The following is a 115,343-nucleotide window of genomic DNA, read 5'->3' on the forward strand; positions in this document are numbered from 1 at the left end:
CAAGATGATCACGAAGGTCGACGACCCGGATCTGGGCACGATGCGGATGCACAACGTCATGTGGCGGATGTCGGAGACGCCGGGCCGGATCCGCTTCACCGGCCGCTCCCCCGGCGCCGACACCGACGCCCTGCTCGTCGAGGAGCTCGGCTGCGATCCGGCCGAGATCGCCGACCTGAAAGCCCGTGGCGTCGTCGCCTGACGACGCCGACAGCCGAAACGCGAGGAACCCCGTGGGCACCACTGCCAGAACCGCCGACCGCCTGCTCGACGCCGTGCAGGCCGGCGTCACGATCTACGACCTGGGCCGGCGGCTGACCGTCGGCATGCCGCAGTCACCGAACCACCCGGCGTTCGGGCTCACCCTGCCGCGCCGGCACGGTGACATGGTGCGTGCCGACGGCGGCTCCGCCGCCAACGACCTGCTGGTCATGGGCACGCACGTCGGCACGCACGTCGACGCCCTCGCGCACGTGTCCCAGGACGGCCGGCTGCACGGCGGCGCCGACGCCGCCGCGGCGCAGGTCGGCGGCCGGTTCGACGAGCTGGGCGTGCACACCGTCGCGCCGATGGTCCGCCGCGGCGTGCTGCTGGACGTGCCCGCCGCCCTGGGCCTGGACAGCTGCGAGGCCGGCTACGAGATCACCCCGGCCGACCTGGACGCCACAGTGTCCCGGCAGGGCACGCCGGTGGGCGCGGGCGACGTGGTGCTCATCCGCAGCGGCTGGGGCCGGCTGTTCGATCACGAGGACCGCAACCAGTACATCGGCAAGGACTCCGGCGTACCGGGGATCGGCGCGGACGGCGCCACCTGGCTGGCGCAGCGGGGCGTGCACGCCGCCGGCGCGGACACCATCGCCTTCGAGTGCCTGCCGCCGGGCAAGGGCCACAGCACGCTGCCGGCGCACCGGATCCTGCTGGTGGAGCACGGCATCTACCTGATCGAGACGATGGCGCTGGAGGAGCTGGCCCGCGACGGGGTGCACGAGTTCACCTTCGTCCTGGCCCCGCTGCCGCTGTACGGCGCCACCGGCTCCCCGGTGCGTCCGCTGGCGGTGGTCAGCCATGGCTGAGCCGACCCTGGGCCAGCACCTGGCCGCCTTCGCCGCCGACACCTCCGCCGCGACGCTGCCCGACGAGGTGGTCGCCAGCGTCCGGGCCCGCGTGCTGGACGTGCTCGGGCTCTGCGTGGCGGCGCAGCCGCTGCCGACCAGCCAGGCCGCGCTGGCGTACGTCGCCGAGCAGGGCGGCCGTGGCCAGGCCACCGCCGTCGGCGTGGACGAGAAGGTCCCGGCCGCGCTGGCCGCGTTCGCCAACGGCGTGCTGGCGCACTCGCTCGACTACGACGACACGCACCTGCCGTCGGTGCTGCACCCCAGCGCCACAGTGGTGCCGGCCGCGCTCGCCGCCGCCGAGATGTCCGGCGCCTCCGGGCAGGAGACGGTGGCCGCCATCGCGGTGGGCCTGGAGGCGTGCGTACGCCTCGGCATGGCCGGCTACGACCCGGCGGCCGGCAACTCGGTCTTCTTCGAGCACGGCCAGCACGCCACCTCGATCTGCGGCACGCTGGGCGGGGCGGTGGCCGCGGCCCGGCTGCTGAAGCTGGACGCGGGCGGCACGCTCGACGCGCTCGGGGTGTCCGCCTCGATGGCGGCCGGGCTGATCGAGTCCAACCGCAACGGCGGCACCGTCAAGCGGATCCACTGCGGCTGGGCCGCGCACGCGGCGGTCAGCGCCGCACAGCTGGCCCGGCACGGCGTGACCGGACCGCCGACCGTGCTGGAGGGGCGCTTCGGCTTCTTCCAGGCGTTCCTGCGCGGCGAGTTCGACGGCGCCGAGATCGTCCGCGGGCTCGGCTCCGAGTGGGCGGTTCCCGGCATCTTCTTCAAGCCGTACCCGGCGAACCACTTCACCCACGCCGCCATCGACGCGGCGATCGCGCTGCGCGAACGCGGGCTGCCGCTGGACGAGATCGAGTCGATCACGCTCGGCGTGCCCACGCCGACGGTGCGCACCATCGGCCAGCCTATCGAACGCAAGCGCGCTCCGCAGACCGGCTACGAGGCGCAGTTCAGCGGCCCGTACGCGGTCGCCGCCGGCCTGGTCGGCGGCGGCGGTCTCGGCGTGGAGCTGGCCGACTTCACCGACGCCCTGGCGCACGACCCGCAGCGGCGGGCGCTGATGGCGCTGATCGACGTGGTGGCCGACGAGCGGTGCGACAAGATCTTCCCGCACCAGTTCCCGGCGGTCCTGCGCATCGTCACCCGGGACGGACGTGAGTGGGTGCAGGAGGTCCTGGCCAACCGGGGCGGCCCGCAGCGTCCGCTGAGCGACGCCGAGCTGGCGGTCAAGTTCCGCACCAACGCCGCTGCCCTGCCCGAGGCCACCGCCGCCCGCATCGCCGACGAGGTCCACCGGCTCGACCAGGCCCCCGACGTCCACGGCCTGATGGGCCTGATCAACCGCCGCTGAACCGAGCACGAGGAGCAACACCATGAGCACCTACGACCTGCTGTTGACAAACGTCCGCGTCGTCCGGCACGACCGGCCCGAACCCGAGCTGATGGACATCGGCGTCACCGACGGTCGGATCAGCCGGATCGCTCCGCGCATCGACGCCGCCGGGGCCGCCCAGGTCGTCGACGGCGGCGGCCGGCTCGCCTTCCCCGGCGTGGTCGACGCCCACCAGCACTGGGGCATCTACAACCCGCTGAGCGAGGACGCCGTCTCGGAGAGCCGCGCCTCGGTGCAGGGCGGCGTCACCACGGCGCTGAACTACATGCGCACCGGGCAGTACTACCTCAACCGCGGCGGCCGGTACGCGGACTTCTTCCCCGAGGTCCTGGCCGCGACCGAGGGCCGCTCCTACATCGACTACGGCTTCCACCTGGCGCCGATGTCGCGCGAGCACATCGACGAGGTGCCGTCGCTGGTGGAGGAGCACGGGGTCACCTCGTTCAAGATCTTCATGTTCTACGGCAGCCACGGCCTGCACGGCCGGTCCGCCGACCAGAACTCGTTCCTGATGATCCCGGAGGGCGAGCGGTACGACTACGCCCACTTCGAGTTCGTGATGCGGGGCGTCCAGGCGGCCCGGGAGCGTTTCCCCGAGCTGGCCGACGAGATCTCGCTGTCGCTGCACTGCGAGACCGCCGAGATCATGAGCGCGTACACCAAGCAGGTCGAGCAGGACGGCACGCTGCGCGGGCTGGAGGCGTACCACGCGTCGCGGCCGCCGCACTCCGAGGGACTGGCCGTGTCGATCGCGTCGTACCTGGCGCACGAGACCGGGCTGCCGAAGATCAACCTGCTGCACCTGACCTCGGAGAAGGCGGTCGACGCGGCGCTGCGGATGGCGCGGGCGTTCCCGCACATCGACTTCCGCCGCGAGGTGACCATCGGTCACCTGGTTGCCGACATCGACACCGCGCACGGCCTGGGCGGCAAGGTCAACCCGCCGCTGCGCCCGCGCGCCGACGTCGAGGCGCTCTGGGGGTACCTCCTGGACGGCAAGATCGACTGGGTGGTCAGCGACCACGCCTGCTGCAAGGACGAGGTCAAGTTCGGTGAGCCGCGCGACGACATCTTCGTCGCCAAGTCCGGTTTCGGCGGCGCCGAGTACCTGCTGCCCGGCCTGGTCACCGAGGGCAACCGGCGCGGCCTGTCGTACCAGCGGGTGGCGGAGCTGACCTCGTGGAACCCGGCGCAGCGCTTCGGCCTGCGCAACAAGGGCGCGCTGGCGCAGGGCTACGACGCCGACATCTGCCTGGTCGACCCGAACTCGACCTGGACGGTGCGCGCGGAGGACTCCGAGTCGACGCAGGAGTACACGCCGTTCGAGGGCTTCGAGCTGACCGCCCGGGTCACCGACACCTTCGTCCGCGGGCAGCACGTGCTCGTCGACGGCAAGGTCGCCGGCGAGCCGGCCGGCCGCTACCTCGCCCGCCCGCAGCGGTAGGGGGACGACTGATGGCGGCGGTGGCGCGCAGCTACCTGTACGTGCCGGGCGACCGGGCGGACCTGCTGGACAAGGCGGCCGGGCGGGGCGCGGACGCGCTCGTGCTCGACCTGGAGGACGCGGTCACGCCGGCCCGCAAGGCGCAGGCCCGGGAGACGGTCGCCGGGTTCCTGGGCGCCGCCGCCCCGTCCGGACCCGAGCTGTGGGTGCGGATCAACAGCGACCAGGTCGAGGCGGACGTCGAGGTGCTCTCGAACGCGGCGGCCGGGGTCTGGGTGCCGAAGGCCGAGCCGGAGCTGCTCGCGGAGGTCGACGCCGCGCTGACCCGGGTGCAGCGGCGGCTCGGCCCGGACGCCCCGGCGTTCCGGGTCGTGGCGCTGATCGAGACGGCCCGGGGCGTGCTCACCGCGCCGCAGGTGGCCGCCGCGCCGCGGGTGCTGCGGCTCGGCCTCGGCGAGGCGGACCTCGCCGGTGAGCTGGGGTTGCAGCCGGGGCCGGACCGGGCGGAGTTCGCGCCGATCCGCTCCCAGATCGTCGTCGCGTCGGCCGCGGCCGGGATCGCCCCGCCGGTGGGGCCGGTCGAGACGACGCTGCGCGACCCGGAACGGCTGGAGCGGACCACCCGGGCGCTGCTGCGGCAGGGCTTCCGGGCCCGCAGCGCCATCCACCCCGGGCAGATCGCGACGATCAACGAGGTGTTCACCCCCACCGAGGCCGAGGTGGCCTCGGCGCGGGCCGTGCTGGAGGCGCTGGAGCGGGCCGAACGCGGCGGCTCCGGGGTGGCCACCGACGCCGACGGGCGGCTGCTGGACCGGGCGGTGGTGCGCGCCGCCGCCGAGGTGGTGCGCCGCGCCGAGGCGTCCGCCGGCTGAACCACGTCCGGGCCGGGGACCGTCTGCGGGTGCGACGCCGCCGGTCCCCGGCCCGGCGCGCGTCCGGCGCAGGTGCGCCGCAGGTTCTGCCCCGGCGTCGAGAACGGACCGGGCGGGGCGCCCCACCGCACCCCGCCCGGTCCGTTCTGCGCGCCCGGCCCGTTCAGACCACGGCGGGCTGGACCTCGGTGGCCATGGCGAGCGAGCCGAGCAGCGCGGCGTCCTGCGCGAAGTCCGACAGCACGATCTCCGGCGGGTACGGCAGCGTCCGGGTGAGCCGTTCGGTCAGCAGCGCCCGCACCAGGTCGTTGCCCGCGACGCTGCCGACCAGCACGATCCGCTGCGGATCGAGCAGCAGGCAGCACGTCACCAGTTGGCGGGCCAGCTCGTCGACGCGCAGGCGGAGCTGGTCACGGACCGGGCCGGGCTGCTCCGCGGCCGCGCACAGGCCGGCCGCGCGGCCGTCCACGCCCAGCCGCTGCGCCAGCTCGTCCAGGGCCCGGCCGGAGAACGTCGCCTCCAGCATCGGTTCCAACCGGGGCGGCCAGCTGTTGTCGGTCAGCCCGTACGCGATCTCGCCGGAGGCGCCGTGGCGGCCCGGCAGCACCTCGCCGTTGACGGTGACCGCCGCCGCCACCCCGGTCCCGAGCCCGACGACGAGTCCCGGATCGGCGTCGCGCAGCGCCCCGAGCCGCAGCTCGGCGTAGGCGGCGGCCTTCAGGTCGTTGGTGACCCGCACGTGCGCCAGGCTCAGGTGGGCGCGGACCGCGTCGGCCAGGCGCAGCTGCTCCCAGCCGGGCACGTTCGGCGCCAGTTCGATGCCGTCGTCGTGGACCACGCCGGGCGAGGCGATGCCGGCCGCGACGATCGTGCCGCCGGTCTGCTCGGCGAGTTCGCGGGCCCGGTCCAGCGCCCGGGTGAGGGCCTGCTGCGCGCCCTGCTCGGCATTGGTGGGCAGGCGCTCGGAGACGAGCAGCCGGCCGTCGACGTCGCCCACGCCGATGGCCATCTTGGTGCCGCCGAAGTCGATGCCGAGCAGGCGCGGATTTGCCGGTCGTTCCATGGTGATGTCAGATCGCCCTTCGGGCCGTCGGTCCAGATCACGTGGTCGCCGCGACACGACGTCCGCGACCACGGCCAGCTGCGTCTGTCGCCCCGTCACGGGCCTACCCTCGCGGCGACCGCCTCGGCGAGAGCCGTGTCGGCACGGGTCAGCCGCTCGCGCAACCCCTGCGCCCGCTCCTGCACCGCGTCGAGCATTGTAGACAGTCGCCCGACCTGGTCCCGGACGGCCGCCTCGCCGGGGCCGTCGGCCTGGGCGCGGCGCAGCACGAGTTCGGGGCGGACCGCGGCGGCCAGCAGATCCCGCACCGCGGCGTCGTCGAGCGTCAGACCGAGCTCGGTGGCGGTGGACCGGACCAGCTCCCCGGTCCAGGTGGCGGGCGCGCCGCCGCGTACCAGGCGGCCGAGCAGCGAGTGGGCGCCCCGGAACGGCACGCCGTGGCGGGCCAGCGCGTCGGCCGCGGCGGTGGTGGTGGCGCCCGAGGCGACGATCTCCTCGCCCGACGGCGGGCGCAGCGGGTCCAGCTTCGCGATCAGGCCGCCGAGCAGCGAGAAGAACCGGTACGCCCGGTCGTCGCCGTCCCAGAGCCGGGCCTGCACGTCAGTGGTGGCGTTGTTGGAGTCCTCCCACCAGGCGGCGCCGACGTTGTTCAGCACGCTCGCCGCGTCGGCCGCCGCGGCGCCGGCCATCGAGACGAGGTGCTCCAGCACCACCGGGTTGCGCTTCTGCGGCATGATGCTGCTGCCCTGGGTGAACTCGCCGGGCGTGACCACCCAGCCCCAGCTCAGCCAGTCCATCAGCGTGCGGGCCAGCCGGGCGCCAGTGGCGAGCGACTGCGCGTTGAGCGTGGCGACCCGGACCAGGTGGTCCGCGCCGGCCACGGCCTCGTACGAGTTGACGATCAGCTGGTCGAAGCCGAGCAGGTCCGCGAGCCGGCGGGGCGAGATGTCCAGGTCGGTGCCGGCGAAGGCGCAGGAGCCCAGCGGCGACCGGTTCATCTCGTCCAGCAGGTCGGCGTACGCGGCCGCCTCGCCCGCCAGCGCCTCGGCGTAGCCGGCGAAGACGTGCCCGATGCTCGTCGGCTGGGCCGGGCGGCGGTGCGTGTAGCCGGTGACCACCACGTCGGCGTGCCGGTCCGCGCGGTCCAGCACGGTCCGGCCGGTGGCCAGCAGCGCGTCGAGCACCTGGAGCAGCTGCTCGCGCAGCACCATCCGGAAGACGCCCGCGTCGAGGTCGTTGCGGCTGCGCGCGAGCTGCACGCTGAGCTGCGACACCTCGACGCCGGCCGCGGCGGCGAGGCGCTTCTCCAGCGTGTAGTACACGTCCTCGACGCTGCCGTCGTACTCCAGTTCCCCGGGCCGGTCACCGGCGAGGGCGACCAGGCCGCGCAGCATCGTCGCGGCGGCCTCGTCGGAGATCAGTCCCTGCTCGGCGAGCATGACGACGTGGGCCTTGCTGGCCGTGACCATCGCCGGATAGAGGTTTGCGACGTGGTGCTCGAACACCACGCGGAGGTGGTGCTGTTGATAGACGGTCAGTGACGGGGTCATGGTGGCCTCCCGAGGTGGTGCGTTGTCGTGCGGCGTACCGCGCGTGGTCATCCGGTCGTCTGGCCCGGCCGGTCGGCGCCGGGCGGTCCGGGCAGCGGCGCGGCCAGCCACGCCTCGACCAGTTCGCGCAGCCGGGCGCCCGCGGTGACGCGGATCCGCTCGCCGGCCTCCTCGCCGGCCAGCGAGACATGCCCCGACCAGCCCTGCCACGGGTCGGGCCGCGACTCCACGAGCACGTACGGGTACGGGGTGGGCAGTTTCGGCTTCGGCGGCAGGTCCGGCGCGGCGTCCAGGCGCACCGCGTCCGGGTCGAAGCCCAGCACCGCTGAGCTCTCGTACGCGCCGCCGTGTCCCCGGGCCGGCAGCTCACCGAACATCTCGGCCGTCTCGTCCGGGCCGACGAGCTGGAACCAGTTCACCAGCATCATGCTGGCCCGCTGCCGGCCGGACACCCACTCCATCGCGGCGCGGACGGTGGACATGTTGGCGTCGTGCCCGTTGACCACGAGCACCCGGGGGAAGCCCGCCTCGACGATGCCGGCGAGCACGTCGGCGAGGTAGCCGACGGCGATCTCCGGCCGCAGCGCCACGGTGCCCGGCCACTGCCGGGTCTGGCCCGGGCAGGCGGCGTACGGCGTGGCCGGGAACAGCACCGCCCGGGCGGATCCGGTGGCCAGTTCCCCGGCGAAGCCCTCGGCCAGGATCAGGTCGGTACCGATCGGCAGGTGCGGACCGTGCCACTCGACCGCGCCGACCGGCAGCACCGCCAGGTCGGCAGCTCCGGTCACGGCGGCGAACGCGTGCCCCGGTACCCGGGTGACCGGGAGCAGCCCTCCCCCGGTCCGCCACCGCTCGATCAGTTCGTCCACTGCTCGGCCCTCCGGGTCGCGGTCCGGCTGGTCTCCAGCCGCCCGGAGAACCACATCACCACGAAGATGAGCAGCACCTGGAGCATGCCGTAGGCGGCCGCGGTGCCCAGCTCGAAGCTGTACATCCGGTTGTTGATGGCGACCGAGATCGGCACCGTCGACGAGGTGTAGATGAGCACCGAGGCGACGAACTCGCCGACGCCGTGCACGAACGCCAGCAGCGCGCCGGCGAGCACGCCCGGCAGCATCAGCCGCACGGTGATCGTGTAGAACGCGCGCAGCCAGGAGGCGCCGAGGTTGCGGGCGGCGTCCTCCAGCGACGGGTCGATCAGCGCCAGCGTGGCGGAGCTGGACCGGAACACGATCGGCAGGAACCGCACGAAGTAGGCCAGCGGCAGGATCCAGAACGTGCCGACCAGCACCTGCCCGAAGCTGAACGCGTTGCCGGTGCTGAACGCCGAGATCAGGTTGATCGCCACGACCGTGCCGGGCAGCGCCCAGGCGATCATCACGGCCACGTCGAGCAGGCCGCGCCCGACGAACTTCAGCCGCCGCACCGCGTACGCGACGAGCACGCCGATCACCACGCAGCCGACGACCGCGAGCAGGCTCATCTGCACCGAGTTGAGGATCGGCTCGAACGCCTTGGGGTCGGTGAAGATGGTGACGAAGTTCTCGAACGTGTACGTCGGCGGCAGCACCTCCGTGGTCCAGGACCGGTCCGCGGAGAAGGCGACGAGCGCGATCGCGGCGACCGGGGCGAGCAGGACCAGCGTGGCGAGCACCGAGGCGAGCGGCGCGAGCCAGCGGCCGATCGGGTTGGTGATCTCCCGCCGGACCGCCGAGATGCCCTTGGACTGCGACTGGTAGTTGCGCCGTCCCTCGTACCAGCGCATCGCCAGCAGGAAGATGATCGAGACGATGCCGAGCACCGAGGCGTACGCCGAGGCCATCGGCAGGTCGCCGTTGGTGCGGTTGATGTAGATCTGCATCGTCATGGTCTGGCTGACGTTGAACAGCAGCGGCGCGGTGTAGGACGCCAGCGACGTCATGAAGACCAGCAGCGACGCCGAGATCAGCGCGGGGGTGAGCATCGGCAGCAGGACCGTGCGCCACACGCGGAACCGGCCCGCGCCGAGGTTGTACGCCGCCTCCTCGACCGACGGGTCCATCCCGGCCAGCGCCGCGGACGCGGCCAGGAAGAAGAACGGGTACATGGTGAACGTGTGCACCACGAGCACCCCGGCGATGCCGTCGAAGGCAAGGACCGGCTTCTCGGTGCCGAGCAGCGCCTGCAGGCCGCGCGGCACGATGCCGATGTTGCTGTAGAGCAACTGGAAGGAGACCGCGCCGATCAGCGGCGGCAGGGCCGCCGGCACCAGGATGATCGCCTCGATGAGCCGCCGACCGCGGAAGTGGAACCGCTTGAGCAGGAACGCCATCGTCACGCCGACGATGCCGCAGAGCAGCACGCTCGCGGCCGAGATGAACAGCGAGGTGAACAGCGACTCGCGGGCCACCCCGGAGGAGGAGAGGAACTGGAGGTAGTTGTCCGTGCCGTTGGCGCTCACGCTCTCGCGGAAGGTGGCGAACATCGGCTGAACGACGAAGCCCCAGAGCACCAGGACCAGCGGCAGCACCAGCACGTACGGGAACCACCGGGCGTTGGTCCCGCCGGCCAGGCGCCGGCCGAGGGCCACCGCCCAGCCGGGGGCGGTTCGGGTCGCAGCGGTCACGGCTTGACCACCCAGAGGCGCTCCGGTACGAGCCGCAGACCCACGACGTCGCCGAGCTGGAGGCCGGCCGGCGCGTCGATCAGGGCCGCCATCACCTCGTTGCCGTCGACGTCGACGCTGATGTTGGTGGCCATGCCGGTGAACTCGACGTGGCTGATCCGGCCGCGCATGGCCGCCGTGTCGTCGTCACCGCCGAGCGCGACGTGCTCGGGACGCGCGGAGACGAGCGCGGTGTCGCCCGCGCCGAGCCCGTGCCCGGCGGGGGCGCCGACGTCGATGGTGGCGCCGCCGGGCAGGCGTACCGCGACGCTTGAGTCCGTCGCGCCGGTCACCGGCAGGCTCAGCACGTTGCTGCGCCCGATGAACCGGGCCACGAACGCGTTCGCCGGCTTGTAGTAGATCTCGTGCGGGGTGCCGACCTGCTGGACCCGGCCGGATTCCATGACCGCGATCCGGTCCGACATCGCCATCGCCTCGGCCTGGTCGTGCGTGACGTAGATCGAGGTGGTGCCGCTCTCGCGCTGGATGCGCCGGATCTCGGCACGGGTCTCCTCGCGCAGCTTCGCGTCGAGGTTGGACAGCGGCTCGTCGAGCAGCATGGTGCGCGGGCGGATGACCAGGGCCCGCGCCAGCGCGACCCGCTGCTGCTGGCCGCCGGAGAGCGCGTCGATGCGCCGGTCGCCGTACCCGGAGAGGTGCACCTGGGCGAGCGCCTCCTCGATCCGCCGGGCCTGGTCGGCGCGGGAGACCCGGCGGACCTTGAGCCCGTACGCGACGTTCTGCGCCACGGTCATGTGCGGGAACAGCGCGTAGTTCTGGAACACCATGCCGGTGTCCCGCTTGTTCGGCGTCCAGTGGGTGACGTCGTCGTCGCCGAAGTGGATGTGACCGGAGGTCGGGAAGTAGAAGCCGGCCACCATGCGCAGCGTCGTCGTCTTGCCACAACCGCTCGGCCCGAGCAGCGTGAAGAACTCGCCGGCTCCGATGGTGACGGTGACGTCATCGACCGCCGCGGAGTCGCTCGACTTGGCGAAGCGCTTACTGACCGCCGTCAGTCGGACATCGATCATTTCGTGGTCCTTCCAGGACGGAGCCGGGCCGTGCCGGAGCACGGCCCGGTCCTGAGCGTCTTAGCCCTTGCCCTTGATCTGGGCGTTCCAGTGGGTGATCCAGGCGGTCTCGTTCTTGCCGATCACGTCCCAGTTGACGTCCATCGGCTTGAGGTCGAGCTTGGTCAGCCACTCGGGCTTCTCGGCGATCTCGACCGCGGGGATCTGGAAGTAGTCCTTGGCCAGGCTGGCCCGCAGCGAGTCGTCGAAGAGGAACTCGAGGAACTTCTTCGCGCCCTCGGTGTTGCCGCCCTTGACGGCGGCCACGCCGTCGACGAGCACCGGCGCGCCCGAGGCCGGCATGACGTAGCCGAACGGCATCTTCTCGTTGGCCTGCAGCAGGATGTCCTGGAGGTTCCAGGCGCTGACCACGCCCTGCTCACGCGACATCTTCAGGTAGAGGTCGCTGGGGTTGGCGGCGTACTCGACGGTGTTGGCGTCGAGCTTGCGCAGCCAGTCGTAGCCGGGCTGCGGGTTCGACCCGTCGGGGGTGTAGCGCTGGATCATCGAGGCGTAGATCGAGCGCATGGTGCCGGAGGCGGCCACGTCCCGGATGATGATCTTGTCTTTCCACTTCGGGTCGACCAGGTCGTCCCAGTCCTTCGGCGCGGTCTCCGGGGTCAGCGCCTTGTTGTTGTACATGATGACCTCGGGCAGCAGGATCTCGCCGAACCAGCGGCCCTCGGCGTCCTTGTACCGCGCGTCGATCTTCGAGGCGAACGACGGCTGCCAGGACTCCAGCAGCCCCTCGGACGCGCCCGCGGCGAGACCCTGCTGGGTGCCGCCCCACCAGACCGACGCCTGCGGGTTGGCCTTCTCGGCGCGAACCCGCTCGAGCACCTCCTGGGCGCCCATGTTGAGCACCTCGACCTTGCCCTTGTACTCGGGGTTCTTGGCCGTGAACTGCTCCACGACGTAGTCGGTGACCGACTTGTCGCGGGCGCTGTAGATGACGACCTTCTCGGCCGGCGCGGCGCCGGAGGAGCCGGTGTCCTTGTCGTCGTCGCTGCTGCCGCACGCGGTCACGGCCAGCAGCGCGCTGAACGCGACGGCCAGGGCCAAACGACGTTTCATTGGTACCTCCATTTTGCGGGGGAACTATCGGAAGCGGAGAAAGACGGTGTGCCGGGGGCGCCGGCGGTGTGCGCCGGCTCCCCCGGGGAGGGGGTCGAAGGTCCGCGGGTCGCGCCCGGGGCGGGGCGCGCCGCATCGCGCCGCGACCGGTCGTCCGGGATACGGACGCGGTCGCCGCGACGGTGACTGTGGAGTGGGGTGTCGGGTCGGAGGGCGTCGGGGTCGTCGGGGGCCGGGGTCGGGTGGTGGTCAGGGAAGCGAGGAGCGGGGCACCGCGGCCGAGAGCGCGTAACTGATCGCTCCGTGCAGCACTGCCTGGTCGCCGAGGGTGGCCCGGCGTACCTCGGTGGGAGCCGGGGTCCGGGCGGAGACGAGGGTCTGAAGCTGGTCGAGGGCCGCGTCGTCGAGTTCCGCGGCGGCGCCGCTGAGCAGCACCAGTCCCGGATCGACAACGCAGGCGCAGGAGAGGATGAGCCCGGCCCAGGCGCCGAGGACCTCGTCCAGGTACTCGCGGGCGGGCGCCGACGTCGCGGCGAGCCGGCTCAGCTCCCGTACCGGTGACTCGGGCCGGCGGCCCGGGTTCAGCGCGACGACCCGCTCCGCGATGGCGTTGACCGACCATCGGGCCTCGAAGTCGCCGACGCCGCTGTAGCGGCGCTCGGTCGTGCCGCCCAGCGGCAGGAAGCCGACCTCGCCCGCGGCTCCGCTGGCGCCGCGGCGGACCTTGCCGTCGAGCACGAGGCCGGCGCCGATGCCGTCGGCGACGTGGATCAGCAGCAGGTTCGCCACGTCCGCGCCGGCGCCGGCGACGCACTCACCGGCGGCCATGAGGTTGACGTCGTTGTCGACGACCACGGGTACGCCGAGCCGCCGTTGCACGGATTCGCCGATCGGCCACGCCTCGACCAGTCCGACCGACGGCGCGAGGCGTACCGCGCCGTTGCTGGAGACGCCGGGCACCGCGATCGCGACGCCGCGCAGCGAGGGCAGGTTGTCGCCGACCAGGTCGAGGACGAACTCGCAGACGGTCTCCACCACGTTCGCGCCGAGCCGCGCGACGCGGTGCGCGATGACCGCGCCCTCGCTGTCGGCGATCTCGCAGCTGATCCGGGGCGGCTCCAGCGACACCGCCGCGACGAGTTCGGCGCGGGGGTTGAACTCGAGCATCTCCCGGGGGCGGCCGGTGGTGGGCGCGCCGGGTCCGCGTTCGATGAGGTAGCCCTCGGCGACGAGCTCCCGCACGAGCGCGGTCACCGTGGCCGCCGAGAGGCCGGTCATCTCGGCCAGGTCCACTCGGGACAGCCGCCGGGCCTGCCGGGCGGCCAGAATCACCGAGAGACGCTTGATCTCACGGGACCGCTCACGGCTGACCGGGCTGGTCGGGGCTTTGTCAGACACGCTTTCTTCCTAGTGAGAAAAAAGTGCGGCGTCAAGTAACGAGATGATCTCGAAGCTCCGACCAGGGAAATTTTGGGAAGCCGCAAGCCGGGCGCGCCGGGCCACCCCGACATGGCGCACAAAACTGGGCCGTCGCATCCACATTGGGTACCCAAAGCCGGGCAAAGAGTCCCCTCAGGCCGACGCCGAACGGGAAGCCGAGTCGCTGAGCTGCGCAGATTGTTTCTTCGAATAAGGAAGAAAGTCGTCCGGGCCTATTGACGACGCCTCCGCAAGATCCCTAGGTTACGGCCCGAAGGCCTTCCGGTGGATCGACCCGTTCCCACCGTCTGCACCGCTCACACCGTGACGGTGCGTGTACACCACCATCCCGTTGTCGAGCACCACGACCAGCGAGGACCTCACGGTCCTCAGTGGACAGCTGTCCGCGTCACGACCCGGCGCGAGCCACGTGTCAGCCGGCCCGCGCCGGGCCCGTGACCGTCCCCCAGCCGCAGCACTCTCGCTTCGAGACGAAGAGGTATGCCCATGAGATGGCGCACCACGGCAGCGATCGCCATGTGCGGTCTGCTGTCGTTGGGCCTGGCCACTCCGGCCCAGGCCAACCCCCAGAACGCAGCACCGAAGCCACAGGCCAAGAAGTCCGACAAGCCCGTCGACCTGGACATCATGTTCATCGGCGCGCACCCGGACGACGAGGCGGGCCAGCTCGGCATGCTCGGATACTGGAACGAGTATCACGGCATGAAGGCGGGCGTCATCACCACCACCCGCGGCGAGGGCGGTGGCAACGCCACCGGTCTCGAGGAGGGCCCGGAGCTCGGCATCCTGCGGGAGGCCGAGGAGCGCAAGGCCGTCGGCTGGGCCGGCGTCGAGCACATCTACAATCTGGACGCGCTCGACTTCTGGTACACCGCCAGCGCCCCGCTGACCGAGGAGGTCTGGGGCCACCAGGAGACGCTGTCCCGGATCGTGCGGGTCCTGCGCACCACCAAGCCCGAGGTCATCCTCACGATGAACCCCTCGGCGACGCAGGGCAACCACGGCAACCACCAGAAGGCGGCCATGCTGGCCGTGGAGGCCTTCTACGCGGCGGCCGACCCGAAGGCGTTCCCGGAGCAGATCAAGCAGGAAGGGCTCCAGCCCTGGCGGGTCTCCCGCATCTTCCAGACCGGCGGCAGCGGCACCACCGGCACCAACGGCCCCGCCTGCGAGACCACGTTCACGCCGGCCGAGGCCAGCAACGTCATCTTCGGCACCTGGCAGGGCTACGAGTCGGCGCGGCACGACGGCAACCGGTGGAACACGGTCCAGACCTGGGCCCGCCGGGAGTACGTGTCGCAGGGCTGGGGCAACAGCTCCTTCCCGACGACCAACCCGGACAACATCGGCTGCAACCGGCTGACGCTGATCGACACCCGCACCCCGTACCCGGACCCGAACGTGGGCGCCGGCACCGGCGCGCTGCAGGGCGCCACCCTGCGTGCCCCGGGCGGCCTGCCGCTCGGCACCGAGGTCCACGTGCGTCCGCGCACCTGGGAGGCCGTCAGCGGCCAGCCCATCACGGTGGACACCGTCCTCTACGCCGAGAAGGCCATCCCGGGCGCCAAGGTCACCCTGGACGTCCCGGCCGGCTGGACGGTGACCGGTAACGGCAACGTCGGCACGCTCAGCCCGCGCAAGGAGGTCGTGAAGACCTTCACGGTCACCCCGCCGGCGCAGGTCGAGGTGGGCACCCGCTTCAAGCTCGACGCCACGCTGACCAGCAAGAAGGACGGCAGCGGCACCAGCAGCGCCCGAGTGCAGGGCACCGCTCCGGTGCGCGGCACCCTCGAGCCGCTGGAGGAGATCGCCGACTTCCGCGCCTGGACGGTGCGGAACAAGACGCAGCAGCTCGACGCGCTCATCGAGTCGCTGCTGAACATCCCCAGCGGCGGCACCCGCAGTGTCAAGGTCAACCTGACCAACCACGGCACCCGGGTCCAGTCCGGCACGGCGAAGCTGAACGTTCCCGCGGGCTTCTCCGTGGCCGAGCAGCAGCTGCCGTACAGCGGGCTCCAGCCGGGCGCCACCACCTCGGTGACGTTCACCGTCACGAACACCGACACGTCGCTGCCGACTGCCAACCGGGCGCCGGACAACGGCGCCTACCGGGTGCAGATCGAGACCAGCTACGTCGGTGGCAGCGCCACCGAGCCGGGCGTGTTCAACCTGGTCCCGACCACCACGATCCCGAAGGCCGCCACCGCGCCGACGGTGGACGGTCACGGTCACGACCACGAGTACACCGGCGAGGTCATCGACATCTCCACCCGCTGGGAGGGCACCGCAGCCCCGGCGTCGGACATCTCCGGCACCGCCCAGCTGACCCACACCGACGACGCCCTGTACGCCATCTTCAACATCACCGATGACGTGCTCGGCACCGTCCTGCCGCCGGAGGACTGCAAGCGTCCGCGGCGTAACGACAACATCGAGTTCGGCATCGACCCGCGCGGCAACTCGGCGAACACCTCCACGGTGTTCAACATGGCGCTCTTCCCGGCCACGCGGGACCCGGCCAACGGCAACCCGCCGTGCTTCGCCCGGGAGCGGGACAACCACCAGGGCGGTCCGGAGACCGCGCCGGGTGTGGAGATCGCCTCCGTGGTGACCAGCAACCCGTACACCGGGTACCGGATCGAGGTCAAGATTCCGTTCAGCGTGCTGCCGGACACCATCGACCCGAGCCGGATGGGCCTGAACATCCTGGTCAACGACTCGGACACGCAGGACCTCAGCTCGCAGACCCGGGTCGGCTGGTCGACCTGGAGCGGCGTGCGGGCCGACCCGTGGCGCTGGGGCAACGCGCTCCTGCCGGACCTGCCGGCGAGGCCGTCGGCGCCGAAGGCTCCGATCATGCCCGACACCGCCGCGCTGAGCGTCGACTCGCCGCAGACCCTGCTGCAGTCGGTCTCGGACGGGGTGGCGCCGGGTGGGTACGCCAAGCTGGCGGACAACACCGTGAAGATCAAGAAGGTCACCCACAAGGCCGGCAAGGTCTCGGTGGACCTCCAGGTGAAGAAGGCCGGCACCGCCCGGGCCTTCGTCTGGGACGGCAACCAGGTCGTGGCGCAGGCCCAGGCCAGCCTGCGGAAGGACGGCACCCTCGTCCTGCCGCTGAGCGGGTCGCTCCCGGCCGGCACCTCGCTCCTCGTCTCGTACGAGAGCGGCGGCGCCACCACCGCTCTCGGGAAGACGCTCTCCTGACCGGACGGTGAACGCGTCGACCTGACGCGCTGACGCGATGGGCCGGGCCGTGAGGTCCGGCCCATCGTGCGTCTCCGGGCCGCTCAGCGTTCCGCCGCCGGGACCGGCCGGGGCCGATCGGGCGACGCCGCGGCCGGGGCCCGCCACCAGCGGCGCGAGGCCAGCGCGGCCAGCCCGGCGCCGACGGTGTTGAGCAGGACGTCGTCCACAGAGGAGACGCGGTCGAGCCGCAGGACGTACTGCGCGACCTCGACCAGGATCGAGCAGGCCGCCGCCAGCGCCAGGATCCGCGACACCGACGCCAGGGCCGCGAACCGCAGCGGGCCGAAGAATCCGAGCGCCGCGAACACCAGCAGGTTGCCCACGATCTGGACGGTGACCGTCAGCGGCCCGCCCGCGAGGACGGTGAGCAGGTCCCGCAGCGGCACCAGGCTCACCCGGCCGGGAACCACACCGGCGCCGTCACCCGGCAACATGATCATCCAGACCCACGGCACGGTCCCGTAGACGATGCCCACCTCGGCCAGCGACCGGCGCCAGGCCGGCCCGCCGCCGCGCCGGCGCGCCAGGAGCCACACCACCAGCGCGGCGAACGGCAGCGCGGCCACCGTGATGAGCACGACCCCGTTGATCGTGCCGAGCCAGCCGTGCCACCCCTTGATCACGCCGCCCCACCTTCCGTACGCCGAGGATCCGCTCCCGGCCGGCGCGGGCCGGCTCCCCCGGCTCGCTCAGGGTGCCATCCTGCCCCCGGCGGTCTCACCGTCGGCCACGGGTTGACGCTCCACCTCACTTTTGGTAAGACCTTAACATTATGGATCTCGCCACGCTCTCGGCACGACGCCTCGTACTCACGCTTCACCGCGCCACCACGCTCGTCGACCGCGTCGCTGACACGCACCTGCGGAACACGCACGACGTGACCCTTTCGATGTTCGCCGCGCTGGTGACGATCCACGCGATCGGCCCCGCGCGACAGAGCAAGATCGCCCAAGCCCTCGACGTGTCCAGAGCGGCCGTGACGCAACGCCTGGTCGAGCTCGTCGCGCGCGGGCTCGTCGAGGTCGCTCCGGATGCCACCGACCAGCGCGCGAATCGCGTCGCCGTCACGAGAAAGGGTCGGGAACTCCTCGACGCGGCATGGAAAGGGCTCGCCGAGATCGACGACGGCATCGAGGACGGCGTCGATCTCGAAGCGCTGCAGGGCGCGCTGAACACGCTCGTCGCCAACGCCACACGCCATCTCGCCGGCCAGGAGGTGACGGCATGAGCGTCGCCGCCGTCGTGGCCACCCTCGTGCTCACCGCACTCGCTGCGCTCCAGGTGCTCGTCGCGGCCGGCCGGCCGTACGGGCGGCTGGTATGGGGTGGGCAGCACGAGACACTGCCGCGGCGACTCCGCGTCGGCAGCGCAGTGTCGGTCGTCGTCTACGCCGTCACAGCCTGGGTGTTGCTCGCGCGCGCCGAAATCTTCGGGCCTTCCAGGCCGTTCGTCGGCATCGCGACCTGGGTGCTCTTCGGGTACTTCGCAATCGGGATCGCACTCAACGCAATCTCGCGAAGCCGCGCCGAACGCCTGGTGATGACGCCGGCATGCGTGGTTCTGGCAGCGTGCTCGCTCACCGTCGCTCTCAGCTGAGCCCGACCCCCTGGACCAGCGGCCAGAGTTGCGCGCCGCCGGGATGCGTCGGCTACGGTTCCGACACCGCGCACGGTAATGCGATTGCCACCGGCGGGGAGCCGATTACCGGTTCCGGCCCGTCGATTTCCGCGCACCAATTCGCGTACCGTAACGGCGCCTGGAGCAGCGCGAACGGGGCGCCGCACGCCCGCCATGCGCCGGCAAACAAAGGCTTTCCTAACGAAGGTAAGCCTCATCTTGGTCGGTCCGGAAGTTCGTGCGGGAACGGCTGTCAACCGCCACCGACACCGCATTCCGCTGCTATGGTGAGCATGATCCTCACTTCGGGCGGACAGGTTTGAAGCCCGGCCCGCACGGCTAATACCGAATGGCATTCGAGCACCACGAGGCCGGCCTTTACTTCCGCCGGCCCGCATGACTTGGAGGCACCATGAAGACCCTGTTGCAGTCTCCGCCGGTACGTGAATGCGCCGCCACCGCGTGCAGTTTCAACGACAACGGGTGTCACGCCCCCGCGATCACCGTGGCGGCGAGCGCCGACGCGGCGTCCTGCGCGACGTTCGTCGAGTCGTCGCTGAGCGGCGGGATCGCGGAGGTCACCGGCGCGGTGGGCGCGTGCGCCCGGGCCGAGTGCGTGTTCAACACCAACCTCGCCTGCACCGCCGAGTCGATCACGGTCGGCCCCGGCGCCACGGTCAGCGACTGCCTGACCTACCAGCCCGCCTGACGAAGCGGACACCCACGCCCGGACGGGTCACGACGGTCACCGTCGTGACCCGTCGGCGTTGTGCGGCACCCGACCCGCCGTTGCACAGGTAAGGCTTACCTACTAACGTCTGACCTGGCCGACTTCACCCTTCCCGGCCGAGGAGACAGACATGGCGTTGCACCCCGCCGGGCGTCCGGCCCTGCCGGCCGGCACCGCCCCGGTCGCCACGGGGCCGTCGGCGGTCACCTCCGCGCCCCGCGACGCCGTCGCCGCCCGGTGCGTGCTCACCGCCGCCTCCTCGCTGCGGCTGACACTCGGCGACACCACCGCCGACCTCCTCTCCGCCCACGCCGTCCTCCCCGACGGCACTATCGTCCTCGCCGTCGACGCGATGAGCCGCACCGGCGGCCTGCTGGTGGCCGCGCGGGGGCGCGACGGCGCCGTACGGCTCGACGTGACCCACCTCGCCCCGGTCGCCGTCCGCTCCCGGGTAAGCGCCCGGCTGCGGATCACCGGCACGGCGCGCCGATTCGACCCGGCCGCGCTCGACGCCTGCGACCCGGCCACCGTGATGTCGCTGCTCGACCTGCCGCCGGTGGCGCTGTGGACGATCGAGCCGGACGAGATCGTCCTCGACCGCGCCGCCCGTCCCGTCGCGCTGGACCTCGGCGCGTACCGCGCCGCCCGGCCGGACCCGATCGCCATCGACGAGGCGGCCCACCTTCAGCACCTGACGCGGTGCCACAGCGACCTCCTCGACCGGCTCGGCGCGCTCGTCGACCCCGCCGCCGCCGGATCGACCCGGATCGTCCCGGTCGCCCTCGACGCCGAGGGCATCGTGCTGCGCGTCGAGCGGCCGGACGGCCACGCCGACACGCGGCTGCCCTTCGCCCGCCCGGTCACCGCCGAGGACTGCCTGACCGAGGCGCTGCGGACGCTGCTCGGCTAGCACGTCGGCCGCTCACCTGCCGGTGAGCGTGTGCCGGCCCTTGAGGACCGCGGCCCGACCCGGTAGAAACGGCGGGACCGACGGGAGATCAGCCATGACCGAGGCCGACGGGCAGTTGTCCGCGACGCCACGCACGAGCCTGCGCCGGATGAAGGAGAAGGGGCACCGCGACCGCGCCGCCCTGTTCGACGTGCTCCGGGCCGCCTTCGTCTGCCACCTCGGCGTGCTCGTCGACGGCGCTCCGATGGTGGTGCCGACCGTCTACGGATTCGACGACCGGCACCTCTACCTGCACGGCTCGGTGGCCAGCCGGAGCCTCACCACCGACACCGACGTCTGCGTCACTGTCACCGTGGTCGACGGCCTGGTGCTGGCGCGCTCGGTGTTCGAGCACGGCGTCAACTACCGCAGCGCGATGATCTACGGCCGTCCGCGCTGGGTGACGGACACCGAGGAGAAGCTGCACGGACTGCGGCTGCTCACCGAGCACGTCGCACCTGGCCAGTGGGACCACGCCCGCCGCCCGAACCGGCGCGAGCTGGCGGCCACGGCCCTGCTGGCGCTGCCGCTGGCCGAGGCGTCGGTGAAGACCCGCAGCGGCCCGCCGGACGACGGTGAAAGCCCGGACGCCGCGCTCGGGCTCTGGGCCGGAGAGCTTCCGCTCGTGGCCCGCTGGGAGCAGCCGGTGACCGATCCGGCGCTCCCGCCGACCGCGCCGGTGCCGGCCCACGTGGCCGCCCGCGCGGGCACTCGCGCCGACCGGCGCTGACCGGAGCGCCCGCGCCTGCCACGCGGCCGCCCCGGTCCACCGGTGGCGTCCTACCGCAGTTGACGGGCCACCTCCGCGAGCGGCAGCCGGGGCTGGACCGCCGCGCGGGCGGCCACCACCGCCAGCGCCCGGGGCACGCCCGCGCAGTGGGCGATGATCTGCCGTACCGCCTCGCGTTCGGCGGTGAGGCGACGCTCGCCGAGACGGGCCGCCAGCAGCTCCCACGCCTCGCCGGCGGCCAGCTCGTCCACCACGATCGGACGCGCGGCCTCGCCGACGACCAGCCCGGTGAGGCGGTCCCGGCTGGTCACCACCACCATGCACCCGGGGGCGCCGGGTAGCAGCGGCCGCACCTGGTCGGCGTCGCGCGCGTCGTCGAGCACGATCAGCATCCGGCGCCCGGCGAGCACGCTGCGGTACAGCCCGGCGCGCGCGGCCGGACCGCAGGGAATGCCGCCGGGCACGTCGAGCGCCTCGATGAGGCCGCCGAGCGCCTCCGCGGGGGTCACCGCCGGCCGGCGCGGGTCGCTGCCGCCGAGCTGGACGTACAGCACACCGTCGACGAACCGGGCGGCGGACCGGTGGGCCCAGCGCAGCGCCAGCGCCGTCTTGCCGATGCCGGAGCGTCCGATCAGGACGCACACCACGACACTGGACATCCGCCGCGGTCCGCCGTCGAGCAGCCGGTCGAGTTGCCGCAGTTGTGCCGATCGGCCGGTGAAGCCGGGAATCTCCAGGGGCAACTGCATGGGGCGGATCCGGGCCGGCGCCGGATGGGCCGGCAGGCCGAGCACGTCGCGCAGCAGCCGGACGGTCGCCGGGCGCGGGCGGGTCACCCGCGACGACTCCAGGTTCCGGATGCTCCGGACGCTCAGTCCGGTGCGGGCGGCCAGTTCCTCCTGAGTCAGGTTGGCTCGTCGCCGAGCGGTAGCAATTTCGTCACCCAACGTATCCATGTAGCCGATCACAGCGTCGTCTCCGTACCGGTTCTGGTGGATTCGTGCAGGAGGACCACCACGCCGCGACCACTGAGCGGGCAGTCAGCGGCGCCATTGCCGGTGATCTGCCGGTGAAGCGCCTGTTGGCCAGACGAGGTTAGGTCCACAGTGGGACCGACGCTATCGACCGAAGTCGAATTGCCACTCCGGCAGGCGGCTGGCTCGGCGTCGCAGAAGCACCACTTCCGGTCACTCTCCGCAAACCCTGATCCGTCCGGCGCGCCCGACGGGCGTCGCGCCGTCCAGGAGGACGAACATGCGAAGGTACGTCAGCGACACCGCCGAACTCACCGACGAGTACGGCATCCAGATCGGCCGCTGGACCCAGTACCGCGACCTCGGCCCGTTGCCGTTCGACGCCATGTGGTGCGTGATCCCGCCCGGTGGCAGCAGCAGCGAGGACGTCCACCCCGAGGTCGAGTTCGCCGTGGTGACCCGCGGCACCGCCATCTACGAGGCGGGCGGCGAGAAGGTCGAGGTGCCGACCGGCGGGGTGATCCTGCTCGAACCCGAGCAGCGCCACGTCATCCACAACCCCTCCCCCGAGCAGCCGCTCACCATCCTGAGCATCTACTGGGTGCCGCGCCCCGAGACCGGGCAGCCGGACGCGGGTGACGGGACCGACCGTGGTTGACGGTCCGGCCAGGCGGGGCGCGGTGCTCCTGGTCACGCCGCCGCCGACCCCCAACGGTCCGCTGCACCTGGGGCACCTCAGCGGCCCGTACGTCGCCGGGGACGTCGCGGCCCGCGCGTTGCGCGCCGCCGGCCGCCGGGTGGTGACCCAGTGCGGGCTGGACGCCCACCAGAACTACGTGCTCGCCCGGGCGGAGGCGCACGGCGAGACGCCTGCCGACACCGTCGCCCGCTACGGGTCGCTGATCCACGACGCGTTGCGCGCCGCGCGCATCCGCTACGACGTGATGGCCGACCCGCTGGCCGACGAGGCGTACCGCCGGGCGGTGGCCGACCTGCTCACCGAGCTGGTCGCGGCGAAGGTGGTCGAGGTCGCCCCGGTGTCGCTGCGCGCCTGCGCGGCCTGCCGGCGGACCCTGCACCACGTCCGGGTCGCCGGGCGCTGCCCGGCCTGCGGGGCCGGCGCGAACGGCGGCACCTGCGAGGGGTGCGGCGGGTTCTGCACCGCCGGGAACCTGGTTGACGCGCTGTCGACCTGCTGCGACGCGCCACCGGAGCCGGTCACCCACACGGTGCCGGTGCTGCGGCTGGACGAGCACCGGGAACGGCTCGCCGAGTTCTGGTCAGGGGCGGTGCTGCCGCCCCGGCTGCGCCGGCTCGTCGCGTCGTACCTGGACGGCGGGCTGCCGGAGGTGCCGCTGGCGTACCCGACGGACTGGGGCGTCGAGTGGGACGACGGCCTGCGCATCGACGTCTGGGCCGAGATGGCGCTTGCGAACCTGCTGCTGCCCGCCCGTCACCTGCGGCCGGACGCGGACACGCTGGCCGGGTACCTCGACGCGTGGCGCGACGTGGACGAGCAGTGGATCTTCCTCGGGGTGGACAACGCCTTCTACTACGCGCTGCTCATCCCGGCCCTGCACCTGGCCGCCGGGCTGCCCGACCGGCCGACCGGCCTGGTCGTCAACGAGTTCTACCGGCTCACCGGCGCGAAGTTCTCCACCAGCCGTGGGCACGCGATCTGGGCGCACGAGTTCCTGTCCGGCGAGGACCCCGCAGTGGTGCGGGCGTTCCTGAGCTGGGACCGGCCGGACAGCTACGAGTCCGACTTCCGGCCGGAGGTGTACGAGGCGTTCAAGGCGCGGTACGCGGCGACCCTCGCCGGCGCCGTACCCGGCCTGGACGGTGTGCTCGCCGACGTCGAGCTGACCCGGGGCGAGCAGGCGCTGCGCCTGGCGCACTTCGACCCGGCCACTGTCGTCCGGGCGGCGCTGGCCGCGTACCCCGGTGATCCGGACCGGGCGGCCCGCCTGCTCGGCGTCGTCGGCGGCGCGGAACCGGCGGCCTCCGATGGGTGAACCCCGGGTGCTCGTCGTCGGCGCCGGCCTCGCCGGCGTCCTGCTCGCCCGGCGACTGCGGGACGCGGGCGCCGAGGCGGTGCTGATCGGCCCGCACGGCGGCGGCCCGCACGGCCGGCCCGCCGACGCCACCGCCGCCTCCGGCGGGCTGGTACGCGCCTTCGAGCCCGATCCGGCCGCCCGGTCCCTGGCCACCGCGAGCCTCGCCGAACTGCTGGACGACCCGGCCCTCGCCACTGCCGCCGGGTGGCGGACCACCGGCTCGCTCTACCTGCTCGACGCCGGGGCGGCGGCCGACGTGGCCGGGGCCGAGGTGCTGACCCGCGACGAGGTCGCCCGGCGGTTCGGCTTCGACCGGCTGCCGGACGGCACGGTGGCGGTCTGGGAGCCCGGGGCCGGCTACCTCGACCCGGACCGGTTGCGCCGCAGCGTCCTGCGGGGCCTGGCCCGGACCGAGACCACGCCGGTGGCCCGCCTCGGCGACGGCGCGGTCGAGCTGCGCGACGGCCGCCGGCTCACCGGCGACCTCGTCGTCGTGGCGGCCGGGGCCTGGACGCCAGGCCTGCTCCGCGCCGCCGGGCTGCCGACCACGTTGCGCACCAAGCACATCCAGTACGCCCACCTCCGCACCGGCCGGGCCGACCTGCCGTGTTTCGTCGACGAGACGAGCGGCCTGTACGGGCGGCCCGCCGGTCCGGGGCGCGTCCTTCTCGGACTGCCCAGCGACCGCTGGGACGTCGACCCGCCGGCGCCCGCGCCGGACACCGGGCTGGCGGCGCGGGTCCTCGCGGCCGCCGCACGGCGGCTGCCCGGCCTGGACCCGCGCCCGGACGGCCCGCCGGTCAGCGCCGCCGACTGCTACAGCGACCCGCCCGGCCTGGCCCTGCGCGCCGTGGCCGGCACCGTGCACACCTTCACCGGCGGCAGCGGCGGCGCCGCCAAGACCGTCCTGGCCGCCAGCCGGCTCGCCGCCACCGCCCTGCTGAACTCCCGATCCGCGATCCGTGTCCCGCACGGCTAGACACAGAGGCAGACTGATGACGCAGACCTATCACACAGTGGGAATCGGCGCGGGGCCGGCGAACCTGAGCCTCGCCGCGATGTACGACGCGCTCGCGCCGCACGACATCGCGCTGTTCGAGGCGCGGGACCAGCCGGGCTGGCACGACGGGATGCTGCACAGCGGCGTACGCATGCAGACCGGCTGGGTCAAGGACCTGGTCTCGCTCTACGACCCGACGCACCCGCTGTCGTTCCTCAACTACCTGGTCACCACCGGCCGGGTCTACGCCCTGCTGGGCGCCGGCTTCGACACCATCCCCCGGATCGAGTACCAGCAGTACCTGGTGTGGGCGGCGGAACAGTTGCCGCGCATCACCTACGGCACCCGCGTCGACCGGGTCGAGTTCGACGGCGCGATCGTCAGCCGCAGCGGCGGCACGGAGGTCGCCCGCTCCCAGCACCTGGTGCTCGGCAGCGGGACCGTCGCTTTCGTACCGGACTTCCTGGACGCCCTGGATCCCCGGCACCTGTTCGTCGCCGACGAGCTGAACCGGCGCCTGACCGGCGTGCCCGACGAGCCGGACCTGCCGTGGATCGTGATCGGCAGCGGCCAGACCAGCGCGGAGTGCGTCGCGGCCCTGCTCGCCCGCGGCTGCCGCGACATCAAGTGGATCGGGCGGCGGTCCTGGTTCGCGCCGCTGGAGGACTCCCCCTCGGCGAACGACCTGTACCGGCCCGCCTACCAGGAGGCGTTCCTCAACCTGTCCCGCGACGTGCGGGAACGGCTGGTCTCCGGGCAGATCCTGACCAGCGACGGCATCTCCCCCGGCACGCTGCGCGGCGTCTACCAGCACAACTACGAGGAGCGGCTGCGGACCGGACGGTTCCCGGTCACGATCATGCCGAGCCGTACCGTGACCGGCGCCCGGCAGCTCGACGGGGAGGTCGAGCTGGAGTGCCTCACCGCCGGCAGCGGCGAGGAACGGCACCGGGCGGTGAACGTGATCGTCGCGGCGGGACGGCGGCTGGCCCCGCTGCCCTTCGATCCGGAGCTGTCCGCGCTCATCGACGTGGACGAGCGCGGCGAACCGGTCATCGAGTCGGACTACTCGATCCGGTGGAAGCACGCCGACGACCACAAGATCTTCGTGCTGAACCGGGGGCGGTACGTGCAGGGGCTCGTCGACTCCAACCTGAGCATCCTGCCGATCCGCAGCGCGATGATCCTGAACTCGATCGCCGGCCGCACGGTCTGCCGGTTCCGTGACGACTACGTGAGCACCCGGTGGGCGTGAGCGCGATGACGACATTCGACTACGACGGCCGCGTCTTCGTCTCGGTGGACCACGACGCCGGTGACGGCGCCGAGCCGCTGCGGGGGCACTACCACCAGCGTGGCGACCTGGTCTGGGCGGAGATCACCGGCGGCCCGGTCCGGCACGGCCGGCTGGCCGGCACCTGCGACGCGCAGGGCGTCGTGCGCTTCGCCTACCTGGAGGTGCTCACCGACGGCACCATAGTCATCGGCGAGTGCGAGTCCCGGCCCGAACGGCTGCCGGACGGCCGGATCCGGCTGCGGGAACAGTGGCGCCGGCACGGACCACGCCAGGACAGCGGCGTCTCCGTCATCGAGGAGGCAGCGCCGGCGCTCGCCGGAGGACAGGAGAGCCGGCGTCGTGTCTGACATCCAGATCATCAGTTTCGTCGCCGCCAGCCTGCTCATCATCATCGTGCCGGGCGTCGACTTCGCGCTCGTCACCCGGCAGACCGTCAGGTACGGCCGGCGGGCCGGGTTCGTGGTGCTGGCCGGGCTGTTCGTCGCCGCGCTGGTGCACGCGTCGTTCGCGACCGCCGGCCTGTCCGCCCTGCTGGTCTCCTCGCCGACGCTCTACACGGTGCTGCGCGTCGCCGGCGCGCTGTACCTGCTCTACCTGGGCGGCACGATCCTCTGGGCGACCCGGCCGCGCCGGACGGTCCCGGCGGCGCAGCCGGTCACGGTCGGCGCGGGCGGCGCCGGGCCGGACACGGACACCGGCCCCGCGCCGGTGCCGGACACTCCGGCCGCCGACGAGCCGCACGTGGCCCGCCGCTCGTTCGTCATGGGCGTCACCAGCCAGCTGCTGAACGTCAAGGTGGTCGTCTTCTACGTCTCGTTCGTGCCGCAGTTCGTCAAGCCCGGCGACGGGGCGGCGGCCCGTACGGCGGTGCTCGCCGCCACGTTCATCGGCCTCGCGGTGCTCTGGTGGGCCTGCTACATCATGCTCATCGACAGGTTGCAGCCCTGGCTGACCCGGCCGTCCGTGCTGCTGGTGATCGAACGGCTGACCGGGCTCATCCTGATCGTCCTGGCGATCCGGATCGCGCTGAGCCGGTGAGCGACGACGGCGCCCGCCGAACGCGGCGGGCGCCGTCGGTCTCACTGGTTGCGGGGGCGGTGGGCGACGGTGAGGACGTGGGTGGTCGGCCAGTCCAGCGGCCGGCCGTCGAGGTCGGTGAGGGACGCGACTGGCGCGATCCGGTTGTCGATCACCCACTGGTTGCGCACCGGCGCCGAGGCCGGGCCGATCTCGAACCCCGCCTCGGTGAGCAGGTCCGTCCAGTCGGCGAAGCTCAGGCCGCAGAACTGCTCCTGCGTCTCCGACAGCCAGTTGTCCGTGTAGTCCTTGCGGGTCAGGTAGTCCATCGCGGCGCCCAGCGCCAGGCGTACCGCGCCGTCGGGGAGCGGCTCGTAGTCGAAGCCGAACGCGAAGTCGACGGCGAACTGGTCCAGCCGCGCCCGCGTCGACAGCCCGCCGACGTAACGCCGGACCTCCGCCGAGGTCAGCTCGGCGAGGTCGGTGCGGGGCGCGGCGGGGTTGTCGCCGTCGTCGGTGGACAGTCGCAGGAGCACCTGCCGCCGGGGGTCGTCCGGACCGCACACGTCGCTGTTGATCCAGACGCCACCGGGCACCGTGTGGTCGTGGATGCGGAGGGCGAACTGCAGCAGCGACTCCCGCCGCCGCCCGTACGACCAGATCTCGTGGGTCAGCGCGAACGTGAGCGTGGTGTCGACCGAGCGGTCCTTGAACACCGCTCCGCCGAGGACGTTGCGGTGGAAGAAGTAGACGTTGGCGTTGCGGAACACGCCCTGCGCCTTCTTGTGCAGGCACTCCTGGTAGAGGTGGCGGGCGACCTCCACGCCGATCAGGTCGCTCTCGCGCAGCGCGGCCTCCCGGTCGGCCAGTTCCAGGACCGCGCCCGCGCCGCAGCCGATGTCCACGATGCGTCCGGGCTGCACGTACCGGCGTACCGAGTCCCACTTGCGCTGCGCGGCCGTGGCGAACGCCTCGACGTAGGTCCGGTAGTCGCGGGTCACTGTGAGACCGCCCTCGTCGCCGACGAGCGGGTCGTTCACCACCGACCGGATCGACTCGACCAGGCGGTAGCGCTCGAACACGTCGATGGTGGCCGGGTGGGTGAGCGCGCGCCAGGTCTCGTCCCCGGCGGCCAGGCGCAGCAGCACGTCCCACGGCCGTTCGGGCGGCTCGGGCAGGTCCGGGTCCGCCTCGACCTGCGCGATCGAAAAGCCGAGCTGCTCGTACAGCTTCGCGACCTCCGGCGTGGAGCAGGCCAGCACGGTGTCGGCGGGGGTGAGTTCGAGCCCGGTGGCCACCGCGATGGACTTCAGCGTCACCTCGGCGAACGCGTCGGTGTACGCGGTGTCGAAGATCGGCACCACCACCGAGCGCAGCCCGCTCAGCACGCTGAATCGTTCGATCGCGGCCTCCCGCCGGTGGTACGGCACCGGGTTGCGCCTGGTGTTCTCGTGGTTGGCCGACGTCACCGCCCAGACCACTGTGGCGTCGTCCCCGGCCAGCCGCCGCAGGTAGCCGGCCTGGAACCGGGTCAGCAGGTGGTGCCGCCCCGGGAAGAGCACGAAGCGGGCCGGCGCGTCGGTCATGTTCCCCTCACCTGGGCCGATGGGCGGTGAGCGATCATACCGGGACGCTCCAGGAGCGCCACAGATGCCCGTACCGGCCGTCGGCGGCGAGCAGTTCCGAGTGCGTGCCCTGCTCCACGATCCGCCCGTGGTCGAGCAGGACGATCCGGTCGGCGGCGACCGCCTGGCTGAGCCGGTGCGCCACGATCAGCGTGGTCCGTCCCTCGGTGGCGGCCAGCGCCGCCCGGTCCAGGTCACGCGCTCCGGCGCTGCCGGCCTCGGCGGTGGCCTCGTCCAGCACGGCGACGGCGGGCGCGGCCAGTACCAGCCGGGCCAGGGCGACCTGCTGGGCCTGCGCGGCGGTGAGCCGGTGGCCGCCCTCGCCGACCGCTGTGGCCAGCCCGTCCGGCAGCGCGCGCAGCCAGGTGGTGGCGCCGACCCGGTCCAGCGCGTCGAGCAGTTCGGCGTCGGTGGCGTCCGGGGCAGCCAGGCGCAGGTCCTCGGCGAGCGGTCCGGCGAAGACGTGCACCTCCTGGCTGACCAGCGCGACGTCGCGCCGCACGGCGTGCTCGCCCCGCTCGGTCAGCGGCACGCCGCCCAGGCGTACCGACCCGTCGGTGGGCGCGATGATCCCGGCGGCGATGCCGGCGAGCGTGCTCTTGCCCGCGCCGCTGGCGCCCACGAGCGCGACCCGCTCGCCCGGGGCCAGGCGCAGGTCGACGTCGGCCAGGACCAGGGGGCCGTCGTCGTCGTAGCGGTGGCGGCGGACCGTGACGTCCAGCGCCGCCGGGCCGCGCCGCCCGGCCGCCGACGGCGCGGGCCCGGACGGGGCGGTGTCGGACGGGGCGGTGTCGGGCAGCGTGGCCACGCCGACCAGCCGGGCGAGGCTCGCGCCGGCCTGCAGCACCGAGTCGGACTCCATCAGCAGCAGGCCGATCGGGTTGAACAGCCGATGGAAGTAGAGCGCGGCGGTGGTCGCCGCACCCACTGTGACCAGGTCGGCGCGGACCAGGAAGAACCCGGCGACGAGCACCGCGGCCAGGCCGAGGAACTCCGACCTGTTGATCCGCAGCCCGAAGCGGGTGTGCAGGTTGAAGATCTCCAGCGACAGGTCGCGCGCCACGCCGGAGCGCTCGGCGATCGCCGCGACGTGCGCGTCCTCGGTCCGGTACGCGCGCACGGTGGCCGCGCCGCGCAGCGCGCCGGCCATCGCCTGCGTCCGCTCGCCGGTGGCGACGCGCTCGCGGGCGTAGTACGGCGCCGACCGGCGCAGGTACCAGCGCAGCGCCAGCGCGTAGGCGGGCGCGGCGACCAGCCCGGCGAGGCCCAGCCGCCAGTCGAGCGCGACCAGCCCGAACACGGTCAGCACCACGGACAGCAGCGCGCCGACGAACGCCGGGCCGCTGACCGCGATCACGTTCGTCACCACCGCCACGTCGTCGCCGACCCGGGCCAGCAGGTCGCCGGTGCCGGCCCGTTCCAGCGTCGCCGAGGGCAGGTGCAGCGCCCGGTCGAGGACCCGCTCGCGCAGCCGGGCCAGCACCGTCTCCCCCAGGCGGGACGCGAGCGCGGCCCCGGCGGCGGTGAGCAGTCCGGTGAGCACTGCCGCGCCGGCGATCACCGCCACCCGGCCGGCGATCCGGGAGACCGGGGCGTCGGCGATGACGTCGTCGACGAGGCGGCCGAGCACCCAGGGCGCGACCAGCCCGCCGGTGGCGGCGGCGACGAGCACGGCGGTCGCGGCGGCGCTGAGGCCGGGCCGCCGGCGGAACTCCGCGCCGAGCGTCGTCCAGGTCCGCCGGGCGGTCGCGGTGGGCAGCAACACCCGGGTGGGTTCGGCGGTACGCGGGTCAGCGGTCACCGCAGTGTCTCCTCGCGGTAGCGGGCGTCGGTGGCCAGCAGGTGCTCGTGCGTCCCCTCGGCGGTCACCCGGCCGTCGGCGATCACCACCACCCGGTCGGTGATCCGCAGCAGGGCGGGGCTGCTGGTGACCAGCAGCGTGCCCCGGGGCGCTTCGCGGCGCGCGCCGGCCAGTCCGTCGGCGAGTTGGGCCTCGGTGGCCGCGTCCACGGCGGTGGTGGGGTCGTGCAGCACCAGCACCGGCGGGTCGGCGTGCAGCGCCCGCGCCAGCCCGAGCCGCTGGCGCTGCCCGCCGGAGAGGTTGGCGCCCCGCTCGACGAGCCGGTGGCCGAGGCCGCCGGGGTGCGCGTCGACCACGTCGTCCGCCGCGGCCGCCCGGACCGCGGCGCGCAGGCGCCCCTCCTCGGTCCTGCTCCCGGCGGCGAGGTTGGCGGCCACGGTTCCCTCGAACAGCGTCACGTCGTGCGGCTCGACCAGGACGGCGCCGCGCAGCGCGTCGACGTCCAGGTCCTCGGCGGGTACGCCGTCGACGCGTACCGTGCCCCGGCGCCGGTCCGCGGGCACCCGCCCGGACAGCAGCGCCACCAGCGCGTCCGCGTCGGCCGGGTCGTACGCCAGCACGCCGACGATCTCTCCCGGGTCGACGCGCAGGCACACCCCGTCCAGCGCGGCGTGGCCGACGTGGTCGAGGACGAGCCGCGGCCCGTCCGTGCGGTCCGGCCGGGGCGCGCTGCCCGGCCGGGTCAGCGGCTCGGCGCCGAGCACGCGCCCGACCCGGGCGGCGGAGGCGCGGGCCATCGCGAACAGCTGCACGCAGTAGCCCAGCGTCTGCACCGGCTCGGCGACGAACTGCGCGAGCCCGACCACGGTGACCAGCTCGCCGATGGTGAGCCGGCCGCGCAGCGCGAGCCAGCCGGCGACCCCGGCGACGGCGGCGAGGAAGAGGCCGTTCGCGGCGGTGGTGAGCCCGAGGTGCAGGCCCTTGGTGTTGGCGGCGCGCAGCGTCACGGCGAGGGCGCGTCGGCTGGCCTCGGCGTACCGGCCGGCGGCGTGGTGCTGGGCGCCGATGCCGCGCAGCACGCGCAGGCCGGAGACGAGGTCCACGGCGAGCGCCGTGGTCTCCGCGAGGGCCTCCTGCTGGGAGGCGCTGCGCCGGGACAGCAGCGGCGCCATCCGTTGCAGCGCCAGGACCAGCACCGGTACGCCGATGAGCACGCCGAGTCCGAGCGGGACGTCGATGACCAGCAGCGCGACCGCGGCGACGGTCAGCGCGCTCACCGCGGCGACGCCGAAGCCGGCCACCCGGACCACGTACGCGGAGAGTTCGGCGTCTGAGGCGGCGACCGAGAGCAGTTCGCCGTCGCGCAGGCCGGAGCGGTGCCCGCGCGGGTCGAGCGCGCGCTCGGCCAACTCGACCCGCAGCAGGTGCGCCTCCCGCTCCACTGCCGCGAACGCCTGGCGTGCGCCGTTGCGGTAGGCGAACGCCAGCACGGTGAACAGGGCGGCGAGGCCGGCGACGGAGTACGCGAGCGCCCACGGGTCGCCGGTCACCACGGCCCGGTCGATGATGACGCCGATCGCCACCGGCACGAGCGCCTCGGTGACCTGGTGCAGCCCGAGCAGGGTCACGCCGATCAGCACCGGGCGGCGCTGGCGGCGCAGCGCCTGGCGGAGCACGTGCCGGGCGGTGACGGCGCTGCCGGGGGGAAGCGGGGACACGAGGGGATGCCTCCAGTGCTGTGAAGTGAGGACAGCCTAACCTCAGCTTCACGGGTGGCCGAACCGCCGGGGGTGGCCGGGCTCACCACGCGCTCCGCCAGCGGGGTGCGATCACCGCCGGTAATGTTGATCAGGCCGAGAGTATACGCAAATGTCCGCTGCCCCGAGGAGTGACAATGCTCGATCACGCATCCGGCCGCATCGACATCACACGCCTGCGGGAAGCGCTCGACGGCCGGTGGGCCGAGGTCCGCCGGGCGCACCGCGAACATCTCGACGAACGCTTCCTCCCGGTGTACGGCGAGACCGGTGACCAGGCCCGCGAGCGCATCACCCGGCTCCTGTCCGAACTCCCCGTCGAGCTGGGCATCGCCTCCGGTTTCCCCGCCGAGTACGGCGGCCGCGGCGACGTGGGCGCCTCGATCGTCGCCACCGAGATGCTGGCCCAGGTGGACCTGTCACTGATGGTGAAGGCCGGCGTGCAGTGGGGCCTGTTCGGCGGCGCGGTCGCCGCCCTCGGCACGAAGCGGCACCACGACGCCTACCTGCGGGACATCGTCGCGGGCCGGCTCTTCGGCTGCTTCGCGATGACCGAGACCGGCCACGGCTCGGACGTGCAGCAACTGCGCACCACCTGCGTCTACGACCCGCAGACGCAGACCTTCGACCTGCACACCCCGCACGAGGCCGCGCGCAAGGACTACATCGGCAACGCGGCCCGGGACGGGCGGATGGCTGTGGTGTTCGCCCAGCTCGTCACCGGCGGGCGCCGCCACGGGGTGCACGCCTGGCTGGTGCCGATCCGCGACGAGCACGGCAAGCCGATGCCCGGCGTGACCATCGGCGACGCCGGGCCCAAGGCCGGCCTGCTCGGCGTGGACAACGGGCGGCTCAGCTTCGACCACGTGCGGGTGCCGCGGGACATGCTGCTGGACCAGTACGCGCAGGTCGCCGAGGACGGCACGTACTCCAGCCCGATCGAGAACGACTCCCGGCGCTTCTTCACCATGCTGGGCACCCTGGTCCGGGGCCGGGTGAGCGTGGGCGGCGCCGCGTCGGCGGCCACCAAGTCGGCGCTGGCCATCGCGGTGCGCTACGGCGACATCCGCCGGCAGTTCGCCGACGCCGACGGCGACCGCGAGGTGCTGCTCAACGACTACCTGGCGCACCAGCGCAAGCTGCTGCCCGCGCTGGCCACCACGTACGCGCTGACCTTCGCCCAGGCGGAGCTGGTCGCGGCGCTCGACGAGATCCAGGGCGGCGACGGGCCGGTTGACGAGCACCGGCAGCGGGAGCTGGAGTCCCGGGCCGCCGGTCTGAAGGCGGCGCAGACCTGGCACGCCACCCGCACCATCCAGATCTGCCGGGAGGCGTGTGGCGGCGCCGGCTACCTGTCCGAGAACCGCCTGCCCAGCCTCAAGGCCGACACCGATGTCTTCACCACCTTCGAGGGCGACAACACGGTGCTGCTGCAACTGGTCGCCAAGGGGCTGCTGACCGGCTACCGGGACGAGTTCGGCTCGCTCGACGGCTGGGGACGCGCCTCCTTCGTGGCCGAGCAGGTACGCGAGATGGTGCTGGAACGCACCGCCGCGCGGGCGCTGATCGCACGTCTGGTCAGCGCCGTGCCCGGGCGCGACGACGAGGTCGCCGTCACCGACCGGGGCTGGCAGCTCAAGCTCTTCGAGGACCGCGAGGAGCACCTGCTCGACAGCGCGGTCCGCCGCCTGCGCGGTGGCGCGTCCACCAAGAAGGACCGCCCCTTCGACATCTTCAACGACGTCCAGGACCACGTCCTCGCCGTCGCCGCCGCGCACATCGACCGGGTGACGCTGGAGGCGTTCGTCGCCGGGATCGACGCCATCGCCGACCCGGCGGTCAAGGAACTGCTGTCCCGGGTCTGCGACCTGTACGCGCTCAGCGTGATCGAGGCGAACAAGGGCTGGCTGCTGGAGCACGGGCGGCTCACCCCGGCCCGCTCGAAGACCATCACCAGCGTGGTGAACGGGCTGCTCAAGGAGCTGCGCCCGGACATGCGCACGCTCGTGGACGGCTTCGCCATCCCGGACGCATGGCTGCACGCGGCGATCCTGCGCGAGGAGCCCGTCCGGCAGGAGACGATGGCCGCGCACGACGCCGCCGGCGACCCGCAGGCCGTCCCCGCCTAGCCGGCCGGCGCCACGGCCCCCGGGTCAGCCTCCGGGGGCCGGCGCGGGTTCCGGCCGGGCCGGCGGGCCGGGCGTCGCGGCGGCGTCGCCGTCGACGGCCCGCGAGGCGGTGTACGCAGCGGCGCCGAGCGCCAGGTACAGGCCGCCGAACAGCCAGAAGGCGGCGAACAGGAAGCCGCGCTCGGCCATCGAGAGCGCCATGACCAGCGCGCCGGCCAGCGCGGTCACGGCGTAGCCGGCCCGGATCCCGTAGGCGCACAGCGCGCCGGCCGCGAGCGGCCCGGCGATCCACAGCGCCGCGCCGACCCAGCCGACGCCGACCGAGCCACCCGCCGACGCGACCGCCACCAGCACGCCGGGCATCGCCACGAATCCCCCGGTCAGATAGCGCCACCACCGTCCACCGGCTCCGCGCCGCAGGGCCCACGGCACGATCGCCGCCGCCCAGGCCATCAGCGCGAGCGGGAAGTAGTACAGGCCTGTCTCGCCGGCCGCGCAGGCGAACATCGTCAGGACCGTCGCGCCGGCGAACCGTACCCCGGCACGTGCCCGGGCGGGCGCCACGAGCGGCGCGGCCGCGACGAGCGCCGGCAGCAGCGTGAGCAGCGCGATTCCCGGGCCGAGCCGGCGGAGGACGCCCTGCTCGCCGGAATCGGCCTGGATCGGCTCCACCGGCACTGCGGACGGCAGCAGGAAGCTCACGCACACGGCGATCAGCACGCCGACCGCCACCGCGACCAGGGACAGGGTCCGCCCGGCCCGGGCCGGGCGGTCCTGGGCCGGCAGCCCCAGTTCCTCCCGCGCCTGCCGGGCCACGTCCCGCGCGGCGCCGAGGCCGGCGAGGATCTCGTCGGCGCTCCGTCCGCTGTCGAGGGCGTCGGCGATGTGCGCGCGGACATCCGCGACGATCTCCTCCGCCGTGCCGGACGGGACGTCGGACAACTCCGCGTCGAGCGCCCGCAGATAGGTCCACGCCGCCTCCGGGAGGCCGTCGTCGCTCATGCTTCCTCCCCCATCAGCTCATCCACGTGCGGCTGGATCTCCTGCCACACCGCCGCGAACACCCGCAGGTGCGCCCGCCCCTGGTCGGTGATCGCGTAGTACCGCCGGGCGTGCCCCTGCTCGGGGGCCACCCACCGGGTCTGCACGGAGCCGGCCTGCCGCATGCGGGCGAGCAGCGGATACAGGCTGCCCTCGCTCGCGGTCAGACCGCGGACGGCGAGCCAGTCGGCCAGTTCCAGGCCGTACATGTCGCGCCGCGAGAGCAGGGCGAGCACGCAGTACTCCAGCACGCCCTTGCGGATGTTCGTGGTGATCCGCTCACGTGCCCCGTCCATGCATCGCAAGATACCTTGCTATACAAGCCATCTTGCGAGGGGGTCGGAACGCGTGCTGCCGGCCGCGCCCGTGGGCGCGGCCGGCAGCACGGACCGGTACGCGGGCGTCAGCGCCCGTTCAGCTTGCTCTGGACGAAGTCGAAGGCACGGTCACCGATCTGCGGCGCGTACTGGTCGGCGGCCGCCACCGAGGCGGGGAAGTTCTCGCCGGCCCAGACCCGGCTCTGCCCGCACTCGGCGGCCCACTCCGAGTAGCTGTTCCAGGTGAGCATCATGTCGGCGGCCGGGGTCACGCCCGGTTCCACGATCGAGGAGCCCTTGCGGACCGGGATCACGACGGTCAGCTTGTCCGTGCCGGTGAACCGGCGCGCGACCTGGGCGTAGGCGACGCAGACCGCCGCGTTGACCGACGGGTAATCCGGAGCCGCGATGGCGACCGAGCTGAGGTAGCTGCGCCACTGGGTGCCGGTGATGTCGTTGACGGTGCCCCGGCCCGGGCCGCCCCACGCGGTCAGCTTCTTGTTCGGGTACAGGTGGCGGATCGCGCTGAACGGCTGCACCGAGTCGTACTTGCGCATGTAGTACCAGGACGCGATCGCCACGTCGAACCCGGCGACGTCAGTCATCACGATGAACCGGACGGAGTCCTCGGTGTTGTACCGGCCCCGCAGGAGCGTGTGCGCGATGGCGCCGTACGGCGTGATGTTGTCGCTGAAGATCTCCGCGCTCATCTTCTTGCGGTCGTCCAGGCCCGCCGAGGCGCGCAGCACCTCGTCGGCCTGCTTCCGGTAGCCCTTCGGGTTCAACAGGTGGTGGTTCGGCGGCGGGGCGAGCCGGAACTGCTCGGGCCGCTCGAAGGTGATCGGCTTGACCCGGCCGAACTGGGGCGTCGCGAACTCCTGCGTCAGGACGACCTCACGCTTGGAGATGGTGTTCGGCTGCCAGCGCGACGGGAAGCGCAGCTCGTACGGGCTGTTGACCGGCCGGTAGCCGGTGTAGTCGGCGTACGGCTCACGGTTGTAGCGACGGCCGCCCGCGTCGCCGTCGCGGTTCGTGCCGTCGTTCCGGCGCGCCGCCATCGCGTTCTTCGCGGCGAGGATGCCGATGCCGCTGGCGGTGGTCCGGTCCTCCGCGGTGACGGCCGGGTCCAGGCCGGCGGTGGCCATCATCCGCTGCCAGGTCGCCTCGTGCTGGGGGTAGAGCTTGCTGAGCGAGGTGTAGGCCGAGTAGATGACGGCGATGTTCTTGTTGCGCGTCGTGTGCTCCTCGGCGGGACGGCGGCCGATGGTGGAGAAGATGCCGACCGCGGTGGGGTGGTACGCCGCCAGGGCGTCGAACCACGGCAGTTCGATGAGCATGGCGCGGTCCGCGGCCCAGGACCCGGGCCGGCCGCTGTACTCGACCCGCGGCTCGGTGTTGAGGGCCGGGTAGATGACGTCGGTCAGGGCGTTCCCGTTGTCGAGGTCGAAGGTCGGCGCCTGCGGGGCAGCCGCCACACCGTTTGTCAGCGACGCCACCAGGGCGATCGCCGCGGCGACGGCCGCGACACCCCCGAGATGCCGTTTCCGCGGCCGCCTCAGAATGTTCACCGGGAATTCTCCTCTCCATTGGACCGCCGCAAAAATGTGCTCACCGAAAAATGAGGGCAGCGGATCGAAGGAACATTAACGCGCGTTATTCAAGCCGGTCCACTACTCGATCGGGTAGTGGCCGCGACAGTGGAATGCGACGCGCTGTCGGCAACCACCGTAAATATGCCGGCCGCCATTTTCACGCCCGGTCCTCCAGTTCCTGGGCGAACGCCAGCCAGGCGCTGGCGCACGAACGGGCCAGCTCGGCCACCGATTTGCGCCAGTACGGCGGCACGGCGTCGACGAACTCGCGCCAGGCCGCCGGATCCACCACGTGCCCGTCGGCCCAGCGGACGAAGGCCCGGCCCAGCTCGGCGTACTTCACCGCGGGGTCCCGGATCAGGTTGCCCCGTACCGCCGGCCAGTCGACAGGCGGCGCGGAGGGCTGGCCGAGCCGGCGTCTGCGCGCCTCCGGCCCGTCGTCGGCGGCCGGCTCGGGCTCGGCCGCCGGTCGCTGCGGGGTCAGGACGGGGTCCCGGCCCGCCTGCAACCGGGCGCGCACGTCCCGCGCCGTGCCCACCGACACCCCGGCCTCCTGCGCGATGGCACGCAGGGGCGCGTCCGGCCGGAGCGCGATGACCGCGCTGGCCCGCCGCCGGCCCGCCGAGCCGTCCAGCGGGCGCACCCGCCCGTCCCGTCCCACCCGGCTGCCCTCCCGCGCCGCCGGTTGCAGCAGGCGGCGCCGGATGCCGCTCGCCGTGGTCGGTGACAGCCCGGCCGCCGCGGCGACGGCGCGGTCCGACCACTGCGGATACAACCGCAGGATGCGGGTGGCGGCGGCCTCCCGGTCGGCGCGGGACAACGGCAGCCCGTGTTTGATGTTGGCGTCGACCGAGAGCAGGAACGCCGCGGCGTCGTCGCCGTCGAAGAACGTCACCCGCACGGTCTCGTCGCCGCGCAGCTTGGCGGCCCGCAGCCGGTGCATGCCGTCGATCACCCGCATCGTGCCGCGTTGCACCAGGATCGGCGGGAGGTCGTGCATCGCGGCCAGCAGCCGGATGTGCTCGACGTTCTCGCCCGCCAGCCGCGGGGAGTCACCGGGCAGCAGCGCGGAAACCGGAACCGTCTCGCCAAGCACAGACCGATCCTCCGTAGCTGCATCGGGCAGGGGGAATCTCTCGTCGTTGCCCTTCACTTCCAGCGTGTTTGAGCTGCCCCACATTGGAAACACTCGCTTCAGCTGAGACAGGATTCAGTGCGGATAGGATGAGGTACGCGCGTCACCGATCGAAGGATTACGCCTTCTCACACATCATTGCGATGGGATTCCTGCTGAGCAACACCACCGGCGGTCCCGGCACGGGTAGTTGACACTACCCACGCAAGTAGTGGACGACGAACTACGGCGCGGCTAGCCTGGCCGAATTTGCTCCGGCAGGTCTCCTTCTGTCAATTTTCCCGCAGTTCGGAAACGGCCGGCGCAAAGACCGGCGACGTCAGGCGGCGACCTCCGGCCGCGCCGAAGGGCCGGAGCGCCGCGGCCCCGGGCCGACCGTCGCGGTGTCCTTGGCCCACGCTTCGATCAGCTCGGTGGCCTGACCCGGGTTGAGCCGCGGGTCGCACAGCGAGGTGTAGTGCCGCGCCAGGTCCTCCTCGCCGGCCACCGAACCGCCGACGCACTCGGTCACGTCGGTGGCGGCGACCTCGATGTGCAGCCCGGCGGCGTGCTGCCGCTGCTGGTCGAGGATGTCGCGGAACCACAGCGCCTCGGTGACCACGTCGGAGAGGTGGCGCGTCTTCAGGCCGACCGAGGCCTTGACGGTGTTGCCGTGCATGGGATCGCTCAGCCAGAGCACGGGGTGCCCCGCGTTCACCACCGCGCGGACGATCGGCGGCAGGGACTCCCGGATCCGGTCCCGGCCCATCCGCGGGATCAGGACGAGACGGCCCGGGTCGCGCCGCGGGTCGAGCGCCTCGCACACCCGCAGGACGTCGTCCGGGTCGGCGTCCGGCCCGATCTTGCAGCCGACCGGGTTCACCACCGTGGACAGCATGGCCACGTGCGCCTCGGCGGACCGGCGGGTCCGCTCCCCCACCCACGGCAGGTGGGTCGACGCCAGGTAGTGCTCGCCCGTGTCCGGGTCCCGGCGGATCAGGCGGGACTCGTAGTCGACGACCAGGGCCTCGTGGCTCGACCACGGCCCCTCGGCCCGCGCGGCACGCCGGTTGCCCTCCCGGTGGGCGCGCAGGACCCGCTGCACCCGGTCGCTCGCCTCGTACGCCCACCACATGCGGCGCGGGTCGGCCTTGCGCGTACCGGGCGCGGCCAGCTCGGAATTGATCATGTGGCCGCGGAAGGAGGGGATGCTCAGCGCGTCGTGCCACTCCGTCGCCTGCGACCGGGGCTTGGCGAACTGCCCGGCCATCCGGCCCACCCGCAGCACGTTGCGCCCGGTGAGCTCGCTGAGCCGGTCCCCCAGCCGGTCGATGACCTCGATCTTGTCCGAGGTGTGCCGGGGGGTGCACTCGTAGAGGCTCTCGGCGCAGTCGCCCAACTGCAGCAGGAGCCCGTCGGTCGACGCCAGCTCCGACAACAGCTGCCGGAACCCCCGTACCTCCCCGGGTGGGACCAACGGCGGGGCCGACGCCAACGCCTGACAGGTCTCCGCGTACGCCGGGTGGTCCTGCCAGTCCGGTTGCTGGACCGCCGGCATGCCCTCCCACGGCCCGAGTGGGCTGCGTTCCGCCGTTGAACCGGATTGCTGCATCTGTCCTCCAGTCGAGAGTCAGCCGGACCGGCCGGTCGCGTGTGCGCGTGACCCGGCCGCCGGTGACGGCACGTCGCGCCTATCCGCCACCCCGTACGCGCTGGACCACGGCGTCGGGGTCCGGCGGCGCGGTGTTTCCCCGCCAGGCGACGTGGTGGTCCGGCCGCAGCAGGACCAGGTCGCGTTCCCACAGCTCACGAGCCCGGAGGTCGGTCACCACGGTGTGGGTGACCGGGAGCCCCCGCGCGGCCGCCGCCGCCAGCAGCGGACCGGCGGAGCCGTCACCGGTGAAGTCCACGAGGGTGAACGAGGCCGGGTCGAACCGGTCGAAGATCTGCTGCCCGTCGCTCAGCAGGAGGCTGGGCGGGCGGGCGCCGGGCCAGGTCGTCGGGGTGTACGCCCGCGGGTCGTCCGGGGGCTCCCCCGGTCCCTCCGGCCAGAGCACCGGCGAGCCGGAGTAGCGGTAGCCGAGCTCGATCCCCCGGTACTCGTTCTCGCCCCGCTCGGCGTCGAGGAAGGCCGCGACGGACGGCAGCGGGGCGCCGCCGCGCAGGAGCTCGCCCGCCCGCAGGTGCACGCCCAGGTGCCGGTGCGAGGTGTGCATGTTGCGCCGTCCCACCGGGCGGCGTTCGGCGTCGTAGCTGTCGAGCAGCGCGGGGCCGCCGAAGCCCCGGACGACAGCGGCCAGCTTCCAGGCCACGTCGACGGCGTCGCCGATGCCGGTGTTCATGCCGTACGCGCCGGTGGGGAACATCCGGTGGGCCGAGTCACCGGCGAGCAGCACCCGGCCGGCGCGGTACCTGTCGGCGAGCATGAAGCCGGGACGCCAGCGCGAGGTGAGCAGCACCTTGTCGATCCGCAGCTCGGTGCGGATCGTGTCGAGCAGGAACGCCTCCGGGTCGGCCGGCGGCTCGTCGAACTCGTTCGGGTCGACGCCGTTGACGTGCGCGGTCCAGGTGTCGACCTCGTCCTGGGCGATGATCACGTACCGGAACGCGAAGTAGTGCCAGAACCGGCCGTGCCGGTGCAGGCTGTCCAGGTCCCGGCTGGTGAAGTGCACCATGAAGGCGCCCGGCAGGCCGGGCACGTCGAAGCCCTCCTCACCGATGCCCACGGCCCGGCGGACCTGGCTCGACGCGCCGTCGCACCCGACCACGTACTCCGACCGCACCCGGACCTCGCCGCCGGTGTCGTCGGCGAGGACGCTGGTGACCCCCGCGTCGTCCTGGGTCAGCGAGTCGAACCGCACGCCGAGGCGCAGGTCGACAAGGGGCTCCCGCCGGCAGCGGGCCCGCAGGACCGGTTCCAGGTCGATCTGGGAGATCCGCTGGCCGGGCTCGGCCGGCTGGGTGCCGTCGTTGTGCTCGGCGATGCGGCGCCACTCCTGCGTCACCGAGGGCAGGCCCCACCTGGTGATCGGCTCACCGGCCAGTCCGGTCGACCAGATGACGTCGGCCCGGTGCTCGGGCGCGACGCCGGCGGCACGGACGTCGTCGGCGAGGCCGAACTGGCGGAGGAACTCCATGCTGCGGGCGTTGACGTAGTCCAGCTTGGGATGGACCGACGTCTCGAAGCCCTGGTCGACGAGGACGCAGGCGACGCCGTGACGGGCGAGCGCCAGCGCGGTGACCATGCCGACCGGGCCCGCGCCCACGACCAGAACCGGTACCGGATCCACAGTTGCCTCCCGAGGGGTGTGGGGCGGCGGAGGGGGCCGCCCCACACCGTTGCGGATGTTCAGCTCACCGGGCTGGGCGCCCGGTCCTGGCGGCCGTCGCGGTCCTCGTCGTCCACGGCGGCCGGCCGCGGCGGTCCCGTGACGACAGCTCCGGTGAGGGACCGGACCTGCATTTCGGCGAACGCGGCGTCGTCGCGCTCCCGGCTGGTGATCGAGCCGAGGTAGCCGAGCAGGAAGCCGACCGGCACCGTGATCAGCGCGGGCTCGACGTCCACGAACTTGAAGTTGCTGTCCGGGAAGATGGCGTCCGGCTCGCCCGAGACACCGTTGGAGAACAGCACCAGGAACGCGGTGAGCGCGAGGCCGCCGTAGACCGTCCACTGCAGGCCGCGGGTGTTGAAGCGCCGCCAGAACAACGCGTAGACGACGATCGGCAGGACCACCGCGCCGGCAATGTCGATCGAGGTCGGGATGAAGATGTGGGTCCGTACCGGCAGCATCACGACCGCCAGCAGCACGGAGCCGACGCCGATGATCAGGGTGTTGCGCTTGATGTCCCGCAGCTCGGCGGCCGGATCCAGCCGCCGGCCGCGGATCACGTTCAGGTCCTTGGTCACCGTCGTCACGGCGCTGTGCAGCAGCGGCGCGAAGACGCCGACGATCGTCAGGACCGCGACGCCGGCCAGGGAGCCGACCATCACCGGACCGCCGAGCTCGTCGGCGAGCTTGGGGAAGCTGATGTCGCGGTGGGCCTTGATGACGCCGATGTTGTCCCGGCCGAGGATCGCGACGGCGCCCAGCCCGACGACGGACAGGCACAGGTAGAACCCGACGATGATCATCGACGCCCACCCGGTCGACCGGCGCGCGTCCCGCCCGCTGGTCACCGCGAAGTTGCGCATGAACAGGAACGGAATGGCCGCCACTCCGACGGCGATGGCGAACAGCTTCGACAGGTGCACGAGCGTGGTCGCGCCCTCGCCGAACAGCCGGCCCGGGCCCAGCAGATCGCTGCCGCTGGGCACCGGCGCCGCGTTCGCCTCGGCCCGCTCCAGCAGGCTGAAGAGGTTCAGGTCGAAGCGGGCCAGCACCCAGGCGGTCAGCACGCCCACCACGACCACCGACAGCACCAGCTTGAACACCAGGATGCGGGTGACCCCGAGCATCCCGCCGAGGTACACGTACCCGACCGTGATCAGGCCGACGACGAACACCGGGAGGACCAGGCCGACGAGGGCGTCGACGCCGAACCAGCGGTTGAAGATGAACGCGATGGCGGCCATCATGATCACCGTCAGCATGACGTACGTCAGCAGCGTGAGCACCGCCGACGCGATCCGCGCCGGCCGCTCCCGGGTACGGACCGCGAGCAGGTCACCGAGCGTGTAGCCGCCCACGTTGCGCACCGGCCCGGCGAAGAGGAACAGCGCGAGCATGGTGCCCATGGTGAAGGCGGTCATCAGCAAGATGGCGTCGTAGCCGCTGAGCGCGATGTGGCCGGTGATGATGTACATCGTCGAGTACATCAGCGGCGCGGAGGCCACCGCCAGCGCGTTCTGCACCGGCCCGATCCGCCGGTCGGCCAGCAGGAAGCCGTCCGCGGTGGTGGTGCTGGCGCGCGCCGACCGGACCAGGTAGAGCACCGCGAGCGCGAGGACGATGGTGACCGGCACGGCGATCGCGGGCGTCGCCCACGTGTTGTCGACCGGGGGCGGCGGGTCGGCGAGGACGACGCTCATCGGGCCGCTCCTTCCAGGTCGGCACGGATCTTCTCGCTGAGCGGATCGAGATGCGTGCGGGCGTAACGCAGGTAGAAGGCGGCGAGCGTCACCACGAAGGCGAACGACAGGAAGACGAAGAGCAGGCCCACGTTGACCGGGCCGGCCACCTTCTCCCGGAAGAAGTCCGGCGCGTAGGTGGCGAGCAGGCTGCCGAGGAACCACCAGCCGAAGAAGGCGACGCTGGCCCAGAGCGTGAACGTGCTCGATCGTCGCCGTAGTTCCCTGAACTCTGCGCTGTGATGGACGGCGAGGTAGCGACCGCCGTCCGTTGCCGGAGCTGCCGTGTCCATTGCTCTCTCCCCCTGGTGAGAACGTCGCAGACGATGCGGAGATGGGTGCGGCGTCAGTCTCGGCGACCGTTCACGCTCCGGCATGGCTTAATCACGGGATTTCCGGGGCGTGGCCGGCGCATTGGCGTGGCGGGTCCGGCCGAACCGCGTGAACGGGTGATGCCCGTGCCCGGCCGGCGTCCGATGGTGACTGCATGACGTCGGCACTGAGAACCAGCGCGTGGACGTACGACGACTTCACCAGCCCCGAGCTGGACCCCGCCCGCTGGGCGATCATGTCGATCGCCGGCGCGGACGGGCAGACCCACAGGTACCAGGACCGCAACGCCCGCATCCGCACCGGCGACGGGCGGCTGGAGCTGACAGTCGACCCGTTCACCCGCTTCCACGACACCGATCCCCGGCAGAACAACGCCAAGCAGATGTACCGGTCGGTGCGGCGCTTCGCCGTGCCGGCGGAGGGCTCGCTGACCGTCGAGGTGGAGATGGGCGTGCGGACGTACCGGCAGATCCCGCACGACCTGCTGGACGCGTTCGGCACGGTGAACCTGTTCGACCTGGAGACCGGCGTCGTGTTCAACGCCGCCGCCACGAACGACACCGTGTACGCGACTGTCGAGCGCCTGGTGCTGCCCGGCGTGACCCAGCCGCACGAGCACTACATCCACCGGGTGGTCCTGGACGTGCCGACCGAGCCGGGCCGGGGGCACGGATACGCCATCACCTACCGGGCGCCGACGTCGGAGGTGGAGTTCCACGTCGACGGCCGGCTCGCCTACTGGGCGCGGGTCCCGGTGCCGGTGACCGGATTCCACGCCGGCATGGCGCTCTTCTCCGCCCGCGACCTGGCCCGGTACCCCCGCGAGCAGCGGGAGCACGGGCAGGGCGCGACCGGGTGGTGGGGGCCGTGGCGGATCGCCTCCGGCGTCAGATGAGCACGTCACCGCCGTCGATGTTCAGGTTGACCCCGTTTATCGAGCGGTTCGTCAGCAGGAAGTCGATCGCCTCGGCGCAGTCCTGCATGGTGACCGGCCGCCGGCTGAGCGCGCGGGTCGCGGCGGCCTCCCGCGCGGCGGGCTTGTCGCTCCAGAACGGCGTGTCGGAGACGATGCTCGGGTGCAGGGCGTTGACCCGGACCGGCGAGAGTTCCACAGCCAGGGTCCGCACCAGCGCGCTGATCCCGCCGTTGGCGGTGGTGACGGAGGTGGAGCCGGGATACGGCCGGTGACTGGCCAGGCCGCCGAGCAGCACGACAGCGCTCTCGTCGGTCATCCGCGGGGCGAGGGCGTGCAGGACCGCCGTGTAGCCGACCAGCTTGACGGTCAGCAGCCGCGCCGCGTCGCCCGGCCGGTACGCGCGGACGGTGTTGTAGTCGCGGTCCAGCGCCGCGACCACGAGCCGGTCGACGTGCGGCACGTCGGCGAGCGCGTCCGCGATCGCCTCCGGCTCGGCCAGGTCGAGAGCGAGCCCACGGGTCCGCCCGCCGATCTCGTCCGCGACGGTCTTGGTCCGGGCCGCCGAACGGCCGGTGATCACCACGTCGTCTCCGCGTTCGGCGCAGAACCGGGCGAAGTGCCGCCCGATCCCCGAGGTTCCGCCGACGACCACGACCCGGGTCCGATCCGACATCGATGCTCTCCTCATCGTTGGGTGCTGCTCTGATCCGGACGCCCGGCGGCGTCCGCCAGCCCGTCCAGCACGTCCGCCGTCCACAACGGCACCGCGCAGCGGTCCGCGGCGTAGCGCAGCGCCATCAGGTGGTCCTCGCGCGACAGGTCGGCCAGCGCGTCCGCCACCAGGAACGCCTCGATGTCGCGGCTGAACGCGTCGCAGGCGGTGATCAGGCACCCCATGTGCGCGTACACGCCGCAGACCACGAGCTGGTCCCGTCCCGCACCGCGCAGTCGCTCCTCCAGGTCGCTGCGGAAGAACGCGCTGTACCGCCACTTGGTCAGCACCATGTCGCCCGGCTGCGGGGCGACGTCGTCGACGATGCCCCGGTCGTCCTCGGCGCTGCTCATGCCGGGGCCCCACAGGTCGTGCAGCAACCCGCGGTCCTCCCGGCTCATGCCGCCGGGCTGCGCGGTGTACAGCACCGGCACGCCGGCCGCCCGCGCCGTGGCGAGCAGCTTCGCGACGTTGGGGAGCAGTTCGGCCAGCGGGGACTCCCCGGCCGCGAACGGGCGCAGGAAGTAGCGTTGCAGGTCGTGCACCAGCACGGCGGCCCGGTCCGGGTGCGGACGCCAGGGCAGCGCGGTGCCGGGCAGGTCGCCGTCGCCGGGCATGCGGTACGGCGCGATCGGGGTCATGGCCATCGGTTCTCGCCTCCGGTTTCCGTGCGAGGGCGTCACACGTGCAGGGCCGCGCCGCCGTCGACGTACAGGTCGTGCATGGTCACGTGGCCCGCCTGGTCGGACACCAGATAGGCGACCGCCTCGGCCACGTCGCGCGGCTGGGCCAGCTTGCGCAGCGGGATGCCGACGCGGTACGCGCCCGGCGTGCCCTCGATCACCGCGCTCGGGTCGGCGCCCTCGCCGAGCATGGCCCGCAGCATGGGGGTGTCGGTGGAGCCGGGCGAGACCACGTTGCACCGGATGCCGTAGCCGGACAGCTCAAGCCCCAGGCAGCGGGTGAACTGCGCGGACGCGGCCTTGGAGGCGGCGTACGCGGCCATCTCGGTACGCGGCACCCCGGCGGCGTTCGACGCCACGGTGACGATCGCGCCACGACGGCGGCCCACCATCCGCCGCGCCACCGCCCGGGACACGTGGAACACGCCGTCGGCGTTCACCGAGAAGGTCCGGCGCCACTGCCGGTCCGACAGCTCGACGACCCGTCCGGTGTGCAGCACGCCGGCGGCGTTGACCAGGATGGCGACCGGCCCCATCTCGTCCTCGACCCGGCGCACCAGCGCGTCCACCGCCTCGCTGTCGCACACGTCGACGCAGTAGGCGCGCGCCGAGTCGCCCTCGGCGGCGAGCTTCGTCACGACGGTGGTCAGCGCCTCGGCGTTGCGGTCCACTGCCGCCACCTGCGCGCCCGCCCTCGCCAGGACACCGGCCACGGCGGCGCCGATGCCCTGCCCCGCGCCCGTGACCAGGGCGACCTTCGACTCGATTCCGGTCAGTTCCATCAGGCGCTCCCGCTGGTCGTGGTGGCTTTCTCGGCGTCGTACCCGAAGAGCCATTCGTGGCGGTCCAGGCCGGACGAGGATTGTGCGGCGACGTCCCGGCGGCGCTGGTCGGCGCCGTCGGCCAGGTGGAACATCTCGGCGTTGGCCCGGGACTGCCGCTGGATCCGGGTGGTCCGGGGCAGGCGGATCCGTTCGTAGCGGCGCAGCGCGGCGCCCAGGCCCGCCGGTTCCACGCCGGCCAGGCAGACCGCGAGCACCACCGCGTCCTCGACGGCCTGGTTCGCGCCCTGCGCCTGGAACGGCAGCATCGGGTGCGCGGCGTCGCCGATCAGGGTCACCCGTCCCGCGCTGAGCCGGTCGATGCTGTCCCGGTCGTGCAGCGCCCACCTGCCGACCCGGTCGGCCGCGGCGATCAGCCGGGTGACGTCCGGGTGCCAGCCCGCGTACGCGGCCGCGAGTTGCGTCACGTCGCCCCGGCCCGACCACGACTCCTGCCGCCAGTCGGTGGCGGGCACCGTCGCGCCGAAGCTCACCTGCCGGCCGGCGGACACCGGGTAGCAGACGCAGTGCTGGTCCGGCCCGAACCACAACTGCACCCGGGGTTCGGTGAGCAGGAACGGCACCCGCTCGGCCGGCACCAGTCCGCGGTAGATGGACTGTCCGGAGAAGCGCGGCCGGTCCGCCACGATCTGCTCCCGCGCGACCGAGTGGATGCCGTCGGCGCCCACGACGAGATCCGCCGCGACCGTGGTGCCGTTGGACAGGTGCAGGTACGCCTCGTCGGCGGTCTGCGTCACGGCGGTGAGGCGGGCGCCCAGGTGCACCCGGTCCGACGGCACCAGCGACAGCAGGCTGCTGTGCAGGTCCGCGCGGTGCACCACGTAGTACGGCGCGCCGAAGCGGCGTCCGCACACGCTGCCCAGCTGGGTGCGTTGCAGCAGCGTGCCGTCGTCCCAGCGGCGCATCTCGATCGCCTGCGGCGCGACAGCCACCGTACGCAGGCGGTCACGCAGGCCCAGCCGGTGCAGCAGCCGGGTGGCGTTCGGCGCGACCTGCACGCCCGCGCCCACCTCCATGAGCTGGTCGGCCTGCTCGTACACGTGGCAGTCGATCCCGGTCCGGCGCAGGGCGGCGGCGAAGGCGAGCCCGGCGATGCCGGCGCCGGCCACGGCGACCCTCATCTGCGGCATGTCGGTTCCCTCAGTAGTAGAGGAGCGCTTTGCTCCAGTCCTCGTCCGGACCGAACAGGCTGCGTGGCTTCACCACGTCCGGCATGCTGGTCAGCGCGTCGAGCGGGATCAGGGTTCCCGGCGCCAGGCCGGTGACCTCGCTGTCCACGCCGAAGGCGGCCCGGATCGCGGCGGTCAGCTCCGCCTCGGCGGCGACCCGGTGCGCGGCGGCCACCTCGATCTCGACCCGCAGCAGCGCCGGCTCCGCCTTGGCCCGCCAGAACATCACCCGGTGCGCCTCCGGCAGGGAGAAGACCAGTTCCTCCAGCTGGTGCTGGGTGATGGTGGTGCCGCCGACCCGGTAGCCGAACGCCGACCGGCCGAGCACCCGCACGGTGGGCAGCTTCCAGCCGCATCCGCAGTCGTCGTAGGAGACCGACACGTTGTCCTCCAGGTTGTACCGCAGCAGCGGCATCGCCTCCCGGAACAGCGGCGTGACCACGAGCTGGCCGTCGCCGTCCGCGCGGACGGCGCCGGTGTCCGGGTCGTACACCTCGAACAGCGCCCGGTCGGCCCACAGGTGCAGTCGGCCCTCGGGGCACTCCCCGGCCAGGCTGCCGGTCTCCGTCGAGCCGTACTCCTCGATGACCGGCACCCCCCACAGGCGGCTGATCCGCCGCCGGCGGGCGTCGGTCATCGGCTCGCCGCCGACGAACAGCGCGCGCAGCGCCGGGAAGTCGATGTCGGGCCGGTGCCCGGCCGCGATCGCCGCGGCGGCCCAGATCAGGCACTCCGTCGGCACCGACCAGGTGAGCGTGACGTCCAGGTCGTGCATCACCCGGACCACCCGGGCGTACGGCATCGCCAGCGACCGGTTGTCGCCAGGCACCACCGTGGCCCCGCGCAGCCGGGCTGCGGCGTGGGCGAGATGCCCGGTCAGCAGCAGCGCGTACGGCGTGCGGACCAGGAAGACGTCGTCGGCGGACATGCCGATCCACTTGCGGGCGAAGCGCTCCGCCAGGTCGGTCCAGTCCTCCGCGGTGTAGTAGGAGGGGGTGGGCTTCCCGGCGGTCCCGCTCGACTCGTGGTAGGTCGCCAGCCGTTCGCGGGGCACGGCGAGCATGCCGAAGGGGTAGTTGTCCCGCAGGTCCTGCTTGGTGGTCAGCGGCAGGTCGGCCAGGTCGGCGGGCGTCACCGGCGGCGCGCCGGACGTCAGCCGCGCCCGGTAGAACGGCGACCGGGCCGCCCAGGTGAACGTCTCCGCCAGTTGCTTCTCCTGGAGGCGCCGCAGGTCCTCGAGGCCGTGCCACTGGCCGAGCCGGGGCAGGCTCGAACTTGGCTCGCTCACCGCTTCTCCTCTCCTAGCAGTCGATGCGCGTTGTCCCAGGCGACCCGCCGCCACTGCTCCGGCGGCAGTCGCAGCGCCTGGAACTTGGCCAGTTCCACGGCCGGGTGCTGCAGCGGGTACTCGGAGCCGAACACCACCCGGTCGTCGCCGAGGCGGCGCAGCGCCGCCTCGGCCACGCAGGTGTAGCCGCCCGAGGTCTCCAGCGAGATGTTCGGCTCGTCCTGGATCAGGGTCAGGGCGTAGAGGTCGATGTTGCCGACGCCGCTGTGCCCGAGCACGAAGCTCACCTGCGGGAACCGGCGGCTCAGGCCGACCAGGTCGGCCACGCTCGCGCCCGATCGGTCCAGGCAGACCACGTACACCGGATGGTCGAACTCCGCCGCCACGGCCACGAGGTCGGCGACCCGCGGGTCGGTCAGGGCGACGCCGTGGACGGCGGGTGAGATCTCCAGGCCGCGGAACTCGGCGGCGCGGGCCCGGTACGTCTCGGCCGGCCGGTGCGGGTTGGCGAAGAAGAACGGCACCAGCCGGCCGTCGGTGCCGGCGCAGGCCGCCGCCACCGCGTCGTTGTCGGCGTCGGTCTCGACGTGGTCGCCGGTGACGAGCTGGCGGGACAGCCGGTCCAGGTCGATGGTGCCGCCCGCGCACACCACCGCCCGCGCCAGCCCGCATTCGCGCAGCGCGGCGAGCAGCCGCTCCCGCGCCCCGGGCCGGGGCGCCAGGCGTACGTGGAAGTCCAGCACCGGCTGCGCGGTCATCGCCCGCTCCCCTTCCCGCCGCCTGTCACTTCTCGATGCAGAACTCGTCGATCGGGTAGCCGACGTGCCGCTTCTCCACCGGCAGGTAACCGAGCACCTTCGTGCCGGCGGTCAGCTCGGTCACGTTGAGCACGGTGCCGCCCGGCCCGAGCACGCGCACGTGCCAGTCGTCCTGGACGATGAGGTTGACCCGTGTCCCGGAGGGGGAGACCGCGTCGATCGCCAGCAGCGGACGCGTCTCGATCTTGACCCGTCCCACTGTGACGACGCGGGACTTCCCCTGCGAGTCCACGGCGAGCACCCGGCCGCCGGAGACCAGCTCGCTGAGGTAGTTGGTCCGCCCGCCGGCGGACAGCGTGTACGAGTGCAGCGCGCCGGCGTTGACCCGGAACGGCCGGGTCGGCATGTACGGCAGCGGGTGCGTCTCGCTGCAGCACAAGATCATGCCGGTGGAGTGCGAGCCGACCAGGATGCCCTCGTCCAGACGGAAGTTCGTGCACGTGTCGACGCAGGCGCGCTCGCCCATGCCCACCCGCCGGATGCCGGTGACCTCCAGCTCCACGAGCGACAGGTCCGCCGCCGTGCTCACCGCGGCGGTCCGCAGCTCGGTGGCCTCCCCCACGGCGCGGGGCGCCAGCATCACGCCGTCCGAGCCGTGCTCCAGGACGCCGAAGACGATCTCCGCCTCCTCGACGTCGGCGACCTGGGTGATGATGCTGCCCTCCGCGCCCGCCGCGGCCGCCAGCACGATCTCCAGCGGGATCTTGGTGGGGTCGCGGAAGTACAGCAGGCTCCACCGGTCGTGGCGCGCGGACCGGCAGGCGTCCTCCAGGCTGTCCGCGTCGACGATCTCGACGAACCGGCCGAACTCCACCTCCGGGTACCGGGCCGCCAGCTCGGCGGGCTCGCCGTGCCGGGCCGGCTCGACGATCACCAGGTCGGCCGGTTCCAGCTTCTCCGGCAGCGGCCCGCCCTGCGGGAACAGCACCTTCTTCACCGTCGGGGGAAGCGTCTCCAGGTCGGCCGGATCGGCCGCCACGACGGCGTCCACCCGCTGGTGGACCGCCTCCTCGACGATTGCCTCCTTGGCGCCGTTGACGTTACGGATGTCCAGCCAGCACAGCTTCACGGGTTTCTCCTCGGTGGACGGTCAGGGAGTCTCAGGACGTAAGGGCGAGCCGGTCGTCGACGTCGTACCGGTCCGGCACGTGCCGTGGCTCGTGCACCAGCCGTGCCACGGCGGCGGCCATCAGGCCGGGCTGCTCGGCCTGGAACACGTTGCGGCCCATGGCCATCCCGGCCACGCCGCCGCGCAGCGCGTCCGAGACGTAGGCGAGCACCGTCGGAGTGTCGGCCGAGCGCGGGCCGCCGGCCACGATCAGCGGGATCGGGCAGCCGCGCACCACCTCGGCCATCTGCTCGGGCGTGCCCACGTAGTCGGTCTTGACGATGTCGGCGCCGAGGTCGGCGGCGAGCGTCGCGGCGTGCGCCACCAGCTCCGGAGCCCGGGAGTCGGTGATCTGCGGCCCGCGGGCGTACACCATGGCCAGCAGCGGGACGTTCCAGCGGTCGCACTCCCCCGCCACCGCCGCCAGGTCGGCGATCTGCCGCGCCTCCTGCGGTGAGCCGAGGTTGACGTGCACGCTGACCGCGTCGGCCCCCAGCCGCAGGGCCTCCTCCACGTGCGCGACCAGGTACTTCGCGTCCGGGTCCGGGGCGTGCCGGGTGCTCACGCTCAGATGCACGATCAGCGACATGTCGCCGAACCAGCCGTGGTCGACGTGCCGCAGGCTGCCCTTGTGCAGCACCACGGCGTCCACGCCGGTGCCGGCGAGCTCACCGAGCAGCGAGTTCAGGTCGCCGCGGCGCAGCGGCCCGTCGGTGACGGAGTGGTCGAGCGGGACGACGAGCAGGCGTCCGTCGCCGCGCCGGAACAGTCGGCGCAGACGCAGGCCACGAGCGAACGAAGCGTTGAGTACGGCCACGGTTTCCTACCTCTCTCAGGCGGTGGCGGAACGGCGGGAGGTCAGGGACGTGGCGTCCGCCGGCTCGGACCGGTCGAGGCGGAACGCGCGGTGCAGGGCTTCGACGGCGTCGACGGTGCGGTCCCGCGACACGATCACCGACAGCCGCATCTGGGAGGTGGAGATCCAGCTCGTCGAGATCCCCGCCGCGGCCAGCGCCGCCATCAGCCGGGCCGTGTGCTCGGGGCGGCTGAGCAGGCCCATGCCGACCACCGACACCTTGCCGACGTTCTCGTCGAAGTGGACCCCGCCGTCGAAGGACGCGGTGAGGTCGTGCAGCGCGGTCCGCACCGCTTCGGCCTGGCTGCGGCGGATGGTGAACCCCATCCGGAACTCGCTCTCGTAGGGCCCGGACCGGGCCACCAGGTCCGCCACCGCCCCATGGGCGGCCAGCACCTCGAACACGTCAGGTGCCATGTCCCGGCGGCCGTCGCGGCAGTGCACCAGCACGCGGACGACATCCGTGTCGTGGGTGACCGCCACCACGGCCCGCCGGGTCTCCAGCGGGCGGTCGTCGGGCCGGTCCACGACTATCGTTCCGGGCGCCTGCGACGACGCGTTGCGCACGCGCACTTCGACCCCTTCCATGGCGGCCAGCTCGATGCATCGGGTGTGCAGGACCCGCGCGCCGGCGAACGCCATCTCCGCCATGACGCCGGGCTCCACCCACGGCAGGCAACGCGCCGCCGGAAGGATGCGGGGGTCGGCGCTGAAGACGCCGTCCACGTCGGTGTAGATCTCGCACGCCGACGCGCGGAGCCGGGCCGCGAGCGCCACCGCTGTCGTGTCGGAACCGCCGCGCCCCAGCGTGGCGACGTCACCGGCCCGGTCGATGCCCTGGAATCCGGTGACCACGGCGACCTCGCCACGGCCCAGCGCCGCCTCCACCCGCGCCGCCCCGATCCGGGAGATCAGCGCGTCGCCGTGCCGGTCGGTGGTGTGGATCTCCGCCTGGTGCCCGGTCAGCGAGACGGCCGGCACTCCCAGCCCGGTCAACGCCAGCGCCATCAGCGCCGCCGACTCGGACTCGCCGACTGCGAGCAACTGGTCGAGTTCCCGGGACGGACCCGCGGCGCCGACGTCGGCCGCCAGCCGCAGCAGGTCGTCGGTCCGGCTGCCGCGCGCCGACACGACCACTGTCACGGCGGAGCCGTGCCGCCGCGCCTCGGCGATCCGCAGCGCGGCGTGCCGAACGCGGTCGAGGGTCTGCAGCGAGGTGCCCCCGTATTTCTGGACCAGCACGTCCACAGTCGTCTTCACCGCCCTCGTCGTATCGGCCCTGCGGTCGACAGTAATCGCGGTCGATCTGCGTGGGCACTACTCGCCCGAGTAGTAGCCCGCCGATTCAGTCGTTCACGCCATAACGTCGGCGCGTTACCGGAAACACGTGATGCCGTCGGCGACTTCACGTCATGTGCGACGCCTTTTGCCGGACGCAGTATCGACAGGCGATCTCTCAGGCAAAGGGAGCGACATGGACGGGACGGAATCGAACGTGACCGGATTCCCCGATCTGCTGTCCGGTCTCGGCGGCGACGGGCGCGCCTTCGCCCTGCTGCACCGGCCCGGCGCGGCCGGGTGCGCGTACGTGGAGGTTCTGACCGGCGAGGTGTGCGACGTGGACACTCTCGGCGAGCTGCCCCTGCCCACCGAGCCGGCGACCGGCGCGCGGCACGACCTGCTCGTGGCGGTGCCGTACCGGCAGGTCACCGAACGGGGGTTCGACTGCCACGACGACGGCGCGCCGCTGCTCGCGATGCGCGTCCACGAGCAGTTCGGGCTCGACCGCGGACAGGCGCTGGCGGGCCTGCCCGAACGCGGTGTGCCGGTGACCGACGCCGACTTCGACCTCAGCGACGAGGACTACGCCGCGATCGTCAAGCGGGTGGTGGGTGACGAGATCGGGCTGGGCGCCGGATCCAACTTCGTCATCCGGCGCACCTTCACCGCGCGGCTGGCCGACTACTCGATCGCCACGGAACTGGCGCTCTTCCGCCGGTTGCTGACCGGCGAACTGGGTTCCTACTGGACGTTTCTGTTCCACTCCGGCGCCGGCACGTTCATCGGCGCGTCACCGGAACGACACGTCAGCATGATCGACGGAACCGTCTCGATGAATCCCATCAGCGGGACCTACCGGCACCCCCCGAACGGCCCGGCCGTTTCCGGTCTGCTGGAATTCCTGAACGACCCGAAAGAGGCTAACGAACTCTACATGGTCGTCGACGAGGAACTGAAAATGATGGCGCGGATGTGCGCCTCCGGCGGCCAGGTGCACGGCCCGTTCCTCAAGGAAATGGCGCGGGTGACGCACTCCGAGTACATCCTGACCGGCCGCAGCGACCTGGACGTGCGCGACGTGCTGCGGGAGACCCTGCTCGCGCCGACGGTCACCGGCAGCCCGATCGAGAACGCGTTCCGGGTCATCACCCGCCACGAGACGACCGGCCGCGGCTACTACGGCGGCGTGCTCGCGTTGATGGGCCGTGACTCGGCCGGCAGCCGTACGCTCGACTCGGCCATCATGATCCGCACCGCCGAGATCGACGACGCGGGCACGCTGCGCCTGGGCGTCGGCGCCACCCTCGTGCGGGACTCCAAGCCGGAGTCGGAGGTGGCCGAGACGCGGGCCAAGGCGGGCGCCATGCGCGCGGCGCTCGGCCTCGGCGTCGACCCGGACGGCCCGGACGGCGGGCGGACCACGGCCGCGCGGGCTCGTTCGTCCCTGGCCACCGACCCCCGGGTACGGCGGGCGTTGCGCGAGCGCAACACCACACTGTCGAGGTTCTGGCTCGACGGCGCGGAGCGGCGCACCCCGAACCCGGCGCTGACCGGACGCCGCGTGCTCGTCGTCGACAACGAGGACACGTTCATGGCCATGCTCGACCACCAGTTGCGGGCCCTCGGGCTGCGGTCGAGCATCGCCCGGTTCGACAGCCGGCTGCGGCCGGACGGACACGACCTCGTCGTCGTCGGTCCCGGCCCCGGCGACCCGGGCGACCTGACCGACCCGCGTATGCGGACCCTGCGCGGGCTCACCCGCGACCTGCTCGCCGGAACGGTGCCGTTCCTGTCCATCTGCCTGGGCCACCAGGTGCTCGCCGCCGAACTGGGGTTCCCCCTCGCCCGGCGCGCGGTGCCCAACCAGGGTGTGCAGAAGCGGATCGACCTGTTCGGCCGGCCGGAACTCGTGGGGTTCTACAACACCTACACCGCCCGCTCCGCGCACGACGTGGTGGCCGGTGGCCGGCGGGGCCCGATCGAGATCAGCCGCAGCCCGGACAGCGGGGACGTGCACGCGCTGCGCGGCCCGGGATTCCGTTCCGTCCAGTTCCACCTGGAGTCCGTCCTCACCCAGCACGGCCCACGGATCCTGGGCGACCTGCTGGTCTCCCTGCTCGCCGACGGCACGGCCGCCGCCGCGGCCGAGGCGGCGGGCCGGCGCGGGAACCGCCCGTGACGCCAGGGCGTTCAACTGTCCATGTTGACTGCCGTCGTGGCGTCCCCGCATTCTCCCGAGAACACATCGAGGCACCCGACCGGAGGCGACGCCGTGGATGAGGCCACTCCCCGAACTCCCGTCGCGGCACGGCCCACCTGGTCGCCGGCCACCGCTCCGGTGTGGCTGGTCGGCGTGCTGGCCACCCTCGCCGGGGCCGTGGCCGCGGAGGCGTTCACGCTCGCCGCCCGGGGCTTCGGCGTACCGATGGAGGCGGCCGGCGTCTGGGAGGAGCAGGCGCAGGCGATCCCGGTGGGGGCCATCGCCCGCAGCGTCGTGCTCTGGTCGATCGGCGGAATCGTCCTGGCGGTGGTCGTGGCGCGGCGGGCCCGGCGGCCCGTGCGTGCCTTCGTGGCCGGCACCGTCGCGTTCACCGTGCTGTCCCTCGCCGCGCCCGCCTTCGCCCGGGACACCCCGGTGTCGACGCAGCTCGTCCTCGCCGGCACCCACGTGATCGCCGGCGCCGTGATCATCTCCATCCTGGCCGCGCGGCTCGCCGCGCCCACCCCGCCCCGGTAAGGCACCCCGTCACCGCGTCGCGGCCACGGTGATCGTGGCCGCGACGCGGCCAGGTGTCGGGCTTCGGGCGTCGCGAGGTGGGAGGGCGTCCGTCGGCGGTTCAGCCGCGGGCTGCCGGCTCGAACACCTCGACCAGGTTGCCCGCCGGGTCGGCGATCAGGAACTGACGGCCGCCCGGCCCGGCCACGACGTCGCTGCGCAACGTCACCCCGGCGCGCTCCAGCCGCTCCCGTTCGGCGTCGAGATCGTCGACGATCAGGTGGATGCGGTTGCGCCCGCACCCGGCCGCGTCCGCCGGGGTGACCCGGGCGCCCGAGCTGGTCGGCCCGGACAGCAGGAGCCGCAGCGGCCCGCGCACCACGTCGGCGAAGGCCGGCGGGAACGCGGTCGACACCGTGAAACCCAGGTGGGTGGTGTAGAACTCGATCGCCGCCGACACGTCGTCGACGATGTAGCGGACGCTGGCCAGGCCGTGCAGGTCTGCGGTCATGCGAGTCCCCTCAGTGTGCGTGGCTCGTGCTGGCGAAGGGCGTGGTGACACCGTCGTAGACGAGCCGCAGCATCATGCCCTGCTCCTGGTGCGGCAGGTTGTGGCAGTGGTTCATCCAGACACCCGGATTGTCCGCCCGGAACGCCACCTCCCACACCTCTCCCGGCCGCACGTCGAAGGTGTCCATCCACAGCGGGCTGCCGGAGTACGGCCGGCCGTCGCGGGACAGGATCAGCACCGGATGGCCGTGCAGGTGCCACGGGTGGGTTTCGAGGCTCCGGTTGACCACCGTGAAGCGCACGACGTCCCCCTCCCGGACGAGCTGGTCGGGGACGGAGGGATGTGCGCGACCGTCGACGGTCTGGGCGTACGCGGGCTTGCCGTCGACCATGGCCAGGGCCCGGTCGAGGACGATGGTGAAGTGGCGGTCGGCGTCGTCGGCGTCGAACGGCACGGGCGCCGGCTCGCCGTAGCCCAGCAGGTCGAACTCGGGCCAGTCGGCGGTGTCCGGCAGCGGGCGGTCACCACCGCCGACGCCCGGCGGGCGCAGCAGGACGCCCTGGTCGGAGTCGTTGTCGAGCAGCAGCGTGACCTTGGCGTCCGGCATGGCCAGGGTCAGGTCGTACCGGCCTCCGGCGGGCAGGCGGAGCCCGACCTCGCGTACCTCGCCCGGCTGGTTGAGGTCGCGGCCGTCGACGGCCACCACGCGGAAGGGCGAGCCGACGACGGCGAACCAGTGCGGGTTGGAGTCGGTGTTGATCAGACGCAGTCGCACCGGCTGGCCGGGGCGGACGTCGTGGACGGCGCGTCCCTCCTGGTCGCCGAGGATCGTGACGTCGTCGAACGTGTGCACCGGCAGCGTCAGGTCCAGCCCGCGCTCCGCTTCCGGCCGGTCCTCGCGCGGCGTCACGACGAGCGTCCCGTACAGCCCTTTGCGCACGGCGGGGTGCGACGCCTGGTGGGTGTGGTACCAGTACGTCCCCACCTGGTCCGCCTGGAACCGGTAGACGAACTCGCCGCCGGGCTGCACCGCGTGCTGCGTGGCGCCCGGCGCGCCGTCCTCGCCGCACGGCACGTCGTACCCGTGCCAGTGCACGGTGACGCCGTCCTCGATGTCGGCGTTGCGGAGCGTCACCTCGATCAGGTCGCCCTCGGTCGCGGTGATGGCCGGCCCGGGCAGGCGGCCCTCGTAGCTCCAGGCGTCGATCGGACGTCCGGACGGAATCGTGACGGTGCCCGTCCGGGCGGTGAGCACGTGGCGTCGCGCCGTGCCGCCCGCCGCCGGAGCGCCGGGGCCGCGCAGGTCCGCCACGGAGACCTTGGGGCGGGCGCCACCGGCGTGTCCGGGGCCGCCTCCGGTGACCATCGCCTCCGGGTCGCGGAAGAGCAGGCCGACGCCGGTGGCGCCGGTGCCCGCCGCGACCACTCCCCCGGCCACGCCGAGGAACCGGCGGCGGGACAGCGCCGTGGGCCCGGCCGCCGCCGGCGTGTGCTCCGGGGAGCCGGCCTCCGCGGCCGGGGCGGCGGGTCGTCCGACCACCCGCGCGGTGAGCAGCGCGGCGGCGCAGACGAGGGCGACGGCGATCAGCGCGGTGCTCCACGTCAGCGGGTACCCGGCGGTGAACGTCACCACCAGGCCGGCCAGCGCGGCGAAGCCGGCGGTCAGCACCGCGACCAGCGCGCCGGCCGGCAGGTCCGCCGCCGGTGACTGCCGGGCCGCGAGCAGGCGCGGGCCGGCCAGGAGCACCGCGACGAGCCCCGCGGCGCCGAGCATCGGCAGCCCCAGCAGAACCTTCTCCTGGACGAACCACCAGCCGCGGTCGGCCAGCAGCGCCACGGTGCCCAGGCGGGCGACTGTCACCAGCACCGCGGCGCCGAGGAGCGCCAACGCGATCCGGTGGCGGCCGAGAGCTGCCGTGACACCCGTTGCGAACCACGTCGCGACACCGAGCAGCGCCACGACGTGGTCCACGAGGATCCATTGGAGCGTGCTCATGACGCCGTTCGCGCCGAGTCGGCCGCCGGACCGGTGACCGTCGTGTCCACGCCGGGCGTGGTGGTCGTGTCCGGCGCCGCCCGGACGCTGCGCAGGATGACGCGGGCGACGGCCACCATCACCAGTCCGTTGACCGCGTGCAGGCCGAACACGTACCGGCCGACGGCCGAGTCACCGGCCGAGTCGCCGAACGCCTTGGCGATGACCGCGATCAGGGCCTGCAGGATGCCCAGCCCGGCGACCAGGCCGGACAGGCCGATGATCCGGCCGGGCATCCGCATCACCGCGGCGGCCACCGTCAGCACCACGGCGACGAGGATGCTCCCCAGGCCCAGGATCCGGTGAGGGCGGAACGCCTCCTCGTTGGCCTCGTTGCTGAACGCGCCGCTGGCGGCCAGGAAGAACTGCACCACGAGCACGAGCAGCAGGAACGCTGCCAGTCCGGCGAACACTTTGCGCATGGGACTCCCCTTCGGGTTCGGTTGGGTCACCGGGGTGTTCGGTCGGCAGCGCCGGTCAGGCGGCGCGCCGGGAGCGGGTGAATGCCAGGCCGCCGACGGCGATCCCGATCAGCGCCAGCACGACGGCCACGATGGCGCCACCACGGCCGTTGCCGCTGCCGACACCACCGTCGGAGCCGGCCAGGGCGACCACGCCGGCGATCAGGCCGGCCACCGCGAGCACCAGCGCGGCGATCGCGTTGCCACGACCGCCGCCGCGCCCCGCGGAGCGCAACGCCCACCCGCCCAGGACGAGGCCGAGCAACGCGAGCGCGAGCGCCAGCACGGATCCGGCGCGGCCGGAACCACCGTCACCGTCGGCGGCCGTCACCTGCGCGGCCGCCGGTGCGACGAGTGCGAGCCCACCGAGGACGCCGGCTGCGGCGGCGGTGAGCAAACGACGGATGAACATGGAAGCCCCTTCGGCTGCGGGAACAGGCATCTGCGCCAGCGTAGGTAACGACCCCGCTACGGGTCGTCATGCCGAAGGAGACAATCGATCTACTGCGGTGACGGTATCCACGGGCTCCGGCGTCTGCGCCGGGAGCAGCCGCATACCGCAGCCGCAGCACTGCCGAGGCGACAGACCGGGCGGGCTGCCCGGTCAGCGATTGCCGGGTGACACCAGGCCGGACTCGTAGGCGAACACCACCAGCTGGGCGCGGTCGCGGGCCTGCAGCTTGGTCATGGCGCGGTTGACGTGGGTCTTCGCGGTCAGCGGGCTGATCACCATGCGATCGGCGATCTCGTCGTTGGACAGGCCCCGGGCGGCCAGGGCGACCGCCTCGCGTTCCCGGTTGGTCAGCTCCTCCATGCCGGGCGTGACGTCCGCGCAGAGCGGCTCCGACACGTACCTGTTGATCAGCATCCGGGTGATCGACGGCGCGAGCAGCGCGTCACCGCGCGCGGCGACCCGCACGGCGTGCAGCAGGTCGTCCGGCTCGATGTCCTTGACCAGGAAGCCGGTGGCGCCGGCGCGCAGCGCGTGGAAGACGTACTCGTCGAGGCCGTAGTTGGTGAGGATGACGACGCGTACCCCGGCCAGCGCCGGATCCGCGACGATCTGCCGGGTCGTCTCGACGCCGTCCATGACCGGCATCTGGATGTCGATCAGGGCGAGATCGGGCAGGTGCTGCCGGGCCAGCGCCAGGCCCTCCCGGCCGTTCCCGCCCTCGGCCACCACCTCGATGTCGTCCTCGGCGTCGAGGAGCGCGCGGAACCCGCTGCGCAGCAGCGGCTGGTCGTCGAGCAGCATGATCCTGATCATGGGACGCGCACCACCGGGAGTTCGGCCTGGACGGTGAAGCCTCCGCCGGTGCGGGGTTCCGCCCGCAGCCGGCCGCCCAGCGCGAGGACGCGCTCGTGCATCCCCAGCAGCCCGACGCCGGGCACCGGGGCGGCGCCCGGCCGGGCCGTCCCGTCGTCGTCGATCCGGATGCTCAGCGCGTCCGGGCGGTAGTCGATCCGGACCGCGGCGGCCGCGGCGGAGGCGTGCCGGGCGGTGTTGGTGAGCGACTCCTGCACGATCCGGTACGCGGTGCGGCCCACCGCCTCCGGCACGTCCCGCTGGTCGCCCTCGATGGTCAGCGTGGTGGCCAGGCCGATCTTCTCGGCCCCGGCCAGCAGCTCCGGGAGGTGGTCGAGCCCGTGCGACGGGGACTTGGTCAGGTCACGCAGCGTCTCCAGGGTCGCGCGCAGCTCGCGAGTCGCCGCCCGGCCGGCCTCCTGGATCGCCAGCAGCGACTCCGGCACCTGCTCGCCCCGCTTGCGGGCCAGGTGGACCGCCACCTCCGCCTGCACCTTGATGATCGAGATCTGGTGGGTGAGCGAGTCGTGCAGCTCCCGTGCGATGTGCAGCCGCTCCTGGGTGGCGCGCAGCCGGGCGGTCTCCTCGCGGGTCCGTTCCGCCTCGTCCGCTCGCCGTTCGGCCTGCCGCAGCGCCTCACCGGCCGCCGCCGCGGCGATCAGCCAGGCCAGTTCCAGCACGCCCCGCGACTGCGCGAGCGCCTCCTTGAGGGCGCCGTCCGCGGGCGAGACCATGATCGCCAGCGGCAGGACGACGAGCAGGGCGGCGCTCGCCCCGAGCGTGACGAGCCGGTGCCCGGCCCGGACCGCCGCGTAGACCGCGAACAGGTACGCGATGGCGGGCACCCCGAAGCCGATCGCGTTGTAGCCCACCACGCACAGCCCGGTGGCGACCAGCACGGCGATCGGGGCCCGACGACTGGCGGCCAGCGCCAGGCCGCTCGCCGCCACCAGCGCGAAGCCGAGCAGACCGAGGCCCTCGGGGGCAGGATGGTCACCGGCCAGCGCGCTGATCATCAGCACCGCCGCCACAGCCAACGCGACGACCCAGTTCTTCACCCGGGCCCACACACTGGACAGTCCAGTCGTCATGTTCGCACTTTAGCGGAGCGCGCCAGTGTTGAACCCGAGCGAACAGGCATTGATCCCGGTTCCGCCGCCCGGGCGGCGGAACCGGCCGCTGTTCAAATGAAGTTCACCGCGCCCGGCTTCCATTTGTAGTGCGACTCGAGTTTGTAGTACTCCCCCTTGGGGGTCAGCGCCACGCCGTAGACGAACTTCCGGTCCCCGCCGCCGTACGGAACGCTTTTCACGAACTTCTCGATCTCCGGTTCCACGGGTACCGGAAGCGTGGTCAGGTCCGTGGTCGCCGCGGCGTAGCAGATCCGCTCGATCTCCGGGGAGTCCCAGCCCAGCGTGACGTAGAGCCCGAACGCCCCGGTGCCGAGCCGGAGCATCTGCTCGCTCGGCTCGGCCATCCCGGTCCGGCGCAGCGTCGACCGGATGGTCTCCGGCTCGAAGCACTCACGCGGCACGTCGTTGAAGTAGACGTTCACGGTCCGGGCCGGGTAGTCGAATCCCAGCACGCCGACCCGGTCGTCGAGGCCGTGCCGGGTGAAGAAGTCGGCGTTCGCGGCGAGGCTGCGGGGCATCGCCGGAATGCCGGCGAGCGACGTGGCCACCTGCAGCTCGTCCGGGGCGAAGGCCGCGTAGATCTTCTTGAAGCCGCCGACCACCCCGAAGTCGATGCCGTGGCTCTCCACCGGGCAGCGCCGGTGGACCTCGGAGAGCAGCGCGCCGACGGGGTGGTCCGTGCGCGGGGTGAGGCCCCGGGCGAGCGCCGAGGCGTACGGGTCCCGGTCGTCCGGATGCGTCCGGAACCGGCAGTCCAGCTCGCCCGCGTGACGCAGCGCGGTCGCCACCCGGAAGGCGACCACCGCCTCGGGATGGGCGAACGCGTCGCCGTACGCGGACAGGATGGGCCAGACCCGGTCGCGCGAACACGGCACGTCCAGTTGCCGGGCCGATTCCTCGATGGTCGAGTAGAGCTCGGCCACCTCGGGAGTTCCGGACATCGATCCTCCAAGCATGGTTCGTTCGGTCAGGGCGGCCGGCGTGGCCGGTCCTATCGCGGCTCGTAGACGCGCTTGTGACCGGAGAGCCCGGCCAGCCGGTACGGCCCGGTGGTCACCTCCGGCGCCGGATAGTCGCCGCCGTCGACCGGGAAGGCGTGCTCGTGCAACTCCCGGTACGTCGCGTAGTCGATCTCCTGCCGCCGGTCGATCGCCGCGCGGTGCTGGTCGGGTCGCGTGTGCGCGCGGTACCCGGGCACGACAGTGCCGGCGAAGAACTCGGCGACGCTGCCGGACCCGTAGCTGAGGAAGCCGACGGTCCGGCCGGTCAGGTCGTCGGCGGTGTCGAGCAGTGCCGCGAGCCCGAGATACATCGACGCCGTGTAGCTGTTGCCGATCTCGGCGTTGTACGCGGTGGTGTGCCCGATGGCCCCGGCCACCAGCGCGTCGTCGACGTCGCGCCCGCAGTAGTTGAGCAGGTGCCGGTGCGCCTTGTCGGCCATCCTCGGGAACGGCTGGTGGTAGCAGAACGCGCCGAACTCGTCCAGGGTGCGACCGCCGCGCTCGGTGTAGTCCTTCCACGAGCCCTCCAGCGCCTGCAGGTAGGCGGAGATGGACTCGTGCCCGTCGACCAGGGCGGTGGTGCGGTAGTTCGGCCGCCAGAAGTCCATGACGTCGGCGGTGAACATGCCCGACGGGTCCTCGACGCGTACCAGCGCCGGGTCCGCGCCGACGAGCATGGCGACCGCCGCGGCGCCCTGGGTCGCCTCGCCGGGCTCACCCAGCGCGTACTTCGACACGTCGCTGGCGATCACCAGGACCTGCTGCGACGGGTCACGGTGCACCAGGCCGATGGCGAACTGCAGTCCCGCCGTACCGCCGTAGCAGGCCTGCTTCAGCTCGACCACCCGGGTGGCCGAGGGGAGGCCGAGCAGGGAGTGGACGTGTATCCCGGCCGCCTTCGCCTGGTCGACCGACGACTCCGTGGCGAACACGACGGTCCGGATCCGGTCGGTGCCGTGGCGGGCGACCACCGGCGCGGCGGCGGCAGCAGCCATCGTCACGATGTCCTCGTCCGGGGCGGGCACGCTCATCGCCCGCAGCCCGATGCCACGGTGGTACTTGGCCACGTCGGCGCCGTTGCTCGCGGCCAGGGTCTCGTGTGTCAGCACGTGATGCGCCGTCGCGGCGGACAGGTCGTGGATGCCGACGGCGGGTCTCTCGGCCATCGTCAGGCTCCGATCTTCGTGGTCTCGGTCGGGCGTTCGAGCCGGACGTGCGCCCGCATCAGCTCGCCCGGGTTGGTCTGCGCGGCGAGCAGGGACAGCTCGCCGCAGAGCACCGTCGCGGCCGCGATGACCGCGAGCCGCCGGGCGTTCTCGCCCGGATCACGCGAGGCGCGGCAGCCGAGCCGCTCCAGGTTCTCCTCGACGAAGCCGAGCCCCTTGCCGTTGCCGACGGTGCCCACGATCAGGTTGGGCAGCGTGCAGGAGAAGTAGAGGTCGCCGTCGCGGTCCTCGGCGACCGTCACGCCCTGGGAGCCCTCGACGATGTTCGCGGCGTCCTGACCCGTGGCCAGGTAGAACCCGAGCAGCATGTTCGCGTAGTGGGCGTTGGCCGAGCGGATACCGCCGGCGAGCAACGTGCCGATCATGTTCTTGTGCACGTTCAGCTGGGCGATCGCCGCCGCCGTCGTGTGCAGGCTGTCGTGGACGATCTCCCGCGGCACGACCAGCTCGGTGACCACGTTCTTGCCCCGGCCGAGAATGCCGTTTATCGCGGTGGCCTTCTTGTCGGTGCAGTAGTTGCCCGAGATCGAGCCGTACGAGATGCCCGGAATGGTGTCCAGGATGTGCTTCAGCAGCGCGTCGGCGGCCAGCGTCGCCATGTTGTGCCCGGACGCGTCGCCGGTGGTGAAACTGAACCGCAGGAACAGCAGGTTCGCGGTGATCTCGTGGTGGAACCCGATCAGCTCGACGAACCTGCCGCAGGTGCGCACGATGTCACGCAGTTCGTCGAACCGCGCGTCGACCTCAAGCGAGGCCAGGTAGGCGGTCTGCGCGTCCTTGGCGCGCACGAACACCGAGCGGGTCATGCGCTCGTCGACGAGCGTGGCGACGATGCCCGCCTCGACCATCCGGGAGATCTTCGCGCCCCGGCCGACGGACGGCCAGAGCGGCGACTCGTACGTGGCGAGCGGAACCTCCGTCTCGATCTGCGCCACGTTTCCCGAGATCCGCACGGGACCTACCCATTTCATGGGCACACCGGCGATCGCGTCGTTCATCGAATGCCTCCGATCATCTCGTGGGTGGCGCCGGAACGGGTGGCGAGGCGGTGGGTGTCGATGCCCCGGGCCGCGCAGAACGCGCTCAGCCGACCCTGGATCAGCAGGTCGCAGCGGGTCAGGTCGGCCGGGGTCCGCGCGCCCAGGGCGGTCATCAGGGCTTCGATCTGGTCGAGCCAGGTGGACAGCAGCGACAGCAGCGCCGGCACGCCGCCGTCCAGGAGCGTGCGCAGGAACAGTCCGGACACCCCGGCCGCGCCGGCGCCGAGCGCCAGCCCGCGGACCACGTCGAGCGGGTTGCGGATGCCGCCGGAGGCCAGCACGGGCAGGTCCACGCCCTGGGCGTCCAGCAGGCAGGCGGGTGTCGACTGTCCCCACCCGTCGAGGAAGGAGTAGTCGGCGGCGTCCCGCCGGTCGTTCTCGATGCGCGCGAAGTTCGTGCCGCCGCGGCCGGCGACGTCGGCCACCCGGACGCCCATGTCCCGCAGCCGCAGCAGCGTTTCGCGGCTGAGCCCGAAGCCGACCTCCTTGACGATCACCGGCACACCGACGCCGGCGACGATCTGTTCGATCCGCGGCCCCCAGGCGGCGAACGACCGGTCCCCCTCCGGCATCACCGTCTCCTGGATGGTGTTCAGGTGGATCTGCAGCGCGTCGGCCCGCATCAGGTCGACAGCCCGCCGGGCCCGTTCGACGGAGGCGGTGGCGTTGACGTTGGCCATGATGAACCCGTCGGGGTTCTCCCGGCGCATCACGCTGAAACTCTCGGCCACCGACTCGTCGGCGAAGTAGGCGCTCATCGACCCGGTGGCGATCGGTACGCCGGTCTCCCGGGCCGCGATCGCCAGGTCCCGGTTGATCAGGCCGGTCTTGGTGCTGCCGCCGGTCATCGCGTTGATGCACAGCGGCACCGGCCAGTCGATGCCGCCGAACGACGTGGCCAGCGAGACGTCGGACCGGTCGATGCCGGCCAGGGCGTGGTGCACGAAGGACACGTCGTCGAACTCGTGGTGACCGCCGAGCCGGCCCTGCTGCTCGGCGGCGAGCCGGACGTGGTCGTCCTTGCGGTTGGCGATCATCGCGCGCTCCCGTTCGTCTGATGGACCTGGATCGGCATGGGGAGCACCCCGGCGGCGGCCCACTGCTCGCGCAGCCGCGCGGTCCGCGTCGCGGCGGTGGCGTCCAGCAACGCGATGCCGCAGTCCCCGCCACCGGCGCCGGACGGTTTGGCCGCGCCGCCGACGGTCTCGGCGGCGTCGCACAGCGCCGTCAGCCGGGGGGTGAAGATCCCGAGCCGGACCTCGTCGTCCAGCTCGGCAAGCACGTGCCGGGCCCGCCGGACCTGGTGCAGCAGTTCCTGGTCGTCGCCCCGCTCCAGCGCGTCGATGGCGGTACGCACACACTCCTGGCTACGGCTGGTGAAGCTCCACCGCGCCGGGCTGCCCCGCCACCGGGAGGCGGCCAGCCGCCCGGTCAACGAGCTGCTGCTCGCCGGCTCGCCGGTCCAGCCCACCTCCAGCGCGAGGCCACGCGGTGGTGGCAGCCGCCGGACCCGCAGGCCCGGCCAGGGCGCGCGCATCGTCTCCTCGACGCCGCGCCGCCGCGCCGTCTCGCGCACGGCCGCGCGGTCGGGCGCCTGGTAGGCGATCCAGCCGCCCCAGACGCTCGCGGCCAGATCACCGCCGGAGGCGTCGGCGCCGTCACGCACCGTCGCCAGCATCGCCAGCCGGAACCGCGATTCGAGCGACAGCTCCACCCCGTGGTACGCGGCCACTGCGGTCACCGTGGCGACTGTCACCGCCCCGCTCGACCCGAGGCCGAACTTCGTGCCGTCGCGGTGCAGCCGGCTGGTGATCGCCACCCGCATGGGCAGCGGGCGCAGCCCTCGTCCGGTCAGGAGTTCGCCGACCACCTCGATCGCCGAGACCACGGCGCCGAGGGCGTCGGGCGCCGGCTGCCCGTCGCCCGCGCCGACGAGCCGGCCGTCCTGCCACCGCAGGCACGCCTGCTCCGGGCAGAGGTCGGAGTCGACAACGAGGTGGGCGTCGGCGCCGGAGACGGTGACGTCCACTCCCCTGTCGACCGCCACCAGCAGCGCCGGGTGGCCCGGCTCCAGCACCGCGTACTCACCGGCGACGAACAGCTTGCCCGGCGCGTGGCGGCGCACGGCGCCCGGGCCGGTCACGGCCGGCTGCCCGGGTCCGGCCGGGCCGCCGGCCCCGGTCCGGCGACGACCACGGCGCAGCTCGGCGCGGCGTCGCGCAGGGTGTCGGCGACCCGGTCGGCGTCCGCGCGGCGGCAGAGCACCTTGACGTTCGGTCCCGCGTCCATCGTGGCGTAGGCGGAGACGCCGTCGGCGCGCAGGCGCAGCACGCTGTCGAGCACGGCGACAGTGACCGGCGCCAGGTAGCGCACCGCCGGCCGGGCGGCCAGCATGGTGGCGTGCATGCCGAGGGCGTTGCGTTCGGCGATCTCGCCGACCGCGTCCAGGTCTCCCTGGAGCAGCGCGGCCCGCATCTCGGCCAGGTCGGCGCGGCCGGAGGCGACCCACGACTGATAGAGCGGGGAGGTCCGGACGGTTCGCCGCATCCCCTCGCGGCTCGACACCGCCTTCGGCCCGGCGTCGACGATCGCGATCACCAGCGCGACGTCGAGGGGCGCGACGGGCACCGGCTCGGCGTAGGAGCCGAGGTCCGCGGCGGTCCCGGCGCCGGGGCCTGCGTGGCACATCGCGAAGCCGCCGAAGACCGACCGGGAGGCCGACACGGATCCCCGCCGGGCCAGGCGGGACAGCGCGGTGGTGTCCAGGTCGAGGCCGTACGCGGCGGCGCCGGCGAGGGCGAGGGCGGCGAATCCGCTCGCCGAGGACGCCAGGCCGGCGCCGGTGGGCACGGAGTTGCGGGTGTCGACGCAGGCCCGTTCCGTGCGCCCGGCCAGCTTGCGTACCAGGTCCAGGAAGGTGACGACGCGCTGTCGCCGTTCGCCGTCGGCGGGCGAGCCGTCGAGGACGACCTCGTCGGCCGCCGCGCCGCTGTCGATCCGGACGGTGGTGGTGGTCGGGAAGACGTCGAGCGTCATCGACAGGCTGTCGGCGTACGGGATCATCAGCTGCTCGTCGCGCTTGCCCCAGTACTTGATCAGCGCGATGTTCGGATGGGCCACGGCGGTCGCGGGCCGGTCGAGCGCCGGCTCGGACGGCTCCGCCCGGTGGTCAGTCGTCATGGCCGGTGAACCTCCCCATCGGGACGGTCCAGGTGCGGACGGCGCCGGCCTGCTGGACGCTCCGCACCACCGCCGCGGATTCCTGGCGGTCCCGGGCCAGTGCGATCATGCAGCCGCCCAGGCCACCGCCGCTGATCTTGGCGCCCGGGCTGCCCGCCGCGAGCGCGGCGTCGACCATCCGGTCGATCCGTTCGGTGCTGATGCCGACCTCGCGCAACAGCCGGTGGTTCTCGGTCAGCCGCGCGCCGAAGTCGGCGACCCGGCCCTGGAGCAGGTCGTGCGCCGCCGCCTCGGTCAGGCTGGTCACCCGGCTGACGAACTCGTCGCGCGTGCGCGGGGAGCGCTCGAAGGCACCCCGCAGCAGCTCCACCGCGTCCCGGGTGCTGCCGCTGACGCCGCTGTCGGCGATGACGAGCACCGCGTCGAAGCCGGCCGGGCCCGACCCTCGCGCGGCACGCGCGGCGCCCGCCATGGCGACCGGCAGTTCCCGGCCCACGCCGTTGCGGAAGATCAGCGGCGCGGTCGCACCGGTGGCCAGGGCGTCGATGCCGCTGGCCCGGCCGTGCGCCACGTTCTCCGAGGTCTGCACCAGATCGAACACCGTGGCGGCGTCGAGGCGGCGGTCGAACGCGTCCGCGAGGGCCAGCACCGCGGCGCGGGCGCAGGCGGCGCTCGACCCGAGCCCCCGGCCCTGCGGGATGGCGCAGTCCACGAGCACGTCGACGCGCATCGGCTCGGTGACGGCGGCCCGCTGCCGGAACTCCGTCACCAGATGTTGCAGGCCGTCGGTCGGAAGCGACGTCACCTCCGGGCTCTCCAGCCCGGCGATGGCGAAGGAGACCTCGTCGCCGCCGTCGCCGCCGGCCCGCCGCGCCTTGGCCACGGCGGTCAGTTGCGGCACCGGGACGGCGAGCGCCGGAGCGCCGTACACGACGGCGTGTTCGCCCAGCAGGATGGCCTTGCCGTGGGCGCGGCCGGTGCCGAGGCGGCCCGGCCCGTCACCCCGGCCGTCGAGAACGCCGCGGGCGACGACGGTCACCGGTTCCGTGGACATCACTGGGCCCGCTGGGTGGCCTTGATCGCCATGTCGGCGAGCTGATGCTTCGCGGGGGCGGTGGCGCTGCTCGCCTCCAGCGCGGCCAGCGCCCGGTCGGTGCGCTGCGAGATCTGCCGCTCGATCTCCTCGACCGCGCCGACGTCGCGGAAGATGGCGCGGATGCGGGCGATCTCCTCGTCCGCGAGGTCCGTGCCGACCTTCGCCCGCAGGTAGGCCGCCGCGTCCGGGTCCCGTTCGTCGGCGCGCTTGAGCGCCGTGGCGAGCAGGACCGTCCGCTTGCCCTCCCGCAGGTCGTCGCCGGACGGCTTGCCCGTCACCACCGGGTCGCCGAACACGCCGAGCAGGTCGTCGCGCAGCTGGAAGGCAATACCCACGTCGGCGCCGAAGGCGCGGTAGGCCGCGAAGAGGTCGTCGTCCGCGCCGGCGATCGCCGCGCCGAACTGCAGTGGCCGCTCCACCGTGTACGACGCGGTCTTGTACTGGTTGATGCGCAGCGCCGCGTCGACGTCCTCGCTCCGGCTCACCTGGCTGATCAGATCGAGCAGCTGGCCGTACATGACCTCGGAGCGCACCGCCGACCACACCGGCGAGACCCGCACGTGCGCGTCGGCCGGCAGGCCGGAGGCGCGGACCAGGACGTCGGCCCAGATCAGGACGAGGTCTCCGATCAGGATGGCGGTGCCGGTGCCGAACGTTCCCGGGTCACCGGAGAAGCGCCGCGCCCGATGCCGTTCGGCGTACGCGACGTGCGCGGCGGGATGGCCGCGGCGGGTCTGCGACGCGTCGATGATGTCGTCGTGGATGAGGCCGGACGCGTGCAGCAGCTCGAACCCGGCGCAGGCGTTCAGCACCGCGGTCGCCACCGGGTCCTCCGGGTCGCCGCCGGCGCCGATCCAGCCCAGCCAGGCGAAGGCGGGCCGGATGCGCTTGCCGCCCCGCAGGACGTAGCTCTCCAGCTCGGCGACCAGGGCCGCGAAGTCGTCGCCGAGCTCGCGTGCCTCGGCGCGGCGCTCGGCGAAGAAGTCGCGCAGCGCGGCGTCGACGGGCGCCGAGTCGGTGACCGTCCCGAGATATCCGACGGTCATGCCCGCGTCTCCCGATCAAGACGGCGGTCACCATTACACTCACGCATCTCGGACTCCCCTGGATTCGCTGGACCAGTCGCGTCGAGCGGCGATTAGTCGATTCCGTTCCGGACGTTTTGCGCCGGCGCGGAAACGACGCCGATCTCCCCATCGGCGTCGCCATTTCGTCCGCGCCGGCACGCCGAGCCCGGCATGGCCTGACAGTAATCGCGGCCTGACACCCTGCCCACTACTCACGCGAGTAGTGCGCGCTGCCAGCGACGTCGCCGACGAACGGCCGCAGATCCCGTATAACTGAGTAGCCCGCCCCGATCCGGCGTTCAACTGTCCAGAACGGACGGTCGAACGCGGTGGGACATCGGCTCGCGGCGCACGTCGGACGATTCAGCAGAGGAAAACGGGATGGTCATCATGAATCGCATGGCGGGGCGCGGGCAGGAATTGTCCTCATTGGGGGAACTGCTCGACGCCACCATGCGGGGATCCGGGGGCTGCGTCGTCGTCGACGGGCCGTTCGGCATCGGCAAGACCCACCTGCTGAAGGTCACCGGCCTGGAGGCGGCGGCCCGCGGGCTGACAGTGGTGGCCGGGCGGGCAAGCGTCACGGATCAGCCGGTGCCCGTACACCTGCTCGTCAACTTCCTGCGCCACGCGATGCCCGGCGAAGCGGCGGTCGAGCAGCTCGCCCTGCCGGGCGCCAACCCGTTCTGGCTGATCGACCGGGTCGGCGATCTGGTCGAGGTCGCGGCGCGCCGGCGCCCGCTCGTGGTCGCCCTGGACGACGCCCAGCGCATCGACGACGTCAGCGCCCTGGCCCTGCGCGGGCTCGTGCCGCGCCTGGCGTCCTCGCCGGTGCTCTGGCTGCTGGCCCGCCGGCCGGTCGCCGCCGGGTCGATCGCTCAGCACGCCGTCGACTGGCTGGCCGAGCACGTCGCGGTACGGGTACGGCTGCGCGAGCCGGGCGAGGAGGCGGTGGCCGACCTGTGCGCCGGCATCCTCGGCGCCCGGCCGGACGCCTCCGTCCTGCGCTGGGCGGCCCGCTGCGGCGGCAACCCGAAGGTGATGGAGATCGTCTTCAGCGCGTTCATCAAGGCCGGCCAGATGATCATCGTGGACGGGGCGGCGTCGGTGGTGTCCGACGAGCTGCCCGACGGTGTCCTCGCCGCCGTTCGCGGGCTGCTGGAGGAGCTGCCGCCCCCGCTGCGGCGCCTGCTCGCGGCCGGCGGCCGGCTCGGCCACACGTTTCCCGTCGACCGGGTGACGGGCCTGCTGGACGGCTCGGCCGCCGACGTGTCCGCCGCGATCGACGAGGCGGTGCGGGTCGGGCTGATACGACGCGACGGCGCGGAGCTGACCTTCGCCCACCCGGTGCTCGGAGAGGCGCTTCGCCACGCCGCGTACCCGGAACCGGAGCGTGCCGAGCCCGGATCCGCGCCGGCACCGGCGGCGGGCGACCCGGTCCGGCGCGGGCGGCCCGATCCGCGGCCCGGGACGCCCCACTCCCCCGCCGGCGTACGCGTCACGCGCTCCGCGCCGGACGCGGCCACGCCCGCCGCGACGGCGGGGCCGCGCTCGGGCCGGTGCGGGTGCGACGACGTGGCGGCAGCCGCCGTGTCCCACCTGGAGAACGGATCCGCCGAGGCGCCACGAGCACTGGCCCGTGCGCTGCGCCTGCTGGCCGGGGCGGGGCGGGCCGCCGAGGCCGGCCGCCTCGCGGAGGTGATGCTCCGCCGCGACCTCGCGGCGGACGTCGAGGCGCAGCTCGTGCTCGAACTGGGACACGGGATGCGGGCCGCCGGCAGCCACCGCCTGGCGGCCGGCTTCCTGCGCCGGACGCAGGCCCGCCACGACGTGTGCGAGCTGGACCGCGCCAAGCTGGACCGGGCGCTCGCGGACACCACGAAGCACCTGGGCGGTGCCTCCTCCGCCGAGCTGGAGCCCCGGCACCAGTCCCCGGGCTGCGCGCCCGGCCGGCGGCCGCTGTGGACCTGGCTGGTCCGGGCGCTGGGCGCGGCCGATCAGCTCGACGAGGCGCAGGCGGTGCTGGACACCGTACGACCGCTGGCGCAGGAGCCCAGTCACACCGGCTCGGAGTCGCTCTGGCGCGGCCACCGGGCCGAGCTGCTGGCAGCGGCCGGACGGCTGGACGAGGCACGCGCCGAGGCGGAGGCGGCGCTGCGAGCCGCCGACCACTCCCGGCCGGGCGACTGCGTGCCGGCGCGCCTGGTCCTGGCCCACCTCGGCGTGCACCACGGTGACCTCGCCACGGCCAGCGACCAGTTGCGGGCGGCCGAGCGGCTGGCCTCCGCCGACGACTCGGCGCGGATGGACTGGGCGCTGGCCCGGTTCCACGCTGCCAGCGGCCGTCCGGCGATGATGGTGCAGACGCTGATCAACGTCGCCGGACAGGTCGCACCCGATCCGCTGCTGTTCACCGAGGCGCCGGCCGCTGCGGCGACGCTCGTACGCCAGGCCCGCCGGGCGGGGCTCGACGCGGAGGCCGAGCGCGCCGTGGAGGTCGCCCGGCGCGTCGCCCGCGGCAACCCGTTCGTCCAGTCGCTGGCGGCGGCGGCGGAACACGCCGCGGGTCTCCTGCGCGACGATCCGGCGGCGCTGCTGCGGGCCGCGGATCTGCACCGGCTCGCCGGCCGTACGCTCGCGGCGGCCGGCGCGGTGGAGGACGCGGCCCGCAGCACCCGGGACCGGGCCGAGGCCACCCGTCTGCTCGAGGCCGCGACGGACGGCTACCGGGAGTGCGGCGCGCGACGCGACCTGGAGCGCGTGGAGGCCGAGCTGCGTGGCCTGCCGGCTCACAACGTCCGCCCGCTGGTCCCCGACCGGCCCCGGTCGGGGTGGGAGAGCCTGACCAGCGCGGAGCTGCGGGTCGTGCGGGCCATCGTGGACGGGATGACCAACCGCGAGGCGGCGAGTTCGCTGTTCCTGTCCCCGCACACCGTCGACAGTCACCTGCGGCGCGTCTTCTCCAAGCTCGACATCAACAGCCGGGTGGAACTGACCCGCTGCTTCATCGCGCACGAGGCGGTCCGGCCGGCGCTGGCCACCACACGCCAGCCGGCGTCCGCCGGCTGAACCGGCCGGCGTACGCCGGGGCGCGGTTCAGCCGGCGGACGCCGGGAATGCGGTTCAGCTGGCCTTGCCGGTCATGGATCCGGCGCCCCAGTCCTGGTCGCCGCTCATGGAGTAGATCGCCGCCCGGCCGGAGTACGTGGCCGCGGCGTGCGCCAGCTCGGCCCGGGTGTTGAAACCCAGTTTCCGGTAGATCTTCCGCAGGTGGTAGTTGACGGTGTGCGCGGACAGGTGGACCTGCTTGGCGATCTGCCGGTTCGTCAGACCCACGCTCACCAGGTAGGCGATCCGCTGCTCCATGTCGGACAGGGTCGACCAACAGCTCGCCGGCGGGGTGGCGGCCTCCTCGGCGCGGGCCGGCGTCGCCGGCCGTCCCCCCGCCTGGGCCTGCGCGGCGTAGAGCTTGGCGAGTTCCTCGGTGGCCAGCGCCACCGAGATCGGGTCCCGTGACTGCACGATGATGAGCGCCAGGGCGGCCGGAGCGCTGTTCGCCAGCGCGTGGGCGTGCATGGCGGTGAGGCTGACGACCTGGATCCTGGGGTTGTCCGCGGCGAGCCCGTTGACCGTGTCGAGGACGCGGCGTTCGAGGTCACGGTCGTCCACGTCGCGGGCGAGCAGGACCAGGAAGGCGGCGGCGCTCGGCACCTCGACGTAGAGGCGGCGCTGCGTGGGCAGGCGGTGGTGCTTGCCCGCGAGCAGCTGGGCGGCGGCCCGCGGGCCTTCCTGCTTGACCGTGATCAGCACTTCCGCCCACGAGTACTGCACCGAGTCGAGGACCACGTGGCGGTCCGCGTCCCGCTGCCCCCGCCTGAGGTACTCGATCGCGGCGGGCAGGTCCCCCATGTAGAAGGAGGCGGTGCTGAGCACCGCGTAGGCGAGAGGCCGCAGCATCGGCACCGCGTCCCCCTCCACGGCGGTGGTGGCCAGCGCCGCCTCCCGACGCGCCTCCCCGATCCGCCCCGCCTGGAGCAGCAACCGGGACCGCATCACCGCCGTCGCGGCCGTCCAGATCGGCGCGGGCAGTCCGCGCAGGCCCGCTTCCGCCTCGTTGATCAACGCCTCGGCCTCGTCGAACTCGCGGAGGTTCGCGAGTTTCCCGGCGAGCGCGAGCTGGGCGTGCAGACGCCACACCGGTTCGGCCTCCGCGCCCGCCCGCACCGCCGCCCGTCCCAGCTTCAGGCCCTCCGCCAGCTTTCCCGCCGACCACAGCCCGGTGGACCGGGCGGTCAGCGCCATCGCCAGTGCGGCGTCACCGGACTCGGCGTCGCGTTCGCGCAGGATCGCCTCGGTCATCGGGCCGCCGCCCTCCCCGCCGAGCAGCAGATCGGCCAGCACCAGACACGCCTCCGCGTCACGCCGGGCAGCGAGCGACGCGGCCGGGCCGGCGAGAACCGCCTCGGCGACGCGAATGCCGGCCTTCGCGTTCCCGTTCATTATCAGGCGGTGCGCCCGGGAACAGGATCCGGTGGCGTCCTCCCCGGTCGCGCTCACCGGCGCGGTAGGCGCCGCGTCCAACCGGCGATTCTGGTCGGCCGCCGGGCGCCGTCGCCCGGAAAGGCTCATCGCCTCACGTCGTAAGGCGTCGCGGGCGGGCCCGGGAATGGACTCGATGATGCCGCGCAGCAGGAAGTCGCTCTGAAAGGCGAGTTGATGCTCGGCGGCGACGACGAAGCCCGATGCGATCGCCTCGTCCACCGGCGGGAGCAGGGCCGCCGACGATCGGCCCAGCATTCTCGAAACGTCCTCCAGCATGAAGGATCTGCCCAATGCCGCGGCAACCTTCAAGAACTGCTGGCAGCCGGCGCTGACATCATTCAATCGACGCATGACAAAACTCAGCACGCGCCGGGGAATTCGCCGGGACACCAATTCCGCCCGACCGTTTGTCTCCCGAATCAATCCCTCTTCGGCGAGCCCGCGCGCGAGTTCGGCGACCAGGTGCGGATTTCCGCCGGCACCACCCGCGAAGTCAATCAGCTCGCGGTGCACGTCGACCCCGAGGATCTCGCGCAGGACCTGCTCGTCGTTCCCCCCGCCCCATGGCTGGGACGCCGGCCCCCCGGCGGCCCACCCCGGATTTCGTGCCGCGTCTGTCGCCCGGTTCTCCCCCGGCCGTCCCGTTGTCATAATCCCCCCGGAATATGCGCACACAGCTCAAGAAAAGCCTGGACTCGGCGGTGACGCTACCCCACAGCAACAACATTTGCCATCGATCACCGTCGTCGCTCATCATAGCTATCCGGCAGGCCCGGGCGCAGCCGTCATATATCAGGCAGCATCCCGCTGATATCGGACTTAACTAAACAATGCCACGATTGGCAGAACCCTCTCGCATGACCGAAATAGCCCTCGCCGGTAACCACCGCGGCCGACGGCCCGAGCGCCCGGAAGCCGCTCTGAACAGGTGAAACATGCTACGGCCGGGCCGCGACGCCGCACCGAGCGGTCCGAGCCCGACCGGCCCCGCAGCCACGTCGGCGGGCGGCGGGCGACCGCGCCGCTCTGCCGACAGAGAAAGCGCAGGATACGGCGCTGACCGGATACCGACAGGTGTACTGCAAATGGAGTACCGCAACCGTGGTACTAGCGACCAGGAAGTGCCTGCATCCGTACGGCGACACAGAAGTGCCTGTTCACGACCATTAGGTAGAGCGCTTATTGACTTGAGGAGAAGATGATGCCTACCGAGACTCCCCGCACAGACGGAGCTCTGGCGGGATTGGCGCGGTTCTGTTACCGGCGTCGTCGACTGGTGCTCCTGACCTGGATCGTCGGCGTCATCGCGCTGGCGTTCCTGGGCTTCCGCTACGGCGCCGCCCCGGACAACGTCTACTCCGGCGGAGACTCCCATTCGGCACGAGCCCAGGCCCTGATCGAGAAGCACTTCCCCGAGCAGCGGGGGGACACCCTCACCCTGGCCATCAAGGCCGAGCGGGGGATCGACGACCCGGCGGCCCGGCAGAAGATCGAGAAGGTCATCTCCGATCTGGACGCCTCACCGGTGACCGGGCCGATCGTGTCGCCGTACGACGACCGCAACCTGGTCACCTCCGACCGCCGCATCGCCCGGACGACGATCCCGCTGACCTCGATGGACGTGGAGAAGGCCGAGGCCAAGCCGCTCGTCGACACGGTCAAGGACGCCTCCGGCGACGGCGTGACGCTGGGGCTGGGCGGCGAGCGGGCGGAGAAGGCGGAGACGCCCCCGCAGGGCCCGGCCGAGGCGGTCGGCGTGGTGACCGCCGCGGTGATCCTGTTCCTCGCCTTCGGCTCGCTCGTGGCGATGGGCCTGCCGATCGTGACCGCGTTGCTGGCGGTGCTCGGCGGGGTCGCGCTGATGAAGCTCGTCGGGCACCTGGTCCCCTCGCCGGACTTCACGGTGCTCATCGCCGTGCTGATCGGCCTCGGTGTCGGCATCGACTACGCGTTGTTCATCCTGACCCGCTACAAGGACAGCCTGGTGGAGGGGGACGATCCGGAGAGCGCCACGGTCAAGGCCATCACCACTGCCGGTCATGCCGTCCTCTTCGCGGGCACCACCGTGATGATCGCGCTGCTGGGCCTGATCGCCATGGGCCAGAAGATGATGAACGGCGTCGCGCTCGGGGCGTCGGCGACAGTGCTGGTGACGATGATCGCCGCGGTCACGCTGATGCCGGCCTTCCTGGGCTTCGCCGGTTACAAGATCCAGGGCCTGCGCGTGCCGCGCCGGGGACCCCTTCGCCAGACCGACGCCGACTCGCCGAAGCAGGAGCGCCGCACGCTCGCCGAGCGCTGGGCCGGCGTCGTCCAGCGCCGCCCGGTCACCGCCGCGCTCCTGGCCACCGGGGTCCTGCTGGTGCTGACCGCGCCGCTGCTGTCGATGCGGCTGAGCCTGCCCGACGCCAGCGTCCAGCCCCGTGACCGGAGCAGCTACACCTCGTACGAGATCCTGTCCGAGGGCTTCGGTCCCGGCTACGGCGCTCCCCTGATCTTCGCCGCGGAGGTCGGCGACGGGAACAGCGACCTCGGTCCGGTCGTCGCCGCGGTGAGCGGCACCGAGGGCGTCGCGTACGCCACGCCGCCCCGGATCAGCCAGGACGGGCAGGCCGCCGTCTTCATGGCCTTCCCTCGTACCGGCGCCCAGGACGAGGCCACCGCGGACCTGGTGCACAAGTTGCGCGACGACGTGCTGCCCGCGGCCTCCGGGGGCCGCGAGGTCTATCTCGGCGGCCCGAACGCCGGCGCGATCGACCTCGCGGAGGAGACCAGCTCGCGGCTGCCCGTGATGATCACCGTGGTCATCCTGCTGTCCCTGCTGCTGCTTGTCGTGCTGGTGCGGTCGGTCACGATCGCGCTGCAGGCGGCGGTGATGAACCTGCTGTCCATCGGCGCCTCCTTCGGTGTGCTGGTGGCGATCGTGCAGTGGGGCTGGCTCGGGTCCGCCCTCGGCTTCCCCACCTCGATGCCGATCACGACATGGGTGCCGATGATGATGTTCCCGCTGCTGTTCGGCCTCTCCATGGACTACGAGGTCTTCCTGATCTCACGGATCCGCGAGGAGTACGAGCGCACCGGCGACACCCGCCAGGCCGTGACCCGTGGTCTGGCCCGGACCGCCAAGGTGATCACGGCGGCCGCCGCCATCATGATCGCCGTCTTCACCACCGGCATGCTCGGTCCCGACGTCTCGGTCAAGCAGGTCGGCCTGGGCATGGCCGTGGCGGTGTTCGTCGACGCCACCATCGTCCGGATGATCCTCGTCCCGGCGGTGATGGAGCTGTGCGGCAACGCCAACTGGTGGATGCCCGGACGCCGGGCGAAGACGACCCCGGTTCCCCCGGCCGGGGTCGAGGAAGCGGCCCGGATCTGAGCCCCTTCCCCCAAAGAGTGCGGGGAACCCCTGGACGGGTTCCCCGCACTCGCTGTCGTCCGGAACCGACGTAGGGTCACGCCATGCCCGAGCTGTTTCCTCCCCTCCTGGTCGCCCCGATGGCCGGAGGTCCGTCGAACCCGGCGCTGGTCACGGCCGCCGCCCGGGCCGGCTCGATCGGCTTCCTCGCCGCCGGCTACCAGTCCCCCGAGGCCGTCGAACACGAGGTACGCGCCATGCGCGCGGCCGGCGTGCCGTACGGGCTCAACATCTTCGTGCCGACCCCGGCCGAGCCGGACCCGGCCCCGGTGGAGGCGTACCGCCGGTTGCTGCTGCCGGAGGCGCAGCGATACGGGGTGGACCTGCCGCCGCCGCGCCCGCACGACGACGACCACTTCGCCGCGAAGGTGGACGTGGCGGTGGCGTACGCGGTCCCGCTCGTGAGCTTCGCGTTCGGCGTACCGCCCGCGGGTGTGGTGCGGGCGCTGCGCGACGCCGGATGCCACGTCCTGATCAGCGTCACCTCGGCCGACGAGGGCCGCCGGGCGGTCGCCGCCGGCCCGGACGCGCTCGTCGCGCAGGCGGGCACGGCGGGCGGGCACGCGTCGACCACCGATCCGGCCGGCTACCGGCCGCGCGGCGAGGCGCAGGAGCTGCTCGCCGCCGTACGGGCGGTCACGGATCTGCCGGTCGTCGTGGCCGGCGGAACGTCGTCCGCCGAGGATGTCGCGCGGCTGCGCGCGGCCGGCGCGGCTGCGGTCCAGAGCGGCACCGCGTTCCTGCTCGCCGACGAGGCCGGCACCCGGCCGGCGCAACGCGCCGCGATGCTCTCCGGCGACTTCCGCCGGACCGTGGTCACCCGGGCGTTCACCGGTCATCCGGCGCGGGCCCTGCGCAACCGCTTCACCGACGCCTACTCCGAGGCGGCGCCGGTCGCCTATCCGGCGGTGCACCACCTGACCGCGCCGATCCGGGCCGCGGCGGCGCGTCAGGGCGACGCCGAGGCGCTGAACCTGTGGGCCGGGACCGGTTTCGCGTCCGCCGTGCCGGGGCCGGCCGCCGACATCGTGGCCCGGCTGACGGGCTGACCGTCCGAACCGGGCCCGCGGACGGGCCAGCCTGGCGCGGTCGCTCCCCTCGGCGGGCCGGCTCCACCTGGTCTGCCCGAGGGGAGCCGGCCCGCCGGTCACCGGCGCCACTGCGGCCCGGTGTCGACAGTCGTCAGGGTGCGGTGGGCCCGGCGGTGCCCAGGCCGGCGGGGTTGCTGATGACGCAGCGCCAGGCGCCGTCCGCGCCGCGCCGGAGCACGTCGACGGCGGTGCCCTCGATCCGTAGCGGGGTGCCGTCCGGCCCGGTTCCCTCGTGGACGTAGTCGTTGATCACCAGAGCGATGTCGCCGGTGACGTACTGGTGGCGGACGGCGGCCTTGATCGGCAGGAAGTGCTGCTCCTCCCGGCTGCGCGCACGCCTCTCGTCGCCGGTCAGGACCGTGCCGGGGGCGAGGATCAGCAGGGCGTCCGGCTCGTAGAGCCGCTCGAGCTGGTCGAGGTCGCGGTTGTTGAACGCGCGCTCGAACAGGGGCAGGAGCGCGGCGGGGTCGGTGGGTGCGGCGGGCGTTTCCTCGGAAGCGTTCGACATGGGCGCAGCACACCCGGATCAGGACGGACCGGTCAACGGCGACGAGCCGGTTCTGTCAGGTCGCGGGCCCGGCGGACGCCGAGGTGACTAACTAAGATCCGCGCCATTTGCCGTGCGGGTCGCGGCCGACAGGATGCCCGTAGATGGTCCATGCGATGCCCAGGCGCATCGACTCGTGAGGAGCGTTCCTGTGATCAAGGTGGCAATCATCTTCCACTCCCGCAGCGGGAATACCTACCAGATGGCCGTTGCCGCCGCGGCGGCGGCGGTGAAGGCCGGCGCGGAGGCGCAGCTCTACAAGGTGCCCGACCTGCCCAGTCCGATGGTGCTCGACCACAAGGCGTACGCCGAGCTCAACGCCGAGACCGCCGACGTTCCGGTGGCCACGCTCGCGGACCTGGTCGCGGCGGACGCCATCATGATCGGCACTCCGGTGCACTACGGGCTGCCGGCTCCGCAGATCCTCGACTTCATCGACCACTCCGGACCGGTCGCGATCCCGGGCGACCTGGCGAACAAGGTGGTGTCGGTGTTCGCGTCCGGCTCGATGCCGCACGCCGGTCAGCAGGCGGCCATCCTGGCGCTGCACAACTGCATCTGCCACTGGGGTTCGCTGATCGTCCCGAACGGCTCCAGCGTGGAGGTGCTCGGCCTGCCGAACAACGGCGCGCCGTACGGCACGTGCAGCGTCTCCCGGCACGAGGCGAACAACGTCCACGAGGACAACCTCGCCGCCCTCGAGTACCAGGCGCTGCGGCTGGTCGAGGTGGCCACCGCGTACAAGATCGGCCGCGAGCAGACCACGTCGGCGATCAAGTACGTGGACCGCCGGCTGCTGGCGGAGAAGTTCGGCCTCTGACTCCGCCGTGAACCGGCCCGCCCGGCGCGGGCCGGTTCGGCGTGTCCGGGGTCAGGTGGCGCCGACTCCCGCGCGGGCGGTCAGACCGTCCAGCACGTACGCCAGCCCGAGCGTGAAGTTCGTGTCCCAGTCGTCGTCAAGCAGGTGCCGCTGCGCGGCCAGGGTGGGATAGCGGGAGCTGTGCCGCTCCAGCATCCGCTGGCCCTCCCGGCGCTCCTCCGCCGACCACCGCAGCGTCGCCTGGCTGGCCGCGGAGCCCTGGACGTGGCTGTAGAGCACCCAGCTCGCCGCGGTGACGTCCCGCGAGGCGAACCCGGCGCGGGTCAGGGTGGCCTGGAGGAACTCCATCCAGGACAGGAAGCCGGGGCCGACAGCGGGACGCCGGCGCATCACCGCCGACCACGGGTGCCGCAGCAGCGCGGCACGCCGCTCGCTCAGCAGCGTCGTGACGTCCGCCCGCCAGTCGTCGCCTGGCGGCGGTGGCGGCGTGGCGGCGAACACCGCGTCGACCGCGAGGTCGATCACGTCCTCCTTGGTGTCCACGTGCCAGTACAGCGTGGTGGTGCCGACGCCCAGGCGGTCGGCGAGGCGGCGCATGGTGAGCTGCCCGACGTCGTTCTCGTCCAGCAGCTCGACCGCGGCGGCGGTGATGCGTTCGAGGGTCAGCGGCGGATCGGGCCGCCCGGCGGACGTGGTCCGCAGCCACAGACTCCGGCTCCGCTCCGCCATCCCGTCACCGCCTTGCCCGAAATCTGCCTGTTCCGCCCGTGAGCGTAGTACATTGGACGGGCACTGGAACGTTGTTCGAGTGCTGGACCATCGTTCGACCCTCGCGCCGGCGAAGAGGTGAAGCCAGATGAAACTCGTGGTGTTCGGCGCGAACGGGCCCACCGGCCGGCTGGCCACGGAGATGGCGATGACCCGGGGCCACGTCGTCACGGCCGTGACCCGACGTCCGGAGTCCTTCCCGCTGCGGGGCGAGAGCCTGCGGGTGGTGGGGGCGGACGTGCTGGACGCCGCGGCTGTCGATGCCGCCGTCGCCGGTCAGGACGCGGTGATCTCCACGCTGGGTGTGCCGTACACGAAGGAGACCGTGCGGGTCTACTCGCAGGGCGCCGCCAACATGATCGCCGCGATGCGGGTCCACGGCCTGCGCCGTCTGGTCTGCGTGACGTCGACCGGCACCAGCGGTGAGCACGCCGAGGGCGAGACGTTCACCTTCAAGAAGATCATCGCGCCGATCCTGCTGAAGATGGGACGCACCGTCTACGACGACATGGCGCGGATGGAGAAGGTGGTGGCGGACAGCGGTCTGGACTGGACCGTCGTCCGCCCGGCCGGCCTCTTCGACGGTGACGGCGTCACCGACTACCGGGCCGAGCCGCGCCGGCTCCCCGGCCGGTTCACCTCCCGCACCGACCTGGCCGACCTGCTCGTCCGGGAAGCGACCGAGGACCTCCACGTCGGCCAGTTCATCGACGTGGTCACCACCACCGGCGCGCCGACCTTCGCGCAGATGTTCATCCGGGAGGCGCTGCACATCGGCAAGTGAAGGGCGCCCGCCACGCGGGCCGCCCACCGACCTGCGCCTCGGCCAACCACTGTGGCCCCGAGGGCGGTGCCGGCAGCACCTCGACCATCCTCGCCGCGGGTTCCAAGCTCGTTTGCATTCGCCGCCGCGCCGCGAGGAGGCAGGATGCTGCTGGACGAGGACCTGACGGATCTGTGTGACGACATTCTGGCCGGGCTGCCCCGCAGTGATCAGCGACGGCGCGGCCGGGAGTACGTCCGCGGGCTCCTGCTGGCCCGGGGACGCAAGTCGATCCGCAACATCGCCGCGACCTCCACGGAACCCGCCGCGGAGCAGGCGCTGCACCATTTCGTCAGCGACTCGACCTGGGACTGGATGCCGGTCCGGCGGGCGCTCGCCCGGCACGTCACCCGGCTCTGCGGGGCACGGACCTGGGTGCTGCACCCGACTCTGATCCGCAAGGCCGGAACGCACTCGGTAGGTGTCGGCCGCCGGTACTCGCCGGGCCTGGGACAGTCCCTGAACGCGCAGCACGCGGTGGGTCTCTGGGCGGCCTCGGCGAACGTCGTCACCCCGGTCAACTGGCGGCTGCACCTCAACGAGGACTGGTTGTCCGACGAGAAGCGCCGGCGCCGCGCGGCCATCCCGGACGACGCGGTCACCCAGTCGCTCGGGGCCTGCACGGTCGAGACGTACCTGGAGCTGGGGGCGCCGGCCGGCGAGCTGGTCGTGGTGGACGCGCGGGAGATGGACGTCGAGGCGGTGGTCCGCCGGCTGCGGGCCGCCGGAGCGCCGGTGCTGATCCGGGTGCCCGCCGGCCTGCGGCTCGTCCCGGCCACGGGTACGGCGGCCGAGCCGGCCGGTGACCTGGCGGCGACCGCGCGGCACCAGCGCCGGCCGGTCTTCGGACTCACGGCGAGGCCGCCGGTGCTGGCCGGCACCGTAGCGGTGCGGCTGCCAAGCACCCGCAGCCACGATCCCCTGCTGCTGGTGGAGTTGAGCGCGCCGGGCCGCCGCGAGCCCCGCCAGTTGTGGCTGACCAGCCGTGGCGACATCGGCCTCGCCGACCTGGTCCGCCGGACGGCGCTCGTCCGCCGGGTCACCGACGACCTGGAGGCCACCGGTGACCAGGTGGGTCTGCGCGACTTCACCGGCCGCTCATATCGGGGCTGGCATCGCCATGTGACGCTGGCGTCGGCGGCGCACACGGTGCTCGCGATGCACAGCCGGCCGGAGCCGGCACTGCGACGCACCTCCTGACGCGGGCGGGTGCCGGTGACCGTGGGCCACCGGCGCCCGCCCGGCTCAGACGGCCTGGAGCAGTGTCATCCCCATCGACATCCCGCCACCGAAGGCGGTGAGCAGCACGAGGTCGCCGGGACGGACCCGGCCGGAGCGGCACAGCTGGTCGTAGGTGATCGGCACCGCGGCGGCGCCGGTGTTGCCGTAGGCGCCGTACGTGCTGGCGACGCGGTCGAAGGGCAGCCCGAGTCGCTCCGCCATCGAGGCGAGGATCCGGCCGTTGGCCTGGTGCGGCACCAGATGCCCGAGCCGGTGCGGCGCTACGCCGTGCTCGGCCAGGAACTCCGCGATGCCGGAGACCACGTGCGTGTCGATGAATTCGCGTACTCCCCGGCCGTCCATCCGGAAGTGGTGCGAGCCGTCGCGGAGCGTCTGCTCCGAGGCCGGCAGGCGGCTGCCACCGGCCGCCACTCCGATCAGCCCGCGCGCCTCGGCGAAGCTGAGCAGCCGGGTGGCCACGACCCGGTGCGCGCCACCGACCCCGATGACCGCGGCGCCCGCGCCGTCGCCGAAGAGCACCACGGTACGGCGGTCCTGCGGCGACAGGATGCGCGAGTAGACGTCCGCGCCGATCACCAGCGCCGGGCGGTCCCCCGCTGCCGTCACCAGCCGCTCGGCCACCGCGAGCCCGTAGCTGAAGCCGCTGCACACCGCGTTGACGTCGAACGCGGCGGTGCCCCGGCCGGCGCCGATCTCGTGGGCGACGACGCTGGCAGTGGGCGGTTGCGGCGAGTCCGGCGTCGAGGTGGCCACCACGACGAGCGCCAGGTCCGCCGCGTCGACGCCGGCGTCCGCGAGCGCGACGCGCGCCGCGCCGATCGCCAGGTCGGAGGTCGCCTCGTCGGGCTTGGCCCACCGCCGCTGCCGGATCGCCGTCTTCTCGAACACCCAGTCGCCGGTCACCCCGGCGTGCTCGGCCGCCTCGTCGTTCGTCACCACCCGGCCGGGCAGGTAGGAGCCGGTGCCGAGCACACCGATCGGCCGGTCGCCACGCGAATATGTGAGCATGCGCCAGGTCCATTTCTTCACCAGCCGTCGATCGCGGAATTGCGATAAGGACGGGCACCGACTTCGCGGCGAATAGTGTCGACGGTCCACCAGACCAGACCTGCGGTCAATGTATGGCAACCGAACCGGGCAGGGCAACCGCCGGAACCGACGTGACATATTCGCGCCGACCGCCTTGGCCAGGCGCGCTCCGATCACCACGATGCGGATGTGGACGCCAAACCCGTATTCGGTCCGGCCGGGTCACCGTGGATGGATGCCATCGACGTGCACCATCACATTATTCCCGATTTCTATGCCGCCGAGCTTCGCGAATTGGGCGGTTCCACGGTCCTTTCCGGAGTCGACCGTCCCACCTGGAGCCGGTCGGGCAGCATCGCCATGATGGATCGGCAGGGAATACGCGCCGCGATCGTCAGCCTGTGGCCGGGCGTACCCTCGCTGGACCGCGCCCGGGGCCGCGCTCTCGCGCGGCGGCTGAACGAGTACCTGGCCGAGTTCGTGGCGGCCGGCGACGGCCGCTTCGGCGCGTTCGCGGTGCTGCCCTTCCCCCACCTCGACGACTGCGTGGCGGAGTTCGTCCACGCGATCGACGTGCTCGGCCTCGACGGGCTCGGGCTGCTCACCAACTACGACGGGCTCTACGTCGGCGACCGCCGGCTCGATCCGCTGCTGGCCGAGGCCGAGCGGCGGCGCACGCCCGTCTTCGTGCACCCTGCGGTGCCGCCGGCCGCCGGCCAGCCCAGCTTCGGGCTGCCGCTGTCGCTGTACGAGTTCCCGTTCGAGACGGTGCGGCTGGTGGCGCAGCTGCTCTACAACGGGACGTTGGAGCGGTTCCCCGAGCTGCGGATCATCCTGCCGCACGGCGGCGGCGGGGTCAGCTACTACGCCGACCGGCTCACCTACGGCCCGGTCATCAACGGCGACCTCGCCGACCGCCTGCCGGACGATCCCCTCGCCGTGCTCCGCCGCCTCTACTTCGACGTGGCGATGTGCGGCCGGCACGCGCTCGCCTCACTGCGGCTCTTCGCCGACCCGGAACGGGTCCTGGTCGGCTCCGACTACCCCTTCATGCCCGAGTCCTTCGGCGCCTCGATCGGTGCGGGAGTGGCGCGCCACGCGGACCTCGATCCGGCGTGGTGGGCCGCGGTCAACCGGTCCAACGCGGCGAAGCTGTTCGCCCGCTTCCCCTCGACAGGAGAGTGACCACATGCTCGACGACACGCTTGTCGACGCGTACCTGAACCGCATCGGTGTGGCCCGGCCGGAGCGGCTCGACGCCGAGGCGCTGCGGCTGCTGCACGCGCAGCACGAGCTGACGGTGCCGTTCGAGACCATCGACTACCACCTCGGCAAGGAGATCTTCATCGACGAGCGGGTGGTCGAGAAGATCGTGTACCAGAACCGCGGCGGCGGCTGCGGGGAGATCAACAACGCGTTCCACTACCTGCTGGAGTCGCTGGGCTTCGACGTCACGCTGCACCAGGGCCGCGTCTGGCTCGGGCATGCGTTCACGCCGCCGTACAACCACTCGGTGACCACCGTGCGCATCGGCGCGGACCGGTGGCTGGTCGACGTCGGCCTGGGCCGCAGCAGCCGCTACCCGCTGCTGCTGGAGTCGCCGCAGGCGCAGGAGGACCCGCACGGCACCTTCTCCACCAAGCGGGTCGCCGACAACGCCACCGACGTCTACCGGGCCGACGCGCTGCAGTACCGCTTCTACGACGAGCCGGTCGTGGCCGCCGACGGCATGCAGGTCCTGTGGTGGTACCGCACCTCACCGGACTCGCCGTTCCTGCAGAACCTGTCCTGCACGCTGCCGACCGAGAACGGGCGCATCATCCTGCGGGAGAACAAGCTCGTGGTCATCGACGGCGACGAGCGGCGGATCGAACGGCTCACCAACGACGACGACCTGCTGGCGGCGTACGACAAGTACTTCGGCATCAAGCTGGACGCGCCGCCGAAGCCCAGTCCGCACGTGAAGAAGTCGATGCGCATGTCGTACGAGCGGGACTGAGCCGTGCTGACCGACGAGCAGGTGCAGGGCTACCTGGACCGGATCGGCGCCGCGCGCCCCGAGCGACCGGACCTGGCGGCGCTGCGCGACCTGCAGGAACGCCACACCTTCACGGTGCCGTTCGAGAACCTGGACTACCACCTGGGCCACGAGATCTACATGGACGAGCGGGTGCTGGACAAGGTGGTCCGCCAGCGCCGCGGCGGCGGCTGCTTCGAGATCAACACCTCGCTGTTCTTCCTGTTGGAGGCGCTGGGTTTCGCGGTGACCCTGCACCAGGGGCGCGTCTGGCTCTCCGAGCGGTTCAACGGGCCGCACAATCATCTGATGCTCACGGTGGACCTTCCCGAGACCGGCTCCCGCTGGCTGGTCGACGTCGGCTTCGGCAAGAACAGCCGTTTCCCGTTCCGGCTGGACGCCGCCGAGCCGTACGTGGACCCGCACGGCCGGTTCACCACCGAGCGGGTCGAGCCCGGGGCCGTCGACGTGTACCGCAACGGCGCGTTGCAGTACCGGTTCTACGACGGGCCGGCCGACCTGTCCGACTTCCGGCAGAACCTGTGGTGGTACCGCACCTGCCCGGACTCGCCGTTCCTGCGGAACATGTTCTGCACGCTGCCCACCGCCGATGGGCGGGTCACCCTGCAGGGCGACGTGCTCACCGTCATCGCCGGCGACCGCCGGACCGTCGAGACGCTCACCGACGACGACGCCCTGCTGGAGGCGTACCGGCGGTGGTTCGGGATCGTCCTGGACAAGCCGCCGACACCGAGCCCGTACGCGGACCAGTCCTCGCGCATGGCGTTCTTCCAGAGCGACGACGGCGGGCCGGCCCGCCGATGACGACAGTGCGGGCCGCCTACGTCGACCGGCTGGGCCCGGCCGCCGGGATCCGGTACGGCGAGTTGCCCGCGCCCCGGCCCGGCCCCACCGACGTGCTCGTCGACACGCTCGCCACCACCGTCAACCACGTGGACACGTTCGTGCGCGCCGGCACGTACCGTACGCCGGTCCCGCTGCCGTTCGTGGTGGGCCGGGACGTGGTCGGCGTCGTCGCGCACGCCGGTGACGGTGTCGCCGGCTTCCGCCCCGGCGACCGGGTCTGGTGCAACAGCCTGGGCCACGGCGGGCGTCAGGGCGCGGCCGCCGAGCAGGTGGTGGTTCCCGCGGACCGGCTGTACCCGCTGCCCGCGGCGGCCTCGGCGGAGGCGGTCACCGTCCTGCATCCGGCCGCCACCGCCTACCTGGCGCTGGCGGTGCACGGCCGCCTGCGACCCGGTGAGACGGTGGTGGTGGGCGGTGGCGGCGGCAACGTCGGCGCCGCGTTGATCACGACGGCGACGGCGCTCGGCGGGCGCGTGGTCGCCACCGCCGCGCCCCGGGACGAGGCGTTCTGCCGGGCCGCCGGCGCGGTCGAGGTGGTCGACTACGCCGCGCCCGACCTCGGTGACCGGCTCGCCGCGTCGTGCCCGGAGGGCGTCCACGTCTACCTGGACACCTCCGGGACCAACGACCTGGACCTGGCGGTCGGGCAACTCGCCGTGCGGGGGCGGATCGTGCTGCTCGCGGGGGCGCGGACCCGGCCGGAGCTGCCCGCCGGCGAGCTGTACACGAACGACAGGTCGATAGTCGGTTTCGTCATCTCGCTGGCCACGACCGCGGAGCTGGCGGAGGCGGCCGGCTTCATCAACCGGCTGCTCGCGGCCGGCCGGCTGCGCCCGCGCGAGGTGGTGCGACTGCCGCTGTCCGCCATGCGGGAGGCGCACCGGATGGTGGAGGACGGCGAGATGCGCGGGCGGCGGGCCCTGGTCGTCCCGGACGGCGCAGCGGCGTCACAGCTCGGTGAGCAGGCGGTGCAGGTGGAGCGCGAGCTGGATCTCCAGCGCCCGTGACGGGAGTTGCCAGGTCGGGCCGAGCAGGCGCTTCACCCGGTCCAGCCGCCGGGTGACGGTGTTCGGGTGCATGTGCAGCAGCTCCGCCGCATTGGTCGGGCTGCGGCCGGCCTCGAAGTACGCGTCGAGCGTGCGGGCGAGGTCGCCGTCGCGGTGCCTGTCGTAGTCGAGCACCGGCTGGAGGGTGGCGTCGATGAACTGGTCGATGCCCTCCCGGCCGGCCAGCAGCATCGGCAGGAAACCCAGCTCCCGTACCGACACGCCACGACCGGCCAGCTCCATCATGATCATCACGTCGAGGCAGCGCAGCGCCTGCCGGTAACGCACGGCCACCCGCTCCGGCCCGGAACCGCTGTCGGACGCCGCGGCCGTCACCGGCCGGCCGAACAGCGCACCCGACTCCTCCGCGGCCGTCCGGGCGATCTCGGCCGGGTCGGCCTCACCCGGCAGCAGCAGCACGATGTCGTCGTCGTGCAGCGCGGAGAGACCGTCACCTCGGGCGGCGAACGCCGCGCTCCACATCGACGCCCAGTGCGGGCTGACCCCGTCCGGCCGCAGCACCACCACGACGTACGGCCGGTCCAGGCGCACGCCGAGGCGCCGGGCCCGCTCGACCAGCGTGCCCGGCGGCTGCGGCGTGGTGATCAGCTCGTTGAGCAGGGCACGGCGGGCCTGGCTCTCCCGGCTGTCGTCGAGCTGCCGCAGGATCACCGCCGCCGCCTGGGCGATCAGGAGCAGGAGCTGCCCGTCCGGATCGGCGAGCGGGCTGTCCATCTCCAGCAGCAGGTCTCCCATCCGCCGGTCGCCGGCCAGCACCGGGACGACCAGGCGGCGGCCGTCCGGCGCGCCCGCCTCCGGTCCGGCGACGCCGGCGGCAGGCCGGCTCGCGGCGACCACGAGACCGTCGTCGGTGCACAGCCGCACCGACGCGCCGAGGCGCCGGTCGGCCTCCACGACGAAGGCCCGCGCGTCGCCGCGGGCCACGGCCAGGTCGATGAAGCCGTAGTGCGCCGAGCGCAGCGTCCGCAGCCGGTCCAGGTCGGCGGCGGTACGGGCGGACTGCTGCTCCAGCCCGTAGAGCCGGGCGATCGCGACGTCGAGCAGTTGCGTCTTCTCCATCGCCGCGCCGGCGAGCCGGGCGAACGAGGTCAACTGGACGCGCTCAGCAGCGGTGACCGTCCGGGGGCGACGGTCGGCGAGGTACAGCGCGGCGACGGTTCGGCGGGGGGCGTATCCGCGCAGGTGGCCCAGACGCACCGCGACCACCGCGTGCAGCGGCCCGTCGTCGTCCGGTCCGGACACCGGCCCGCCGTCGAGCGGCGGCCCGGCTTCCGCGTCCCCGCACCACAGCGGCGACCCGTCCAGCAGCGCCGCGCCGGAGGGATGGTGACCGGGCAGGGCCGGCGGGCCGCCCTCGTCGGGGCCGTCCACCGCCCGTACCGTGATCGTGGGTCCGTCCTCGGACACGACGGCGACGAAGGCGGCCGGCGCGTCGAGCAGCCGCCGGCCCTGACGGGCGATGTCCCGCAGCAGGCCACTCTCGTCGTGCGGCACCGCCGGGTCGTCCACCGGCTCGGCGACCGCTTTGGGCGCGGCGTCGTCGGCGGAGCCGGCCGGTAACGGCGCGTCCCCGGGCACGGCGGCGCCTTGTTCCCTGCTCCCCCGCATGACTCTTCCCGTGTCCGTAGTCGCGTCGCAGATCTGCGCCGGATTATAGGCGTCCCGGCGGTCGACGACGTCGAACCTGATGAATCAGAGTCGAACACTTTGACCCTTCGGGAAGCCGATAACGACGATTCTCCGCATGGCCGAAACCGAGACCACCACGCCACTGTTCGAATCGCAGGCGGAAATCGTCGTCGACGCCACTCCGGACGAGGTCTACGCGCTCGTCAGTGACCTTCCGCGGTGCCGGGAGTGGAGCACCGAGTGCACCGGAGGCGAGTGGATCAGCGGCCGTCCCGGCGCCGCCGGGGCGGTGTTCCGCGGCCACAACGTGCGTGGCGAGGACGTCGTCGCCTGGGCGCCGGTCGTCCGCGGCGTCTGGACCACGGAGTCGCAGGTGCACACCGCGATCCCCGGCGTCGAGTTCAGCTGGGCGATGCGGGACAGCCAGGGAAACGCCCAGAGCAGCGTGTGGGCCTTCCGGATGAGCCCGGAGGGCGCCGGCTGCCGGCTGACGCACCACTTCCGGATGGACCAGCCCACCGAGGGCATTCGCAAGATCACCCAAGACATGGACGACGACGAGCGCCGGCGCTTCGTCACCGAATGGGGCGCAAAGGTCGGTGCCGATCTGCACGAGACGCTGCGCCGCCTCAAGTCGATCATCGAGACCGAACGGTAGGAGCCGGACATGTTGCTGCAGACGATCGCCAATCGCGGCATCCGACTGGGCACACTCTTCGACCGGGCCGCGGCCCGGCACCCGGACAACAGCATCACCCTCGACCACGACCTCGACGTGGCGCCGGAACTCGGCCGGCGGCTCACCGTCGGCGCGGTCGCCGGCCTGGTCGCCGACCTGGCCTCCCGCCTGCACGCCGCCGGCGTGCGACCGGGCGACCGCGTGGTGGTCTACAAGTCGCACAACTTCGACATCACGCTGAGCGCGTGCGCGCTGGCCCGGATCGGGGCCGTGCCGGTGCTGCTCTCCCCCCACCTCGACGCCACCACTGTGGTCCACCTGATCCGCCGGGTCGGCCGGCCGTACCTGCTGACCGACCGCGCCACCCTCGACGCCGGACTGTCCGACACCGTGTTCCCCACGGTCGCCGGGGTGCTGCTCGTCTCCGGTGACCATCCGTCGGCCACGTCGCTGCGCGCCCTGACCGGAGTGCCGAGCGTCCCGCCGATCCTCATGTCGCCCGACCACCCCACCCTGGTCACCCACACCTCCGGCACCACCGGGCTGCCGAAGCTGGCCGTGCACACCGGACGGACGCTGCAGGCGCGCTACCGCCCGCAGGCGTCGGTCGCCGCGCTGGTGCGACGCCGCTGCCCCGTCGCCATCCACGTCTCGTTCGTGCACTCGCGGCTGTTCACCGCGCTGGCGATCACGATGTTGCGGGGCTTCCCGCTGCTGGTGCTCGCCGACAACGACCCGGACCAGGCCACCGACCTGTTCCTGACCCACCGTCCGGGCGTGCTGGAGACCCACCCCAACTCGTTCCTGCGGTGGGAGCGGCTGGCCGACGACCCGCGCGCGCCGCTGGCCACCGTGCGCTACTTCAGCAGCACCTTCGACGCCATCCACCCGCGTACGGTCCGGCGCATGCTCGGGGCCTCCGCGCATCCCAAGCCGGTGTTCGGCCAGCTCTACGGGCAGAGCGAGGTCGGCCCGGTCGCGGCCCGCGCGTTCACCCGCCGCCGGCCGGAGGACGCCGACGGGCGGTGCGTCGGCATGCCGTTCCCCGGCATGACCGACATCCGGGTGGTCAGCCGCAACGGACGTCCACCCACCCGCGACAACCCCGGCTACATCGAGGTACGCACCGACGGGCGCATCGTCACCTACCTCGGCGAGCAACAGCGGTACGAGGGCCAGCGCCACGGCTCGTGGTGGCGGATGGGCGACCTGGGCTACCGCACCCGGTGGGGCTGCCTGCACCTGCTCGACCGCGAGGTCGACGAGATCGACGGGTTCGGCAGCACGCTGGCCGTCGAGGACACCCTCTTCACCCTGCTGGACGAACTCGTCGAGGTGATCATCCTGCCCGCGCCGGACGGGCCGCCGGTGCCGGTGATCTGCACCAGCGAGGACCTGCCGATCGACGCCGACCGCTGGGCCGGCGCGGTCGCCACGCTGCCCCCGATGGCCTGTCCGGTGCAGCGGCGCCTGGCAGAACTCCCGCAGACCGCCACCACCAAGATCAAACGGTTGGAGCTGGCCAAGCAGCTGCTCGACCGGGACAGCGCGGCCGGATGAGCACCCGGACGCCCGTGCGGGTGGTCGTGGCCGGGGGCGGCATCGGCGGGCTCGCCACGGCCCTGGCGGTGGCGGCGCACGGGCATCACGTGACGGTCCTGGAACGCCAGCCCGAGTTCACCGAGCTGGGCGCGGGCATCCAGCTGGCCCCCAACGGCCTGTACGCGCTGGACGCGCTCGGCGTGGGACCGGAGGTCCGGGCGACGGCGGTCGCCATGGCGGAACTGCGGTTCATGGACGGCGTGACCGGCACACACGTGACCAGCCTGCCGTTGACCGAGCGGTACCAGCGCCGGTTCGGCAGCCCGTACGTGGTGGTGCACCGCGCCGAGTTGCACCGCCGGCTGCTCGACGTCGCCCGGCGGCTGCCCCGGATCACGCTGCGCCCGGCCGCCTCGGTGGCCGGGTACCACCAGAACGCCGCCGAAGCCGCCGTGCACCTGGACTCCGGCGAACGGATCCCCGCCGACATGGTGATCGGCGCCGACGGCATCCACTCCCGCATCCGCCGCCAGCTCGTCGACGACGGCGAGCCGCGCAACTCCGGCATCACCGCGTATCGCGCCATCGTCCCGATGTCCCAGGTGCCCGCCCGGGTACGCCGGGACGCGGTCACCTGGTGGGCCGGACCGGACTGCCACTTCGTGCACTACCCGATCAGCGGCGGGGCGTACCTGAACATGGCCGCCAGTCACGCCGACGGCGCGCCCACGCTGTTCGCCGGCCGGCCCACCGACGGCGCCCTGGTCCGGGCCGCGATGTCGCGCCTCGGCGCGGTCGACGACCTGTTGCGCCTCACCGACGAGTGGCGGGCCTGGGTGCTCGTCGACCGGGCGCCCGTCGACGACTGGGCCGACGGCCGGGTCGCCCTGCTCGGTGACGCCGCGCACCCCATGCTGCACTACGCCGCGCAGGGTGCCTGCCAGGCCCTGGAGGACGCGGTCGTGCTCGGCGACCTGCTCGGCGACGGCGCGCAGCCGGTGGCCGAGGTGCTCCGCCGCTACGTCGCTCAACGGCGGGAGCGGACCGCCGCGGTGCAGGCCGTCTCCCGGGACAGCATCCGGCTCTGGCACGCCGCCGGGGACGCGGCGACGGCCCGCAACCGGGCGCTGGCCGCCATGACGCCGGACGAGCTGCACACGGCGGTGGCCTGGATGCACGCTGCCCGGGTGCGCGGCGAGCGCCCGAGCGAGGCCGTGCGATGACAGGCCCGCGACATCTGCGGATCTGCATCGTCGGCGCGGGTCCGCGCGGGCTGTCCGTCCTGGAGCGGCTCTGCGCCCAGGAACGGCACGAGCGGACCTGCGCCAGCCTGACCGTGCACGTGGTGGATCCCGCCGCGCCCGGGGCCGGCGCGGTGTGGCGCACCGACCAGTCCCGGCTGCTGCTGACGAACACCGTCGCCTCGCAGATCACCGTCTACACCGACCCGAGCTGCCGGCTGGCCGGGCCGATCGAGCCCGGGCCCAGCCTGTACGAGTGGGCCAGGAGCGTGGCGTCGGTGGGTCCGCTGGGCGCGTTGGACCGCGACGTGCTCGACGAGGCGCGCGCGCTCGGCCCCGACGACTATCCGACCCGGGCGTTCTACGGCCACTACCTGCGCGCCAGCTTCCGCCGGATCGTGCGCCGCGCGCCGCCGCACGTCTCGATCCGGTGTCACCGCTCCCGCGCGGTGGCCAGCGCCGACACGTCGGGCGTACCGGGCGGTCCGCAAGGCGTACGGCTTGCCGACGGCACCCGTCTGCACCACCTGGACGCGGTGGTGCTGGCCCTGGGTCACGCCGCCGCCCGGCTGGATCCGCGGCAGGCACGCACGGCGAGCCTGTCCCGGGTCCACGGACTCACCTACCTTCCCCAGGCCAACCCCGCCGACGTCGACCTCAGCCATATCCCGCCGGGCGCCCCGGTGCTGCTGCGCGGGCTGGGCCTCACGTTCTTCGACCACCTGATCCTGCTCACCGTCGGCCGGGGCGGCAGCTTCACCGAGGAGGGCGGGCGGCTGCGGTACCGGCCGAGCGGCGCCGAACCGAGGTTGTCCGCCAGTTCCCGCCGGGGCATCCCGGCGCACGCCCGGGGCGACAACCAGAAGGGTGTGACCGGCCGGCACCTGCCCCGGCTGCTGACCGCGCAGGCCGTGGCGCGGCTGCGCGCCCGCCGCGCCCGCGGCGAGTCGATCCGGTTCCGCCGCGACGTGTGGCCGCTGATCGCCGCCGAGGTGGAGAGCGTCTACTACGCGACGCTGCTGCGCCGCACCGGGCACGCCGACCGGGCCGAGACCTTCACGGTGCGCTACCTCGCGACGCCGGCCGAGCGTCGGCCGGCGCTGCTCGACGAGTACCGGATACCGCCGGCGCGGCGCTGGGACTGGGACCGGCTGGCCCGCCCGTACCGCGGCCACGAGTTCCGCGACCGGGACGACTTCCGGGACTGGCTGCTGGACCACCTGGCCCGGGACGTGGCGCACGCGCGGGCCGGCAACGTCGACGGGCCGCTCAAGGCCGCGCTGGACGTCCTGCGTGACCTGCGCAACGAGATCCGCCTGGCGGTCGATCACGGCGGGATCGACGGCGACTCGTACCGCGACGAGCTGACCGGCTGGTTCACCCCGTTCAACGCCTTCCTCTCGATCGGCCCGCCGGCCCGGCGCGTCGAGGAGACGATCGCGCTGATCGAGGCGGGTGTGCTGGAGCTGACCGGGCCGGACACCCAGATCGTCATCGACACCGAGACACCCGCGTTCGAGGCGACGTCCCGGACGGTGCCCGGTCCCCCGGTCCGCGCGGGCGTCCTCATCGAGGCGCGGCTGCCGGAACCCGACCTGCGCGGCACCGCCGATCCGTTGCTGCGCCACATGCTCGACACCGAACAGTGCCGGCCGTACCGGATCCCCTACGACGGCGGCACGTACGAGACAGGAGGACTGGCCGTGACCGAACGTCCCTACCGGGTCGTCGACGCCCAGGATCAGCCGCACCCCCGCCGCTTCGCGTTCGGTGTGCCCACCGAGTCGGTGCACTGGGTGACGGCGGCCGGCATCCGGCCGGGCAGCGACTCGGTGATCCTGGCCGACGCCGACGCGATCGCCGCCGAGGTGCGCTCGCTCGCGCCGGCCGGACGTGCCGTGGCCGACCGCGCGGCCTCCGGGCCGGCCCGCTTCCCGGGGGTGATCGTGTGATCGACACCCTGGACGTGGCGGTGGACAGCGGCCTGCTCTCACCGGTGCGCGCCGGCACGAGCATCGAGCCGGTGGTCGGCGACCGGGCCTGGTTGCAGGCCATGCTGGACGCCGAGGCGGCGCTGGCCCGGGCCCAGGCGCGGCTGGGCACGCTGCCCGCCCAGGCCGCGGCGGTGATCACCCGGACCGCCCGGGCCGAGCTGTTCGACCTGCGGGACGTCGCGTTGGCGTCCCGGGACACCGCGAACCCGGTGGTGGCGCTCGTCGCCCAGCTGACCCGGGCCGTCGCCGAACTCGACCCGGCCTCCGCCGAGTACGTCCACCGCGGCTCCACCAGTCAGGACATCCTGGACACCGCGGCGATGACCGTCTCGCACCGGGCGCTCACCGTCATCGACGACCACCTCGCCGCCGCCGTCGACGCGCTCGCCGGACTGGCGCTGGCCCACCGGGACGTGCCGATGGCCGGACGGACGCTGGCCCTGCACGCCGCCCCGACCACGTTCGGGCTGAAGGCGGCGGGCTGGCACCAACTGCTCTGCGACGCCCGGGTACGGCTGTGGCGGGTACGCGACCAGGGCCTGCCGGTGTCGCTCGGCGGCGCGGCCGGCACGCTGGCCGGCTATCTGGAGTACGCGGCAATGGACGGTGCGGCCGAGCCCGACCCCGGCTACGTGGACCGTCTCGTGGCGGCGTTCGCCGAGGAGACCGGCCTGAGCCGGCCGACGCTGCCCTGGCACACCCTGCGTACGCCGCTGGCGGACCTCGCCGCGGTGCTCGCGTTCGTGACGGGCGCCCTCGGCAAGATCGCCGTGGACGTGCTCTCGCTGGCGCGCAGCGAGGTGGGCGAGGTGGCGGAGCCGGCGGCCAGCGGGCGCGGCGCCTCCTCCGCGATGCCGCACAAGCGGAACCCGGTCTTCGCCACGCTCATCCGCAGCGCCGCGCTCCAGGTCCCACCGCTGGCGGCCGGACTCACCCAGGCGCTGCTCAGCGAGGACGAGCGGTCCGCCGGCGTGTGGCACGCCGAGTGGCTGCTGCTGCGCGAATGCCTGCGGCTCACCGGCGGCGCCGCGGAGGCGGCAGTGACGCTGACGCGAGGGCTCGTGGTGCGCCCGGAGCGGATGGCGGCCAACCTGGCGCTGACGCGGGGCCAGCTCACCTCCGAACGGATCGCCGCCCGGCTCACCCCCGTCGTCGGCCGGGACCGGATCAAGGAGGTGCTGACCCGGGCCGCCGCGGAGGCGGACGCGACCGATCGCGCCCTGTCCGACGTCCTCGCGGAGACGCCGGAGCTGCGCGGCCGCTACACCGCCGAGGAGCTGGCCCGGATCGGTGACCCGGCCGGCTACCTCGGCGCGGCGGGCACGCTGGTGGACGGCGCGGTCGTGGCCCGGGTGGCGCCGGAGCCGGCCCGGCGCTGACCTCCGCGCCCACGCGAACGGGTCCGCGGTCGGATCAGCCGATGCCGTCGACCGCGGCCCGCAGCGCGCTGATCGACGGGTCCCAGGTGAAGTTCAGGACGGGGATGCCGGAGGCGGCGGCGTTGCTGTCACCACCGAGGACCACCGCCCGCGGCTTGCCGGTGCCCTGGGGGACCACGAGATACCAGTTGCCCTTCACGTTCGCGATGAACACGTCGTCTGCCTCCTGGTCGGGCGGGTTCGGGTTGGCGACGTCTCCGGCCCAGCTCTCGAAATCGACTGTCGCGCGGAAGTCCGTCGGGCTGGCGGTGTTCAGCCAGAGGCTGGTGTGCACGTGCGGTCCGACGCCGTACTCGCTGCCGTTGGCCGAGGAGCCGGAGTACGCGATCGTCTGGCCGCGCGACACACGCTGACCGGGTGAGACGGCGATCGCGGACAGGTGCAGGTGCCGGGTGTAGTTGCCGTCGTCGTGGGCCATCCCCACGACGCGCCCGGTCGCCGTGGAGGTGTCGGCCTTCACGAACCGGATCGTGCCGTTCGCCGCCGCCATGACGGGGGTGCCGGTGCCGACCGCGTAGTCGGTGCCCGGCTCGCCCGAGGGCGGCGTCCGGTTCCGGTGGTCCTGCCAGGAGCTGGAGATGCGGACACGTCCGCACGGCCTCTGGTAGCCGCCGGCGGCGCTGGCGGAGCCGGGCAGCAGGGCGAAGGCGGCCGACACCCCGGACGCGGCCAGCGCGGCGCCGGTGAGGAGCCCGCGTCTGGACAGTCCACGTAGATAGGCGATGCCACCGAGGTCCTCGGGCGGCGGAGCGCCGCGGCCGACGTCCCGGGACGACCCGTCACTGAGGATCATCGATGTAAGGTAAGACCACTTCCGGTCGAGGGCAAGGGTTCACCGGCGATCGCCGGGATCACCGGGTTCGCGTCGTGCGCAGGTGTCATGGACAGGGCCGGCCCGGGCAGACGTCGATCACCTTGCCGGTGAGCAGGAACACCGCCTTCTGCCGCTGCGCGCCGGGCTGCGCGCGCGGGAACTCGTGCGAGTCCTCGCCGTACTCCGGTCCGGCCGGGGCGAGGTTCGTCGGCGGTGGCGCGTACGCCGCGCCGCTGTTCCAGACCACCATGGCCGAGCCGGCGTACGGGTACCTGCGGATCGGCGCGATGCCCCAGAACGGCCGCACGTCCGGTGACCAGCCGTCGGCGAGCGCCGGGGTGTGCAGGCGCGCGCCGATGGTGCGGGCCTGCACCTCCGCCGCCGCTGTCGAGACCTGCTGGTCGGCGAAGGCCACGTGCATCAGCACCCGGTGCGCCGGGGTACGCGGCAGCGGGCGGTCGGTCATGTGCTGGGCGTACCCGTTGGCCTCGGACCGGTCCCACAGCATCTGCAGCAGCGCGAAGATGAGCTGCTGGTCGATCTTGTCCGGGTAGTAGCCGTCCATGACCGTCTGGAACGGGGCGAAGTCGACGCTGCGCTGCAACAGCGTGGAGTAGTTCATCGCGGGCACGCCGAGCACCGAGCGGGTCCAGTCCTGGGCGATGGCGGTCAGCGCGCCGCCGTTGATGCCGCCCTGGCTGTTGCCGTCGTAGTGCAGCCCGCCGGCCACGTCGATCAACGGCCGCCCGGCGGCGTCGCGGAACGCCGGGTGGGCGGCGAACCCGCTGCGGTGGATCATCGTCCGGCCCAGGAAGAGGAAGTTCAGGAAACTCTGCTGCAACCGGTCGGCCACCGCGGGGAAGGCGCTGAGGTCGGTGAAGGCCCCGGCGACGTACGGGACGTCGGCTGCCGCCATGCCGATCCAACTCGTCGCGCAGAAGGTGAAGTCGTACGTCTGCGACATGGTCTTGACGTTGCCGGCGTTGATCTCGGTCGGCCGGCCGAGCAGCCCGTGGCCGTAGAGCGACAGGTGGGCCGGTTTCGCGGCGGACGCGCTGCGCGGGATGTTGCAGACGAAGTCGGCGGCCACCGTCGTGCCGGACGGTGTGGGCAGCGCGTTCGGCGTCGGCGGCGTGCCGTCGCCGCCGGGCGGCCCGTAGTGCAGCCGGGAGCCCGGTCCCCCGTCGCCGGTCAGATAGGACGGTACGGCGACGGTGCCGGTCACCTGCCGGGCGATCAGCGGGTCCTGCTCGGGCGCGTAGTCGGTGACCTGGGTGACTGTGAACGAGGGGGCGCGGCGGCCGAGCGCGGCGAACGCGCTGTCCCGGACCGCCAGCATCCGCCCGGTCAGGCCGTGCCGGCTCGCCACTGTGAAGTCCCAGGCCAGGTAGAGGCTGTGTCGCTTGACGCCGGCCCGGCTCAGGTCGGCGAGGATCCGCTTCATCTGCGGCGCGCGCGGGTCCCGCCGGTCCAGGCCGGCGCCGGTCACGTACGCGCGGAACGCCTTCGGGGCCGGGATCAGCGCGCCGTCGCCGTCGCGCATGCCGCGCAGGCCGACGACGTACCGGGCGCCCTCGGTCAGCGCCACCGCCGGCCGGATGATCAGCACCTGCCGGTCCGGGCTGCCGGCGGCGTGTGCGTCCAGCTCGGCCCAGTACGGCGTACGCCGCCCGGTGCGGGCGTCGAGCAGCACGATCGGCGCGTCCGGCGCCAGCGAGCGGCCCACGTCGGTGACCGGCGCGATCCGGGTCCTCGTGGCGTCGAGACCGGGTACGCGCGCCAGGATCGGCGAGCCGGGGCTGAACCCGTCCTGCCGGTTCCACTCCGCCGGGTCGATCGGGACGCCGAGCACGTTCGCCGGCATCGCGGAGGCCGCGAACCGCACCCGCTTGCCGGTCGGCGTCCTGCGGTCCGGCACCGTGAAGTAGTCGTTGGGGAACGGCAGCAGGCAGGCCGCCGGGTCGATCGGATCGCAGGATCGGTTCCCGGCCGGGGCGGGAGGCGCGGGCGGCGCCGCGGCGGCACCGGAGCCGAGCAGCACTGCCGCTGCGGTCACCAGCGCGGACACGGCGAGACGGAGCCGTCTGGGGGTGGGCACGCGCGTCTCCTTCGACATGGGACGGTGGTGTTCTTCCTACGCTCGTGAAGGAATCTCGGCAAGGGCCCGCGGGCCGGCAATGCCGGATCAACGACGAAGAATCCGCAGGTCAGAGGCATAGCTCTACGGTGGGTCACGAAGTACTCACGTCCACTGGAGGACGTCATGACCACACCCGCCCCCACACCCCCACCTCAGCTCCAGGTCGCCCTCGGCACCGCCGGGGACCCCGGCTCGGTGCACGCCATCACGGACACCGGCACAGCGCTGCTCGTCACCCACTACCCCGCATCCGGCGCCGGCCGGCTGCACGTGCTCGACCCCCGTACCCTCGCCCCGGTCCGCCCGTCCCTGCCCGTCGGCCACGAGCCGCGCGCGGTGGCCTGGCACCCCGGACGCGGGCAGGCGTACGTGATGAACCGGGGGGTGCAGAGCTACAGCGTCTCCCGGTGCGACCTGGCCACCGGCGCCGTCACCGACATCCCGATCGGCTTCGGGCTGATCGCGATCGCCGTGGACCCGGCGGCCGACCTGCTGTACACCGCCGACTGGGCGCACAAGCGGCTGCACGTCATCGAACTGGCCGACACCACGCAGCGGCACACGGTGCCGCTGCCGTCGGCGCCGATCCGGCTCGCGGTGGCCCCGGACGGCACCGTCTACGCCTCGCTGTATGTCAAGGGCCTCGTCCCGGCCGACGACGCGCTCGCCGTGCTGCGCCCGGACGGGACGCTCACCGTGGCGCCGATCGAGCCCGCGCATCTTCAGCCGGGCGGCGTGGCGATCGCGCACGACGGGATGATCTACGTCGGCTCGCTCGGCGGCGGCACTGTGCACCCGCTGTTCGGCGTGCACGACCCGGACACCGGCCAGCGGCTCGGCGCGGTAAGGAGCGCCGCAGGCGTCCGCGACCTCGCGGCCGTGCCGGGACTGTCCCGGGCCTGGCTGGCCACCGACAAGGGCGTCCAGCTCGTCGACACCGCCAACCCGTACGCGCCGCGCACGCTCGACCCGATCACCACCGGCCACGCCCCGTACGCGGTGGCGGTCACCGCGAACGGCACCGCGTACATCGGCGACGTCGTAGACGGCACCGTGTCGCTGATCCGCCCGGACGTCGCGGACCTGCCCCTGGACGCGGTCGCCACGCTGCTCACCGAGGCGGGCTTCGCCCCGGCCGCCGGGCTCGGCGCGGCGATCCGGGCGTACCAGACGTTCCACGAGCTGCCGGTGACCGGACGGCCGGACGCCGTCACCGCCGCCCACCTGACCGCGCCCGGCTGCGGCAACCCGGACCGGACGACATCGGCGAGTTTCGTCCTGGAGGGACACCACTTCCGGCACACGAACCTGACCTACCACCTCGGCGACATGACGATGCCGCACGCCCGGGACGACTTCACCGAGGAGCTGAAGCACGACCTGATCAAGGTGTCGCTCGACGTGTGGCGCGAGGTGCTGGGCGAGAACTGGAACGGGCCGTTCGAGTTCACCCGGGTCTTCGACCCGGCCGAGGCGGACATCGTCTTCTCCGTCGGCGACGACCCGGTCTTCCACGACACCGGCTGGTTCCGGACCGTCTACGCGGTGACCAAGTGGGGGGCGGCTCCCGGCTGGCCGGACGCGGGCGGTCAGCTGCCGGTCATCTTCAACCGCAAGATCGGCTGGGACGCGCACGGGTACTTCGACGTCGACCTCTACGGACCGGACTTCCGGCACGTCGCCACGCACGAGATCGGCCACGCGTTCGGGCTCAACCACGGCAAGAGCAGCAACGTGATGCACCGCAACGCGACCTGGTACCGGGTGCCCAAGTCCGACGACCGCAACGGCCTGTTCGCCATGTACGGGCGGCTGCCGTTCACCGACGGCGTCGGCCTGCGGGTGCTGCCGGACGTGGACCACGTCGCCTACTCCGACTGCGAGCGGCACCTGGTGGTGCACTATCCGACCAGCGACGGGTGGACGTGGACCCGGCTCACGGACGAGGTGGGGGCGCCCCGGATGGCAAGGGGCAGCGCGCCGTCGCCGTTCTTCGCCCACGACGGCGTGCCGTCGTACGTCTATGCCGGCGACGGCGGCCACGTCCACCAGATCTGGTACGACCAGGGCCAGTGGTGGTGGGGTGACCTGACGCAGGACAGCGGCGGCCCGCCCGCCGTGCGGTACGGCCCGCACGCCTACCGCAACGGCGACACCCAGCGGGTCGTCTACAGCGCCACGGACGGCCGGACGATCCGGCTGTCCCAGGCGCCCGGGCAGGGCTGGGTCTGGCAGGACGTGTCGGTGGAGGGCGCGGTCGCGGCCGACGGCGCGCCCTACGGGTACGTCGACGGCGACACCGGCCTCGACGTGATCGTCTACCGGGACGCCGAGGAGCACCTGCGGATGCTGTGGGAGGGCCCGACCGGCTGGGGGCAGATGTCGCTGACCTGGGCCACCCAGGCGGAGAACCCGCTACCGCTGACCATGATGCCGGTGTGGGGCGAACACCGCGCCGGCGAGCGGCACCGGGTGTTCGGCCTCGACCACCGGCAGGACATCCGGATGTACGCCGTGGGCGACGACGGCGCCTGGCACACGCGGTCGCTGACCGCCGAACTGGGCCTGCCGGAGTGCCGCGCGTCGGCGGTGCAGCGGCTGCCCGGCGTGGACGGCGCGCCCGACGGCTGGCTGCTGGTCTTCGCCGACTACGACGGCGGGCTGTGGGAGCTGACCGGCGACGGCGACACGTGGCAGGCCGAGCGCGTGCAGATCGACGGTATGCCACCGGTCGGCTCGACCCTGCTGTCGGTGTGGCTGGGCGGCGGCCGCCTCCAGATCGCCTACACGGCGGCGAACGGCAACATCCAGTTGCTGTCCCGCTCGCTCGGCGCCCACGACTGGCAGCGCACCAACCTGACGCGGGTGTCCGACGTGGTGTGACGCGGTACCCGGCGCTCCGCCGGCCCGGCGCGGGTCGTCACCCGATCGCCGGGTCGGCGGGTTGCCGGGGCGCGACGAGCCGGGGCGGCCAGTTCCGGACCCGGGACGGATCGGCCCGGTGCAGGACGGACAGCCGCTCCCCCACCGACAGCGCGCGCGACAGTCCCCCGCGCACCTCGTATCCGGCGGTGACGAACTTGGACAGGTAGTGGATGCCGACGCTGATCACGACCAAACCGAAGACGTACGCGTCGCGGTCGTGCAGGAAGCCGACCTGCAGACCGGCCGCGATGACGCAGATGACCGCCGCGTACAGCAGCATGGACCACCACCACTGTTCGAAGCCCCGCGCCACCCCGTCGCCGGCGGGCGGCACTGTCGACAGTCCGCTGGCCTCCCCGGCCCGCAGGATCCGCCGGCTGAGCAGCAGGAGCAGGAGATTCGTGACGGAGACGGCCACCGCCCCGGCCGCGCAGCCCCACGCCCACAGGGCGGGTTTCCAGAACACCGACAGCAGCACGGTCGGCAACGCGACGACGCACATCGCCCGCACCGCGACCTCCGTGCAGCGGGCCAGGGCGCCGGGAATGTGCCGCGCGGTGAGCCGCGCCAGCACGCTCTGGTAGTACTTCGCCCCGACCAGCGCCTGGCCGAACCCGATGATCACGGCCGCTCTCAGGTCGGCCGGAGGCAGCGGCTTGGCCGAGAAGGTCAGCACGTCGTCGACCTTCCACAGGGCCGTCTTGGCGCAGATGAACCACCAGCAGGCGGTGGCGACAAGCGCGAACCCCATCAGGTACGTGTCGTGCGTGACCTTCGCCGCCCGGGCCACCCGGAACTGTTTGTACTGCGTCCGGACCTCCCGGGAGGCGGGCGCGAGCCGGGCGACCCAGCGTCGCAGTGCCGACCGGCTGGTCTCCGACTCCTGCGCCGCCAGGTCGAAGGTGAGAACCATCAGCCGGTGCAGGTCGTCGAACCGGAACGGCCGGTCCGGCAGGAGCAGCAACCGGTCCTTCGGCTGCTCCTCGATGAAGTCGTCGAGCATCCGGGCGATGGTGGGACTTATCGCGTAGACCCGGTCCGGCACGCGCCCGTCGCGCGCGGCGCTGCCGACCATCACCTGGATGAGGATGATTCCCAACGAGTAGACGTCGGCCACCTCAGACTGGCCGCGGTTCTTCACCTCGGGCGCGATGTAGACGGCGTCGTCGTGCTCGGCGATGCCGACCTGGCGGCTGTACAGGTGGTTGACACCGAGATCGATGAAGTGGACCCGGCCGTCGGACAGGATGATGTTCCCGGGCGACAGGTCCAGGTGCTGTCGTTCCCGATGGTTCACGTCGACCGGCTCCGACCGCGCCAGCTTGTGCAGCGCCTCGGCGAGCAGAAGCCCGACCTGGCGGGCCTTGGCCACCCGGGCGCCCGGCGACGGCCCGGAACTCTCGAAGGCGATGAGGTGGTCGCCCAGTGTCTCGCCCTCCTGGTAGGGCATGAGCACCCACTGGTCGGTCGACGCGAGCGGATGCACGACCACGCTCGGTGTGTTGCCGGCGCCGTACCGGACCGCGTACTCGTCGGTGGCCTGCGCCACCGACGTCAGCTTGCTCCACGGAAAGAGCACGCACTTGAGTACCAGCTCGGGATGCAGGCCGGACTCGTCAACCGGTTCGAGCGTGGTGGCCTTGAGGATGAACGAGGTGGTCCCCGCGCGGTGGTACTCCAGCGAGCCGAAGTCGATCTCGCGCCACCGGCGCAGGTCGATCTCGGAGATCGGCCGGCTCACGCCCGGACGGCCGCCCGGCCGGTAGAGGGCCCGGATCGCCGCCGACACCGGCGTGGTCCGGAACAGTTCGCGGCAGTAGTCGTCCGAGGCGTCCTGCTTGGCGCGCTCGGGCGGCTCGAAGCGCCGGTCGAGGAGGGTGACGTTGAGGCAGAGGAAGGCCAGCAGCGCCGCCACCGGCGGGTCGTGGGGATCCGCGGCCTGGCGCAACCGTGCGAGCGCCGCCTGACAGCCGTCCAGGAAGGCGCCCACCCCGTAGATGGACTCGTGGTCCGCGGCCGTGTCCATCAGGTCGGCGAGGATCTGGTGTGTCGCGGCCAACCGCGCCTCGGGCGGCGACCCCAGCAGCCGTCCGGTCTCGTCGGCGCTGTTGCGGTCCCGGATCTCGCCGAGCAGAAGCTGCCGTACCGCCTCTACCGGCTCGCCGTCAGGTGCGGCGCCCCGTACGTCGTCCGCCACACCGTCAACCATAGGCGATCATCAACATGCCGGGGAGTGTCCGAAAGGCGACGGCCGGCCCCAGGCAGGCAGGCGCGCCGGCCGCCTCCCGCCGTCCGCCACCGAGGAGAGGGCGGACGGCGGGCGGGACCGGGCTGTCGGTCACCGGCTCGGTGTCGCCGTGACCTCCGGGCTGTCCGGAAGCGGCTCGCCCGCTCCGTCCGGCGGCGCGCCGAGGGCTGCCGACAGCACCCGTCCGGCCCGCTCGACGCCGCCCTCCGCCGCCAGGGCGAACACGAAACGGTCCGGGCGCAGCACCACCAGGCCGGCGCGGTGACGCCGGAGCCATCCGTCCAGCACGCCGTCCACGTCCACGACGTCGACCCGGTCCGGCCGCTCGTCAGCGGACGGGCCCGGCAGGTCGGCGAGCGGCGTGCCGGACGGGTGGACCGCGACGAACCGCACCGGCAGCCCCGGTCGCCACGCTCCGAGCGGGTTGTCCGCGCCGGCGCGACCGAGCACGGCGAAGCCGTCGCCGAGCGCCTCGTCGAGCAGGCGCTCCCCGGGCGCGCCCGGGACGAGCACCCGCGGCTGGGGGAACATCGTCCCGACCATCCCGTCGCGCCGGCCGCCGGCCATCAGGCCCCGCCGGTACGCGGGCACCGGCTTGAACTCGAAGCGCTCCACGAACCGCCGTACCCGGGGGATCGTCTGGACGGCCCGCAGCGCGGCGTCGCGCAGCGCGGCGGCGACCCGGTTGCGGGCCAGGAAGACGTGTCCCAGCCGGACGCTCGTGCGCGCCATCTCCACCGTGTGCGGGCGCCGCTCGGTCTCGTACGTGTCGAGCACGACGGGATCGGCCGCGCCGGACAGCACCAGCGACAGCTTCCACGACAGGTTGGCCGCGTCGCGCAGTCCGCTGCACAGGCCCTGACCCATGAACGGCGGCATCTGGTGGGCGGCGTCGCCCAGCAGGAACACCCGTCCCTCCCGCCACCGTTGCGCGATGAGGTGGTGGAAGGTGTAGACCACCGCGCGGGTGACGGTGAACCGGGCCGGGTCGACGTACGGCGAGACGAGCGCGGCGACGGTCTCGGGCCGCCGCATCTCCTCCTCGGTCTCTCCCGGCCGCAGCATGAACTCCATCCGGTAGCTGCCCCCCGCGCCCGGGGACACGAACGCCGGACGCCGCCAGTCGCAGACGAACCGCGTGTCCCCGACCCGTACCGCGTCGGGCGGCACGTCGCCGGAGACCGCCAGCCACGGCTCGGCGTAGCTCGCCCCGGACAACGGGATCCGGACGGCGGCACGGGTGGCGCTGCGCGCGCCGTCGCAGCCGAGCACGTACCGGGCGCGGACGGCCCGCCGCTGCCCGGTGGCCACGTCGGACAGCAGCACGGTGACCCCGTCCTCGTCCTGGGTGAGGCCGACCATCTCGGTACCGAGCGAGAGCTGCACGTGGGGGAAACGGTCCAGCCCGGCGCGCAACGTGTGTTCCAGTCGCGGCTGGTCGAAGAAGCGCAGCGGCGCGTGCCCGTACCCGAAGTCCGTCTCGGACAGCGCCATCCGGGCGAAGACCCGGCCGGCGCCGTTGACGTACTCGACGAGCGGCGGCGCGATCGTGGAGTCGCGAATCTCGTCGAGCAGGCCGGCCTGCTGGTAGATGCGCATCGCCTCGTCGTCGCAGGAGAAGGCCCGCGGCTGGCCGTGCGGGGCCGCGCTGCGCTCCACGACGAGCGTGGTGACGCCGCGGGCGCCGAGCAGGTTGGCGGTGAGCGCGCCCACCGGCCCGCAGCCGATGACGGCGACGTCGACCTCCTGGACCGCCTGACGCTCCGGCGACTGAACTGATCCCATTGTGGTGCCCCTTCGGAACATGGTCCCGGACGGCTCCGGCCGTCCGACGCCGACCAGGGCACCAGCCCGGCGTGGAAAGGGTGTGGAGAAGGCGTGGAGGTGGGCCTCCACACCGGTCAGAAGGCCGCGAACCGGTGGAGCAGCAGCGCGGCGCCCTGGTCGGCGGCGATCCGGGCGCCGAGGTCCCACTCCGCACGGTCGCGGCGCGCGGCCCCGCGGATCCGGTGCAGCTCCGCGACGAAGACGCGCTCGCCGAACCGGTCCGCCACTGCAAGTCCTTCCGCGGCCAGCGTCGCCGCGGTCTCCGGCCGGCCGGCGGCCAGGTACGCCTCGGCCATCGCGGCGCACGTGATGGTCCGGGTGGACCGCAGCCCGGGACGGTAGAACTCGTCGGCGGCGGCGCGCATCGCGTCGAGCCGGCCGTGGTCGCCGCCGCGCGCGGCGGCCCACTCCAGGAAGTACGCGCCGGTCGCCGTCATGTGCGGCAGGCCGGTGGCCCGGCCGATGTCCCGGCACCGGCTTCCCGCGGCGTCGGCCGCGTCGACGTCGTGTTCCTGCATCGCCAGCCAGGCCGCGTAGAGCGCCGCGTTCGCCCGGCCGTACGGGTCGTCCAGTTCCTCGGCGAGGGCCTCGGCGTCGGCGATGTCCGCCCGGGCGCCGGCCGGGTCGCCGCGCATCGACCGCACGAGCGCCCGGAAGTTGTGGCAGGCCAGCACCGGACGCCGGCCGACCTCCCGGCGCAGCAGCGCCCGGGCGACCGTACGCAGCCGTTCGATCCCGGCGCTGAGCCGCCGCTCGGCCTCGGCCTGGTGGCCGGTGAAGTAGCCGACCGCGCCGAGCAGGTACTCACCGGCCACGGCGATCAGGCCGCTGCCGTCGTCCGGGGATCGCACCAGGCGCCCGGCGAGGTCGGCGCAGATCGCGAACTCGGCCCGGTTGGCGGCCAGCTCACCCAGCGCCCAGAGCGCGTGCCGGAGGTCGGTGTCCGGCCCGACGAGCGTCAGCAGCTCACGGGCACGGGCGCAGACCTGGTCGACGGCGTCGCTGCCGACGCCGACAGTCATCTGCAACAGCGACGCGCGGTGCAACTGGACGGTCAGTTCGGTGGACGCCGCGTCGGGCGAGACCTGCGCGGCCGGGGCCAGCCGGCGCGCGGCGCGTTCGAGGTGGCCGAGCGCGTCCTCGTAGGCGACCCGCCGCGTCGCGTCGTCGGCGGCGCGCAGCGACCACCGCAGGTGGTCCTCGCCGTGGCCGAGGCCGATCGCCTGACCGTAGTGGCGGGCCAGTTCGGCCGGTGCGACGCCGACGGTCCGCTCGTACGCGCTCGCCAGCCGGGCGTGCAGCGCGGCGCGGCGCGGCGGGACCAGCTCGGCGTAGGTGACCTCGGCGATGAGCGGGTGGCGGAAGGTGACGGCGCCCGGCCCCGCCTCGATGACCAGGGCGGCCGTGTACGCCGGGGCGAGCGCTTCGGCGAGCGCCGGGGCGGTGGTGTGCAGCGCCGCCGCCATCACCTGCAGGTCCAGGTCGTGTCCGGCCACGCTGAGCAGGTCGAGGCAGCGGCGGGCGGGCTCGGGCAGCCCGCCGAGCCGCAGCCGTACCGTGTCGCGGATGCTCGGTGGCAGCTCCGCGTCGGCCGCCGGGTCGGTCCGGGACCGCAGCAGCTCGGTGAGGAAGAACGGGTTCCCGCCGGTACGGGTGACGAGCCGGGCCACCACCGGCTCCGGCGGCGCCGTCCCGGTCCGGTGCCGGACGAGGTCGGCGACCGAGGAGGCGTCCAGCCCGGCGAGCCGGAGCTGACCGAAGTCCCGCCCGCGGGCCAGTTCGGCGACTGTGGCCACCAAGGCCGGGTCGTGGTCGTACGGCCGCAGGGTGGCGACCACGAGCGCCCGGGACGTGGACAGGCCTGCGGAGAGGAACCGCAGCAACAGCAGCGAGTCCGGGTCGGCGGCGTGCAGGTCGTCCAGCACGACCAGCAGACCGCGCCGCAGGGCTGCCGCGTGCACCAGGTCGGACGCCGCCTCGTACACCTGGAACCGCGCCGTGGGGTCGAGGCCGCCCTCGTCCGCCGGGCCGGGCAGCGACCCGGCGGCGAACCCGCCCAGGCGGCTCGCCGAGCCGGTGGCGCCGACGTCCGGCATGGCCGCGAGCACGCGTACCACCTGGTTCCACAGCCAGAACGGCGGCGCCTGCCCGACGTCCGGACAGCGACCCCAGACGACCGGCACGCCGTCCGTCGTGGCCTGGGCGCCGAGCGCGGCGGCGAGGCTGGTCTTGCCGATGCCCGCCTCCCCCACCAGGGCCAGGACCCGCCCGCCGCGCCCGGTGGCCGCGTCGAGCGTCTCCCGCAGCCGCGCCAACTCGGCACCGCGCCCCACGAGCGGGTCCGCGCGCCGGTCCGGCGACCCGCCGCCCGCGGCCGGGCCCGGTTCGGCACGGGCCGGCCGGGCCCCGGCCGTCCGCACGACCTGCCGGCCGGCCGCCGCCGGGGCTCCGGGCTGCGCCGGTACGGCCCGTTCCAGGATCAGCCGGTGCGCCGCCCGCATCTGTTCACCGGGGTCGAGCCCGTACTCGGCGGCGAGGACCCGGCGTCCCTCGTCGAAGGCCGCGAGCGCCTCGGTCTGCCGACCGGACCGGTACAGCGCCAGCATCAACTGCGCGCGGGCCCCCTCGCGCAGCGGGTTCGCCGACACGAAGCGGCGCAGCTCCGCCAGCAGCGGCGCGTGCCGGCCGGCCGCGACGGCAGCTGTCAGGCGGCCCTCCTCGGCGGTGAGCCGCAGCTCGGTCAGCCGCGCCACCTCCGGGCGCACCGCGTTCAGCTCGCCGACGCCGGCGAGCGGCTCGCCCCGCCACAGCGCCAGCGCCTCGGCGTACGTCCGCTCGGCGGCCGCCGGATTCCCGGCCGCGAGCGTGTCCGCAGCCCTGTCCACCAGGTGTCCGAATCGGATCGCGTCGACGGCCTCGGCCTCCACCCGCAGCTCGTACCCTCGGGGGCGGCTGCGCAGGACGCGCGCCGGCTCGCGGTGGGACCGCTCGGGCTCCACGGCCCGGCGCAGTCCGGCGACGTAGGTGCGCAGCGTCGTGTGGGCGCTGGCCGGCGGTCGCCCGTTCCAGAGCGCCTCGACCAGCCAGTCGGCGGCGACGAACCGGTTCGGCCGCAGCAGGAACAGGGCCAGCAGGGCCCGTTGCTTCGGCCCGCCGAGCGGCACGCCTCGCCCGTCCCGGTCGATGCCGGGCGGACCTAGCACCCGGAACCGCACGTCTTCACCCTTACGACGACCCCACCTGTCCGATGCCGAGTATGGCAGCGGGGACGCCACATCGGACATCGGCGAACCGGCTGCGGCCCGGCGCGTTCCGCGTGTCGCGTGGCGAACGTGCTGGTGACGGCCCGACGGCCTGGGAGCGGTACCAACCGGGGCCACAATTCGGGCCGTCCGGTCGCTACACTCCCCGAAAACGCCCGTAACCCCCCACGGACGGGCGGCGCTGATCCGAATCGAATGGAGACGCCTGTGACCCGCGACAAGGCGGCACCCCCCGGCATCGACCTCAACGTTCCCAGCGTCGCCCGGGTCTACGACTACTTCCTGGGCGGCAAGGACAACTTCGAGGTCGACCGGAAGGTCGCCGAGCACGCGCTGCGGATCACGCCGGACGGGCCGGCCGCCGGCCAGGCGAACCGGGCGTTCCTGCGCCGGGTGATCCGGTTCCTGGTCACCGAGGCGGGCATCGACCAGTTCCTCGACCTCGGCTCGGGGCTGCCCACGCAGGGCAACGTGCACGAGGTCGCCACCGAGCACAACCCGGCCGCCCGGGTGGTCTACGTGGACAACGACCCGATCGTGCTGACCCACGGGCGGGCGCTGCTCGCCGCGGAGGGCACCGCGACGGTGATCCAGGCCGACGTCCGGGCACCGCAGGAGATCCTCAACGACCCGGACGTCCGCCGGTTCCTCGACTTCGACCGGCCGATCGGGTTGCTGCTCTTCGCGATCCTGCACCACCTCGGCGACGACGAGGACCCGCGCGCGGTGGCGGCGGAACTGATCGACGCGATGCCGTCCGGCAGCTACGTGGCGATCTCGCACTTCCGCGACCCCGGCGAACGCGACCCGGAGGGCTCCCGCAAGGCGCGCGAGGTCGAGCGTGTCTTCAACGAGTCGCTGGGCACCGGCCGCTGGCGTACCGACGAGGAGATCCTCGCCTTCGCCGACGGGCTGACGGTGCTGGAGCCGGGGCTGGTGCCGCTGGCCGAGTGGCGTCCGGATCCGGACGCGCCCGCGCCGCAGCAGACCGACACCTACCACACGTTCGTCGGGCTACTCGCCCGCAAACCGTAGGTCCGTCCCGGTCGCGCCGTCGATCGACACCGTCGCCAGCAGCGCCGGATGGTCGGTCGTCCCGCGCATGTCCACCGGCCGGTGGCAGCAGATGGTGACGTCGCCCGTCGTCACCATCTGCTGCCGGGCGCCGTCGTCGATCCGCCGGTAGCCCGCCGGCACGCACGAGCGCACGTCCGGTGTGCCGCCGACGCGCAGGTTGAGGTCACCGGCGAGCACTGTCGGCGCGTACCCGCCGTCGCGGCGGATCGCCGGCACCACCGCGCCGACCAGTTGCGCGCATTGGGCCAGCGCGACGTCGCCGCTGGTGTTCGCCAGATGCGTTGTGCACGCGTGCAGCAGCCCGGCGGCCCGCAGGCAGAGCCAGACCCGCTCCTCGGGGTCGGCGAAATCCTGCGCCGGGTAGGTGCCGCGGTGCACGGAGGGCCGCGCGTCGCGCGCGTCGAGGCGGGTCACCAACCCGATCCCGTACGGCTGGCCGTTGTTGCAGTAGGTGGGGGCGGCGTTGGGACGGTCACCGGCGGCCTGGAACGCGGACACCACGGTGCCGCCGGGACGGGCGGCCCGCAGCGCGCGCTCCAGCGTGTCCACGTCGTCGCGGCAGACCTCGTTGAGCGTGACCAGGTCGGGCCGCTCGGCGGCGATCACGTCGGCGGCCCGGCGGACGGCCCGGCCGGTGTAGCAGCCGGCCCGGCCGCTGTTGCACAGGTTCATCTGGAGCACCCGCAGCGTCCCCGACCCGGTGTCGCCGAGCGGCGCCGAGCCGGCGGGCAGCCCGGCCACCACGAGCAGGCACACCAGGGCCAGCACCCGGCGGGCACGCCGGGCGCGACGGGTGGCGGGCTGCCGGGACAGCGGGGCTCCAGCGGGTACGGGCGGCGGCGGGGTGCCGGTGATCCTATCGCCGGAACCGCTCCGGCCGCCGCCCGGTCAGGCGCCCAGGCGGGCCTACCTCGGCACGGCCCTGAACCATGCCTCGCGGTCGGCCGGGTCGGGTCCGCGCCGGCGCAACGTCGGAGATTCCTCACCGGTGACCGGCGCGTAGTGATCGAAGGTGGTGGTCAGGACCGCCTCGCCGCCGGTGAGGTCGGGAAGGGCGGCGACGACCTGCGGGACCCGCGCGGACGGCAGGGTGCCGCTCACCTCCAGGTATCCGCCGGCGACGCCGGTGTCGTGGACGACCGCTCCGAGCCGGGCGAGCAGCGCCAGCACCGTCTCCACCGCCTGCTGGGGAAGGTTGACGTCGAACCGCTCGACCGGGTGGCACACCCGGGTGCCGGCCCGGCGCAGCGCCGCGGCGACCACGACCGGGGCGAGGTGGCGGAAGTCCGCAGCCACGGTCGAGATCGACTTGTCGAACTTCTGGTGCGGCCTGCTCTGCCGGGGGAGGTACTGCGAGGCCGTCATGGTGACCACGCAGTCGGTGACCGGCCAGCCGTGCCGGCCGTGCCGCAGCGCGGCCCGCACGCCTTCCTCCGTCGCGGCGACGAACGCCGGCGGCAGCCGACCCCGCTCGACACCGGAGCGGAACTCGATGCCGTGCCCGACCGGGGCGGCCTCGATGCGCAACCCCAGCCCGGCCAGGTACGGGTTGCCGCGCTCCCGCACCCGCTCCTCGGCGGCGCCGGTGCCGGCGACCCGTTCGATGCAGGCGGTCAGCGTGCCGGAGAACCGCACCCGGACGCCGTACCGGTCCTCCATGAGGGCGGCCAGCACCTCCTTCTGGACCTCGCCGTGCAGGCGGATCACCGCCTCCGCCTGCTGCTCGTCGAGGCGCAGGTCCACCAGCGGGTCCTCGTCGGCCAGCTCGGCCAGGCCGGCGAACATCGCCAGGCGCTGCTCCGGTTCGACCGGCTCGACCACCGCCTGCCGGGTGGGCGGCGGGAACCGGTAGCCGTGTCGCCGCGGCGGCTGCCCGATGTGCTGCCCGATCCGCGCCGACACCCCCCGCACCGCGGCGATCTGACCGGCGGACACGGCCGTTCGCACCAGCACACCCTCGGGCTCGATGACGGCGATCTGGGTCACCGTCTGAGGTCGGGCTCCGGCGAGCAGCACCCGGTCCCGTACGCGCAACCGCCCGGACCACAACCGCAACCAGACCCGTCGGCCGTGGCCGTCCCGGTCGACGGCGAAGACCGTGCCCGCCAGCGGACCGTCCCGCGTGTCGCCGTACGGCAGCAGATCGGCCAGGACGTCGCACAACTGGCGCACCCCGGCTCCGGTGATCGCCGAGCCGCACGCGACCGGGATCAGGTCGCCACGGCGTACCGCGCCGCGGATCGCTCGCCGGACGTCGCGGGCGCGTACCGGCTGATCGGTCAGCCACCGCGCCGCCACCGCGTCGTCGACCTCCGCCACCTCCGCCACCACCGGTTCGGCGTCGAGGCGCACGGCTCGCACCCGGGCCTCGCGCCCGCCCTGGCCGGCGACAGTGGTGAGCAGGACCGGACGCGCCCCGAGCCGCCGGCGCAGCTCGGCCGTCGCCCGGCCGACGTCGGCACCGCGGCGGTCGACCTTGTTGAGGAAGAACACCGTCGGTACGCCGATCCGGCGCAGCGCCCGCCAGATGGCGACGGTCTGCGGCTGGACCCCCTCCACGCTCGACACCACGAGTACGGCGGCATCCAGCACGGCCAGCGAACGCTCGACCTCCGCGATGAAGTCGGGGTGGCCGGGGGTGTCCAGCAGGTTGATGCTCAGATCACCGATGGTGATCGAGGTGACGGCCGCCCGGATGGTGATGCCACGCCGGCGCTCCAATTCCATCGAGTCGGTCCGTGTCGTGCCGGCGTCGACGCTGCCCGGCTCGGACACGGCGCCCGCCTCGTACAGCAGCCGCTCGGTCAGACTGGTCTTTCCGGCATCAACATGGGCGACGATTCCGAGGTTCAACAACGCCAAGGCAGGACTCCACGGTAGGACGGTCAAGGGTCCGGAGCGTGGAAGCTGCTCGCATTGTCACTCCTCGTCGTGGTCCTGGTGGCGGGCGTTCGCCGCCGGATGCAGTCCCACCTTGCCCGACCGTCGCGACCGCCGCGACCGAATTAGGTTTCGGTGGCACCGGCTACGGGCGTCTCTGGTCGCAGTTGGCGCTGGTCAGGCGCACCGTGTACGCACGGTCGTCGGACGTGATGCCGGACGGCAGGCCGTCGAAGTGGGTCTCCACCTTCTCCCATCCCCGGCGCTGCTCGTAGTGCAGGTGCGGGGCGCCGGAGTCCCCGGTGCTGCCGACCCGCCCGAGCTGGTCGCCGCGGGCCACCCGCTGACCGGGCTTCACCAACGGCGGTTCGAGCAGGTGCAGGTACTGCGTCTCCCACTTCCCGCCGTGGTCGATCTTGACCCAGTAACCGCCGCCCCGCCCCTTCGGGCCGTTCGGGTCCTGCGGGGTGCGACCGCCGAGGGATCCGTTGACGCCCGCCACGGTGACCGTGCCCGCGGCGGAGGCCAGCACGGGCCGCCCCCACGCCTCGCCCGTGGTCGGGAACAGGTCGATGTCGTAGTCGTCGTGCCCGGGATAGGTCGAGAGACGCCACGTCTCGCCACAGGCCACAGGGAGCTGGAAGGCCGGTCGTGGGCCCGGTGGCCGCAGCAGCGGCACCACGACGTACGCGACGGCGGCCAATGCGGCGAGCACCCCGACGACAAACGCGGCGCGGGCCACGCGGCGGCGCGACCGACGGTGGTGGCGTGGGTCGCGCGGGCGCTCGGTGCTCATCGTTGCGAGCATGACACGAGCGGGCCCGGCTGCCGCCGCTCCCCTGGCCACCCCCGCCGCTCCGTCAGGTCAGCCGACCACCGCTGCTTCGCCCCCGCGAGTCGCACA

Annotated in this window: 94 protein-coding genes (1 of these 94 cut by a window edge); 38 read left to right on the forward strand and 56 right to left on the reverse strand. The window is 73.0% G+C overall.

All coding sequences use genetic code 11. The features are described from left to right. The 5 genes in view from MicB006_RS14205 to MicB006_RS14225 are tightly spaced (at most 31 nt apart) and all read left to right on the forward strand, a layout consistent with a single transcriptional unit that may run on beyond the window. Positions 1-202, forward strand: partial view of a CaiB/BaiF CoA-transferase family protein gene (locus MicB006_RS14205; RefSeq protein WP_116506662.1) — the 3' end only. It extends 998 nt beyond the left edge of the window; 202 of the gene's 1,200 nt are visible here — the last part of the coding sequence; the start codon falls outside the window, past its left edge; its stop codon occupies positions 200-202. 31 nt (positions 203-233) lie between these two features. After that, complete coding sequence (locus MicB006_RS14210) at positions 234-1,073, forward strand: cyclase family protein (RefSeq protein WP_116506664.1); 840 nt, start codon at positions 234-236, stop codon at positions 1,071-1,073. Continuing rightward, a complete protein-coding gene (locus MicB006_RS14215; RefSeq protein WP_116506666.1) occupies positions 1,066-2,472 on the forward strand; it encodes an MmgE/PrpD family protein in 1,407 nt (468 codons plus the stop codon). The genes MicB006_RS14210 and MicB006_RS14215 overlap by 8 nt, the downstream gene beginning before the upstream one ends. A 22-nt stretch (positions 2,473-2,494) precedes the next feature. Continuing rightward, complete coding sequence (locus MicB006_RS14220; protein ID WP_116506668.1) at positions 2,495-3,958, forward strand: dihydroorotase family protein; 1,464 nt, start codon at positions 2,495-2,497, stop codon at positions 3,956-3,958. Between the two features lie 11 nt (positions 3,959-3,969). Then, complete coding sequence (locus MicB006_RS14225) at positions 3,970-4,830, forward strand: CoA ester lyase (RefSeq protein ID WP_116506670.1); 861 nt, start codon at positions 3,970-3,972, stop codon at positions 4,828-4,830. 163 nt (positions 4,831-4,993) lie between these two features. On the opposite strand, the gene MicB006_RS14230 is transcribed toward MicB006_RS14225, so the two are convergent. From MicB006_RS14230 to MicB006_RS14260, 7 genes are all read right to left on the reverse strand, one after another. After that, a complete protein-coding gene (locus MicB006_RS14230; RefSeq protein WP_073827980.1) occupies positions 4,994-5,893 on the reverse strand; it encodes an ROK family protein in 900 nt (299 codons plus the stop codon). 95 nt (positions 5,894-5,988) lie between these two features. Further along, a complete protein-coding gene (locus tag MicB006_RS14235; protein WP_116511429.1) occupies positions 5,989-7,443 on the reverse strand; it encodes an argininosuccinate lyase in 1,455 nt (484 codons plus the stop codon). Between the two features lie 47 nt (positions 7,444-7,490). Further along, on the reverse strand, positions 7,491-8,312 hold the full coding sequence (locus MicB006_RS14240; RefSeq protein ID WP_116506672.1) for a creatininase family protein: 822 nt from the start codon (positions 8,310-8,312) through the stop codon (positions 7,491-7,493). Beyond that, positions 8,300-10,048 (reverse strand): iron ABC transporter permease, encoded by a 1,749-nt coding sequence (locus tag MicB006_RS14245; protein ID WP_073827978.1) that lies wholly within the window; start codon positions 10,046-10,048, stop codon positions 8,300-8,302. The genes MicB006_RS14240 and MicB006_RS14245 overlap by 13 nt, the downstream gene beginning before the upstream one ends. Further along, positions 10,045-11,118 carry an ABC transporter ATP-binding protein gene (locus MicB006_RS14250; RefSeq protein ID WP_073827977.1) on the reverse strand — a complete coding sequence of 358 codons (1,074 nt, stop codon included), beginning with the start codon at positions 11,116-11,118 and terminating at the stop codon, positions 10,045-10,047. Before MicB006_RS14250 ends, MicB006_RS14245 begins: the two co-directional genes overlap by 4 nt. Before the next feature lie 60 nt (positions 11,119-11,178). Further along, the gene (locus tag MicB006_RS14255; RefSeq protein WP_116506674.1) at positions 11,179-12,231 is read right to left on the reverse strand and encodes an extracellular solute-binding protein; all 1,053 of its coding nucleotides are present in this window, start codon (positions 12,229-12,231) and stop codon (positions 11,179-11,181) included. 249 nt (positions 12,232-12,480) lie between these two features. Next, the gene (locus MicB006_RS14260) at positions 12,481-13,629 is read right to left on the reverse strand and encodes an ROK family transcriptional regulator (RefSeq protein ID WP_116506676.1); all 1,149 of its coding nucleotides are present in this window, start codon (positions 13,627-13,629) and stop codon (positions 12,481-12,483) included. Positions 13,630-14,157: 528 nt separating this feature from the next. Here MicB006_RS14260 and MicB006_RS14265 point away from each other — a divergent pair. Next, complete coding sequence (locus MicB006_RS14265; protein ID WP_116506678.1) at positions 14,158-16,878, forward strand: sugar-binding protein; 2,721 nt, start codon at positions 14,158-14,160, stop codon at positions 16,876-16,878. 83 nt (positions 16,879-16,961) lie between these two features. Here MicB006_RS14265 and MicB006_RS14270 read toward each other — a convergent pair whose 3' ends face one another. Beyond that, entirely contained in the window at positions 16,962-17,543 is a 582-nt protein-coding gene (locus MicB006_RS14270) for a VanZ family protein (protein ID WP_116506679.1), read from the reverse strand. Between the two features lie 149 nt (positions 17,544-17,692). Between MicB006_RS14270 and MicB006_RS14275 the strand changes: the two genes are divergently transcribed. The 5 genes from MicB006_RS14275 to MicB006_RS14295 all read left to right on the forward strand — a co-directional run bounded on the left by MicB006_RS14275 (position 17,693) and on the right by MicB006_RS14295 (position 20,946). Further along, the gene (locus MicB006_RS14275; protein ID WP_116506681.1) at positions 17,693-18,148 is read left to right on the forward strand and encodes a MarR family winged helix-turn-helix transcriptional regulator; all 456 of its coding nucleotides are present in this window, start codon (positions 17,693-17,695) and stop codon (positions 18,146-18,148) included. Further along, on the forward strand, positions 18,145-18,516 hold the full coding sequence (locus MicB006_RS14280; protein WP_116506683.1) for a hypothetical protein: 372 nt from the start codon (positions 18,145-18,147) through the stop codon (positions 18,514-18,516). The genes MicB006_RS14275 and MicB006_RS14280 overlap by 4 nt, the downstream gene beginning before the upstream one ends. Positions 18,517-18,949: 433 nt before the next feature. Beyond that, positions 18,950-19,246 (forward strand): DUF1540 domain-containing protein, encoded by a 297-nt coding sequence (locus MicB006_RS14285; protein WP_013286940.1) that lies wholly within the window; start codon positions 18,950-18,952, stop codon positions 19,244-19,246. Positions 19,247-19,397: 151 nt separating this feature from the next. Then, positions 19,398-20,177 carry a DUF2470 domain-containing protein gene (locus MicB006_RS14290; RefSeq protein WP_116506685.1) on the forward strand — a complete coding sequence of 260 codons (780 nt, stop codon included), beginning with the start codon at positions 19,398-19,400 and terminating at the stop codon, positions 20,175-20,177. Between the two features lie 94 nt (positions 20,178-20,271). Beyond that, positions 20,272-20,946 (forward strand): pyridoxamine 5'-phosphate oxidase family protein, encoded by a 675-nt coding sequence (locus tag MicB006_RS14295; protein ID WP_116506686.1) that lies wholly within the window; start codon positions 20,272-20,274, stop codon positions 20,944-20,946. A gap of 50 nt (positions 20,947-20,996) precedes the next feature. Here the strand turns inward: MicB006_RS14295 and MicB006_RS14300 are convergent, their stop codons facing one another. Continuing rightward, positions 20,997-21,902, reverse strand: a complete 906-nt coding sequence (locus MicB006_RS14300; protein ID WP_225980748.1) for a helix-turn-helix domain-containing protein — start codon at positions 21,900-21,902, stop codon at positions 20,997-20,999. Between the two features lie 298 nt (positions 21,903-22,200). Between MicB006_RS14300 and MicB006_RS14305 the strand changes: the two genes are divergently transcribed. The 6 genes from MicB006_RS14305 to MicB006_RS14330 are packed head-to-tail and all read left to right on the forward strand — an operon-like array spanning position 22,201 to position 27,312. Then, positions 22,201-22,578, forward strand: a complete 378-nt coding sequence (locus MicB006_RS14305; protein ID WP_116506688.1) for a cupin domain-containing protein — start codon at positions 22,201-22,203, stop codon at positions 22,576-22,578. Next, positions 22,571-23,935 carry a class I tRNA ligase family protein gene (locus tag MicB006_RS14310; RefSeq protein WP_116511431.1) on the forward strand — a complete coding sequence of 455 codons (1,365 nt, stop codon included), beginning with the start codon at positions 22,571-22,573 and terminating at the stop codon, positions 23,933-23,935. Before MicB006_RS14305 ends, MicB006_RS14310 begins: the two co-directional genes overlap by 8 nt. Beyond that, positions 23,928-24,956: an FAD-binding oxidoreductase gene (locus MicB006_RS14315; protein WP_116511433.1), complete on the forward strand. Its 1,029-nt coding sequence runs from the start codon at positions 23,928-23,930 to the stop codon at positions 24,954-24,956. Before MicB006_RS14310 ends, MicB006_RS14315 begins: the two co-directional genes overlap by 8 nt. Positions 24,957-24,972: 16 nt before the next feature. Further along, positions 24,973-26,232 carry a SidA/IucD/PvdA family monooxygenase gene (locus tag MicB006_RS14320; protein WP_116506690.1) on the forward strand — a complete coding sequence of 420 codons (1,260 nt, stop codon included), beginning with the start codon at positions 24,973-24,975 and terminating at the stop codon, positions 26,230-26,232. A 5-nt stretch (positions 26,233-26,237) separates the two neighbouring features. Then, positions 26,238-26,621 carry a hypothetical protein gene (locus MicB006_RS14325; RefSeq protein ID WP_225980749.1) on the forward strand — a complete coding sequence of 128 codons (384 nt, stop codon included), beginning with the start codon at positions 26,238-26,240 and terminating at the stop codon, positions 26,619-26,621. Next, the gene (locus MicB006_RS14330; protein ID WP_073827955.1) at positions 26,614-27,312 is read left to right on the forward strand and encodes a LysE family translocator; all 699 of its coding nucleotides are present in this window, start codon (positions 26,614-26,616) and stop codon (positions 27,310-27,312) included. Before MicB006_RS14325 ends, MicB006_RS14330 begins: the two co-directional genes overlap by 8 nt. A gap of 41 nt (positions 27,313-27,353) precedes the next feature. On the opposite strand, the gene MicB006_RS14335 is transcribed toward MicB006_RS14330, so the two are convergent. From MicB006_RS14335 to MicB006_RS14345, 3 genes are read right to left on the reverse strand one after another with little or no spacing between them, the layout of a single operon-like run. Continuing rightward, positions 27,354-28,877, reverse strand: a complete 1,524-nt coding sequence (locus MicB006_RS14335) for a class I SAM-dependent methyltransferase (RefSeq protein ID WP_116506694.1) — start codon at positions 28,875-28,877, stop codon at positions 27,354-27,356. A gap of 34 nt (positions 28,878-28,911) precedes the next feature. Continuing rightward, positions 28,912-30,717 (reverse strand): ABC transporter ATP-binding protein, encoded by a 1,806-nt coding sequence (locus MicB006_RS14340; protein ID WP_116506696.1) that lies wholly within the window; start codon positions 30,715-30,717, stop codon positions 28,912-28,914. Further along, positions 30,714-32,435: an ABC transporter ATP-binding protein gene (locus MicB006_RS14345; protein WP_116506698.1), complete on the reverse strand. Its 1,722-nt coding sequence runs from the start codon at positions 32,433-32,435 to the stop codon at positions 30,714-30,716. The genes MicB006_RS14340 and MicB006_RS14345 overlap by 4 nt, the downstream gene beginning before the upstream one ends. A gap of 176 nt (positions 32,436-32,611) precedes the next feature. On the opposite strand from MicB006_RS14345, the gene MicB006_RS14350 reads away from it, so the two are divergent. Next, positions 32,612-34,603, forward strand: a complete 1,992-nt coding sequence (locus tag MicB006_RS14350; RefSeq protein ID WP_116506700.1) for an acyl-CoA dehydrogenase — start codon at positions 32,612-32,614, stop codon at positions 34,601-34,603. A 24-nt stretch (positions 34,604-34,627) separates the two neighbouring features. Here MicB006_RS14350 and MicB006_RS14355 read toward each other — a convergent pair whose 3' ends face one another. From MicB006_RS14355 to MicB006_RS14390, 8 genes are all read right to left on the reverse strand, one after another. Continuing rightward, on the reverse strand, positions 34,628-35,605 hold the full coding sequence (locus MicB006_RS14355) for a DUF1700 domain-containing protein (protein ID WP_192900239.1): 978 nt from the start codon (positions 35,603-35,605) through the stop codon (positions 34,628-34,630). Beyond that, complete coding sequence (locus MicB006_RS14360; protein ID WP_116506702.1) at positions 35,602-35,940, reverse strand: PadR family transcriptional regulator; 339 nt, start codon at positions 35,938-35,940, stop codon at positions 35,602-35,604. Before MicB006_RS14360 ends, MicB006_RS14355 begins: the two co-directional genes overlap by 4 nt. Positions 35,941-36,047: 107 nt before the next feature. Further along, the gene (locus MicB006_RS14365) at positions 36,048-37,529 is read right to left on the reverse strand and encodes a vanadium-dependent haloperoxidase (protein ID WP_225980750.1); all 1,482 of its coding nucleotides are present in this window, start codon (positions 37,527-37,529) and stop codon (positions 36,048-36,050) included. 181 nt (positions 37,530-37,710) lie between these two features. Beyond that, a complete protein-coding gene (locus MicB006_RS14370; protein ID WP_221453269.1) occupies positions 37,711-38,649 on the reverse strand; it encodes a ParB N-terminal domain-containing protein in 939 nt (312 codons plus the stop codon). Positions 38,650-39,007: 358 nt separating this feature from the next. Continuing rightward, the gene (locus MicB006_RS14375; RefSeq protein ID WP_255419524.1) at positions 39,008-40,225 is read right to left on the reverse strand and encodes a 3-deoxy-7-phosphoheptulonate synthase; all 1,218 of its coding nucleotides are present in this window, start codon (positions 40,223-40,225) and stop codon (positions 39,008-39,010) included. A gap of 133 nt (positions 40,226-40,358) precedes the next feature. Continuing rightward, a complete protein-coding gene (locus MicB006_RS14380; protein ID WP_225980751.1) occupies positions 40,359-41,957 on the reverse strand; it encodes an FAD-dependent monooxygenase in 1,599 nt (532 codons plus the stop codon). Between the two features lie 59 nt (positions 41,958-42,016). Further along, the gene (locus MicB006_RS14385; protein ID WP_116506708.1) at positions 42,017-43,696 is read right to left on the reverse strand and encodes a cation acetate symporter; all 1,680 of its coding nucleotides are present in this window, start codon (positions 43,694-43,696) and stop codon (positions 42,017-42,019) included. After that, on the reverse strand, positions 43,693-44,028 hold the full coding sequence (locus MicB006_RS14390; RefSeq protein ID WP_116506710.1) for a DUF485 domain-containing protein: 336 nt from the start codon (positions 44,026-44,028) through the stop codon (positions 43,693-43,695). The genes MicB006_RS14385 and MicB006_RS14390 overlap by 4 nt, the downstream gene beginning before the upstream one ends. A gap of 194 nt (positions 44,029-44,222) precedes the next feature. On the opposite strand from MicB006_RS14390, the gene MicB006_RS14395 reads away from it, so the two are divergent. Further along, positions 44,223-44,963, forward strand: coding sequence for a DUF6081 family protein (locus MicB006_RS14395; RefSeq protein ID WP_116506712.1), 741 nt, complete (start codon positions 44,223-44,225; stop codon positions 44,961-44,963). On the opposite strand, the gene MicB006_RS14400 is transcribed toward MicB006_RS14395, so the two are convergent. Genes MicB006_RS14400 through MicB006_RS14440 form a run of 9 tightly spaced genes read right to left on the reverse strand, consistent with a single transcriptional unit; the run spans position 44,956 to position 53,720 of the window. Beyond that, positions 44,956-45,657 carry an SDR family NAD(P)-dependent oxidoreductase gene (locus tag MicB006_RS14400; RefSeq protein ID WP_073827945.1) on the reverse strand — a complete coding sequence of 234 codons (702 nt, stop codon included), beginning with the start codon at positions 45,655-45,657 and terminating at the stop codon, positions 44,956-44,958. The genes MicB006_RS14395 and MicB006_RS14400 overlap by 8 nt on opposite strands. A gap of 11 nt (positions 45,658-45,668) precedes the next feature. Beyond that, positions 45,669-46,343 (reverse strand): isochorismatase family protein, encoded by a 675-nt coding sequence (locus MicB006_RS14405; protein WP_116506714.1) that lies wholly within the window; start codon positions 46,341-46,343, stop codon positions 45,669-45,671. Between the two features lie 32 nt (positions 46,344-46,375). Beyond that, entirely contained in the window at positions 46,376-47,161 is a 786-nt protein-coding gene (locus tag MicB006_RS14410; RefSeq protein WP_116506717.1) for a 2,3-dihydro-2,3-dihydroxybenzoate dehydrogenase, read from the reverse strand. Further along, positions 47,161-48,351: an FAD-dependent monooxygenase gene (locus MicB006_RS14415; RefSeq protein ID WP_116506719.1), complete on the reverse strand. Its 1,191-nt coding sequence runs from the start codon at positions 48,349-48,351 to the stop codon at positions 47,161-47,163. The genes MicB006_RS14410 and MicB006_RS14415 overlap by 1 nt, the downstream gene beginning before the upstream one ends. Positions 48,352-48,361: 10 nt before the next feature. After that, positions 48,362-49,678 carry a phenylacetate--CoA ligase family protein gene (locus tag MicB006_RS14420; RefSeq protein WP_116506720.1) on the reverse strand — a complete coding sequence of 439 codons (1,317 nt, stop codon included), beginning with the start codon at positions 49,676-49,678 and terminating at the stop codon, positions 48,362-48,364. Continuing rightward, complete coding sequence (locus MicB006_RS14425) at positions 49,675-50,436, reverse strand: amidohydrolase family protein (RefSeq protein ID WP_116506722.1); 762 nt, start codon at positions 50,434-50,436, stop codon at positions 49,675-49,677. The genes MicB006_RS14420 and MicB006_RS14425 overlap by 4 nt, the downstream gene beginning before the upstream one ends. Positions 50,437-50,461: 25 nt before the next feature. Next, entirely contained in the window at positions 50,462-51,565 is a 1,104-nt protein-coding gene (locus tag MicB006_RS14430) for a 3-dehydroquinate synthase II (protein ID WP_073827939.1), read from the reverse strand. A 31-nt stretch (positions 51,566-51,596) separates the two neighbouring features. Further along, positions 51,597-52,421: a 2-amino-3,7-dideoxy-D-threo-hept-6-ulosonate synthase gene (locus tag MicB006_RS14435; protein ID WP_073827938.1), complete on the reverse strand. Its 825-nt coding sequence runs from the start codon at positions 52,419-52,421 to the stop codon at positions 51,597-51,599. Between the two features lie 15 nt (positions 52,422-52,436). Next, positions 52,437-53,720 (reverse strand): aspartate kinase, encoded by a 1,284-nt coding sequence (locus MicB006_RS14440; protein ID WP_225980752.1) that lies wholly within the window; start codon positions 53,718-53,720, stop codon positions 52,437-52,439. A gap of 214 nt (positions 53,721-53,934) precedes the next feature. On the opposite strand from MicB006_RS14440, the gene MicB006_RS14445 reads away from it, so the two are divergent. Continuing rightward, positions 53,935-55,920: an anthranilate synthase family protein gene (locus MicB006_RS14445; RefSeq protein WP_116506724.1), complete on the forward strand. Its 1,986-nt coding sequence runs from the start codon at positions 53,935-53,937 to the stop codon at positions 55,918-55,920. A gap of 93 nt (positions 55,921-56,013) precedes the next feature. Next, complete coding sequence (locus MicB006_RS14450; RefSeq protein WP_152037837.1) at positions 56,014-56,478, forward strand: DUF6069 family protein; 465 nt, start codon at positions 56,014-56,016, stop codon at positions 56,476-56,478. 100 nt (positions 56,479-56,578) lie between these two features. On the opposite strand, the gene MicB006_RS14455 is transcribed toward MicB006_RS14450, so the two are convergent. From MicB006_RS14455 to MicB006_RS14520, 14 genes are all read right to left on the reverse strand, one after another. Beyond that, positions 56,579-56,968, reverse strand: coding sequence for a VOC family protein (locus tag MicB006_RS14455; RefSeq protein ID WP_116506727.1), 390 nt, complete (start codon positions 56,966-56,968; stop codon positions 56,579-56,581). Positions 56,969-56,978: 10 nt separating this feature from the next. Next, on the reverse strand, positions 56,979-58,964 hold the full coding sequence (locus MicB006_RS14460) for a multicopper oxidase family protein (RefSeq protein WP_116506729.1): 1,986 nt from the start codon (positions 58,962-58,964) through the stop codon (positions 56,979-56,981). Next, the gene (locus MicB006_RS14465; protein WP_192900240.1) at positions 58,961-59,425 is read right to left on the reverse strand and encodes a DUF6220 domain-containing protein; all 465 of its coding nucleotides are present in this window, start codon (positions 59,423-59,425) and stop codon (positions 58,961-58,963) included. The genes MicB006_RS14460 and MicB006_RS14465 overlap by 4 nt, the downstream gene beginning before the upstream one ends. A 55-nt stretch (positions 59,426-59,480) precedes the next feature. Then, positions 59,481-59,876, reverse strand: a complete 396-nt coding sequence (locus MicB006_RS14470; RefSeq protein WP_073827933.1) for a DUF6223 family protein — start codon at positions 59,874-59,876, stop codon at positions 59,481-59,483. Between the two features lie 192 nt (positions 59,877-60,068). Beyond that, the gene (locus tag MicB006_RS14475; RefSeq protein WP_073827932.1) at positions 60,069-60,731 is read right to left on the reverse strand and encodes a response regulator transcription factor; all 663 of its coding nucleotides are present in this window, start codon (positions 60,729-60,731) and stop codon (positions 60,069-60,071) included. Further along, entirely contained in the window at positions 60,728-61,861 is a 1,134-nt protein-coding gene (locus MicB006_RS14480) for a sensor histidine kinase (protein WP_073827931.1), read from the reverse strand. Before MicB006_RS14480 ends, MicB006_RS14475 begins: the two co-directional genes overlap by 4 nt. A gap of 92 nt (positions 61,862-61,953) precedes the next feature. After that, entirely contained in the window at positions 61,954-62,844 is an 891-nt protein-coding gene (locus MicB006_RS14485; protein WP_116506731.1) for an aromatic prenyltransferase, read from the reverse strand. A gap of 50 nt (positions 62,845-62,894) precedes the next feature. Then, positions 62,895-64,070 (reverse strand): hydroxymethylglutaryl-CoA synthase, encoded by a 1,176-nt coding sequence (locus MicB006_RS14490; protein ID WP_116506732.1) that lies wholly within the window; start codon positions 64,068-64,070, stop codon positions 62,895-62,897. 2 nt (positions 64,071-64,072) lie between these two features. Further along, positions 64,073-65,128 (reverse strand): hydroxymethylglutaryl-CoA reductase, encoded by a 1,056-nt coding sequence (locus tag MicB006_RS14495; protein WP_116506734.1) that lies wholly within the window; start codon positions 65,126-65,128, stop codon positions 64,073-64,075. Further along, positions 65,125-66,207 (reverse strand): type 2 isopentenyl-diphosphate Delta-isomerase, encoded by a 1,083-nt coding sequence (fni, locus tag MicB006_RS14500; protein ID WP_116506736.1) that lies wholly within the window; start codon positions 66,205-66,207, stop codon positions 65,125-65,127. Before fni ends, MicB006_RS14495 begins: the two co-directional genes overlap by 4 nt. Then, entirely contained in the window at positions 66,204-67,313 is a 1,110-nt protein-coding gene (locus tag MicB006_RS14505; protein ID WP_116506738.1) for a phosphomevalonate kinase, read from the reverse strand. The genes fni and MicB006_RS14505 overlap by 4 nt, the downstream gene beginning before the upstream one ends. Continuing rightward, on the reverse strand, positions 67,310-68,350 hold the full coding sequence (gene mvaD, locus MicB006_RS14510; protein WP_116506740.1) for a diphosphomevalonate decarboxylase: 1,041 nt from the start codon (positions 68,348-68,350) through the stop codon (positions 67,310-67,312). Before mvaD ends, MicB006_RS14505 begins: the two co-directional genes overlap by 4 nt. After that, positions 68,340-69,404, reverse strand: a complete 1,065-nt coding sequence (gene mvk / locus MicB006_RS14515) for a mevalonate kinase (RefSeq protein WP_116506742.1) — start codon at positions 69,402-69,404, stop codon at positions 68,340-68,342. The genes mvaD and mvk overlap by 11 nt, the downstream gene beginning before the upstream one ends. Next, positions 69,404-70,492, reverse strand: coding sequence for a polyprenyl synthetase family protein (locus MicB006_RS14520; protein ID WP_116506744.1), 1,089 nt, complete (start codon positions 70,490-70,492; stop codon positions 69,404-69,406). Before MicB006_RS14520 ends, mvk begins: the two co-directional genes overlap by 1 nt. A gap of 420 nt (positions 70,493-70,912) precedes the next feature. On the opposite strand from MicB006_RS14520, the gene MicB006_RS14525 reads away from it, so the two are divergent. Next, positions 70,913-73,582, forward strand: a complete 2,670-nt coding sequence (locus tag MicB006_RS14525) for a LuxR family transcriptional regulator (protein ID WP_225980753.1) — start codon at positions 70,913-70,915, stop codon at positions 73,580-73,582. A gap of 54 nt (positions 73,583-73,636) precedes the next feature. On the opposite strand, the gene MicB006_RS14530 is transcribed toward MicB006_RS14525, so the two are convergent. Continuing rightward, positions 73,637-75,331: a LuxR C-terminal-related transcriptional regulator gene (locus MicB006_RS14530; RefSeq protein WP_152037838.1), complete on the reverse strand. Its 1,695-nt coding sequence runs from the start codon at positions 75,329-75,331 to the stop codon at positions 73,637-73,639. Positions 75,332-76,331: 1,000 nt separating this feature from the next. Between MicB006_RS14530 and MicB006_RS14535 the strand changes: the two genes are divergently transcribed. Both MicB006_RS14535 and MicB006_RS14540 read left to right on the forward strand, forming a co-directional pair. Then, the gene (locus MicB006_RS14535; RefSeq protein ID WP_225980754.1) at positions 76,332-78,431 is read left to right on the forward strand and encodes an MMPL family transporter; all 2,100 of its coding nucleotides are present in this window, start codon (positions 76,332-76,334) and stop codon (positions 78,429-78,431) included. 83 nt (positions 78,432-78,514) lie between these two features. Next, positions 78,515-79,519, forward strand: coding sequence for a nitronate monooxygenase (locus MicB006_RS14540; RefSeq protein WP_116506749.1), 1,005 nt, complete (start codon positions 78,515-78,517; stop codon positions 79,517-79,519). 133 nt (positions 79,520-79,652) lie between these two features. On the opposite strand, the gene MicB006_RS14545 is transcribed toward MicB006_RS14540, so the two are convergent. After that, positions 79,653-80,069 carry a DUF4440 domain-containing protein gene (locus tag MicB006_RS14545; RefSeq protein WP_116506751.1) on the reverse strand — a complete coding sequence of 139 codons (417 nt, stop codon included), beginning with the start codon at positions 80,067-80,069 and terminating at the stop codon, positions 79,653-79,655. A 190-nt stretch (positions 80,070-80,259) separates the two neighbouring features. Between MicB006_RS14545 and MicB006_RS14550 the strand changes: the two genes are divergently transcribed. Beyond that, positions 80,260-80,928, forward strand: coding sequence for an NAD(P)H-dependent oxidoreductase (locus MicB006_RS14550; RefSeq protein ID WP_073827920.1), 669 nt, complete (start codon positions 80,260-80,262; stop codon positions 80,926-80,928). A 51-nt stretch (positions 80,929-80,979) separates the two neighbouring features. Here MicB006_RS14550 and MicB006_RS14555 read toward each other — a convergent pair whose 3' ends face one another. Then, positions 80,980-81,657 (reverse strand): TetR/AcrR family transcriptional regulator C-terminal domain-containing protein, encoded by a 678-nt coding sequence (locus MicB006_RS14555; protein WP_073827919.1) that lies wholly within the window; start codon positions 81,655-81,657, stop codon positions 80,980-80,982. 127 nt (positions 81,658-81,784) lie between these two features. Here MicB006_RS14555 and MicB006_RS14560 point away from each other — a divergent pair, with 127 nt between their 5' ends. Both MicB006_RS14560 and MicB006_RS14565 read left to right on the forward strand, forming a co-directional pair. After that, positions 81,785-82,480, forward strand: coding sequence for an NAD(P)-dependent oxidoreductase (locus MicB006_RS14560; RefSeq protein WP_116506752.1), 696 nt, complete (start codon positions 81,785-81,787; stop codon positions 82,478-82,480). 144 nt (positions 82,481-82,624) lie between these two features. Then, complete coding sequence (locus tag MicB006_RS14565) at positions 82,625-83,719, forward strand: transposase (RefSeq protein ID WP_116506754.1); 1,095 nt, start codon at positions 82,625-82,627, stop codon at positions 83,717-83,719. Positions 83,720-83,764: 45 nt separating this feature from the next. Here the strand turns inward: MicB006_RS14565 and MicB006_RS14570 are convergent, their stop codons facing one another. Next, complete coding sequence (locus tag MicB006_RS14570; RefSeq protein ID WP_116506755.1) at positions 83,765-84,769, reverse strand: 3-oxoacyl-ACP synthase III family protein; 1,005 nt, start codon at positions 84,767-84,769, stop codon at positions 83,765-83,767. Between the two features lie 252 nt (positions 84,770-85,021). Here MicB006_RS14570 and MicB006_RS14575 point away from each other — a divergent pair, with 252 nt between their 5' ends. Genes MicB006_RS14575 through MicB006_RS14590 form a run of 4 tightly spaced genes read left to right on the forward strand, consistent with a single transcriptional unit; the run spans position 85,022 to position 88,681 of the window. Then, a complete protein-coding gene (locus tag MicB006_RS14575; protein WP_225980805.1) occupies positions 85,022-85,975 on the forward strand; it encodes an amidohydrolase family protein in 954 nt (317 codons plus the stop codon). Positions 85,976-85,979: 4 nt separating this feature from the next. Next, on the forward strand, positions 85,980-86,789 hold the full coding sequence (locus MicB006_RS14580; RefSeq protein ID WP_116506757.1) for an arylamine N-acetyltransferase: 810 nt from the start codon (positions 85,980-85,982) through the stop codon (positions 86,787-86,789). Positions 86,790-86,792: 3 nt separating this feature from the next. Next, positions 86,793-87,632 carry an arylamine N-acetyltransferase gene (locus MicB006_RS14585; protein ID WP_116506758.1) on the forward strand — a complete coding sequence of 280 codons (840 nt, stop codon included), beginning with the start codon at positions 86,793-86,795 and terminating at the stop codon, positions 87,630-87,632. Continuing rightward, positions 87,629-88,681 (forward strand): zinc-binding dehydrogenase, encoded by a 1,053-nt coding sequence (locus MicB006_RS14590; RefSeq protein WP_225980755.1) that lies wholly within the window; start codon positions 87,629-87,631, stop codon positions 88,679-88,681. Before MicB006_RS14585 ends, MicB006_RS14590 begins: the two co-directional genes overlap by 4 nt. Here MicB006_RS14590 and MicB006_RS14595 read toward each other — a convergent pair. After that, on the reverse strand, positions 88,622-90,319 hold the full coding sequence (locus tag MicB006_RS14595) for a helix-turn-helix domain-containing protein (protein WP_161565924.1): 1,698 nt from the start codon (positions 90,317-90,319) through the stop codon (positions 88,622-88,624). The two genes, MicB006_RS14590 and MicB006_RS14595, sit on opposite strands and share 60 nt — an antisense overlap. 166 nt (positions 90,320-90,485) lie before the next feature. Here MicB006_RS14595 and MicB006_RS14600 point away from each other — a divergent pair, with 166 nt between their 5' ends. From MicB006_RS14600 to MicB006_RS14620, 5 genes are read left to right on the forward strand one after another with little or no spacing between them, the layout of a single operon-like run. Then, positions 90,486-91,028 (forward strand): SRPBCC family protein, encoded by a 543-nt coding sequence (locus MicB006_RS14600; RefSeq protein ID WP_116506760.1) that lies wholly within the window; start codon positions 90,486-90,488, stop codon positions 91,026-91,028. 9 nt (positions 91,029-91,037) lie between these two features. After that, positions 91,038-92,609: a class I adenylate-forming enzyme family protein gene (locus tag MicB006_RS14605; RefSeq protein ID WP_116506761.1), complete on the forward strand. Its 1,572-nt coding sequence runs from the start codon at positions 91,038-91,040 to the stop codon at positions 92,607-92,609. Next, positions 92,606-93,814: an FAD-dependent monooxygenase gene (locus MicB006_RS14610; RefSeq protein ID WP_116506762.1), complete on the forward strand. Its 1,209-nt coding sequence runs from the start codon at positions 92,606-92,608 to the stop codon at positions 93,812-93,814. The genes MicB006_RS14605 and MicB006_RS14610 overlap by 4 nt, the downstream gene beginning before the upstream one ends. Beyond that, positions 93,811-95,784 (forward strand): FAD/NAD(P)-binding domain-containing protein, encoded by a 1,974-nt coding sequence (locus MicB006_RS14615; RefSeq protein ID WP_116506763.1) that lies wholly within the window; start codon positions 93,811-93,813, stop codon positions 95,782-95,784. The genes MicB006_RS14610 and MicB006_RS14615 overlap by 4 nt, the downstream gene beginning before the upstream one ends. Continuing rightward, positions 95,781-97,205, forward strand: coding sequence for an adenylosuccinate lyase family protein (locus MicB006_RS14620; protein ID WP_073827908.1), 1,425 nt, complete (start codon positions 95,781-95,783; stop codon positions 97,203-97,205). Before MicB006_RS14615 ends, MicB006_RS14620 begins: the two co-directional genes overlap by 4 nt. Before the next feature lie 34 nt (positions 97,206-97,239). Here MicB006_RS14620 and MicB006_RS14625 read toward each other — a convergent pair whose 3' ends face one another. Beyond that, positions 97,240-98,058 (reverse strand): M23 family metallopeptidase, encoded by an 819-nt coding sequence (locus MicB006_RS14625; RefSeq protein WP_116506764.1) that lies wholly within the window; start codon positions 98,056-98,058, stop codon positions 97,240-97,242. Positions 98,059-98,143: 85 nt separating this feature from the next. Beyond that, positions 98,144-100,177 carry a hypothetical protein gene (locus tag MicB006_RS14630; protein ID WP_116511442.1) on the reverse strand — a complete coding sequence of 678 codons (2,034 nt, stop codon included), beginning with the start codon at positions 100,175-100,177 and terminating at the stop codon, positions 98,144-98,146. A 165-nt stretch (positions 100,178-100,342) separates the two neighbouring features. Between MicB006_RS14630 and MicB006_RS14635 the strand changes: the two genes are divergently transcribed. Next, a complete protein-coding gene (locus MicB006_RS14635) occupies positions 100,343-103,102 on the forward strand; it encodes a matrixin family metalloprotease (RefSeq protein WP_116506765.1) in 2,760 nt (919 codons plus the stop codon). 37 nt (positions 103,103-103,139) lie between these two features. Here MicB006_RS14635 and MicB006_RS14640 read toward each other — a convergent pair whose 3' ends face one another. From MicB006_RS14640 to MicB006_RS14650, 3 genes are all read right to left on the reverse strand, one after another. Further along, positions 103,140-105,341, reverse strand: a complete 2,202-nt coding sequence (locus tag MicB006_RS14640; protein ID WP_161565925.1) for a hypothetical protein — start codon at positions 105,339-105,341, stop codon at positions 103,140-103,142. 141 nt (positions 105,342-105,482) lie between these two features. After that, the gene (locus MicB006_RS14645; RefSeq protein WP_225980756.1) at positions 105,483-107,177 is read right to left on the reverse strand and encodes a bifunctional 3-(3-hydroxy-phenyl)propionate/3-hydroxycinnamic acid hydroxylase; all 1,695 of its coding nucleotides are present in this window, start codon (positions 107,175-107,177) and stop codon (positions 105,483-105,485) included. A gap of 116 nt (positions 107,178-107,293) precedes the next feature. Beyond that, positions 107,294-110,434 carry a BTAD domain-containing putative transcriptional regulator gene (locus MicB006_RS14650; RefSeq protein ID WP_116506768.1) on the reverse strand — a complete coding sequence of 1,047 codons (3,141 nt, stop codon included), beginning with the start codon at positions 110,432-110,434 and terminating at the stop codon, positions 107,294-107,296. Between the two features lie 255 nt (positions 110,435-110,689). On the opposite strand from MicB006_RS14650, the gene MicB006_RS14655 reads away from it, so the two are divergent. Further along, the gene (locus MicB006_RS14655; protein ID WP_073827902.1) at positions 110,690-111,517 is read left to right on the forward strand and encodes an SAM-dependent methyltransferase; all 828 of its coding nucleotides are present in this window, start codon (positions 110,690-110,692) and stop codon (positions 111,515-111,517) included. Here the strand turns inward: MicB006_RS14655 and MicB006_RS14660 are convergent. The 3 genes from MicB006_RS14660 to MicB006_RS14670 form a co-directional block, all read right to left on the reverse strand. Continuing rightward, positions 111,497-112,327, reverse strand: coding sequence for an endonuclease/exonuclease/phosphatase family protein (locus tag MicB006_RS14660; RefSeq protein ID WP_116506769.1), 831 nt, complete (start codon positions 112,325-112,327; stop codon positions 111,497-111,499). The two genes, MicB006_RS14655 and MicB006_RS14660, sit on opposite strands and share 21 nt — an antisense overlap. 138 nt (positions 112,328-112,465) lie before the next feature. Then, on the reverse strand, positions 112,466-114,421 hold the full coding sequence (locus tag MicB006_RS14665; protein WP_116506771.1) for a translation factor GTPase family protein: 1,956 nt from the start codon (positions 114,419-114,421) through the stop codon (positions 112,466-112,468). A 163-nt stretch (positions 114,422-114,584) separates the two neighbouring features. Beyond that, on the reverse strand, positions 114,585-115,235 hold the full coding sequence (locus MicB006_RS14670) for a M23 family metallopeptidase (protein WP_116506773.1): 651 nt from the start codon (positions 115,233-115,235) through the stop codon (positions 114,585-114,587). Positions 115,236-115,343 lie beyond the last annotated feature (108 nt).

The organism is Micromonospora sp. B006 (assembly GCF_003408515.1).
Classification (GTDB): domain Bacteria; phylum Actinomycetota; class Actinomycetes; order Mycobacteriales; family Micromonosporaceae; genus Micromonospora; species Micromonospora echinospora_A.

What these genes read in the sequence shown, in the direction of transcription:
- MicB006_RS14415 (WP_116506719.1), bottom strand. Translation starts at nt 48,351, where the DNA reads ATGCCGCAGATGAGGGTCGCCGTGGCCGGCGCCGGCATCGCCGGGCTC.
- MicB006_RS14560 (WP_116506752.1), top strand. Translation starts at nt 81,785, where the DNA reads ATGAAACTCGTGGTGTTCGGCGCGAACGGGCCCACCGGCCGGCTGGCC.
- MicB006_RS14220 (WP_116506668.1), top strand. Translation starts at nt 2,495, where the DNA reads ATGAGCACCTACGACCTGCTGTTGACAAACGTCCGCGTCGTCCGGCAC.
- MicB006_RS14485 (WP_116506731.1), bottom strand. Translation starts at nt 62,844, where the DNA reads ATGTCCGGAACTCCCGAGGTGGCCGAGCTCTACTCGACCATCGAGGAA.
- MicB006_RS14395 (WP_116506712.1), top strand. Translation starts at nt 44,223, where the DNA reads ATGACGTCGGCACTGAGAACCAGCGCGTGGACGTACGACGACTTCACC.
- MicB006_RS14565 (WP_116506754.1), top strand. Translation starts at nt 82,625, where the DNA reads ATGCTGCTGGACGAGGACCTGACGGATCTGTGTGACGACATTCTGGCC.
- MicB006_RS14405 (WP_116506714.1), bottom strand. Translation starts at nt 46,343, where the DNA reads ATGGCCATGACCCCGATCGCGCCGTACCGCATGCCCGGCGACGGCGAC.
- MicB006_RS14540 (WP_116506749.1), top strand. Translation starts at nt 78,515, where the DNA reads ATGCCCGAGCTGTTTCCTCCCCTCCTGGTCGCCCCGATGGCCGGAGGT.
- MicB006_RS14520 (WP_116506744.1), bottom strand. Translation starts at nt 70,492, where the DNA reads ATGACCGTCGGATATCTCGGGACGGTCACCGACTCGGCGCCCGTCGAC.
- MicB006_RS14570 (WP_116506755.1), bottom strand. Translation starts at nt 84,769, where the DNA reads ATGCTCACATATTCGCGTGGCGACCGGCCGATCGGTGTGCTCGGCACC.
- MicB006_RS14385 (WP_116506708.1), bottom strand. Translation starts at nt 43,696, where the DNA reads ATGAGCGTCGTCCTCGCCGACCCGCCGCCCCCGGTCGACAACACGTGG.
- MicB006_RS14350 (WP_116506700.1), top strand. Translation starts at nt 32,612, where the DNA reads ATGCTCGATCACGCATCCGGCCGCATCGACATCACACGCCTGCGGGAA.
- MicB006_RS14590 (WP_225980755.1), top strand. Translation starts at nt 87,629, where the DNA reads ATGACGACAGTGCGGGCCGCCTACGTCGACCGGCTGGGCCCGGCCGCC.
- MicB006_RS14335 (WP_116506694.1), bottom strand. Translation starts at nt 28,877, where the DNA reads ATGACCGACGCGCCGGCCCGCTTCGTGCTCTTCCCGGGGCGGCACCAC.
- MicB006_RS14470 (WP_073827933.1), bottom strand. Translation starts at nt 59,876, where the DNA reads ATGTTCATCCGTCGTTTGCTCACCGCCGCCGCAGCCGGCGTCCTCGGT.
- MicB006_RS14295 (WP_116506686.1), top strand. Translation starts at nt 20,272, where the DNA reads ATGACCGAGGCCGACGGGCAGTTGTCCGCGACGCCACGCACGAGCCTG.
- MicB006_RS14235 (WP_116511429.1), bottom strand. Translation starts at nt 7,443, where the DNA reads ATGACCCCGTCACTGACCGTCTATCAACAGCACCACCTCCGCGTGGTG.
- MicB006_RS14360 (WP_116506702.1), bottom strand. Translation starts at nt 35,940, where the DNA reads ATGGACGGGGCACGTGAGCGGATCACCACGAACATCCGCAAGGGCGTG.
- MicB006_RS14400 (WP_073827945.1), bottom strand. Translation starts at nt 45,657, where the DNA reads ATGTCGGATCGGACCCGGGTCGTGGTCGTCGGCGGAACCTCGGGGATC.
- MicB006_RS14610 (WP_116506762.1), top strand. Translation starts at nt 92,606, where the DNA reads ATGAGCACCCGGACGCCCGTGCGGGTGGTCGTGGCCGGGGGCGGCATC.
- MicB006_RS14670 (WP_116506773.1), bottom strand. Translation starts at nt 115,235, where the DNA reads ATGAGCACCGAGCGCCCGCGCGACCCACGCCACCACCGTCGGTCGCGC.
- MicB006_RS14230 (WP_073827980.1), bottom strand. Translation starts at nt 5,893, where the DNA reads ATGGAACGACCGGCAAATCCGCGCCTGCTCGGCATCGACTTCGGCGGC.
- MicB006_RS14455 (WP_116506727.1), bottom strand. Translation starts at nt 56,968, where the DNA reads ATGACCGCAGACCTGCACGGCCTGGCCAGCGTCCGCTACATCGTCGAC.
- mvaD (WP_116506740.1), bottom strand. Translation starts at nt 68,350, where the DNA reads ATGACGACTGACCACCGGGCGGAGCCGTCCGAGCCGGCGCTCGACCGG.
- MicB006_RS14375 (WP_255419524.1), bottom strand. Translation starts at nt 40,225, where the DNA reads ATGCCGGCGGTCCAGCAACCGGACTGGCAGGACCACCCGGCGTACGCG.
- MicB006_RS14490 (WP_116506732.1), bottom strand. Translation starts at nt 64,070, where the DNA reads ATGGCCGAGAGACCCGCCGTCGGCATCCACGACCTGTCCGCCGCGACG.
- MicB006_RS14315 (WP_116511433.1), top strand. Translation starts at nt 23,928, where the DNA reads ATGGGTGAACCCCGGGTGCTCGTCGTCGGCGCCGGCCTCGCCGGCGTC.
- MicB006_RS14285 (WP_013286940.1), top strand. Translation starts at nt 18,950, where the DNA reads ATGAAGACCCTGTTGCAGTCTCCGCCGGTACGTGAATGCGCCGCCACC.
- MicB006_RS14255 (WP_116506674.1), bottom strand. Translation starts at nt 12,231, where the DNA reads ATGAAACGTCGTTTGGCCCTGGCCGTCGCGTTCAGCGCGCTGCTGGCC.
- MicB006_RS14555 (WP_073827919.1), bottom strand. Translation starts at nt 81,657, where the DNA reads ATGGCGGAGCGGAGCCGGAGTCTGTGGCTGCGGACCACGTCCGCCGGG.
- MicB006_RS14635 (WP_116506765.1), top strand. Translation starts at nt 100,343, where the DNA reads ATGACCACACCCGCCCCCACACCCCCACCTCAGCTCCAGGTCGCCCTC.
- mvk (WP_116506742.1), bottom strand. Translation starts at nt 69,404, where the DNA reads ATGTCCACGGAACCGGTGACCGTCGTCGCCCGCGGCGTTCTCGACGGC.
- MicB006_RS14265 (WP_116506678.1), top strand. Translation starts at nt 14,158, where the DNA reads ATGAGATGGCGCACCACGGCAGCGATCGCCATGTGCGGTCTGCTGTCG.
- MicB006_RS14280 (WP_116506683.1), top strand. Translation starts at nt 18,145, where the DNA reads ATGAGCGTCGCCGCCGTCGTGGCCACCCTCGTGCTCACCGCACTCGCT.
- MicB006_RS14480 (WP_073827931.1), bottom strand. Translation starts at nt 61,861, where the DNA reads ATGACGACTGGACTGTCCAGTGTGTGGGCCCGGGTGAAGAACTGGGTC.
- MicB006_RS14600 (WP_116506760.1), top strand. Translation starts at nt 90,486, where the DNA reads ATGGCCGAAACCGAGACCACCACGCCACTGTTCGAATCGCAGGCGGAA.
- MicB006_RS14575 (WP_225980805.1), top strand. Translation starts at nt 85,022, where the DNA reads ATGGATGCCATCGACGTGCACCATCACATTATTCCCGATTTCTATGCC.
- MicB006_RS14445 (WP_116506724.1), top strand. Translation starts at nt 53,935, where the DNA reads ATGGACGGGACGGAATCGAACGTGACCGGATTCCCCGATCTGCTGTCC.
- MicB006_RS14460 (WP_116506729.1), bottom strand. Translation starts at nt 58,964, where the DNA reads ATGAGCACGCTCCAATGGATCCTCGTGGACCACGTCGTGGCGCTGCTC.
- MicB006_RS14305 (WP_116506688.1), top strand. Translation starts at nt 22,201, where the DNA reads ATGCGAAGGTACGTCAGCGACACCGCCGAACTCACCGACGAGTACGGC.
- MicB006_RS14300 (WP_225980748.1), bottom strand. Translation starts at nt 21,902, where the DNA reads ATGGATACGTTGGGTGACGAAATTGCTACCGCTCGGCGACGAGCCAAC.
- MicB006_RS14390 (WP_116506710.1), bottom strand. Translation starts at nt 44,028, where the DNA reads ATGGACACGGCAGCTCCGGCAACGGACGGCGGTCGCTACCTCGCCGTC.
- MicB006_RS14425 (WP_116506722.1), bottom strand. Translation starts at nt 50,436, where the DNA reads ATGACCGCGCAGCCGGTGCTGGACTTCCACGTACGCCTGGCGCCCCGG.
- MicB006_RS14465 (WP_192900240.1), bottom strand. Translation starts at nt 59,425, where the DNA reads ATGCGCAAAGTGTTCGCCGGACTGGCAGCGTTCCTGCTGCTCGTGCTC.
- MicB006_RS14355 (WP_192900239.1), bottom strand. Translation starts at nt 35,605, where the DNA reads ATGAGCGACGACGGCCTCCCGGAGGCGGCGTGGACCTATCTGCGGGCG.
- MicB006_RS14410 (WP_116506717.1), bottom strand. Translation starts at nt 47,161, where the DNA reads ATGGAACTGACCGGAATCGAGTCGAAGGTCGCCCTGGTCACGGGCGCG.
- MicB006_RS14645 (WP_225980756.1), bottom strand. Translation starts at nt 107,177, where the DNA reads ATGGGATCAGTTCAGTCGCCGGAGCGTCAGGCGGTCCAGGAGGTCGAC.
- MicB006_RS14545 (WP_116506751.1), bottom strand. Translation starts at nt 80,069, where the DNA reads ATGTCGAACGCTTCCGAGGAAACGCCCGCCGCACCCACCGACCCCGCC.
- MicB006_RS14275 (WP_116506681.1), top strand. Translation starts at nt 17,693, where the DNA reads ATGGATCTCGCCACGCTCTCGGCACGACGCCTCGTACTCACGCTTCAC.
- fni (WP_116506736.1), bottom strand. Translation starts at nt 66,207, where the DNA reads ATGATCGCCAACCGCAAGGACGACCACGTCCGGCTCGCCGCCGAGCAG.
- MicB006_RS14225 (WP_116506670.1), top strand. Translation starts at nt 3,970, where the DNA reads ATGGCGGCGGTGGCGCGCAGCTACCTGTACGTGCCGGGCGACCGGGCG.
- MicB006_RS14525 (WP_225980753.1), top strand. Translation starts at nt 70,913, where the DNA reads ATGGCGGGGCGCGGGCAGGAATTGTCCTCATTGGGGGAACTGCTCGAC.
- MicB006_RS14625 (WP_116506764.1), bottom strand. Translation starts at nt 98,058, where the DNA reads ATGATCCTCAGTGACGGGTCGTCCCGGGACGTCGGCCGCGGCGCTCCG.
- MicB006_RS14325 (WP_225980749.1), top strand. Translation starts at nt 26,238, where the DNA reads ATGACGACATTCGACTACGACGGCCGCGTCTTCGTCTCGGTGGACCAC.
- MicB006_RS14320 (WP_116506690.1), top strand. Translation starts at nt 24,973, where the DNA reads ATGACGCAGACCTATCACACAGTGGGAATCGGCGCGGGGCCGGCGAAC.
- MicB006_RS14475 (WP_073827932.1), bottom strand. Translation starts at nt 60,731, where the DNA reads ATGATCAGGATCATGCTGCTCGACGACCAGCCGCTGCTGCGCAGCGGG.
- MicB006_RS14215 (WP_116506666.1), top strand. Translation starts at nt 1,066, where the DNA reads ATGGCTGAGCCGACCCTGGGCCAGCACCTGGCCGCCTTCGCCGCCGAC.
- MicB006_RS14495 (WP_116506734.1), bottom strand. Translation starts at nt 65,128, where the DNA reads ATGAACGACGCGATCGCCGGTGTGCCCATGAAATGGGTAGGTCCCGTG.
- MicB006_RS14250 (WP_073827977.1), bottom strand. Translation starts at nt 11,118, where the DNA reads ATGATCGATGTCCGACTGACGGCGGTCAGTAAGCGCTTCGCCAAGTCG.
- MicB006_RS14530 (WP_152037838.1), bottom strand. Translation starts at nt 75,331, where the DNA reads ATGCTGGAGGACGTTTCGAGAATGCTGGGCCGATCGTCGGCGGCCCTG.
- MicB006_RS14580 (WP_116506757.1), top strand. Translation starts at nt 85,980, where the DNA reads ATGCTCGACGACACGCTTGTCGACGCGTACCTGAACCGCATCGGTGTG.
- MicB006_RS14290 (WP_116506685.1), top strand. Translation starts at nt 19,398, where the DNA reads ATGGCGTTGCACCCCGCCGGGCGTCCGGCCCTGCCGGCCGGCACCGCC.
- MicB006_RS14605 (WP_116506761.1), top strand. Translation starts at nt 91,038, where the DNA reads ATGTTGCTGCAGACGATCGCCAATCGCGGCATCCGACTGGGCACACTC.
- MicB006_RS14615 (WP_116506763.1), top strand. Translation starts at nt 93,811, where the DNA reads ATGACAGGCCCGCGACATCTGCGGATCTGCATCGTCGGCGCGGGTCCG.